At 49.8% G+C, this 115343-nt stretch carries 107 protein-coding genes and 1 pseudogene (2 of these 108 only partly in view); 38 read left to right on the plus strand and 70 right to left on the minus strand.

Going from position 1 to position 115343, the window contains the following annotated elements:
* Both CD05_RS19475 and CD05_RS19480 read left to right on the plus strand, forming a co-directional pair.
* Positions 1-1752, plus strand: the 3' portion of a protein-coding gene (locus CD05_RS19475; RefSeq protein WP_028509359.1) for a hypothetical protein. Its footprint begins 1560 nt before the window's first position; the window shows 1752 of its 3312 coding nt (coding positions 1561-3312); its start codon lies beyond the left edge, outside the window; the stop codon is at positions 1750-1752.
* A 357-nt stretch (positions 1753-2109) separates the two neighbouring features.
* The gene (locus tag CD05_RS19480; RefSeq protein WP_051588809.1) at positions 2110-4263 is read left to right on the plus strand and encodes a SpoIIE family protein phosphatase; all 2154 of its coding nucleotides are present in this window, start codon (positions 2110-2112) and stop codon (positions 4261-4263) included.
* 166 nt (positions 4264-4429) lie between these two features.
* Here the strand turns inward: CD05_RS19480 and CD05_RS0103750 are convergent, their stop codons facing one another.
* From CD05_RS0103750 to CD05_RS0103790, 9 genes are all read right to left on the minus strand, one after another.
* Positions 4430-5641, minus strand: coding sequence for a HAMP domain-containing sensor histidine kinase (locus CD05_RS0103750; RefSeq protein WP_028509360.1), 1212 nt, complete (start codon positions 5639-5641; stop codon positions 4430-4432).
* The gene (locus CD05_RS0103755; protein ID WP_028509361.1) at positions 5638-6300 is read right to left on the minus strand and encodes a response regulator transcription factor; all 663 of its coding nucleotides are present in this window, start codon (positions 6298-6300) and stop codon (positions 5638-5640) included. The genes CD05_RS0103750 and CD05_RS0103755 overlap by 4 nt, the downstream gene beginning before the upstream one ends.
* 123 nt (positions 6301-6423) lie before the next feature.
* Positions 6424-7194, minus strand: a complete 771-nt coding sequence (locus CD05_RS0103760) for an ABC transporter ATP-binding protein (protein ID WP_028509362.1) — start codon at positions 7192-7194, stop codon at positions 6424-6426.
* A 15-nt stretch (positions 7195-7209) separates the two neighbouring features.
* Positions 7210-9567: an FtsX-like permease family protein gene (locus tag CD05_RS0103765; RefSeq protein WP_028509363.1), complete on the minus strand. Its 2358-nt coding sequence runs from the start codon at positions 9565-9567 to the stop codon at positions 7210-7212.
* A 167-nt stretch (positions 9568-9734) separates the two neighbouring features.
* Entirely contained in the window at positions 9735-11054 is a 1320-nt protein-coding gene (locus tag CD05_RS0103770) for an aspartate kinase (protein ID WP_028509364.1), read from the minus strand.
* Positions 11055-11416: 362 nt separating this feature from the next.
* Complete coding sequence (locus CD05_RS0103775; RefSeq protein ID WP_028509365.1) at positions 11417-11917, minus strand: hypothetical protein; 501 nt, start codon at positions 11915-11917, stop codon at positions 11417-11419.
* 18 nt (positions 11918-11935) lie between these two features.
* Positions 11936-13282 (minus strand): PLP-dependent transferase, encoded by a 1347-nt coding sequence (locus CD05_RS0103780; RefSeq protein ID WP_028509366.1) that lies wholly within the window; start codon positions 13280-13282, stop codon positions 11936-11938.
* Between the two features lie 507 nt (positions 13283-13789).
* The gene (locus tag CD05_RS19485; protein WP_051588810.1) at positions 13790-14092 is read right to left on the minus strand and encodes a helix-turn-helix domain-containing protein; all 303 of its coding nucleotides are present in this window, start codon (positions 14090-14092) and stop codon (positions 13790-13792) included.
* Positions 14089-14322, minus strand: a complete 234-nt coding sequence (locus CD05_RS0103790; RefSeq protein WP_028509367.1) for a hypothetical protein — start codon at positions 14320-14322, stop codon at positions 14089-14091. The genes CD05_RS19485 and CD05_RS0103790 overlap by 4 nt, the downstream gene beginning before the upstream one ends.
* 538 nt (positions 14323-14860) lie before the next feature.
* Here CD05_RS0103790 and CD05_RS0103795 point away from each other — a divergent pair.
* The 4 genes from CD05_RS0103795 to CD05_RS17385 all read left to right on the plus strand — a co-directional run bounded on the left by CD05_RS0103795 (position 14861) and on the right by CD05_RS17385 (position 17241).
* On the plus strand, positions 14861-15088 hold the full coding sequence (locus CD05_RS0103795; RefSeq protein ID WP_028509368.1) for a DUF896 domain-containing protein: 228 nt from the start codon (positions 14861-14863) through the stop codon (positions 15086-15088).
* 2 nt (positions 15089-15090) lie between these two features.
* Positions 15091-16083: a WYL domain-containing protein gene (locus CD05_RS0103800; protein WP_028509369.1), complete on the plus strand. Its 993-nt coding sequence runs from the start codon at positions 15091-15093 to the stop codon at positions 16081-16083.
* A gap of 175 nt (positions 16084-16258) precedes the next feature.
* On the plus strand, positions 16259-16561 hold the full coding sequence (locus CD05_RS0103805; protein WP_028509370.1) for a helix-turn-helix domain-containing protein: 303 nt from the start codon (positions 16259-16261) through the stop codon (positions 16559-16561).
* Between the two features lie 5 nt (positions 16562-16566).
* Complete coding sequence (locus tag CD05_RS17385) at positions 16567-17241, plus strand: IS3 family transposase (protein ID WP_242841226.1); 675 nt, start codon at positions 16567-16569, stop codon at positions 17239-17241.
* Positions 17242-17746: 505 nt separating this feature from the next.
* Here the strand turns inward: CD05_RS17385 and CD05_RS0103815 are convergent.
* The 3 genes from CD05_RS0103815 to CD05_RS0103825 all read right to left on the minus strand — a co-directional run bounded on the left by CD05_RS0103815 (position 17747) and on the right by CD05_RS0103825 (position 20410).
* Complete coding sequence (locus CD05_RS0103815) at positions 17747-18973, minus strand: IS256 family transposase (protein WP_028509299.1); 1227 nt, start codon at positions 18971-18973, stop codon at positions 17747-17749.
* A gap of 274 nt (positions 18974-19247) precedes the next feature.
* Complete coding sequence (locus CD05_RS0103820) at positions 19248-20102, minus strand: IS3 family transposase (protein WP_242841227.1); 855 nt, start codon at positions 20100-20102, stop codon at positions 19248-19250.
* Between the two features lie 5 nt (positions 20103-20107).
* The gene (locus tag CD05_RS0103825) at positions 20108-20410 is read right to left on the minus strand and encodes a helix-turn-helix domain-containing protein (RefSeq protein WP_028509370.1); all 303 of its coding nucleotides are present in this window, start codon (positions 20408-20410) and stop codon (positions 20108-20110) included.
* A gap of 398 nt (positions 20411-20808) precedes the next feature.
* Here CD05_RS0103825 and CD05_RS0103830 point away from each other — a divergent pair, with 398 nt between their 5' ends.
* Both CD05_RS0103830 and CD05_RS0103835 read left to right on the plus strand, forming a co-directional pair.
* Positions 20809-22488, plus strand: coding sequence for a GGDEF domain-containing phosphodiesterase (locus CD05_RS0103830; protein WP_028509372.1), 1680 nt, complete (start codon positions 20809-20811; stop codon positions 22486-22488).
* A gap of 459 nt (positions 22489-22947) precedes the next feature.
* A complete protein-coding gene (locus tag CD05_RS0103835; RefSeq protein ID WP_028509373.1) occupies positions 22948-24333 on the plus strand; it encodes a glutamate-cysteine ligase family protein in 1386 nt (461 codons plus the stop codon).
* On the opposite strand, the gene CD05_RS17390 is transcribed toward CD05_RS0103835, so the two are convergent.
* Positions 24326-25177, minus strand: a complete 852-nt coding sequence (locus tag CD05_RS17390) for a serine hydrolase (protein ID WP_051588812.1) — start codon at positions 25175-25177, stop codon at positions 24326-24328. The genes CD05_RS0103835 and CD05_RS17390 overlap by 8 nt on opposite strands.
* Positions 25178-25237: 60 nt before the next feature.
* On the opposite strand from CD05_RS17390, the gene CD05_RS17395 reads away from it, so the two are divergent.
* Genes CD05_RS17395 through CD05_RS0103880 form a run of 8 tightly spaced genes read left to right on the plus strand, consistent with a single transcriptional unit; the run spans position 25238 to position 32356 of the window.
* On the plus strand, positions 25238-26506 hold the full coding sequence (locus CD05_RS17395; RefSeq protein WP_084262092.1) for a glutathione synthase: 1269 nt from the start codon (positions 25238-25240) through the stop codon (positions 26504-26506).
* Positions 26401-27156 (plus strand): class II glutamine amidotransferase, encoded by a 756-nt coding sequence (locus tag CD05_RS0103850; protein WP_028509374.1) that lies wholly within the window; start codon positions 26401-26403, stop codon positions 27154-27156. The genes CD05_RS17395 and CD05_RS0103850 overlap by 106 nt, the downstream gene beginning before the upstream one ends.
* A gap of 27 nt (positions 27157-27183) precedes the next feature.
* Complete coding sequence (gene sufC / locus CD05_RS0103855) at positions 27184-27939, plus strand: Fe-S cluster assembly ATPase SufC (RefSeq protein ID WP_028509375.1); 756 nt, start codon at positions 27184-27186, stop codon at positions 27937-27939.
* Positions 27940-27949: 10 nt separating this feature from the next.
* Entirely contained in the window at positions 27950-29371 is a 1422-nt protein-coding gene (gene sufB / locus CD05_RS0103860) for a Fe-S cluster assembly protein SufB (RefSeq protein WP_028509376.1), read from the plus strand.
* A gap of 1 nt (position 29372) precedes the next feature.
* Positions 29373-30263 carry a SufD family Fe-S cluster assembly protein gene (locus tag CD05_RS17400; protein WP_051588813.1) on the plus strand — a complete coding sequence of 297 codons (891 nt, stop codon included), beginning with the start codon at positions 29373-29375 and terminating at the stop codon, positions 30261-30263.
* Positions 30256-31476, plus strand: coding sequence for a cysteine desulfurase (locus CD05_RS0103870; protein WP_037322786.1), 1221 nt, complete (start codon positions 30256-30258; stop codon positions 31474-31476). Before CD05_RS17400 ends, CD05_RS0103870 begins: the two co-directional genes overlap by 8 nt.
* The gene (gene sufU, locus CD05_RS0103875; protein WP_028509378.1) at positions 31466-31891 is read left to right on the plus strand and encodes a Fe-S cluster assembly sulfur transfer protein SufU; all 426 of its coding nucleotides are present in this window, start codon (positions 31466-31468) and stop codon (positions 31889-31891) included. Before CD05_RS0103870 ends, sufU begins: the two co-directional genes overlap by 11 nt.
* Positions 31892-31903: 12 nt before the next feature.
* A complete protein-coding gene (locus CD05_RS0103880) occupies positions 31904-32356 on the plus strand; it encodes an Rrf2 family transcriptional regulator (protein ID WP_028509379.1) in 453 nt (150 codons plus the stop codon).
* Positions 32357-32512: 156 nt separating this feature from the next.
* On the opposite strand, the gene CD05_RS0103885 is transcribed toward CD05_RS0103880, so the two are convergent.
* The 10 genes from CD05_RS0103885 to CD05_RS0103935 form a co-directional block, all read right to left on the minus strand.
* Positions 32513-32818 (minus strand): helix-turn-helix domain-containing protein, encoded by a 306-nt coding sequence (locus CD05_RS0103885; RefSeq protein WP_242841228.1) that lies wholly within the window; start codon positions 32816-32818, stop codon positions 32513-32515.
* 159 nt (positions 32819-32977) lie between these two features.
* A complete protein-coding gene (locus tag CD05_RS0103890) occupies positions 32978-33322 on the minus strand; it encodes a NifB/NifX family molybdenum-iron cluster-binding protein (RefSeq protein ID WP_028509381.1) in 345 nt (114 codons plus the stop codon).
* A 496-nt stretch (positions 33323-33818) separates the two neighbouring features.
* A complete protein-coding gene (locus CD05_RS0103895) occupies positions 33819-35159 on the minus strand; it encodes a nitrogenase component 1 (RefSeq protein WP_028509382.1) in 1341 nt (446 codons plus the stop codon).
* A 14-nt stretch (positions 35160-35173) separates the two neighbouring features.
* Entirely contained in the window at positions 35174-36640 is a 1467-nt protein-coding gene (locus CD05_RS0103900) for a nitrogenase component 1 (RefSeq protein ID WP_028509383.1), read from the minus strand.
* Between the two features lie 450 nt (positions 36641-37090).
* A complete protein-coding gene (gene nifH, locus CD05_RS0103905) occupies positions 37091-37966 on the minus strand; it encodes a nitrogenase iron protein (RefSeq protein WP_156947291.1) in 876 nt (291 codons plus the stop codon).
* Between the two features lie 23 nt (positions 37967-37989).
* On the minus strand, positions 37990-38871 hold the full coding sequence (locus tag CD05_RS0103910; RefSeq protein WP_028509385.1) for a radical SAM protein: 882 nt from the start codon (positions 38869-38871) through the stop codon (positions 37990-37992).
* Positions 38847-39221: a NifB/NifX family molybdenum-iron cluster-binding protein gene (locus CD05_RS0103915; protein ID WP_028509386.1), complete on the minus strand. Its 375-nt coding sequence runs from the start codon at positions 39219-39221 to the stop codon at positions 38847-38849. The genes CD05_RS0103910 and CD05_RS0103915 overlap by 25 nt, the downstream gene beginning before the upstream one ends.
* 561 nt (positions 39222-39782) lie before the next feature.
* Positions 39783-40691 (minus strand): cysteine synthase family protein, encoded by a 909-nt coding sequence (locus CD05_RS0103925; protein WP_028509388.1) that lies wholly within the window; start codon positions 40689-40691, stop codon positions 39783-39785.
* Positions 40692-40816: 125 nt separating this feature from the next.
* On the minus strand, positions 40817-41971 hold the full coding sequence (locus CD05_RS0103930) for a PLP-dependent aspartate aminotransferase family protein (RefSeq protein WP_028509389.1): 1155 nt from the start codon (positions 41969-41971) through the stop codon (positions 40817-40819).
* Between the two features lie 863 nt (positions 41972-42834).
* Positions 42835-43902, minus strand: a complete 1068-nt coding sequence (locus CD05_RS0103935; protein ID WP_028509390.1) for a LacI family DNA-binding transcriptional regulator — start codon at positions 43900-43902, stop codon at positions 42835-42837.
* Positions 43903-44409: 507 nt separating this feature from the next.
* Between CD05_RS0103935 and CD05_RS19490 the strand changes: the two genes are divergently transcribed.
* On the plus strand, positions 44410-45243 hold the full coding sequence (locus tag CD05_RS19490; RefSeq protein WP_028509391.1) for a DUF6291 domain-containing protein: 834 nt from the start codon (positions 44410-44412) through the stop codon (positions 45241-45243).
* A gap of 411 nt (positions 45244-45654) precedes the next feature.
* On the opposite strand, the gene CD05_RS19495 is transcribed toward CD05_RS19490, so the two are convergent.
* From CD05_RS19495 to CD05_RS0103975, 6 genes are all read right to left on the minus strand, one after another.
* A complete protein-coding gene (locus CD05_RS19495) occupies positions 45655-46287 on the minus strand; it encodes a hypothetical protein (protein WP_051588814.1) in 633 nt (210 codons plus the stop codon).
* 2 nt (positions 46288-46289) lie between these two features.
* Complete coding sequence (locus tag CD05_RS0103955; RefSeq protein ID WP_028509392.1) at positions 46290-47147, minus strand: stage 0 sporulation family protein; 858 nt, start codon at positions 47145-47147, stop codon at positions 46290-46292.
* Positions 47148-47330: 183 nt separating this feature from the next.
* On the minus strand, positions 47331-47597 hold the full coding sequence (locus CD05_RS0103960; protein WP_028509393.1) for a hypothetical protein: 267 nt from the start codon (positions 47595-47597) through the stop codon (positions 47331-47333).
* Between the two features lie 94 nt (positions 47598-47691).
* Entirely contained in the window at positions 47692-48738 is a 1047-nt protein-coding gene (locus tag CD05_RS0103965; RefSeq protein WP_028509394.1) for a phosphotransferase, read from the minus strand.
* An 11-nt stretch (positions 48739-48749) separates the two neighbouring features.
* Positions 48750-49721, minus strand: a complete 972-nt coding sequence (locus tag CD05_RS0103970; protein WP_028509395.1) for a DNA polymerase III subunit — start codon at positions 49719-49721, stop codon at positions 48750-48752.
* A gap of 1 nt (position 49722) precedes the next feature.
* A complete protein-coding gene (locus CD05_RS0103975) occupies positions 49723-50046 on the minus strand; it encodes a cyclic-di-AMP receptor (protein WP_028509396.1) in 324 nt (107 codons plus the stop codon).
* Positions 50047-50852: 806 nt separating this feature from the next.
* On the opposite strand from CD05_RS0103975, the gene CD05_RS0103980 reads away from it, so the two are divergent.
* The 3 genes from CD05_RS0103980 to CD05_RS0103990 all read left to right on the plus strand — a co-directional run bounded on the left by CD05_RS0103980 (position 50853) and on the right by CD05_RS0103990 (position 54547).
* Positions 50853-53006, plus strand: a complete 2154-nt coding sequence (locus tag CD05_RS0103980; RefSeq protein ID WP_028509397.1) for a hypothetical protein — start codon at positions 50853-50855, stop codon at positions 53004-53006.
* Between the two features lie 78 nt (positions 53007-53084).
* The gene (locus tag CD05_RS17415) at positions 53085-53480 is read left to right on the plus strand and encodes a PH domain-containing protein (RefSeq protein ID WP_037322789.1); all 396 of its coding nucleotides are present in this window, start codon (positions 53085-53087) and stop codon (positions 53478-53480) included.
* Positions 53480-54547, plus strand: a complete 1068-nt coding sequence (locus CD05_RS0103990; protein ID WP_028509398.1) for an FkbM family methyltransferase — start codon at positions 53480-53482, stop codon at positions 54545-54547. Before CD05_RS17415 ends, CD05_RS0103990 begins: the two co-directional genes overlap by 1 nt.
* A gap of 98 nt (positions 54548-54645) precedes the next feature.
* On the opposite strand, the gene CD05_RS0103995 is transcribed toward CD05_RS0103990, so the two are convergent.
* Both CD05_RS0103995 and CD05_RS0104000 read right to left on the minus strand, forming a co-directional pair.
* The gene (locus CD05_RS0103995) at positions 54646-55500 is read right to left on the minus strand and encodes an IS3 family transposase (RefSeq protein ID WP_242841229.1); all 855 of its coding nucleotides are present in this window, start codon (positions 55498-55500) and stop codon (positions 54646-54648) included.
* A gap of 5 nt (positions 55501-55505) precedes the next feature.
* Complete coding sequence (locus tag CD05_RS0104000; RefSeq protein WP_028509370.1) at positions 55506-55808, minus strand: helix-turn-helix domain-containing protein; 303 nt, start codon at positions 55806-55808, stop codon at positions 55506-55508.
* Between the two features lie 176 nt (positions 55809-55984).
* On the opposite strand from CD05_RS0104000, the gene CD05_RS0104005 reads away from it, so the two are divergent.
* The gene (locus tag CD05_RS0104005) at positions 55985-56743 is read left to right on the plus strand and encodes a zinc ribbon domain-containing protein (RefSeq protein ID WP_028509400.1); all 759 of its coding nucleotides are present in this window, start codon (positions 55985-55987) and stop codon (positions 56741-56743) included.
* Positions 56744-57117: 374 nt separating this feature from the next.
* Here CD05_RS0104005 and trpA read toward each other — a convergent pair whose 3' ends face one another.
* The 7 genes from trpA to trpE are packed head-to-tail and all read right to left on the minus strand — an operon-like array spanning position 57118 to position 64740.
* Entirely contained in the window at positions 57118-57909 is a 792-nt protein-coding gene (gene trpA / locus CD05_RS0104010) for a tryptophan synthase subunit alpha (RefSeq protein WP_051588815.1), read from the minus strand.
* Positions 57899-59089: a tryptophan synthase subunit beta gene (gene trpB, locus CD05_RS0104015; protein WP_028509402.1), complete on the minus strand. Its 1191-nt coding sequence runs from the start codon at positions 59087-59089 to the stop codon at positions 57899-57901. Before trpB ends, trpA begins: the two co-directional genes overlap by 11 nt.
* A 1-nt stretch (position 59090) precedes the next feature.
* Entirely contained in the window at positions 59091-59714 is a 624-nt protein-coding gene (locus CD05_RS0104020) for a phosphoribosylanthranilate isomerase (protein ID WP_028509403.1), read from the minus strand.
* A 2-nt stretch (positions 59715-59716) separates the two neighbouring features.
* The gene (trpC, locus tag CD05_RS20525; protein ID WP_037322790.1) at positions 59717-60493 is read right to left on the minus strand and encodes an indole-3-glycerol phosphate synthase TrpC; all 777 of its coding nucleotides are present in this window, start codon (positions 60491-60493) and stop codon (positions 59717-59719) included.
* A 3-nt stretch (positions 60494-60496) separates the two neighbouring features.
* On the minus strand, positions 60497-62137 hold the full coding sequence (locus tag CD05_RS0104030; RefSeq protein WP_028509405.1) for a bifunctional anthranilate synthase component II/anthranilate phosphoribosyltransferase: 1641 nt from the start codon (positions 62135-62137) through the stop codon (positions 60497-60499).
* 22 nt (positions 62138-62159) lie between these two features.
* Entirely contained in the window at positions 62160-63242 is a 1083-nt protein-coding gene (gene trpS, locus CD05_RS0104035) for a tryptophan--tRNA ligase (protein ID WP_037322791.1), read from the minus strand.
* Between the two features lie 22 nt (positions 63243-63264).
* The gene (gene trpE / locus CD05_RS0104040) at positions 63265-64740 is read right to left on the minus strand and encodes an anthranilate synthase component I (RefSeq protein ID WP_028509407.1); all 1476 of its coding nucleotides are present in this window, start codon (positions 64738-64740) and stop codon (positions 63265-63267) included.
* 996 nt (positions 64741-65736) lie between these two features.
* Between trpE and CD05_RS0104050 the strand changes: the two genes are divergently transcribed.
* The 3 genes from CD05_RS0104050 (at position 65737) to CD05_RS19500 (ending at position 70890) form a co-directional block, all read left to right on the plus strand.
* Entirely contained in the window at positions 65737-67017 is a 1281-nt protein-coding gene (locus tag CD05_RS0104050; protein ID WP_028509409.1) for an AI-2E family transporter, read from the plus strand.
* 224 nt (positions 67018-67241) lie between these two features.
* The gene (locus CD05_RS17420) at positions 67242-68498 is read left to right on the plus strand and encodes a peptidylprolyl isomerase (protein WP_051588816.1); all 1257 of its coding nucleotides are present in this window, start codon (positions 67242-67244) and stop codon (positions 68496-68498) included.
* Positions 68499-68787: 289 nt separating this feature from the next.
* Positions 68788-70890 (plus strand): HD-GYP domain-containing protein, encoded by a 2103-nt coding sequence (locus CD05_RS19500; protein ID WP_051588817.1) that lies wholly within the window; start codon positions 68788-68790, stop codon positions 70888-70890.
* 56 nt (positions 70891-70946) lie between these two features.
* Here CD05_RS19500 and CD05_RS0104065 read toward each other — a convergent pair whose 3' ends face one another.
* Genes CD05_RS0104065 through CD05_RS0104075 form a run of 3 tightly spaced genes read right to left on the minus strand, consistent with a single transcriptional unit; the run spans position 70947 to position 72857 of the window.
* Positions 70947-71618: an ABC-2 transporter permease gene (locus tag CD05_RS0104065; RefSeq protein ID WP_028509410.1), complete on the minus strand. Its 672-nt coding sequence runs from the start codon at positions 71616-71618 to the stop codon at positions 70947-70949.
* Positions 71615-72478: an ABC transporter ATP-binding protein gene (locus CD05_RS0104070; protein ID WP_037322792.1), complete on the minus strand. Its 864-nt coding sequence runs from the start codon at positions 72476-72478 to the stop codon at positions 71615-71617. The genes CD05_RS0104065 and CD05_RS0104070 overlap by 4 nt, the downstream gene beginning before the upstream one ends.
* Positions 72471-72857: a GntR family transcriptional regulator gene (locus tag CD05_RS0104075; RefSeq protein WP_028509412.1), complete on the minus strand. Its 387-nt coding sequence runs from the start codon at positions 72855-72857 to the stop codon at positions 72471-72473. Before CD05_RS0104075 ends, CD05_RS0104070 begins: the two co-directional genes overlap by 8 nt.
* Before the next feature lie 196 nt (positions 72858-73053).
* On the opposite strand from CD05_RS0104075, the gene CD05_RS0104080 reads away from it, so the two are divergent.
* Together CD05_RS0104080 and leuB are read left to right on the plus strand one after the other, a co-directional pair.
* The gene (locus tag CD05_RS0104080; RefSeq protein ID WP_156947295.1) at positions 73054-73539 is read left to right on the plus strand and encodes a hypothetical protein; all 486 of its coding nucleotides are present in this window, start codon (positions 73054-73056) and stop codon (positions 73537-73539) included.
* Between the two features lie 91 nt (positions 73540-73630).
* Positions 73631-74713 (plus strand): 3-isopropylmalate dehydrogenase, encoded by a 1083-nt coding sequence (leuB, locus tag CD05_RS0104085; RefSeq protein WP_028509414.1) that lies wholly within the window; start codon positions 73631-73633, stop codon positions 74711-74713.
* A gap of 216 nt (positions 74714-74929) precedes the next feature.
* Here leuB and CD05_RS0104090 read toward each other — a convergent pair whose 3' ends face one another.
* From CD05_RS0104090 to CD05_RS0104100, 3 genes are read right to left on the minus strand one after another with little or no spacing between them, the layout of a single operon-like run.
* Positions 74930-75607, minus strand: a complete 678-nt coding sequence (locus CD05_RS0104090; protein ID WP_028509415.1) for a DNA alkylation repair protein — start codon at positions 75605-75607, stop codon at positions 74930-74932.
* Between the two features lie 27 nt (positions 75608-75634).
* Positions 75635-76564, minus strand: a complete 930-nt coding sequence (locus CD05_RS0104095; RefSeq protein WP_051588818.1) for a hypothetical protein — start codon at positions 76562-76564, stop codon at positions 75635-75637.
* A 4-nt stretch (positions 76565-76568) separates the two neighbouring features.
* Complete coding sequence (locus tag CD05_RS0104100; protein WP_028509417.1) at positions 76569-77720, minus strand: nucleotidyltransferase family protein; 1152 nt, start codon at positions 77718-77720, stop codon at positions 76569-76571.
* A 220-nt stretch (positions 77721-77940) separates the two neighbouring features.
* Here CD05_RS0104100 and CD05_RS0104105 point away from each other — a divergent pair, with 220 nt between their 5' ends.
* Positions 77941-79137, plus strand: a complete 1197-nt coding sequence (locus CD05_RS0104105; protein ID WP_028509418.1) for an acetate kinase — start codon at positions 77941-77943, stop codon at positions 79135-79137.
* A 142-nt stretch (positions 79138-79279) separates the two neighbouring features.
* Here CD05_RS0104105 and CD05_RS0104110 read toward each other — a convergent pair whose 3' ends face one another.
* The 8 genes from CD05_RS0104110 to CD05_RS0104145 form a co-directional block, all read right to left on the minus strand.
* Positions 79280-79522, minus strand: a complete 243-nt coding sequence (locus tag CD05_RS0104110; protein ID WP_028509419.1) for an RNA-binding S4 domain-containing protein — start codon at positions 79520-79522, stop codon at positions 79280-79282.
* 70 nt (positions 79523-79592) lie between these two features.
* Complete coding sequence (locus CD05_RS0104115) at positions 79593-79919, minus strand: HU family DNA-binding protein (protein WP_278244762.1); 327 nt, start codon at positions 79917-79919, stop codon at positions 79593-79595.
* A 12-nt stretch (positions 79920-79931) separates the two neighbouring features.
* Complete coding sequence (gene mazG, locus CD05_RS0104120; protein WP_037322793.1) at positions 79932-80699, minus strand: nucleoside triphosphate pyrophosphohydrolase; 768 nt, start codon at positions 80697-80699, stop codon at positions 79932-79934.
* 64 nt (positions 80700-80763) lie between these two features.
* A complete protein-coding gene (locus tag CD05_RS0104125; RefSeq protein WP_028509422.1) occupies positions 80764-82425 on the minus strand; it encodes an oligosaccharide flippase family protein in 1662 nt (553 codons plus the stop codon).
* 50 nt (positions 82426-82475) lie between these two features.
* The gene (locus CD05_RS0104130; RefSeq protein ID WP_028509423.1) at positions 82476-83855 is read right to left on the minus strand and encodes an MATE family efflux transporter; all 1380 of its coding nucleotides are present in this window, start codon (positions 83853-83855) and stop codon (positions 82476-82478) included.
* A gap of 139 nt (positions 83856-83994) precedes the next feature.
* Positions 83995-86073, minus strand: coding sequence for a glycoside hydrolase family 3 C-terminal domain-containing protein (locus CD05_RS0104135; protein ID WP_028509424.1), 2079 nt, complete (start codon positions 86071-86073; stop codon positions 83995-83997).
* Between the two features lie 343 nt (positions 86074-86416).
* Positions 86417-86788: a SpoVA/SpoVAEb family sporulation membrane protein gene (locus CD05_RS0104140; protein WP_028509425.1), complete on the minus strand. Its 372-nt coding sequence runs from the start codon at positions 86786-86788 to the stop codon at positions 86417-86419.
* 13 nt (positions 86789-86801) lie between these two features.
* Positions 86802-87839 (minus strand): stage V sporulation protein AD, encoded by a 1038-nt coding sequence (locus CD05_RS0104145; RefSeq protein ID WP_347495010.1) that lies wholly within the window; start codon positions 87837-87839, stop codon positions 86802-86804.
* A 233-nt stretch (positions 87840-88072) separates the two neighbouring features.
* Between CD05_RS0104145 and CD05_RS0104150 the strand changes: the two genes are divergently transcribed.
* The 11 genes from CD05_RS0104150 to gpmI all read left to right on the plus strand — a co-directional run bounded on the left by CD05_RS0104150 (position 88073) and on the right by gpmI (position 99164).
* Positions 88073-88720 (plus strand): epoxyqueuosine reductase QueH, encoded by a 648-nt coding sequence (locus CD05_RS0104150; protein ID WP_028509427.1) that lies wholly within the window; start codon positions 88073-88075, stop codon positions 88718-88720.
* Complete coding sequence (gene ybaK, locus CD05_RS0104155; RefSeq protein ID WP_028509428.1) at positions 88713-89201, plus strand: Cys-tRNA(Pro) deacylase; 489 nt, start codon at positions 88713-88715, stop codon at positions 89199-89201. The genes CD05_RS0104150 and ybaK overlap by 8 nt, the downstream gene beginning before the upstream one ends.
* 257 nt (positions 89202-89458) lie before the next feature.
* Positions 89459-90085, plus strand: a complete 627-nt coding sequence (locus tag CD05_RS0104160) for a vWA domain-containing protein (RefSeq protein ID WP_028509429.1) — start codon at positions 89459-89461, stop codon at positions 90083-90085.
* Between the two features lie 261 nt (positions 90086-90346).
* The gene (gene mgtE, locus CD05_RS0104165) at positions 90347-91723 is read left to right on the plus strand and encodes a magnesium transporter (protein WP_028509430.1); all 1377 of its coding nucleotides are present in this window, start codon (positions 90347-90349) and stop codon (positions 91721-91723) included.
* A 55-nt stretch (positions 91724-91778) separates the two neighbouring features.
* Complete coding sequence (locus CD05_RS0104170; RefSeq protein WP_028509431.1) at positions 91779-92894, plus strand: bifunctional chorismate mutase/prephenate dehydratase; 1116 nt, start codon at positions 91779-91781, stop codon at positions 92892-92894.
* 2 nt (positions 92895-92896) lie between these two features.
* Entirely contained in the window at positions 92897-93370 is a 474-nt protein-coding gene (gene ispF / locus CD05_RS0104175; protein WP_028509432.1) for a 2-C-methyl-D-erythritol 2,4-cyclodiphosphate synthase, read from the plus strand.
* Between the two features lie 199 nt (positions 93371-93569).
* Entirely contained in the window at positions 93570-94916 is a 1347-nt protein-coding gene (locus CD05_RS0104180; RefSeq protein WP_156947297.1) for a citrate/2-methylcitrate synthase, read from the plus strand.
* Positions 94917-95193: 277 nt separating this feature from the next.
* Positions 95194-96111, plus strand: coding sequence for an acetolactate decarboxylase (gene budA / locus CD05_RS17430; protein ID WP_051588819.1), 918 nt, complete (start codon positions 95194-95196; stop codon positions 96109-96111).
* A 451-nt stretch (positions 96112-96562) separates the two neighbouring features.
* Positions 96563-97339 carry a triose-phosphate isomerase gene (gene tpiA / locus CD05_RS0104190; RefSeq protein WP_028509434.1) on the plus strand — a complete coding sequence of 259 codons (777 nt, stop codon included), beginning with the start codon at positions 96563-96565 and terminating at the stop codon, positions 97337-97339.
* A 91-nt stretch (positions 97340-97430) separates the two neighbouring features.
* Entirely contained in the window at positions 97431-97538 is a 108-nt protein-coding gene (locus CD05_RS20255) for a DUF4177 domain-containing protein (RefSeq protein WP_084262095.1), read from the plus strand.
* Positions 97539-97580: 42 nt separating this feature from the next.
* On the plus strand, positions 97581-99164 hold the full coding sequence (gpmI, locus tag CD05_RS0104200; RefSeq protein ID WP_028509435.1) for a 2,3-bisphosphoglycerate-independent phosphoglycerate mutase: 1584 nt from the start codon (positions 97581-97583) through the stop codon (positions 99162-99164).
* A 186-nt stretch (positions 99165-99350) separates the two neighbouring features.
* Here gpmI and CD05_RS0104205 read toward each other — a convergent pair whose 3' ends face one another.
* From CD05_RS0104205 to CD05_RS0104290, 18 genes and pseudogenes are all read right to left on the minus strand, one after another.
* Positions 99351-100943, minus strand: a complete 1593-nt coding sequence (locus tag CD05_RS0104205) for an FAD-dependent protein (protein WP_028509436.1) — start codon at positions 100941-100943, stop codon at positions 99351-99353.
* Positions 100944-100992: 49 nt separating this feature from the next.
* On the minus strand, positions 100993-102264 hold the full coding sequence (locus CD05_RS17435; RefSeq protein ID WP_051588820.1) for a hypothetical protein: 1272 nt from the start codon (positions 102262-102264) through the stop codon (positions 100993-100995).
* A complete protein-coding gene (gene cdaA, locus CD05_RS0104215; RefSeq protein ID WP_037322794.1) occupies positions 102252-103139 on the minus strand; it encodes a diadenylate cyclase CdaA in 888 nt (295 codons plus the stop codon). Before cdaA ends, CD05_RS17435 begins: the two co-directional genes overlap by 13 nt.
* A gap of 142 nt (positions 103140-103281) precedes the next feature.
* Entirely contained in the window at positions 103282-104421 is a 1140-nt protein-coding gene (locus CD05_RS0104220) for an aminotransferase class V-fold PLP-dependent enzyme (RefSeq protein WP_028509438.1), read from the minus strand.
* Positions 104422-104426: 5 nt separating this feature from the next.
* Entirely contained in the window at positions 104427-104642 is a 216-nt protein-coding gene (locus CD05_RS0104225) for a DUF3343 domain-containing protein (protein ID WP_028509439.1), read from the minus strand.
* Between the two features lie 139 nt (positions 104643-104781).
* Positions 104782-105192 (minus strand): annotated as a pseudogene (locus CD05_RS17440) (VOC family protein).
* A gap of 15 nt (positions 105193-105207) precedes the next feature.
* The gene (locus tag CD05_RS0104235) at positions 105208-106119 is read right to left on the minus strand and encodes a dihydroorotate dehydrogenase (protein WP_028509440.1); all 912 of its coding nucleotides are present in this window, start codon (positions 106117-106119) and stop codon (positions 105208-105210) included.
* Positions 106112-106882 carry a dihydroorotate dehydrogenase electron transfer subunit gene (locus CD05_RS0104240; protein WP_028509441.1) on the minus strand — a complete coding sequence of 257 codons (771 nt, stop codon included), beginning with the start codon at positions 106880-106882 and terminating at the stop codon, positions 106112-106114. The genes CD05_RS0104235 and CD05_RS0104240 overlap by 8 nt, the downstream gene beginning before the upstream one ends.
* Positions 106883-106931: 49 nt before the next feature.
* The gene (locus tag CD05_RS17445; protein ID WP_051588821.1) at positions 106932-107693 is read right to left on the minus strand and encodes an alpha/beta hydrolase; all 762 of its coding nucleotides are present in this window, start codon (positions 107691-107693) and stop codon (positions 106932-106934) included.
* A gap of 100 nt (positions 107694-107793) precedes the next feature.
* Positions 107794-108420: a nucleoside deaminase gene (locus CD05_RS19505; RefSeq protein ID WP_051588822.1), complete on the minus strand. Its 627-nt coding sequence runs from the start codon at positions 108418-108420 to the stop codon at positions 107794-107796.
* Between the two features lie 12 nt (positions 108421-108432).
* A complete protein-coding gene (locus CD05_RS0104255) occupies positions 108433-109278 on the minus strand; it encodes a diguanylate cyclase (protein ID WP_037322796.1) in 846 nt (281 codons plus the stop codon).
* A gap of 115 nt (positions 109279-109393) precedes the next feature.
* On the minus strand, positions 109394-110323 hold the full coding sequence (gene pyrF, locus CD05_RS0104260) for an orotidine-5'-phosphate decarboxylase (RefSeq protein WP_028509443.1): 930 nt from the start codon (positions 110321-110323) through the stop codon (positions 109394-109396).
* 18 nt (positions 110324-110341) lie between these two features.
* The gene (locus CD05_RS0104265) at positions 110342-111610 is read right to left on the minus strand and encodes a dihydroorotase (protein WP_028509444.1); all 1269 of its coding nucleotides are present in this window, start codon (positions 111608-111610) and stop codon (positions 110342-110344) included.
* Positions 111611-111633: 23 nt separating this feature from the next.
* Positions 111634-112173: a hypothetical protein gene (locus tag CD05_RS17455; RefSeq protein WP_051588823.1), complete on the minus strand. Its 540-nt coding sequence runs from the start codon at positions 112171-112173 to the stop codon at positions 111634-111636.
* A 30-nt stretch (positions 112174-112203) separates the two neighbouring features.
* On the minus strand, positions 112204-113871 hold the full coding sequence (ilvD, locus tag CD05_RS0104275; protein ID WP_028509445.1) for a dihydroxy-acid dehydratase: 1668 nt from the start codon (positions 113869-113871) through the stop codon (positions 112204-112206).
* A gap of 36 nt (positions 113872-113907) precedes the next feature.
* Positions 113908-114861, minus strand: a complete 954-nt coding sequence (locus tag CD05_RS0104280; protein ID WP_028509446.1) for an ROK family protein — start codon at positions 114859-114861, stop codon at positions 113908-113910.
* A complete protein-coding gene (locus tag CD05_RS0104285; RefSeq protein ID WP_028509447.1) occupies positions 114862-115053 on the minus strand; it encodes a hypothetical protein in 192 nt (63 codons plus the stop codon).
* 13 nt (positions 115054-115066) lie between these two features.
* On the minus strand, positions 115067-115343 hold the end of the coding sequence (locus tag CD05_RS0104290) for a type I phosphomannose isomerase catalytic subunit (RefSeq protein WP_028509448.1). Its footprint extends 668 nt past the window's final position; 277 of the gene's 945 nt are visible here — the last part of the coding sequence; the start codon falls outside the window, past its right edge; its stop codon occupies positions 115067-115069.

Consider the following 115343-nt stretch of genomic DNA (forward strand, 5'->3'; position numbering starts at 1 on the left):
GCGGCAGCTCTCATGGGGGCAATAAACGCAAAATGCGACAGCAGGACTATCGACGGAAAGAGCGCTCTGTCTGTCATCAGCGAGGCACGCAAAAAGGCCGTTTCGCAGGAGCTTGATGAAAAATACAGCGACATAAACTCTGCAAAGCGCAAGCAGTATATCATGGAGACAGGCAACTGCACGATGTTTGAGAACGAGACGGGCTTCCGCATCAGAAGGGACAAGCTAAAGGAGGGCGAGTCACGCTTTTCAAAGCTGCCTGAGGACATCACAAGGATAAACGGCAAGGGCACGCTCACCGAGCTTGACGAGCACGAGAGAGACCTTACAAGTAAGCTGAACGAGGAGAACAAGTTCATAGAAGCTGTTCGCCTGACAGCTCAGAAGGCAGCGCTGCTGTTAAAAGACCTCGAAGCCACAGCCAAGAGCAGGGGGAACTCAGAGTCCTACACAAAGCTGCACGATGCGCTTGAAAACTACAGCAAGCTCGGCAACGGCTTCAAGTTCAAGAACCCGAGCGGCACTATAAAGATAACCGACAAGATAGACGAGCGCACAGCCAACAAGGCAATAGAAGACCTCAGTGCGGCGGCTTCCCTTTATGAGAGCGAGCACACAGGGCTTGGCAATATGTTCAAGGGGCTCTCAGGCTCGGGCGGCGAAAGGCTCAAGGTATCACGCCTTGCCAATGAGCTTGCAAACAGCAGCAGGAAGGAATTCAGCCTTTACGAGCACTGCGACAAGGAAGCGACCGAGCGTGAGCTTGAGCTTGTAAAGAGAGCCAAGTACGAGCGTGGCATAGCCGACAACGACAAGAAGACGATAGAGAGCAGGCTTACGAGCAACCTCAGAAAGTCGCTCAAAGAGCTTGAAGCAGCCAAGACAGTCAAAAAGTTCGGAGGCGACAAGTATCAGCAGATGAGCGAGCAGCTGAGTGACTTTATCAGCGATTTTGAGGATTTTGGCAATATGCCCGAAAGGCTGACCGACCAGTCTAAGCTCGACTATATAAACAGAATGAACCGTAAATGCAGGGAGTTTATCGGCGTGCTCGATGATTACTTAGACAGGAAGGTCTCGCAGGGCAAGGTGACAAAGGACGGCAAGATAACCGCCGACGCAGGCTCGGCCGAGAGGATAAAGAGCGTTATCAAGACATACTCTGTGGTAATGAACATCATGCAGTATCTCGGCAGCTACAAGGCAGCTGTGAGAAACAACAAGTCGTCATCGGCATTTGACCTCAGGTCTAAGATAAATCAGAGGAAATATGAGCTCAGAGAGCAGACCGAGAATCTCGAAGGCGTTGACAAGACAGCAGCCGAGAACGCTTACGACAAGTGCTATGATGTGGCAAAGAAATACAGCTCTCTCGATGATGTAAAATACGAGCAGACAGGTCTTAGCAGGTCGCAGAAGGAGGAGGTCATCGAGTGCATGGCTTCCATGATGGTGAATGACTACATAAAGACAGACATCGGCAAGAAGATGCTGCACGACAAGCTGCCGAAGGCTCCCAACGAATACGACGGCTTTATAAAGAGCATTGCACGCAGCGAGGCTTTCAGAAAGAACCTGCCGAAGGTCATCGACAAGATCGCTGTAAACACATTCTTAAGCGACAAGCAGGCTTCATTAAAGCTCGCTGACAAGTTCATGCACGAAATGGCAGTCGATAAGAAGAATGCACCTGCACAGCCGCAAAGAAACACTCAGCCGACAGTCAAGGCAGAGGTGGGCAAGGCGCTCTGACAGGCAGATCATTAAGGCAACACAGCACAAAGACCGCCTGAAGGCTTTGTACGCAACTTACTTGCATCTTTTCCGTCATATTACACATTTTTTCCTTGAAATACGGTAGTATTCCTTCGGAAAATCTGTGCAATCTGACGAAAAAGCTGACTGCGCAATTTGCGCACAATCTTCGTGCGGTGTTGCCTTAAATATCCGGGGCATGATCTTGCTGCCCCGGTTTTTTATAACATGACAGGGTGGCCAATACTGTATTGAGTGATAAATTTTAATCAAATAATAATTTGTTGCTGATTTTTTAGAAAAAGTGTGATATAATAGAACGAAAGAAACTATAGACGAAAGACAGGTGATTTGATGAAGAAAAAATTCGGCTTGACCTTCGGGGGCTTGCATCAGAAGATACTTAATCTCGTGCTTTTACTGCTGTTGGCACTTATAGGAGTGTTCGGGGCGGTGTCAGTGTATCAGGCAAATCATCTGAGCGATGTTGTGAGCAGCACCAACGACGACCAGCAAAACGCCATAAAGGAAGTCTCAGGCAACACGATGAAGCAGGTCATAGACAGCTCGATGACAAAGTCTAACAGGCTTCAGGCGTACATAGCTGATGATATGTTCTCGGATATAAAGACAGACGTTTCTATGCTGCAAAGCCTTGCTACAGGGCTTTTTGAGAACAGCAGCAGCTTTGAGCCTTATCCGGCGCTGCTTCCTGTCAAGGGCAACGACGGCAAGCTCTCGGCACAGGTGCTCTACGAGGAGGGCGTTGACTACAAAGAAAGCAAGCTGCTCGGCACGGCTGCTCATATGAGCGACACGATGATAGCCATGTGCAACAAGTCAGAATACCTGACAAACTGCTTTATAGGCCTTGCTGACGGCACGGTGCTGTGCGTTGACGACAACCCTTCGAGCAAGTATGACGAGAACGGCGAGCTTGCGGCTTTTCCCGTGCGTGAAAGGCCGTGGTACACAAACGCAGTCAACAACGGCGACATATGCTTTACAGGTATTGAGAATGACACCTACACCGAGAATATAGGCGTTGAGTGTTCAGCGCCGGTGTATGTTGACGGCAAGCTCGTGGCAGTTGTGGGTGCTGACCTTTTCCTCGCTTCTATGGGCGAGTATGTCAAGGAATCCTCCAGGCAGGGCGGCAACATCTGCGTCATAGACGACAAGGGACACGTTATCTTCGCCCCTGAGAACAACGGCATCTTCACAGTCGAGACTGCTGCGAATGCTATGGACATGAGAAACACCGACAACAAGGAGCTTGACGAGTTCATAACCAAGGCACTCTCAGAGCAGACTGAGCTTGTGACTGTGACCGTTGACGGGAAAGATTACTACATGACAGGCTCGCCGCTGAGCACTGTGGGCTGGACGGTCGTATCGTTCATAAGCAGGGATATCACCGAGCAGCCGACCAATATGATGCTCGATGAATACGAGAAGATAAACAACGACGCCACCGATAAATTCGAGGACAGCACGAGCAAGTCAAAGACCACGACGCTTGTGATGATATCTGTTGTACTCATTCTCGGAACTGTCGGCGCTATCGTGGTCGCAACCAGGATAGTAAAGCCTATCGAGAAGATGAAGGAGCGAATGGACTCGATAAGCGGCACCGACCAGGCGTTTGAGATGGACGATGCCTACCGCACCGGCGACGAGGTCGAGATGCTCGCACAGAGCCTTGCCGATCTTTCATCAAAGACACGCCAGTACATCAAGGACATAACCGAGATAACCAAGGAAAAAGAGCGCATCGGTGCAGAGCTCGGCCTTGCCACAAAGATACAGGCGGATATGCTGCCGAACATTTACCCGGCGTTCCCCGAGAGGCCGGAGTTTGACATCTACGCTACCATGACCCCTGCAAAGGAGGTCGGCGGCGACTTCTACGACTTCTTCCTGATAGACGATGACCACCTCGGAATGGTCATGGCGGACGTTTCGGGCAAGGGCGTGCCGGCGGCACTGTTTATGATGATGTCCAAAATTCTGGTCAATAACTACGCTATGATGACCCAGAGCCCTGCAAAGGCTCTGGAGCTTGTAAACACGCAGATATGCCGCAACAACGACGAGATGATGTTCGTTACCGTATGGCTCGGCGTGCTTGAGATATCAACGGGCAAGGTGACAGCTGCAAACGCCGGGCATGAGTATCCGCTGATAAGAAAGCCGGGCGGCGAGTTCGAGCTGCTCAAAGACAAGCACGGCTTTGTCATAGGCGGCATGGACGGCATGAAGTACAAGGAATACGAGTTCACGCTTGAAAAGGACGCAGCGCTTTTCCTCTACACCGACGGTGTGGCAGAGGCTACGAATGCTGACAACGAGCTTTTCGGAACAGACCGTATGCTCGAAGCGCTCAACCGTGAGCCTGACGCATCGCCCAAGGTACTGCTTGCGAATATGAAGCAGGCTGTCGATGACTTTGTCGGCACTGCACCGCAGTTTGATGACCTCACGATGCTGGGATTGAAGCTGTTATAACAGTTAAGGCAACACCGTACAAAGCCTTCAGGCGGTCTTTGTGCGGTGTTGCCTTATTATTAAAAACAAAAAGGTATCGGTCTTTGGTCGGTGATGTTTTAAATCATCGGCCACAAGGCGATACCTTTATTTTTATTATTTCTTTTGCATAAACTATGCATTTTAGCTATGCCAGCCTGACGACCAGCGTTATAAGGAACTTGCCGTCTTCTATCTTTGCAAAAACCTCGCCGCCCATGAGCGACATCAGGCGCTTGCAGATGAAAAGCCCCAGCCCGTTGCCCTGGACTTTGCCGGCATTTGTGCCACGGTGGAAGCTCTCAAATACCTGTGTGAGCTCCTTTTCCTCCAGGGTGCAGCCGGTGTTTGACACGGTTATCAGCTCGCAGCCGTCCATGCTGTCAAAGCTGAGCTCTATAAGCCTGCCGTCGCCGTATTTTATGGCGTTCTCGATGAGGTTCTGCAGGCATTCTCCCAGCCTGTCCGGGTCGCAGGAGAGTATGCAGTCGCCGTATTTGTTTACCTTAAGCTCTGTGCCGCAGGCTGACAGCTGCACGGCATAGCGTGCGACTATCTTTTCTATCATCTGGCTTAGGAATATCTCGCCCATAGTCGTCTCGAAGTTCATGAAATCCTCGCTGGCGGCCTTGGTTATCTCGCTTACAAAGTGCTCTATCTCGTCAGCACGGCTGTTGATGCTCTCGGCGGTCGAGCGGCGCTTTTCCTCGTCCTTGTAAAGCCCCCTGGCAAGCGCCTTGGCATTCAGCTTGATAGCCGAGAGGGGAGTTTTGATATCGTGCGAGAGCGAGAGGAGCAGCAGCTTTTTGTCACGCTGCATCGAGAGCTCCTTCTGCCGGTCGTCCTCTATCTTCTCACGCAGAAGATTTACACCCCATGTGAATTTCCCGAAAAACCGGCTCTTTTCCTCGGGGATAGGAACAGCAAGGTTGCCCTTTGCAAGCTCCTTTGGCACATCGCCGAGCCGCCCGAAGGGGAGTATGATATTCCGCCTTGCATACCAGAGCAGCAGGCAGATGAGCACAAGCATGACCAAAAGCACGCAGTTTACAGCGACTATGATGCCCGTGTTGCTCCTTATCCTGTATTCGACACGGTAGAGCTTGCCGCCGGCATCTATTATGACGTAGTGCTCCTCGCTTTTGTAGAGGTCATCACCTGTGTATACGCCTGTGAGCTCGGGGTAGTCTGACAGGTCATAGCTGCCTGTGCGCTCGATCTCATCTGCGAGCCTGTGCGCTTCGACACGGTAGAGCCCCTGCTCGGAGTCGTTCTGTTTTATAAGTATGAGATCAAGCATCGCCGCCGATATCAGGAACACCGCTATGACGATGATGCACAGCTTTCTGTACGCCTTCATATGAACTTATACCCCACGCCCCACACGGTCAGCAGGCGCTTGGCGTTTTTGGGGTCGTCGCCGAGCTTCTGGCGCAGACGGTTTATGTGAACGTGCAGCGTTTGCAGCTCCGACTCGCTGTCGCTGCCCCACACCGTGCTGAAAAGATACTCCTTTTTGAGCGCCTTGCCCTGGTTCTCTATCAGCAGAGCCAGCAGGTCAAATTCCTTAGTTGTGAGCTCGGCAGGCTCGCCGTCTATCTCGGCTGTCCTGTCGGCAAGGTTTAAGTTAACACCGCTTGCGCTTATGATGCTTTTTTGATAGCGGCGCTTGAATATGCCCTTTATCTTGGCTATCAGGATATCAATGTCGTAGGGCTTTTCTATGTAGTCATCAGCGCCGAGGTCAAGGCCGTTTAGCTTGTCCTCCTTGTCGGTGCGTGCGCTGACTATCAGTATCGGCGTGTCAGCATTCTCACGCAGCTTTGAGCAGACAGAGAAGCCGTTTAAATCGGGCAGGTTTATATCGAGCACCACAAGGCGTGCGCCGTAGCGCTCAAAAAGCTGCACCGCACGCTCGCCGCTCTCCACAGCAGACACCGTGTAGCCCTCCTCACGCAGGAAGTCAGTCAGCAGAGTGCTCAGCTCCTTATCATCTTCAACTATCAGTATATCGGTCATAACATCACCACCTGATACTATTCTACCACATCATCTTAGATTATGCAATACCGCTTTTATGTAATATGGCAATAAAGGTTTATATTGGCTGCCCGAATGAGCATATTACCTGTTACCTGAGTTTTACCAGCCCTGCTCCATGAGCCAGTTGCTTAAGTCTCTTTCCCTGTCACGCAGCTCCTTCTCGCCGCCCTTGAAGTGGCCGAGCTCCTTCTCGCCCATTATGCCGCCGTCTACGATGTAGAGCACCCTGCTGCACTTGGCTGCGACCTTGGTGTCGTGTGTCACGCACATAACAGTCGTGCCCTCACGGTTGAGTTCAAGCAGCTCGTTCATCACCTCGTCAGAGCTTGCACGGTTCAGCGCACCTGTAGGTTCGTCTGCGAATATCATCCTGGGGCTGTTTATCATGCTGCGTGCTATGCAGGCTCTTTGCAGCTGGCCGCCTGAGACTTCGTTTATGTCGTTGCCGCCAACGTCCTCGATACCGAGCTTTTTCATAAGACTGCGTGCCCTCTCCTCGGTCTTGCTGCGGCTCTCTCTGTTCTTCTTGCTCTTAACAGCCGGGAAGATGATGTTGTCGAGAACCGAGAGGTTCTTCATCATGTACATCTGCTGGAAGATAAAGCCCATTTCGTCAAGTCGCAGCCTTGCAAGCTCCTTTTCGCCGAGGCTTGCAGTATTCTTTCCGTCAAAGACCACCTCGCCGGCCGTCACTCTGTCCATGCCCGATACGCAGTAGAGCAGCGTCGATTTGCCAGAGCCCGAAGGCCCCATGATGCCCACCATCTCGCCCTCGTAAACTGTCAGGTCGATGTTTTTGAGCACGTTGTTCTGCCTCTTGTTTACTATGTATGTCTTGCAAAGCCCCTTTGCCTGTAATACTGTATTCATGATGTTTTCCTCCTTTTATTCTATGCTTGCCGTGTCGCTTGACTTTATCGTTCTTGTGTAGAGCGCTGTGATGTATGCACCGGCTACCGTGATTCCTACCAGCAGTGCCGGGAATATCACAAATATCTCAGTCGGGTCGAAAACGCACCTGATGCCTGAAACGTCGCCTATCATCGAGCATATCCAGTTCATTATCACGTTGCTTATCGGCATGAATGATGCAAGCGAGAGTATCACCGCTGCGGCCGATACGAGCGCAAACCTCAGTGTGTGCTGCATCACAATGCTCCTGCCCGAAATGCCGACTGCCTTCATAAGAGCTATCTCGCTCTTTTCCTTCGAGATGAAGCTCCTCTCCATGAGCACGACTATCATTGTCGAGATTATCACGGTGAGTACGATGAGCATATGCTTTATCGAATTGAGCGTGTCTGACATACCTGTTGTCATTTTGATGTAGTCAGATGTCGTGTATACCTGCTCGGTGTTTAATATGTCCTTGAGCTTTTCAACGTTTGCTTCGATAGTCTCCTTGTCGGGGTCGCCGTCAAAGTCTATGCTTATGCCCATAGTGCCTTCAAGCTGCTGTGTGCCGTAGTCATAGTCCTTGCATAAGAATACAGCCGGGCTCGCAAACGATGATACAACGCCTGTGATGATGAATTCCTTCTGCTCGCCGCCGCAGTCTGCCGTTATCGTGTCGCCTATCTCAGCATCGAGCCTTTCGAGCACTGATGATGTTACCGAGACTTCGTCATCCTTGGTGGGTTTATAGCCCTCTATGACCTCCTGCTCGTAGTCTGTGTCGCCTTTGAACATGATGTACATTAAAGTTTCGTTCTTGTTGTCATGAGCAGTCTCGTGATTAAACATAACTGACATTGATACCCTGCCGGGGATATCGTTGTCTTTTAGCTTGCGGTCGATGTCTTTGAGCGTTCCGTCGAGCTTTGATGAGTCAAAGAACATATCTGACAGGGTAGATACGTCCATTATCTGTACGTCTGTCTCATCAGGCATCAGGAAAAGCGTTTTTATAGTATCGCTCTTTAGTGTCAGCGAAAAGCATGACATCATCATGAGCATAAGGAGCGAGATGGCGAATACTATAGTTATCATCACAAATCTCTTGGGTGCGCTTAGCAGGTCGTTTATCGACAGAAAGCTCGTGGAGGGGAGCTTTGAGCGGCCAAGGCTCATTATGCTCCTCTTGCCGAAGCGCTCGCCTGTCTGCCCGCTTCTTACCGCATCAATGGGCGAGAGCTTGTTTACTTTGCGTGTGCAGGAGTAGCAGAAGAACATTATTATCATAACTACCGCAACAGAGCTTATTATGCCGTAGGTTATGCTGTTGCTGCCGTCAAACACCATGTTGTCTGAGAGCGTACCGAGCATCAGCCTGCTGAGAGGTACCGAGCCTGCAAAGCCTGCTGCCGCACCGATAACAGCGATAGCAAGATACTTGACTATGTAAAGCCTTCTTATGCCGCCGTTTGCGATGCCGACTGCCTTCATTACGCCTATCTCACGGAACTCCTCGCTTATGGTAAAGCCTATAGTAAATCTCAGCACCACGAAGGCTGTTATCATGAGCATTATGCTTATCGCCATAAGGATATATGCAGCTATCATATCGTAGAAGAAATTAGTTCTGTAGCTGTCACGGGTATTGACATACAGGTTGTCGTATTCCTTTTCAAGAGCAATGAGCGAGTCGACATCATCGGTGTTTACAAAAAGCACCTTTTCCGACATACGGTCTATTATCAGATCCTGGTTGTGTGCAAGCTCGTCGTAATCCTCTGAATTCATGAGTATAATCGGCGAAGAACCTGCATCGTTGCTTTTTATCGCACATTTCATTCTTCCCATGTATCTGAAGCTCTTTTTTGTGCTGCCTGCTTCAAACTCTATGATGTCGCCGGGCTTCATATCTGTGTTTGCCGAGAAAGAGCCTGTGCAGTATATGCAGCCCTTTTCGACACTTTCTATGCGCTTGTCATTCTCATCAAAATAGTTCATAGACATTTCATTTTCAGACATAAGATATGCAGGGTTTATGAAATTCGTCATTTCCTTGCCCTGATATTTGAATGACTTGGGGTTGAACACGCAGGCGAGGTATGTCTTCTTAACACCAGTGACACCTGACATATTCTCTATCTTTTTGTCCGCATCGCAGTCGGTCTGCATCGAGACTACCGCATCGGGGACTTCTGCAAGCTCAAAATAGCTGTCGATGCCGCCGTTTACCGTCACAACATTGTTTACCGCCGCCGCTGCGAACATCGACGAGAGTATTATAAACAGCAGCAGTATGACGTTCATCGTCTTTTTGCGCCGCAGGTCTTTTTTTAGTATCCTGAAAAACATAACACATTCTCCTTTTTGCAGTTGTCTGTTCTTTCCCTGTGACAATATAATAACATATCAATTCTTAACAAGTCTTTAAATTTTGAAAGGAAACTGAAAAAAGAAATAAAACACCGCAGCTTGCCCCGTATCTACAGGGAAAACTGCGGCGTTTATGTGTTTTATTATCAGAGCTTTGCTGTTACAAAGATATCGTAGATAGCCTTTACAGCCTCTTCAAAGTCGCTCTCGCTGACACCGATGATGACATTGAGCTCGCTTGAGCCCTGGTCTATCATCTTGACGTTGATGTGTGCGTGTGCAAGTGCGGAGAAGATGCGGCCTGCTGTACCACGGTTTGACTTCATGGCTCTGCCCACTACTGCGATAAGTGCAAGGTCTGTCTCAATGTCGATAGCGTCGGGGTGGCAGTTCCTGTGAAGGCCTGCGAGAACCTCCTGCTCCTTGGGCTCGAACTCCTGCTGAGAAACGATAACGCTCATAGTGTCGATACCTGAGGGCATATGCTCAAAGCTGATGTTGTTCTTTTCAAACACTTCAAGAACCTTTCTGCCGAAGCCGAGCTCTGCGTTCATCATGTCCTTTTCGATGTTGATTACCGTAAAGCCCTTCTTGCCTGCGATACCTGTGATAGTGTATGCCGGCTTCTGGGATGTGGACTCAACGATGAGCGTGCCGGGGTCCTCAGGCTTGTTGGTGTTCTTGATGTTTATTGCGATGCCTGCTTTTCTTACAGGGAATATAGCGTCCTCATGGAACACGCTCGCACCCATGTAGGAAAGCTCTCTGAGCTCTCTGTATGTGATAGTTGTGATAGGTGCAGGGTCCTTGACTATCCTCGGGTCAGTTGTGAGGAAGCCCGAGGTGTCTGTCCAGTTCTCGTAAAGGTCTGCTGCAACAGCTGCTGCAACGATAGAGCCTGTGATGTCAGAGCCGCCTCTTGAAAATGTCTTTATGGTATCGTTAGGCATAACGCCGTAGAAGCCGGGGATAACTGCACGCTCGATGCCGTTTAAACGCTCCTTCATGGAGATATCTGTCAGGTCTGCGTCGTATGTGCCGTTGTCGTTGAAGTGGATAACTTCTGCTGCATCTATAAACTCATAGCCAAGGTATGCAGCCATTATCTTGCCGTTTAAGAACTCGCCTCTTGAAGCTGCGAAGTCACGGCCTGCCTTGCCGATAAAGCCTGCTCTTATAGCATCGAATTCCTTTTCAAGCGAGAGGTCAAGGCCTAAGCCTTCGATTATCTCATAGTAGCGCTTTTTTATCTCATTGAATTTATCATCAAAGCCCTTGCCCTTTGCTGCGATGTCGTAGCAGGTGTAGAGCATATCTGTTACCTTTGTGTCAGACGAGAACCTCTTGCCGGGTGCAGAGGGAACTACGAACTTTCTTGCATCATCTGCGTGGATAATGTCTGCGACCTTCTTGAACTGCTCAGCGCTTGCGAGCGAGCTGCCGCCGAATTTGACTACCTTTACCATCATGTATTCTCCTTACAATATTAATATAAGGCAACACCGCCGGGCCACCGGCGGATACCTTTGCACGCCATCCACTTGCAAATTTTCCGTCATATTACCCAAATTTACCTTGAAATACGTTAGTATTCCTGCGGTAAATTTAGCCAATCTGACGAAAAATTTGACTGCGTGTCTGACGTACAATGGCCCAGCGGTGTTGCCATAAATAAAATTACCTTTATATTATACGCTCATTCCTCTGTCAAGTCAATGCACAATTCGGAGAATTTTTTAAAAATTTTCTGTGTACGCTTGTTGAAAACGACTGTGTTTCTGTGGCGGACACTTTTAGTAAAACTGCCTGTGACAGGTCGGGGCTTGTGTTAAGCCTGCTGCGCTTTGTAAAACAGCTCTAATTCGCTTCTTTTGAACACAAGCTCGCTTTCGCCGCCGGTCTTTTCGCCTACGTACTCGTCATCGACATAAAGAGTAAAGCTCTCGTCGTCGTTGAACCTGTATTCACCCTCGATGATAAGCTCGGGCTCTGTGGGCTTGCCGAGCTCGTCTATATAATAGGTGTATATCCTTATCCTGTGGGATAAAATGCCGGTATCGTATTCTACAGATACACTTGCCCAGTCGTCTCTGGAGTAATAGTCGCCCTTTTTGACATCGTCAAAGTATATACTTATGCCATTGTCTTTATCTTCATATTCCCATATAGGCAAAAGCGTGCCGTGCTTTTCATATCCTGCTTTGTCAGCCATTGAATCAATGTCAGCTATGTAATATCTTCCCCATAGCTGAAAAATGACTGCAAATGCCCCGATGATGATAAATGCGGTCATCAGTATTATGATCATTCTTTTTCTTGTCGTTTTCATAACTGTCTCCTCCTCACATTATGCTTTGACTGCCCTGATAGTTTCTACCCCGTATTCACCGAGTGCATCTAAAAGTCCGGAGGTCAGCTGCTCGCCGGGCAAGGCTATCGGGATAGACGGCTGGCAGGATACGGCGGTCTTTGCGCATATACGCCCGAGCGCCTGACCGGCCGGTATCTCCTCAGACCTTGAGAAAAACGCTTCTCTAATGCTCATTTTCCTCACCGGCGCATCAAGCAGCAGCGGCAGACCCTCTACAGGCTTTCTGCGGCAAAGCAGCGACATTGCAAAAAGCAGCCTGCCGTAGTCCTTTTCGGGGGTGTAGGGGGATAGCATCAGCACGACCGAGAAAGCGTCGGAATACTCGCACTCGATGTCATTCTCTCTCAGGTGAGCTGCTATCTCATCGCCTGTGTAGCCAAAGCTCTGCGGCAGAATGGTTATCTTCATAGGCTCATCGCCCATAAGCTCAAAGCCCATAGCGGCAAGCTCGTCCTTTGCGTGCCTTACCATCGGCAGGGCGTTTTCGAGCAGGGTGGGGAACTCGCTTGACAGCACCCTGTTGCACACATCGAGCGACTGCATTATCAGGTAGGAGGGGCTTGTCGATGCAAAGAGCGACATTATGCCCTTGGGGTCTTCAAAAAAGCGGCTGTCGGCGTTGGCGCTGATATGCAGATATCCGCCGCCGGTGTAGACTGGCAGCGTCTTGTGTGCCGAGTCGCAGCACATATCAGCGCCGAGGTCTATCGGGTGGCGGCTTACGCTCAAAAACTTAAGATAAGCCCCGTGCGCATTGTCAACGAGCAGCGGCAGCTTAAATTCCCTGCACACGTCACTAATGCCTTTGATATCAAGGATATTGCCCATATAGTCGGGGCTTGTGACATAGACGCACAGGGGGGTTCTTTCGGCGTTTTTGAGTGCGTGTCTTACATCTTGCGGAGTGATGAATGCCTGGCAGAGCGAGGGCGAGGGGGCGGCAGGGGATATAAAGCTCACATCAAAGTCTATCAGGCAGGCGGCATCGACAAACGCCTTATGCGAGTTGCGTGAAGCAAGCACTAAAGGGCGCTCGTTGTCCTTTTTAAGTGCCGTGACAGCTATTGCGAGCATAGCCTTTATCGACAGGGAAGACCCCTCGGTAGAATAGAGCGTTCTGCCCGTTCCAAAGAGCAGGGAAGCGTTTTTCTCGCTCTCAGCGACTATACCGTCATCTGAATAGAGATAGCCTGCGCCCTCTATCTCGGTTATATCGAACGGTTCAAGGCCATGCAATGCCTGACCCTTATGGCCGGGCATATGCATTCTTGCCTTACCGCTGAGTACATATTCGGTTACGAAATCACATATCGGTGTTGTCATAGGAACTCCTTTATTAATGCACAATTAATGTGTCCTGCTCACGCGGAAACGCTTCGCTCGGCGTTGCCTTGCTTCGCTCAGTGAATAGTGAATAATTAATAGTGAATAGTGAATAGTTGTGGTGTGCGCCGCAGGCGCACGGTATGGCCATTCGGCCGTGTTTGTCAGACGATTTCAGCTAAATCGTAGGATATGCATTTCCGAAGGGTCGAGGTGGCGCATGAGCCGTCAAGGTCGGCTCGAAAGCCCCTCGTGTACCCCCTGAGAACGAGAAAGCCGCCTTGAAGGAAAGCTGACCCCACGTTTTAGCTTCAAGGGTAGTCTCTCCTTATCCTTACGCTACAGGTAGGGGGGCTTTCCGGTCGCCCCCCTGCGTCAGCAAAGCTGCCGCTCACCCCCTTCGGGTGCATATCCTGCGATTTAGCCGAAATCGTCCGACTGACAGGCCGAATGGCCATACGTCGGCGTAAGCCGACACCTCAACTGTTACCTGTTACCTGTCACCTGTTACCTGAACAGCGGCGCTGCACGCTTTTCAAAGCGGCGTCTGGCGGCGGATATGGTGCGTGAGACGGTCGAGCGGTTGACGGAATAGCGGTCGGCTATCTCCTGCATCGTCAGACCGTCTCTATAATATAACATTATATAACATTTTTGCTTTTTAGTCAAACCGCTCTCAAAAACGTCCCTGATAAGCTCTAAGCACAGCCGTGACCTCACACTCAGATCATTGCTGCCGGGTGTGCCGGGGTTTGTCATTATATCTATGAACTCGGCCGGGATCCTCCTTGTTCTTACTCGCTCGCTCATACTCTGACCACTTTCCCTTCGGCTGTGGTGTCGGGGGTGTCGGCGTACTTTGCCATGCGGTGGAGTGCGTATATAAGGTCTTCGTATTCTTCCTTTAAGGTGTCACGCCTTGCACGCAGGCTCTTTATGCTTTCCTCGGGGTCGGGGGTGCGCATCTTTTCTGTGAGAAACGCTATCCTCGTTTCAACTGCGGTCAGAAGCTGCTGGTAGCTCTTTATAAGCTCTTTCAATTGTTTCCTCCTTTTCGTTTGTCTCTGTATGTCAGAGAGCTTTTCCGGCGACAGGCAGACTCCGGATATCCGCCTCGTGCCAATTCTTATACAGCAAACATATGTTCTAATAATATGATAGCACATTCTTGCAAAATGTCAATAGCAAGCCGAAAATTATTGTTTTTTGTGCTAATTGTGGGGTTTTAATTGGACTGTTTGTGCAAAATAACGTTGACAAGAGGGAAAATTTGTGGTATAATAGGTGAACAGACAGAAAAATTATGCCCGAAACAGCGATTAAAAAAAATAAAGATTACAAAAAATCGTACTTCGGAATGAGTTTTTTGTTTTGTACAGCTTTTTCAAGTGGGTAAAAAAACAAAAATATAAAAAGAAAAAACTTATTTGAAATGGCAAAATTTGTGTGTAAAAATTTTAAGAAGTGAAATGTGCTGCTTGTTTGGAAAATGACGAGGGCATTACTTTGGTGTCCTCTTTTTTAATGCTCATTTTTCGGGCAGAGGTGCATTTTACGGGGAATGGCGGTATATTTAAGATGGAGAAAGCCAAACTTGACAGGATAAGCGAGCTTTCAAGGATAGCGAGAGAGCGTGAGCTCACAGAGCAGGAGCATCTCGAACGCCAGCAGCTGAGAAGCGAATACAGGGAATCTGTAGTCGGCAGCCTCATAGCACAGCTTGAAAGCATTACTATCGTTGAGCCGGACGGCACAAAGGTCGAGGTAAAGGACAGGATGAAAAAATCGAGTAGGGGAGGAAACTGAAAATGGCAAGCCAGGCAAAGCAGAAGCAGAAGCTGCTGTATCTGAAAAAGCTCTTTGAGAGAAGGTCTGATGAGGAGCATCCGATAACGGGCATACAGCTTATTGACATTCTTTCGCATCAGAACATCAAGTGCGAGAGAAAGACTGTCTATGATGACATCGACACCCTTAAGGAGTCGGGCATGGACATCGTGACCACAAAGGTGGGTCATTCAAACGCTTATTTCCTTGGAGAGAGGCTGTTTCAGGACGAGGAGCTGCTGGTGCTCGTAGACTCGGTGGCATCTTCAAGGTTCCTCACAAAGAAGAAATCAAGAGAGCTTATCGACAAGCTGAAGAGCTTAACAAGCGAATACAAGGCTGACAATCTCAACCGTGAGTTCTTTATCCGCAACCGCTCGAAGACTGTCAACAAGCAGATATACTACAATATAAATGCGATAAACGAGGGCATACTCAAAGAGAAGAACATCGAGTTCAAATACTTTGAATACACTGCCGACAAGAAGCAGCAGCTTCGTCACGGCGGCGAGGTATACAAGGTATCGCCCTACTATTTCGTATACAACGACAACAACTACTACCTCATCTGCTACAACTACAAGAGGAGCGAGCTTTCCTATTTCAGGATAGACAGAATGACTGCTGTCAACGTGACTGAGGAGGACAGGTACAAGCTCTCTGACGAGGAGAAGGCACTTGCAGGCGAGCAGAGGTATGCCGTTTTCGAGATGTTCCCCGGCAAGCCGGAGACTGTCGAGATAAAGTTTGAGAATTCTCTTATGAATGCAGTGATAGACCGTTTTTCCGAGAGAGTTGTCACAAGGCGTGCTGATGACGACCACTTCATCATCACCGTTGACGTACAGCTTTCGCCCACATTCTACGGTTGGATATTCAAGTTTGCAGAAAAAGCCGAGATACTTTCTCCGCAGTCTGCCGTTGACGAAGCCAAGCGCATGGTCGAGAGCATAAGCAAGATATACAGCAAATAAAGATCACCGCCGCAGGAGTACTATGCTCTGCGGCGGTTTTTTTTAGGTAAAAGGCGGAAACGCTGCGCTCAGTGAATAGTGAATAGTGAATAGTGAAGAATGAATTGAACCTGTATAATAAAACTACACATTTGAAGTTAATAATGATATAATATAAAAAAGGAGTTGGCTTCAAATGAGCACACATGGAGAAAACAGTCGGGAATTCAAATTTAAGATCATGGAACTGCACTTCAAAGATAACATATCTGTGAAAGTGTTATCCGAAAAATTCGCAATACCGGAGCAAACGATCTACACATGGCGCAGAGAGTACAGAAAGTACGGCGAGGATGCATTTGTAGGCTGTGGGAAACAGCGTCCGCAGGATGCAGAACTTAGGCGATTGAAGAAAGAAAACGAAAAGCTCAGGATGCAGGTAGAGATCTTAAAAAAAGTTGCGGCATATCAGGCAGAGCAAGAGTCAAAGAAAAGATAGATGACTTGCGGGCGAGAGGATTGGATAAATATCCGATCAATCTGGTATGTCAGACTCTCGGGATAAGTACAAGATCATATTATGACCGAAAGGAAAACCCTCGCAGCAACAAAGAAAAAGAAGATCTGGAGCTTGTAGAGAAAATGCAGACGATCTTCGCTGAAAGCTATGAGGAGTATGGCAGAGTGCGTATGAAAAAAGCACTTGAAGAAGCCGGATACCCGATGAGTGAGGGGAAAGTCGGAAGGCTGATGCGTCAAGGAAATATGTACCCGAAAAAATGCAAAAAATATAGGGCAACGACCAACAGCAGGCACAAGTATCAAGTTGCAGAAAATCTTCTTGACCGCAATTTTAATGCTGATAAGCCAAACCGAAAGTGGTGCGGAGACAGCACTTACATATGGACAGACGAAGGCTGGCTGTACGCAGCAGGGATAATAGACCTATGTGCACGTGATTGTGTCGGATTAAGCTTTAGCAGCAAACACACGCAGGAGCTGATGATCGATTCGCTTGATCAGGCATTCAAAAAATACAAGCCGGGCGAAGGACTGCTGTTCCATTCTGACCGAGGCGTGCAATATGCTTCCAATGCATACAAAAACAAGCTTCATAAGTACAAGATGATCCAGAGCATGTCTCGAAGCGGTGTGCCATATGACAATGCACCTATGTAAAGCTTCTGGGCAACGGTCAAAAATGCCTGTGTACATGGCTGTAGGTTCAAAACGAGGAAGGAAGCCGAGCTAAAAATATTTGAATACGTCTTTGGCTTTTACAACACACATCGTTATCACAGCTCAAACGGCTTAAAAACGCCATATGAGCTCAGAAATGAAAAGCTTTCTATTGGCTGATATCAATAGTTTTATTAACTTTATGTGTGCAGAAAACTTGACAGGTTCAAATAGTTAAGGTGTGCGCCAAAGGCGCACATCCGAAGGGTCGAGGGGCGACCGGAAAGCCCCTCGGTGTACCCCTGGAGAGCGAGAGACCTCCCTTGAAGGTAAGCACCCGGACGTATCAGCTCAGGGCAAGTCTCTCGCTTAGGCTCTGCGAAAAAAACTCTGTAAATTCAAAAACTGTGATAAAAACGTTAAGTTGTGAGCGGCTTGAAAATAGCCGCTCCAATTTTTTTACAGTATACAATAGATACTGTAATTTGTCAAGGTTCTTTGGATATCAGCCGATCCTGTCGGGGTACATGATCTCAAGCTCGCCCAGAACTTTGCCCCAGTTTCGCAGCGGCATGGTCCATTTCTTAGCTATCTCATGCGTTGCAAGATACAAAGCCTTCAGGAGCGCTGTATCGCTTGGAAATACGCTTCTCTGCTTGTTCAGACGGCGATAGCCGCTGTTAAGACTCTCTATTGCGTTGGTGGTATAAATCACCTTTCTGACATCAGCTGAGAACTTGAAGATCGGTGATATTACGTCCCAGTTCTTGTACCAGCTCTTCATAGCGTTAGGATAATCGTCTTCCCATTTTTCAGTAACACAGTCGAGAGCTTCCAGAGCAGCATCCTCGGAAGGCGCATGATAGATCGTTTTCAGGTCGTTTGCGAACTCCTTCTTGTTCTTCTCTCCAACGTATTTCAGCGTATTTCTTACCTGATGAACGATGCAGCGCTGTAGCTCAGTTTGCGGAAAAGCTGCTGATACAGCTTCTTTCATGCCTGTAAGACCGTCTGCGCAGATGACGAGAATATCCTTAACTCCGCGATTTTTCAGCTCGTTCAGAACGCCGAGCCAGTACTTGGCGCTCTCGTTTTCACCGATATGTATTGAAAGAACTTCCTTGTGACCTGTCATGCTGACAGCAAGGATCACATATGCGGCAAGCTTCCTGATCTGTCCGTTATCACGCACTGAGAAGTGTACAGCATCGATGAATACTATCGGATATACTTCGTCCAATGGACGTTTCTGCCAGTCCTCTATCTGCGGCAGAAGGCGGTCTGTGATATCTGATACCATACCGTCGCTGACTTCAAATCCGTAGATATCTTCGATAGTTTCGCTTATTTGGCGTGTGGTCATTCCTTTGGCATACAGAGCAATTATCTTCTGCTCAATACCTGAGATGTCCTTCTGTCGCTTCTTTACGACCTTTGGCTCAAAACTGCCGTCACGATCCTGCGGCACTTCTATTTCCGTTTCGCCGAAGCTCCCGCGTATCTTCTTGGTTTTCTTTCCGTTGCGAGAGTCAGGATTGTCGGAACGTTCATATTCCTGATATCCAAGATGCTCGTCCATTTCGGATTCAAGCATTTCCTGGATCGTTCCTCCGAGAAGGTCTTTCAGGGCATCCTCAATATCCTTAGCCGACTTGATGTCGTATTCCTCAAGCAGCATTCCTATTATGTTCTTCTTGCCCTCGCTCATCGGTTCTCTTTTTCTTCTTGCCATAAAAAATCAGCCTCCTGTGATATTAATTCTATTTTATCACAGTTTGCTGACTTTTTACAGACTTTTTTTCAGAGGCTCCTCGCTTATCTCACGCTACAGGTAGGGGGGCTTTCCGGTCGCCCCCCTGCTTCGGCTTCGCTTGCGCCACCCCCTTCGGACTTGCCTTTCCTCGGTCACATTTCGCCCGAATGGGCATAATCGCCGTCAGGCGCACCTCAATTATTCTGAACCTGTCAAGTTTTCTGCACACATAAAGTTAATAAAACTATTGATATCAGCCAATAGAAAGCTTTTCATTTCTGAGCTCATATGGCGTTTTTAAGCCGTTTGAGCTGTGATAACGATGTGTGTTGTAAAAGCCAAAGACGTATTCAAATATTTTTAGCTCGGCTTCCTTCCTCGTTTTGAACCTACAGCCATGTACACAGGCATTTTTGACCGTTGCCCAGAAGCTTTCCATAGGTGCATTGTCATATGGCACACCGCTTCGAGACATACTTTGGATCATCTTGTACTTATGAAGCTTGTTTTTGTATGCATTGGAAGCATATTGCACGCCTCGGTCAGAATGGAACAGCAGTCCTTCGCCCGGCTTGTATTTTTTGAATGCCTGATCAAGCGAATCGATCATCAGTTCCTGCGTGTGTTTGCTGCTAAAGCTTAATCCGACACAATCACGTGCACATAGGTCTATTATCCCTGCTGCGTACAGCCAGCCTTCGTCTGTCCATATGTAAGTGCTGTCTCCGCACCACTTTCGGTTTGGCTTATCAGCATTAAAATTGCGGTCAAGAAGATTTTCTGCAACTTGATACTTGTGCCTGCTGTTGGTCGTTGCCCTATATTTTTTGCATTTTTTCGGGTACATATTTCCTTGACGCATCAGCCTTCCGACTTTCCCCTCACTCATCGGGCATCCGGCTTCTTCAAGTGCTTTTTTCATACGCACTCTGCCATACTCCTCATAGCTTTCAGCGAAGATCGTCTGCATTTTCTCTACAAGCTCCAGATCTTCTTTTTCTTTGTTGCTGCGAGGGTTTTCCTTTCGGTCATAATATGATCTTGTACTTATCCCGAGAGTCTGACATACCAGATTGATCGGATATTTATCCAATCCTCTCGCCCGCAAGTCATCTATCTTTTCTTTGACTCTTGCTCTGCCTGATATGCCGCAACTTTTTTTAAGATCTCTACCTGCATCCTGAGCTTTTCGTTTTCTTTCTTCAATCGCCTAAGTTCTGCATCCTGCGGACGCTGTTTCCCACAGCCTACAAATGCATCCTCGCCGTACTTTCTGTACTCTCTGCGCCATGTGTAGATCGTTTGCTCTGGTATTGCGAATTTTTCGGATAACACTTTCACAGATATGTTATCTTTGAAGTGCAGTTCCATGATCTTAAATTTGAATTCCCGACTGTTTTCTCCATGTGTGCTCATTTGAAGCCAACTCCTTTTTTATATTATATCATTATTAACTTCAAATGTGTAGTTTTATTATACAGGTTCAATTCATTCTTCACTATTCACTATTCACTATTCACTGAGCGCAGCGTTTCACCTGTTCCCTGTCCGGTTTCCTGCCTTAAAATGGCGGTTTTTCTTGTGTAAATAGTTAATACACTTAAGTCTTCTTTACTTTTGCACAAAAGGAGCGGCGATTATTTGTGCAGGGCGCTATGTGTGACAAATTAATCTGCGCCAAATGTGCAAAACAGCTAATTGAAAAAAATTGCCGTTCGTGGTATAATTGATTAAATAGATATTGTGTAAATATAAAGAGAATGTTTAAGGAAAGCCGTTTTTTGGAAGCGGCGCCTTGAATTGGAGGAGCTTTGATGGATATAAAGTTTGTTTCGCTTTTTGAGAAGTTTCTTGAAAAGATAACAACGATTCATGAACTCGATCTTGATTATGTCGAGAGCATTATCTCTGATATCTGCGAGTATCTCGGCATAAGCAAGATAACGGTAGGGTTTTATAAAAATCCCCGTGACGAAGCCGGCGGCATCGGCAGGCTGTGTGTCTGCTATGACACGGGCGAGGAGTCTGTTCCGTGCAGGACTGACAGGATAGTTACCGAGACCATGAGCGTTACAAAGATAATCGAATACCGCCCGGCAGGTGCGCGCGAGTGGAGCGATGAGATGAACCACCGTGTCGATATTTTCACCAAGGTGATGATGCTTGCTGCAAGCCGAAGCTCGCTTTTGCAGGTGGCAAGAAGACGCACCTTCTATGACGACGACGGCTACCTGAACCTCAACTCGTTTATGAGATATATCGAGAACAACGGCCCTCAGGGCAAGCTGTGCGGCCATGCGGCAGCGCTTTTAAACCTTAAGCACTTCTCGCTTGTAAACCAGCAGATAGGCCGTGACAGGGGCACTACAGTCATGCGTGGGTTTATCGAGGGGCTGACAGAGCTTGTAAACGACGACGGCATCGTGTGCAGAATGGGCGGCGACAACTTTGTGGCTGTCTTGCCGCTCGATAACTTAGATAAGTGCATAGACCACCTCTCAGGCAAGGCTGTTCCCTATAACTCCAACGGTGACAGGATAATGGTAAACGCCACGGCCGGCGTGCTCGTCATGAAAGATGACTTTGTCTACGACGCGCCGTCTTCTATACTTGACCGCATAATCCCCACAGCGCAGGCTGCAAGGACGAGCGGCATGGAGGATATACTCTTTTTCAGCGCTCAGATGGAGCAGCGCAAGGAAAAAATAATGCGCCTGCAAAGGCTTTTCCCACAGGCGCTTGAAAAATGCGAGTTCCTGACCTACTATCAGCCGAAGGTCGAGGTAAGGACAGGCAAGCTCATCGGTGCAGAGGCGCTCTGCCGCTGGATGCACAAGGGCGAGCTGATAAGGCCGGACGTTTTCATACCGACCTTTGAGCAGAGCCTTGACATATGCAAGCTCGACTTCTATATGCTCGAACACGTCTGCATGGACATCAGGCAGTGGCTCGACGAGGGCAAGGAGGTCGTCAGGATATCTGTAAACCTCTCACGCAAGCACATGGTGGACATTGACCTTACAGACCACCTTGTAGGGATAATCGACAAATACGATGTTCCGCACAAGTACATCGAGATAGAGCTTACCGAGACTACGACTGACGTGCAGTTTCGAGATTTAAAGCGTGTCGTTAACGACCTGCAGAAGGCCGGCATATCGACAGCTGTAGATGATTTCGGTATGGGCTACTCGTCACTTAACCTCATAAGCGAGATACCCTGGAACGTCATCAAGATAGACAAGAGCCTTATCCCCGTGTCAGGCGATGACAAAAAGAGCCAGAGGAGCGTGATGTTCTCGCACATCGTCAACATGGCAAAAGACATGGGCTACGAGTGCATATCCGAGGGCATAGAAACACAGGAGCAGCTTGATGCGATGATAGAACACGGCTGCGAGCTTGTTCAGGGCTATTTCTTTGACAGACCCTTGCCGAGGGAAGAATTCATCGAGCGTCTTATCAAAGGCGGCTACGACAAAAACGAAAGATAACACAAACCGGTGCTGTAACTCTTACGGCGCCGGTTTTTTAGTTGACTGCTGTACACCAAGGCTGTTAAGGCGCTTGCATTGATATAAGGCAACACCGCACAAAGACCGCCTGAAGGCTTTGTACGCAGCTTACTTGCATCTTTTCCGTCATATTACACATTTTTTCCTTGAAATACGGTAGTATTCCTTCGGAAAATCTGTGCAATCTGACGAAAAAGCTGACTGCGCAATTTGCGCACAATCTTCGTACGGTGTTGCCATAAACTGTACAAAATCCACTATCAAATCACACCTTAGTTGTAGGAAATCACGAAACGAATAAGACCTATTGACATGATAGGGAATGCATGATATAATAATATCATATTAAATAGATAGGAAATGTAATTTATAAGGCAGAGCCGGCAAACGGCCTTTGTGCGGTGAAGCCTTTAGTATATGTTTGTGGAGCGTGATACTATGAAAGAGTTAAGACTTGATGAGGCTATATATAATAAGTATATAGCCCCGACCGATAAGCGGCGAAGTTCTGCTGTGGGTATCGAGATAGAGCTGCCGGTGGTAAACCTTTCCGGTGAGGCTGTCGATGAGAGCGTGGTAATAGAGACTGCCGATAAGTTCCGTGAGCATTTTGGCTTTGATACTCAGGGGCGTGATGATAACGGCAATGTAAACTCCATGTCCGATAAAGTGACAGGGGATAACCTCTCGTTTGACTGCTCCTATTCAAACCTTGAACTCTCGCTCGGCAAGGGCGATGACCTGTGCAAGGTGCATGAGAGCTTTGTCAGGTATTACAGCTACCTCCAGTCGCTGTTCCTGCCCAAGGGCTATTCGCTCACGGGTATGGGCATAAACCCCAACTACAATATAAACCACAACAAGCCCGTGCCTAACGAGCGCTACAGGATGCTTTATCACTACCTGCATTCCTACCCGAGATATCAGGGCAGCATAGATATGAGATTTCATGACAGGCCTGATTTCGGAACCTTCACGAGCGCTTCCCAGGTGCAGCTCGATGTGTCGCATCAAGACCTTATCGAGACACTGAATGTTTTCACGCTGCTTGAGCCCTACAAGTCGGTGCTCTTTGCAAATTCTTATCTGCCTGAGTTCCCGCAGTACCTCTGTTCGAGGAATATGCTCTGGGAGCACAGTATGCAGGGCTTTAACCCGAACAATGTGGGTATGTTTACAAAAAAGCTCGCCAGTGTTGACGAGCTGATAGAATATATAAAATCACAGTCGGTCTACTGCACGATGCGTGACGGCAAGTACATAGATTTCAGACCGACGGCTGTCAGGGATTACTTCTCGCTTGACAAGGTGAGCGGCGAGTATTTTGACGGCAGCGGCTACAGGAACACAGAGTTTGTACCCGATGCCGGCGACCTTGAATATTTAAGGACATTTAAATTTGAAGACCTGACATTCAGAGGGACTATCGAATACCGCAGCTCATGCACACAGCCGATAAAGGACGTGATGACGGTCGCTGCGTTCCACACGGGGCTTTCAGAGAAGCTCGGCGAGCTCGGTGAGATAGTCAGATACGATAAAAACCTCTACGGCAACGGCTTCACGCCGACAGAGCTTCAGGATATGCTCTCAAAGCGTGAGCTGCCCGACTTTATAAACCGCAAGGCGCTCTCAGACCAGCTGATAAGGATACTTGATACCGCAGCTGACGGCCTTAAGCTGAGAAACAAGGGCGAGGAGAGGTTTTTACAGCCGCTCTACGAGAGAGCGCAAAGGCTTGAAAGCCCTGCGGCAGCGATGCTCAGAAAGAGCGAGAGCGGTGTCGGAATGAACGAGCTTATAGCCGAGTATGCAGCTATCTGATGCTGTCGGCGTAGCTGCAAAAGAGCTTGTAGAGCTCATCTGAGCGCTCGGGCTGGTGAGAAAGATATGCTATGACAAGGTGCTTGCCGGGGTAGACCATACAGCGCTGCCCCCACTTGCCGACGGCTGAGAAATGATCCTCCGCCACACGGAAGAAATAGCCGTAGCTGTCGCCGCTTGTCGTTCTGACATGAGGGTAGGTCGCTTCTATCACGGAAGCCTTGCTGATTATGTGCTGTTTGCCTATACTGCCTCCGCCGAGGTAGAGTGTGCCGAACGCTGCAAGCTCGTGTACAGTGAGCGAGAGCCCTGTAGCACCGTAGTAGTGCCCCTCGGGCGAGAAAGCAAACTCAGGCGGCCTGATGCCGAGCGGAGAGAAAAGCCGCTTTTGCAGAAACCGTGGCAGGTCACCGCCGACGGCATTCTCAACAGCGACACCGACAAGGTATGCCGGGATATTCGAGTAATGAAACGAAGCATCAGAGCAGTCGGTATCAAGCGAGAGGATATATTCAAGCCAGTTGTAACCTGACGGGCGGAAGGGGAAATTCCCGGCAGTCATTGTAAGAAACCTTTTTAGCGGCATGACGGCAAACTCCGGCCTGCAAAGGTGGGCATAGCGGTTTTCCAGGAATGCTGCGAGCGGCGTATCGGCTTCTATCAGCCCGTCGTCACAGGCGAGCGAGAACGCAGCCGAGGTGATACTCTTGGCAGCGGAATAGACAGGGCGGCGTACATCATCGCCTGAGCTCTCGTGAAGCACTATTTTGCCGTTGCGGACGACTTCAAGAGCATATATATCAAGCCCTGCGGCTTTTAGCATATCAGATATCGCATCATACATAACACACACCTCCAATATAATTATATACATACTCAAACACATTGTCAAGGAGAATGAACATTGAAAAGTGAATTGTTTTATAAAGGTAATTACGGCATAGAGCGTGAGACGCTCCGTGTTGACAGATACGGCGCACTTGCGCAGACACCTCACCCCTTCGGTGACGATGAGAGCATAACGAGAGACTTCTGCGAGAACCAGATAGAGCTTATCACCCCGGTATGCAGCAGTGTCAGTGAGGCAGTAAGCGAGCTTGGAAGATTAGACAGGACAGTGAGAAAAGAGCTCGCAAAAACAGGTGAGCAGATATGGCTCTACTCAAACCCACCGCACTTTGAGGACGAGAGCGACATACCTGTTGCAAACTTCACAGGCAGGCACTCGGGCAAGAGAAAATACCGTGAGCAGCTGCAGCGCAGATACGGAAAGCGGCTCATGCTTTTCTCGGGCGTACACTTTAACTTCTCATTTGACGAGGAGTATTTAAGGGAGATAAGCGAAGGCGACTTTGACAGCTTTCGTGACAGCTTTTATCTTAACCTCTACAAGCAGGCATCAAAGCACAGCTGGCTGCTTCTGCTGCTGACTGCGGCAAGCCCTGTATGCGACAAGTCGCTCTTTAAAGACCACGCCAAGGGTGCGGAGCTTTCAAGGTATTCCTCTATCCGCAGCAGCGAGAAGGGCTATTGGAACAGCTTCACACCTGTGCTGAGGTTTGACAGTGTCGATGACTATGTAAGCTCTGTAAGCGAGTATGTCGAGAGCGGCAGACTCTTTTCGGCAAGCGAGGTGTATCTGCCGGTAAGGCTCAAGCCCCGTGGGGTAAACTGTCTTGAAAACTTCAAAAACGGCATAAGCCACATAGAGCTTAGGATGTTTGACCTTGACCCGACAACAAAGCTCGGCGTTAACGAGAAGCACCTTGAATTTGCTCATCTGCTGCTTATGTATCTCTCGGCGCAGCCTGAGTTTGAATACACGCCTGATATGCAGCGTGAGGCTGTGAAAAACCACCGCAAGGCTGCCCTTTACGACCTGACGGGCATAAGGATAGACGGTGTGCCGATAATAAGAAAAGCCAAAGCGCTGCTTGATGAGATAAAGGCCTTTTTTGAGGGCGATGAGAATGCAGCGGCTATTATAGAATATGAGAAAAATAAACTAAAAAACAGAACTGCAAAAAAGATAAAGAAAGAGATAATATACGGACAGAGGGTGAGACAATGTGTGAGCTGTTTGGCTTTTCAGGAGAGAGGAAAACAGATATCACAGGGTATCTTAAAGAATTCTTTTCACACAGTGAAAAGCACCCACACGGCTACGGGATAATGTACGGCGACGACAGGCAGACCTTCAAAGAGCCCTTAAAAGCGGCGGACAGCGACACTCTGCCGGCGATAATAGACAGCCTCGGCGGTCAGAAAAATGCGCTTGCGCACATACGCTTTGCGACAGTCGGCTCTATTGACATCAACAACTGCCACCCGTTTACAGGATACGACATATCAGGCCGTGAGTGGACGATGATACACAACGGCACGATATACACAGGCGGCGAAACATACAAATATTTTAAAGTGCAGCGTGGCAGCACGGATTCGGAAAGGCTTTTCCTTGCTTTTATCGACATGATGAACGCAAGGCTCAGCCAGGGGGCGCTGTCAGAGCGTGAGAGGTTTACGCTTGTGAATGATTTTATAGTCGAGAACTCGCCGAGAAACAAGCTGAATCTGATATTCTACGACGGCGAGATAATGTATGTACACAAGAATTTCAAGAACACGCTGTTTTCAAAGCACACCGACGGGGGAATGATGTTCTCGACGGTGCCGCTCGACAACGACGGCTGGGTGCCGCTGCCTATGGCGCAGGTGGTGGCCTACAAAAACGGAAAAGCCCTCTACAGGGGGCAGCGCCACAAGGGAGAATTCATACCTAACCTTGAATACATCACCGCACTCGATGCGATGCATATATAGAACAATTTACTGAAAGGCGGATATTTTATGTCTGAGATACTTAAGACCGAGGGGCTTTGCGTTTCGGCTGACGAAAAGGAGCTTCTTCATTCTGTTGATATATCGGTAGGCGAGGGCGAGACTCATGTGCTCATGGGTCACAACGGCGCCGGCAAGTCTACCTTCGGCTGCACTGTCATGGGCAGCCCCGAATACACCGTGACGAGCGGAAAGATAATCTTTGACGGCGAGGACATCACCTCTCTCTCTGCTGACAAGCGTGCAAAGAAGGGGATATTCCTCTCCTTCCAGAGCCCGGTCGAGATACCCGGCATCACGCTGTCTGAGTTTTTAAGAAACGCACAGGAGCAGGTGAGCGGCAAGCGCATAAAGCTGTGGGATTTCAAAAAGCAGCTCAAAGCTGCAATGGAGCTTATCGGAATGGACAGCTCGTATGCCGACCGTGACCTCAACGTCGGCTTCTCGGGCGGCGAGAAAAAGAAAGCTGAGATCTTACAGCTGCTCATCTTAAAGCCGAGACTTGCGATACTTGACGAGACAGACTCAGGCCTTGATGTTGACGCTGTAAAGACAGTCTCAAAGGGCATCGAGGAATACAGAAAAAGTGTCGGCGGCACGCTGCTCATAATCACACACAATGCGAAGATACTCGAAGCGCTGAGTGTTGACAGAACGCACATTCTCAAGACAGGCAGAGTTGCAGAGGAGGGCGGCGGAGAGCTCGCACTCAGGGTACTTAACGAGGGCTTTGAAAAGGTCCTCAGCACAGCGCAGGCACAGTAAGGAGCAGCATATGGGACAGAAGACAAAGATAGACGACATTGACCGCTCGCTCTACGATTTCAGGTATGAGGAGGACGAGGAGGATCTCTTCGACAACGGCATCACACCTGAGATAATAAGCGAGATATCTGACGAGAAAAACGACCCCGACTGGATGAGAGAATTCCGCTTAAGGTCGCTTGAGATATATCAGAAGACCCCTATGGTCAAGTGGGGCGCTTCAATTGAGGAACTCGATGTTGACAACATAGTCACATACATTCGCCCGAAAACGAGAATGAACACCGACTGGGAGGACGTGCCCGAAAACATCAAGGAAACTTTCGAGCGCCTTGGCATACCGCAGGCCGAGCGTGAGAGCCTTGCAGGTGTCGGCGCTCAGTACGACAGCGAGCTTGTCTACCACAATGTCAGGGAGGAGGTCGCACAGTCGGGCGTGGTATACACAGACCTTGAAAGTGCCATGCACGACCCGAAATACGCCGACATCATCAAGAGCCATTTCATGAAGCTCGTTCCCCCGACAGACCACAAGTTCGCAGCGCTGCACGGTGCTGTATGGTCGGGCGGCTCGTTTGTATATGTACCAAAAAATGTACGGTTAGAGATACCGCTGCAATCATATTTCAGGCTCAATGCAAAGGGCGCAGGCCAGTTTGAGCACACGCTCATTATTTTAGAGGAGGGGTCGTATCTGCACTTTATAGAGGGGTGCTCGGCTCCGAAATACTACGAGGCAGGGCTTCACGCAGGCTGCGTCGAGCTGTATGTCGGCAAGGGCGCAAGCTTGCGCTACTCGACAATCGAGAACTGGTCAAAGAATATGTACAACCTCAATACAAAGCGTGCGATCGTCGAGGAGGGCGGCAAGATAGAGTGGGTGTCGGGCAGCTTCGGCTCGCACGTTTCATACCTCTATCCTATGAGTATATTAAACGGCGAGAACGCAAGCGCTGAGTTTACCGGCATAACCTTCGCAGGCGAGGGGCAGGACCTTGACACGGGTGCCAAGATAGTACACAACGCACCCAACACATCAAGCTACATGAACACAAAGTCGCTGAGCAAATCGGGCGGCAAGAGCACTTTCAGAAGTGCCGTGACGGTGAACGAGAGCGCTGTCGGCTCAAAGAGCTCGGTCAACTGCGAATCGCTGATGCTCGACTCGGTATCACGCTCGGACACGGTGCCTGCGATCGTCGTAAAGGCCGATAAATGCGACGTCGGCCACGAGGCAAGGATAGGCCGCATAAGCGACGAGGCTATCTTTTATCTTACATCACGAGGGCTCTCGGAGGAGGACGCAAGGGCGCTCATCGTGCGTGGATTTGCTGACAATGTGTCAAAGGAGCTGCCGCTTGAATATGCCGTTGAGATGAATGATCTCATAGGCCTTGAAATGCACGGCAATTCCGGTCAGGAGGGAAAATAACTTGGAAAATGCAAAACTGAATATCCTGCCGGTGCCGACCTTCGGACAGCTCAGGGTCAACTATGCAGTTAGAGATATAAAAGAATATGAAACGCCGGACAAGCTGCTTGAGCTTGCTGATAACAGCAGGACTGTAGAAGCGGTAACAGCCGGCGGAAGATACGATGTAACGCTTGGCGAGGGCTATACGGCGGCGCTTTTGCAGTATGTGAGAGCTGATAACGGCCTGACACTTGACACAAAGGTGACAGCCGGGAGTGGTGCTGAACTTAAGCTCATTCAGGTGTTTGACAGGGGTGCGCAGACTGTGGCAAGGCTTGAAACTCAGCTTGCTGACGGCGCAGAGCTGGAGCTTGTGCAGCTATACATCGGCGGCAGCGACACGGTAAGCGAGATAGTGACCTCACTTGACGGCAGAAAAAGCCGCTTTGATGCGAAGATAGGCTACGCTTTAAGCGGCAGCGAGCAGCTTGATCTGAACCTTATATCCTCACAGGCAGGGCGCAAGACCGAGAGCAGCATAACCGTAAACGGTGTGCTGAGAGACAGCTCGAAAAAGGTGTTCAAAGGCACTATCGACTTTAAAAACGGCTCGTCAGGCTCGAAGGGCGCAGAGCAGGAAAACGTGCTCATGTTAAGCGAAGATGCCGACAACCGCACTGTGCCTGTTATCCTCTGTGCCGATGAGGACGTCGAGGGCAGCCACGGTGCGACCATAGGCAGGATAGACGATGCGCAGATATTCTATATGCAGTCACGAGGGATACCCGAGGAGAGGATATACGAGCTGACCGCAAGGGCAAGGCTTGCGCAGGTCATAGGACAGATAGATGATGAAGACGCTCAAAAGCGCATATATGATTCACTGAATTGGAGCAATAAAGATGAGTAACAGAGACTACAAAGCGGATTTTCCCGTGTTTGACAAATACAAGGGGCTCGTTTATCTTGACAACGCAGCCACCACGCAAAAGCCGCAGTCGGTGCTCGATGCGAGCCTCGACTACTACCGCTTTGAGAATGCAAATCCTTTAAGGGGCTTGTATGACTTAAGCGTAAAGGCGACAGAAGCCTACGAGAACGCCCGTGAGAGCGTGCGTGAGTTTATCGGGGCAGACAGCACAAGAGAGATAATTTTTACAAGGAACGCATCAGAGAGTTTAAACCTCATAGCTTTCAGCTACGGGCGTGCTAATATAAACGAGGGCGATGAGATACTTGTCACAGTGTCAGAGCATCACTCAAACCTGCTGCCGTGGCAGATACTTGCCAAGGAAAAGGGTGCAAAGCTCAGCTTCTTAGAGTGCGGCGACGACGGAAAGTACACGGCCGATGCGCTCAGAAAAGCGCTCACGCCAAGGACAAAGATATTTGCGATAGCGCAGGTGTCAAACGTCTTCGGGCAGGAAAACCCGATAAAGGAGTTTGCCAAGATAGCCCACGAAAACGGCACAGTGATAGTGTGCGACGGTGCGCAGAGCGTGCCGCACATGGCAGTCGATGTAAAGGACTTAGGGGTAGATTTCCTCGTGTTCTCAGGGCACAAGATGTTAGCGCCTATGGGCATAGGCGTGCTCTTTGGCAGGGAGGAGCTGCTTGAAGCTATGCCGCCCTTCTTATCAGGCGGCGAGATGATAGAGCTCGTGACCCGTGAGTCAGCTACCTACGCACAGCTGCCGCACAAGTTTGAAGCAGGCACGGTAAACGTCGGCGGTGCGGTAGGGCTTAAGGCTGCGATAGATTATTATAACAGCATAGGCTTTGAGGAGACAGAGCGCCGTGAGAACGAGCTGACTTTGCTTGCATTTGAAAAGATGAAGGACATACCCTTCGTTCACATCATAGGCTCGCAGCAGGCGGCCGACCACCACGGCATACTCACATTCACAGTCGAGGGCGTTCACCCGCACGACATAGCGGCAGTGTTTGACGGCGACAACATAGCCATAAGAGCCGGCCACCACTGCGCACAGCCGCTGCACCAGCATCTTAAGGTGCAGTCAACGGCAAGAATGAGCCTTGCTTTCTACAACGACGAGCAGGACATCGAACGCTTTACCGAAACACTTAAAACAGTCAGGAGGAAAATGGGCTATGGCGGATAATATATACAACGACATTCTCATCGACCACAATCTTCACCCGATGCATCTTCACGAGCTTTCCTGTGCGACCTGTTCAAACGCAGGACTAAACCCCACCTGCGGCGACCAGCTGACGCTTAATCTGAAGCTCAGCGACGGGGTCATAGAGGAAGGCTCATTCACAGGTGTCGGCTGTGCGATATCGCAGGCATCTACAGACATAATGCTCGACCTCATCATCGGCAGACCTGTTGATGAAGCAAAGAGGCTCTGCGAGCTGTTTGAGAAGATGATAAGCGGTGAGATATCAGAGGACGAGCTTGACGAGCTCGAAGAAGCGGCGGCGCTGCAGAACATTTCAAAAATGCCTGCAAGGGTGAAATGTGCTCTGCTCGGGTGGAAGACACTCAGAAAGCTGCTTGACGACAACACCTGAAAGGAGAGGACAATGAAGATCTCAACAAGAGTGGAATACGGTCTTATAGCACTAACAGACATAGCTATAAACTGTGAGGACGGCAGCACTGTTTCCTCGGCTGACATTGCACAGCGGCAGAACATCTCGCAAAAATACCTCGAACAGATAATCATGGGGCTGCGGCAGGGCGGCTTTGTAAGAGGTCACAAGGGCTCCCGTGGGGGATATATGCTCTCACGCCCGGCCGGCAAGATCTATCTCTCGGAGATACTCAACGCACTTGATAACAGCATTCTTGCAGACGTGCGTGACGAGGACGACGAGGGCGGCAGCGACATCAGAACATCAGTTGACAGCTGCGTGTGGAACAAGCTAAACGGCTATTTGCGCACCTTCACCGGCAACCTGACCCTTGCCGACCTGATAGTCCAGTGCAAGCGTCCGCCTGATGAGGCTGACAAGGACTATATGTATTATATCTGATAATGATTTAGGCAACACCGCACAAAGACCGCCTTAAGGCACTTATGTCAAACTGAACTGACATAGGTGCCTTTGTTTTTTATTTAGTGGCAGGCTTTATGCTGAGAGTCACAAAGAAAGTGTTGCGATTTGTAAAATGCAGCACGCCGCAAAATATCACAGCCGCCTTACTGCTTCAATGCGGATATCAGAGCCTATGCTTGTCAGCTTCTTGCGAAGAAAGCCCACATACACCTCGACGTGGTTCTCGACGGCGTTTGTGTCATAGCCCCACACCTTTGTGAGCAGCGTTTCCTTTGAGATGTGGTTCCTGCCCGATGTCATGAGCTGGCGCATCACCTCAAACTCCCTCGCTGAAAGGCTTATGCTGTTCTCTCCGTTGACGGCGAGATAAGCCAGTAAAACAAAACGCTCTGCGGAGGTGTTTTTCTCCACAGAGCGTTTATTAGGGCAACACCGCACAAAGACCGCCTGAAGGCTTTGTACGCAACTTACTTGCATCTTTTCCGTCATATTACACATTTTTTTCTTGAAATACGGTAGTATTCCTTCGGAAAATCTGTGCAATCTGACGAAAAAGCTGACTGCGCAATTTGCGCACAATCTTCGTGCGATGTTGCCTTAGTTATCCGTTTTTAAAAGTCCGTCGGCAATGACCTTTTTGAGCACTGCATCAATAGGTCCTGCGACCTCGAATACACGCACGCCTTTTTCTATCAGGTAAGCCGCAGCGCCGGGGCTTATCCGCTCGACAAATATCGCATCGCAGTCGGTCAGCAGCTCGATAATCTTATCAAAGCGTGTGGTATCGTGCCCCAGGCTATGCTGGCAGGCAGCGACCGCATCACGAAGCTCCTTATACTCATAGCCGCTGTCAGTGAGTTCATACACTCTGAAAAACTTTGCGTGCCCGAAGTGCTCGTTTATATCTATGCCGTTTGATGTGGCAATTGCTGCTTTTGACATGGAACTACTCCTCCTTCTTCTTTAATGCATAATTATCTCAGGTAACAGGTAATAGGTAACAGGTAACAGTTGAGGTGCGCCTGACGGCGCTTATGGCCATTCGGCCTGTTGGTCGTGCGACTATAGTTTAATCGTAGGGCTTGCCATTCCGAAGGGTCGAGGTAGCGCTTATGCCGACAAGGTCGGCTCGAAAGCCCCTCGTGTAGCCTATGGGAGCGAGAGAGCCGCCTTGAAGGAAAGCAACCCCTACAATTTAGCTAAAGGGGTAGTCTCTCCTTATCCTACGCTACGGGTAGGGGGGCTTTCGAGCTGTCGCAGACAGCTCATGCGCCACCCCTGCGGCAGCAAGCTGCCGCTTACCCCCTTCGGACTTGCCATTCCGCAGCTCCATATTGCCCGAATGGGCATAATATCGGCGAAGCCGATACCTCAATTCTGCATTCTGCATTATGCATTCTGCATTTATAAAAGAGCTGCCACGGCAGCTCTTTTAGCATCACTTGTATGTCGCAAGGGAAGTGTTGTAGATGTCTTCTATCACTCGCAGGCCGCCGGTGTAGCCGACGTAGTTTGTGGTAAGAACTATCCTGTAGGGGCTCGGGCAGGCGATGGAGAGGAAGTCTGCATCTAATTCCTTTGCAAGCTCCTTGTCCCAGCCGCTGCCGAGGATAAGACCTCTGCCCTTGTGCTCAAGGCCTCTTATAAGATCCTGCATAGCGCCTGCGTCGGGGTCAAAGTATACGGGTATCTCACGCTTGCCGGAAAAGCTCTTGATAGTCTCGGCTATCTTTTCCTGATACTTGTTGGGTATGTTGTCAACAATAAACTGCTCCTTCGGGATAACGCCTGTCTCGTGCAGCAGGAAGCGTGTAAGGCCTGTCACATAGCCTGCATCGTGCAGTATGTGTGCATACTCAGGCAGACCGTAGCGGAATTCGAGCAGGAATGTTGCAAGATTGTCAAGCTCCTCGTAGTAGGCCTTTTCTTCCTCGGCGATGAAAGCTCTTGCTTTCTTTTCATCTATCCCGGCACCCTGCTCCAAGGCGTATGCAAGCACGCCGTTTAAGAATTCAGTAGTTGCATTTGCGCCTATCGGCATATAGCCAAAGCTGTAGTAAGGCTGCTTGTAGCGGCGCTCTAAGTTTTTAACTATCGGCTCGCCGTACCAGGGGGATATGAATACGTTGAAGTTTGCTTTCGGTATCGTCTGCCATTCCTTTACACCGCCCGAGTGGGGGCCAAAGAGAATGTTTGCCTTAAGCCCTAAGCCTTCCAACAGGCGCTTGTATTCTTTGAGATTTCCCTTCCAGAAGGGGTCCTGATAGGGGATAGATGCTATCACGTTTACAAGGTTCTTGTCAGATCTTGCAGGATTGTCGTCCTCAAATCTGCTTACATACTGGTCGATTATTGCATTGACGACAGCCGAGTGGGAAACGTAGTTGTTTGACTTGAAGCCCGATGTCTCAACGTGTACTATCGGCCTGTCTTCCTCGTATAGAAACTCATCTGTGACGCTTGCAACGTCGTCGCCCACGATGCCGGCTGTGCAGCCTGTGACTACGACCTGCAGGTCTGTGTCGAGCACCTTGTAGGTGTTCTTGATTATGTTTCTCAGCCTGTCTGTGCCGCCGAAAACAACTTCCTTTTCGCTGAAATTGGTGCAGGGCGCTGTCTCGCCGCCGGCGTAGCCTGCAGCACGCTCGAAAAAGCCCTTTATCATCACGCCGCAGCCGGGGCCTGAGTGAAGTATCGGCACAGCCCTCGGTATTGCGACTACTGTCTGTAATGCGCCTATTGCACAGGTGTAGCGCTCTTGTTCTATAAGTCCTGCCATTGTATTTATCTCCTTTACTTGCCTAAGAATGTGTAGGGCTCCTGTTCAAGCCACCATTTTGTGTATGGGTTGACAGAATGCTTTGCGAGGTTCTTTACAAACTCGTCGTTTTCGAGTGCTTCTGCTATGCGCTCGCCGTAGTTGACTAACCCTTCGTAGCCCATGCCGAAGTGCTCGTCGCCTATCAGGAGCGAGGGTATGCCGAGCTTTGCTCCCCACAGTGTCATGCCGCCGTGGCGTGCAAGCAGTATGTCGGGCTTGATGCGGTTAAGCACATTCACAAGCTCAAATTCCTGCTTGTTGCAGACGTTGTAGTTGGGCACATCGCCGTAGTCCTCAACTGTATGGCGTAGCGTGTCTGAGCGCTCGTCCTCGTTGTCGTATTTCGGGTCGTGGTGGAAGATAGCTGCACCCTGCGGCTCCATGCCGAGCTCTTTTAGCAGTGCGAGCAGCGAGTGGCCGTGCGATGCACCTGCCGTAACGTATGCAGTCTTGCCCTTTAACTTCTCACGCAGCGCTTCTATCTTCGGCATATATTCTGCCTTCTTGCGAGCAAGGAGGTCTTCTACTTCCTTTTCCTTGCCGAGTATCTGGCCGAGCTCTCTGAACCAGCGGTCGGTCTGTGCTATGCCGTATGGGGGCGAGTTTCTTATCTCCGGCACGCCGAAGCCCTGCTCCAGTGCAGCACCAAGGTAAGAGCCGAGTGTCGAGCACGCCTGAACGGTGAGTGCTGCCTCGCTTGAATAGCTTAAGCTGTCAACTGTTGCAAAGGGTGTGATGTAGTTGGGCTCGTAACCGAGTTCGCCGAACCACTCACGGAAAATATCGCTGCCCCAGAAGTTTATGACGTTTATGATATTTCTTTTCTGTCTTGCAGGCTTGATTATCTTTCTTGCTATGCCGTGGTAGCCTGCATCGAAGCCCGATGTCCACATCTTCGAGCGGAAGCCCTCGCAGAAGACTGCCACAACAGGTATGCCGAGCTCCTTTTCGGCATTGTTGGCAACACTCTCAACATCGTCACCTATGATGCCGGCAGCACAGGTGGTGATAACGAATATAGCCTTTGGCTTTGCACGCTTGAACACCTCACGGATAGCCGCATCGAGCTTTTTGCCGCCGCCGTAGATAGTGTCCTTTTCCTCTAAGTTTGTTGAGAATATCTTTCTCTGTGTCGGGTGTTCGAGCTGTCTCAAATGAGCGTTTACCCTGTATGTGAATGCGAACTCATGCAGGCAGGTCGAGCAGCCCACAGGTCCGTGTGAGATTATTGCTGCGTCCTGGATAAGCGTGAGTGTGCAGGCTGCGTTCGATGTGCCGCAGCCGAGGCACTGGCTGAATGATCTGTTTTTATCCTTTAGCTTTCCGCAGCCCGAGCACTGCGACACGAGCTCCTTTGCCGTACCCTGGAAGCCTGTTATTGAATTAAGACGTATCTCTCGTATCTCGACTTCCGGTATATCTAAGTTTACTTTACTCATAGTTTTACTCCTCTTTTATAATGCAAAATGCATAATGCATAATGCATAATTGTGGTATCGGCTTACGCCGATGTTATGCCCATTCGGGCGGTTGGTCGGACGGTTTCAGTTAAATCGTAGGATATGCACCCGAAGGGGGTGGCGAAGGCGAAGCCGTAGCAGGGGTGGCGCATGAGCTGTCTGCAACAGCTCGAAAGCCCCCCTACCGTAGCGTAAGGATAGGCAAAGCTCTCGCCCTGAGCTGAAATGTCCGGTAGCTTACCTTCAAGGCAGCTCTCTCGCTCTCCGAGGGTACACGAGGGGCTTTCCGGTCGCCCCTCGACCCTTCGGAAATGCATATCCTACGATTTTAACAATACCGTCAGGTCTGCACGCCCGAATGGGCATCTGCGGCTTTGCCGCACCTCAACTGTTACCTGTTACCTGTAACCTGTTACCTGCCCGAAGGGCTTATATCCTGTAGTCGTCCTTAAGGTCGTCCATAAGACCGTATTCAACGAGTATCTCTTCAAGCCTTTCCTGTGTCATCGGCTTGGGGATAACAAACATATCGTTCTGCTCTATCTTCTCGGCAAGCGCTCTGTATTCGTCAGCCTGCTTTGACTGTGGAAAATGCTGGATAACTGTCTTCTTTCTTATCTCTGCACGCTGTACATCGTTGTCACGGGGAACAAAGTGTATCATCTGTGTGCCGAGCTCCTTGGCAAATGCACGCACAAGCTCTGCTTCACGGTCAACGTTTCTTGAATTGCAGATGATGCCGCCGAGTCTTACACCGCCCTGACGTGCGTATCTTGCGATACCCTTTGAGATGTTGTTTGCAGCATACAGAGCCATCATCTCGCCCGATGCTACGATGTATATCTCCTTGGCCTTGCCCTCACGGATAGGCATTGCGAAACCGCCGCAGACAACGTCGCCGAGAACGTCATAGAATACATAGTCAAGCTCCTCAGTGTAAGCGCCGAGCCTTTCAAGAAGACCGATAGAGGTGATGATACCACGTCCTGCACAGCCTACACCCGGTTCAGGGCCGCCTGACTCAACGCACTTGGTGCCCATAAAGCCTTCCTTAAGGATAGCGTCGAGCTCTATCTCGTCCTCGCCCTGGTCACGCAGCGTGTCGAGAACTGTCTTCTGATGCAGGCCGCCGAGCAGAAGCCTTGTCGAGTCTGCCTTTGGGTCACAGCCTACTACCATTACGTTGTTTCCTCTTTCAACAAGACCTGCCGTGAGGTTCTGTGTTGTTGTTGATTTGCCTATACCGCCCTTGCCGTATATAGCTATCTGTCTTAGTTCCTTTGCCATCTTCCTTACCTCTTTCATATGATTTATTTTTGATTTTTGAATTAACCGTGTGAGAATGTGTCCTTGTGCTGTAATCTCGAAAGGTCAATGTATACCTTTTCCGAGAAGTCCTCGCCGCCGGGAATGCCTACTGCATCTGCACGGCACCTCTGGCAGTGCCTGAACACGTCTATGTAGCGTGATGCTTTGAGTATCGCACGTTCGAGCTCCATGCAGTCGGGCTCGGGGCAGTCTTTCAGCTTGTGGTTGGGTATCAGGGGGATAATGTTGTAAATATCAGCCCCTGCCTCTGCGACTGTCCTTGCGACCTCCTCTATGTGGTCTGAATTTATCCCCGGCACGAACACTGTGTTCACCTTAAGCGTTATGCCGGCCTCGCTTATCAGGCGTATGCCCTTAAGCTGCTGCTCAATGAGTATCCTTGCGGCCTCGACACCCGTGTAGTGTCTGCCGTGCCACACTATGCCGTCATTGAGCTGTGCTTCTATCTCAGGGTCTACGGCGTTTACCGTGACTGTGAGCGAATCCACTCCTGCGTCTATCACCTGCTGTGCCTTTTCAGCGAGCAGCAAGCCGTTTGTGCTCATGCACTTTACAAGCTCCGGGAATTCCTTGCCTATGAGCTTGAATGTTTCAAGCGCATGATCACTTGCAAGCGTGTCTCCGGGGCCTGCTATACCTGCGACGTGTATCGACGGGCAAAGCTTAAGAGCTCTGCGTATCGCATCTATCGCTTCCTGCGGCGTGATGACCGTTCTTGTAACACCGGGGCGGAGCTCGTATGTATTAAAGCTCCTCTCGCAGAAGCGGCACTCGATATTACAGGTAGGGCTTATCGGAAGATGTATCCTTCCGTTGCCGCTGCCGGGGCCTTTTGCGTAGCAGGGGTGTTTTGTTGTCAGTTCCTCGTATGAGATAGCCATTTACTAACCTCCCATTCCTTTTCCTCTAAAAGCAGGCAGAGTGCCTGCTCTATCGTCAGGGGTATCTCGTATATCTTTTTATCATTTTCCTGTATATATTTTTTAGCACTGGGGCCTGCACGCTGAGCGACTATCACATCGACATCGTCAAGCTCCTTAAGTATTGCGGCGAATGCATCTGTCTCATGGAAGCCGCCCTTACACGACGGTGTGACCTCACGGTATTCACCGCTTAGCTCATAGTCTTCCTTTTCCTTATCAAGCTGTGCAATATAGAAGCGTCTTGCCGCCCCGAAATGCTCATTTACATTCTCGCCGTCGTTACTGGCGAAAGCTATTTTAAATACCATAGTCGCACCCTCCCTCCTTCAGTTAACAGTTAACAGGTAACAGGTAACAGTTGTGGTGTCGGCTTTCGCCGACGAGATGCCCATTCGGGCGTGTTTGTCTGACGGTTTCAGCTCAATCGCAGGACTTGCCAACTCAAAGTGGGCTGTCTTCGTCGTCTTCTTCCTTGTCGTAAGTGTTGGGATATCCCCGAAGGGGGTGGCGAAGGCGAAGCCGGAGCAGGGGGGCGACCGGAAAGCCCCCCTATCCGTAGCGTAAGGATAGGCAAAGCTCTCGCCGTGAGCTGAAACGTCTGGTTGCTTACCTTCAAGGGCACACTCTCGTCCTCAGGGGTACACGAGGGGCTTTCGAGCCGACCTTGTCGGCTCATGCGCCACCTCGACCCTTCGGTTGCACGCCCTGCGGCTTTAGCAATGCCGTCAGGTCTGCACGGCCGAATGGCCATACCGTGCGCCCTCGGCGCACACCATAACTGTTACCTGTTACCTGTTAACTGTTAACTGAATATCCGCCGCACCGGGGCTATTCACTATTCACTATTCACTGAGCGCAGCGTTTCCGTGTTATCCGAACAGCCCTGTGCTGAAGTATCTGTCGCCACGGTCGGGGAAAACTACGACGATCACGCCTTTTTGTATCTTGCGAGCAAGTTTGAGCGCCGCTGCCATTGCCGCACCTGATGACGAGCCGGCGATGATGCCCTCGTTTCGTGCAAGCTGACCGACTGTGCTGAATGCTTCGTCGTCGTTTATCTTCACCACTTCGTCAACAAGTGTGATGTCCATAGTCTCGGGAATAAAGTCGTTGCCAATGCCCTCGATGTTGTAATCCTTGTGTTCGCCGCCGCCTATCGTCGAGCCCTCGGGGTCTGCAAGCACGCCTTTTACATTGCTGTCATGCTCTTTAAGGTAACGCACGATGCCTGTGTATGTGCCGCCGCTGCCTGCGCCTGCTACAAGGTGTGTCACTCTGCCGCCGATGTCTTCCCATATCTCCCTGCCGGTAGTTTCGTAGTGGGCGAGGGGGTTGCTCTGGTTTTTAAACTGTTCGAGCGATATCGAATCGGGTATCTCTGCTCTGAGCTCGTCTGCCTTTCTCACAGCGCCGAGCATTCCCTCGGAACGGGGAGTGTTTATCACCTGTGCGCCCAAAGCTCTCATAAGCGCCTGCTTTTCGGCGGAGAATTTGGTGGGCACTGTGAATATCACCTTGTAGCCCTTGCCGAGTGCTGCGAAAGCTATGCCAAGGCCTGTGTTGCCGGCGGTGGCTTCTATTATCGTGCTGCCGGGCTTGAGCCTGCCTTCCTTTTCGGCAGCTTCTATCATCTTCTGACCTATCCTGTCCTTTACCGAACCGGAGGGGTTGTACATTTCCAGTTTTGCATATATCTCTACCTCGGGGGGGACCCCCATATTTGTGAGCCGCACGAGCGGCGTATGCCCTATAAGGCCGTGCATATTATCGTATAGCATATTTTTGATCGGCACCCGACAGGGTGCCCACTCCTTTCGATTTGATGCGGTTTTACTTTAGTAAAACCCGATTGCTCCAATCGGGAGCATTAAATCGGGATCATGAAAATCTTTGATTTTCATAATCAAACCTCACTTTTTGCTATTGCGTTGTCAAGATCAGCAAGAATGTCCTCTATGTCCTCTATTCCTATCGAGAGCCTGATAAGACCGTCGGTTATGCCGACCTTTTTTCTTATCTCCCCGGGGATAGATGCGTGTGTCATGCTTGACGGGTGGCATACGAGCGATTCAACGCCGCCTAAGCTCTCAGCCAGTGTGATGAGCTCTAAGCTCTCAAAGAATTTCTCTATGTCATGCCCCTCGGTAAGCTCGAATGATATCATCACGCCGCCGTTTTTAGCCTGCTTTTTGTTCACCTCGTAGCCCTTGTCAGTTTCAAGGCCGGGGTAGTGTACGCTCTTGACTGCCGGGTGTGCCTGCAAATGCTTTGCAGCGGCGAGAGCGTTCTCAACGTGTCGGTCAAGCCTTACGCCGAGCGTCTTTATACCTCTTATAAGCAAGAAGCTGTCAAACGGCGGAAGCACGCCGCCTGTGGAATTCTGTATAAACGCTATCCTGTCTGCAAGCTCTTTGGTCTTTACTGCCGCAAGGCCTGCAACAACGTCGCTGTGGCCGCCGAGGTACTTTGTAGCGCTGTGTACAACGATGTCAGCGCCGAGCTCTAAGGGTCTTTGCAGATATGGTGTCATGAATGTGTTGTCTACTATCACGAGCAGCCCGTGGCTGTGTGCTATCTCTGCTACAGCTCTTATGTCTGTCACCGTCATGAGAGGGTTTGCAGGGCTCTCGATGAGTACTGCTTTTACGTCTGCCGTGATATCCTTCTCAAAGGCCTCGGGGTCTTCCGTATCGGATATAGTGTATGTGATGCCGAAGCTGTCAAAGATGTTGTTTAAAAGCCTGAACGTGCCGCCGTAGACGTTTGACGAGATAAGCACTCTGTCGCCCGACTTAAGCAGACTCAGCACTGCCGTTTCAGCCGCAAGGCCGCTTGCAAAAGCAAAGCCTGCATAGCCGCCTTCGAGGTCTTTTATAAGTGCTTCGAGTGCCTCACGGGTGGGGTTGCCTGTTCTCGAATACTCATAGCCACGCATCTTTCCAAGGCCGTCCTGCTTGAAGGTCGAGGTCTGATATATCGGTATATTCACAGCCCCCGTGCGTTCGTCGATCGGTATCCCAGCGTGGATAAGAGCGGTGTTTATATTTTTATAGCTCATTGTCGTCATTCCTTTCATATTTCTCCTACCGAATTAGTATGTATACATCATACACCATTTTTCCCACACAGTCAACCGCAATCTAAGACAACGTTATCACGCCGCAGTCAAAGGCCTTTACGCGCCCCCGATATACGCCCGATTTTCCGCCAAAAGCATTGACTGTTTTTGAACGCCCGGTTAATTTCCTTGATGTGAAGACAACGTTATCAAAGCATTATCAGGGCTTTTGCGGCGGTTCCCGGCTGTTTAGTGCAGGTCAGGGCGGTGCTGCGTGATAACGATATCTTTTTCAATGCACAATACTCTCAGGTAACAGGTTACAGGTAACAGGTAACAGTTGTGGTGTCGGCTTACGCCGACGAGATGCCCATTCGGGCTGTCAGTCTGACGATTTCAGCTAAGCCGTAGGGCTTGCCAACCCGAAGTGGGCTGTCTTCTTCGTCGTTGTCTTCGTCCTCGTCCTCAACTCAGCGTGTGGGGGTGAACCCGAAGGGGGTGGCGGCAGCTTCGCTGACGCAGGGGGGCGACCGGAAAGCCCCCCTACACCGTAGCGTAAGGATAGCGAGAGACTACCCTTTTAGCTATACAGTGGGGTCAGCTTACCTTCAAGAGCGCTCTCTCGTTCTCAGGGGGTACACGAGGGGCTTTCCGGTCGCCCCTCGACCCTTCGGATATGCATATCCTACGATTTAGATGAAATCGTCCGACTAACAGGCCGAATGGCCATATCGTGCGCCTTTGGCGCACACCCTAACTATTCACTATTCATTCTTCACTATTCACTATTCACTGAGCGCAGCGTTTCCGCTGTTACCTGAAAAAAACTCCCTGCTGCCCGGTGTGGGGCAGGCAGGGGAGTGTTATATGTAGTATTCAGGCTCGGTGGCTTCGTAGTTGCGGCGGCAGCTCTCACGGATCATCAGCCTGCCTTGCAGTTCAAGCCGGCTTACCGTCCTGTGTCCGCCTTTTATCCGGTCAAGTAAAAGCATCAGAGCAAAGCGTACCATCTCGGTCTTCGGGAGCGATATCGTTGTCAGCATCGGGCGTGTGTACTGCGCAGCATCAATGTCGTCAGAGGATATCACCGAGGGAAGATAGTCTCTTATCCTGCGCCTGTCCATGCCCTTTATCATTCCGACCGCCAGAATGTCATTTGCGCAGTAGATAGCCGTCGGCGGGTCGGACAGACCCTTGAAGTATTGCAGCGCCGCCAGACCGTGAGCCTCGCTCGGGGTGGTGTCGTAGATGTGGTCGAGCTCAAGCGGCAGATGCAGCTCGGAAAGCGCCGTCTGATAGCCCGAGAACCTCGCCTCGTTGTGGGTGCCGCCCACAAAGCCTATCTTGGTGTGGCCGAGACGTTCGAGATACATCACAGCCTCTCTTGCGATCCTCGCACCGTCGCACAGCACCTCGTCCACCTCGTTATTTGTCGGGTCACGGTTTATTGACACGATGTTTTTCTCCTTTGCTTTGAGCGCTTTGAGAGCCCTGTGCGTGACCTTGCCGATAACGATGAGCCCGTCAGCACCGGCGGTGTCAGTGAGTATCCTGTCGATGTGAGACTCGATAGCCGGGGATTTTATCCTGCTGTCGGAAAGCTCTGCGCAGCGGACGATGCTGTGTACTATGCAGCCGTTGCTTCGCAGCTCCTTTTCCAAAAACATCAGCAGCTCATCGTAAAACGGATCCGACGACTCAGGGTCAGACCTTGTGAGGACTATATTTATAGCGTATATCTTCTGCTGCGTGCTTTTGCCCGATTTCAGGCTCCTTGCCGCAGCGTTCGGAACGTAACCGATAGCTCGTGCAGCCTCGATGACTTTCTTGCGTGTATCTTCGTTTGAGCATCTGTGTTTCGGGTCGCTGAGTATCCTGCCGACAGTCGAAACTGACACCCCGGTCATTGCCGATATCTCCTTCAGTGACATAAAAACACACCCTTTCCATAAAACATATCTGAATAATATGAATTATAACAGAAGAATTCCGATTTGTCAACTATGAAATTGTAAATTATTTTAAATGCCGATAGCCACAATTCTCAGTTAACAGTTAACAGGTAACAGGTAACAGTTGTGGTGTCGGCTTACGCCGACGTATGCCCATTCGGGCTGTCTTCGTCTTCGTCCTCAACTCAGCGTGTGGGCATATCCCCGAAGGGGGTGGCGTAGGCGAAGCCGGAGCAGGGGGGCGACCGGAAAGCCCCCCCTATCCGTAGCGTAGGGATAAGCGAGAGACTGCCCTTGAAGGCCAGCCCGTTTTCTTTGTCGCTTTTAGCCATATTTCCCCACCTAAATTTGTAACATCACACAAACTTTCCCCTTTTCAAAAATTTCTCTCTCACTTGTTGCATCAAACTATGCAACAAATGCCCCTTTTTGCGCTATTAGTAGAAGGACTTTTTTCTTCAATACTAAAAAAAGGAGTAAAAAAATATGGCAGAAAAGAGAAATGAACATAAGAGCTTTGTGATGTATAACGACTGGGGCAATAGCTTGCAGGAATTCGAGGACGCTGAACTCGGCCAGCTGCTAAGAGCGATCTATGCGTTCACCACAGCAGGCGAGGAGATAGAGCTTCCCGATAGGTCGCTCAGAATTCTCTTTAATATGATGAAAGAATGCTTTATCCGTGATTCAGAAAAGTGGGAAAACGTCTGCGAGAGAAACCGCATAAATGCAAAAAAGAGATGGTCAAAAAATGCAAGCGTATGCGACCGCATACAATCGGATACCAAAAATGCCGATAATGTAAATGACAATGTTAATGTAAATGATAATGTAAATGTAAATGACAATGTTAATGTTACTGTTAATGAAGATGTAAATGAAAATGTCAATGAGACTGTCACTGTTAATGAAGAAGACACTGTCAATGAAATGTCTTCTTCCCTGTCGTCTTCGTCGTCTTTGTCGTCATATCGTGAAGATTTTTCCCGTGTCATTTTTTCTGACGAGGACAAGGAGGAGCTTTTCAATATGTCCGACCGTCAGCAGATCGAACGCTACATTGACCGCATATCTGCCTGGCAGCAGGAGAACCGTCGCTTTATGAAAGACCCTTGCCGTACAATCAAGAAGTGGCTTCGTGAAGACGGCAGGAAGCCGGGTTACTATGACCGTGGGTACTCGGGGTACTCAGGCGGTTCATACGGCTACAGGAATCGCAGCGAAAGTGAAAGGGAGAAGATAGACAGGGAAGCGAAAGAGCTTGCAAGGCGAGTAGCGGAGTTTGAGGCTACGCTGGATTTTGACACGCTTTCAACCTGATTGCTTTCAAGGGTAGTCTCTCGCTATTCCTACGCTACGGTAGGGGGGCTTTCCGGTCGCCCCCCTGCGTCAGCGGAGCTGCCGCCACCCCCTTCGGGTTCACCCCCACACGCTGAGTTGAGGAAGAAGACGAAGACAACGACGACGAAGACAGCCGCTTCGGACTTGCCGTTCCTCGGTCACATATTGCCCGAATGGGCATAAGCGGCGCAAGCCGCACCTCAACTATTCACTATTCACTATTCACTATTCACTGAGCGAAGCAAGGCAACGCCGAGCGAAGCGTTTCCGCCCGAATGGGCATCTCGTCGGCGCAAGCCGACACCACACCTGTTACCTGTTACCTGTAACCTGTTACCTGAAAAAAAGCGCCGCCTTTGCTTGGCATTACGCTTTGCATCGGCGGTGTTTTTATTTCAGTGAATTTGAGATGGAGGTCAGCTCGTGAAGACAGGCGGCTTCGACTTTTTGTACCATCGCCATCGAGCAGACTAACGGCTCGCCATCGACGGCTTTGACGCTCGTCATGTATTCGGTCGTCAGATGCTCGACGTATCGGCGCAGCCTGACGGTGTCAACAGTGCCTATCGCAAAGCATTCGCCCTTTTTTATGTCGGGGAAAACCTCGTCGTACAGCCACTCTCCTGCGAGCTTGTTGTTGAAGCGGTAAAGCTCCTTCCATTTGAGGTCACGCAGCTCCTCGGGCTTGGCACCGAGCGTTTCAAGCGCTTTGAACATCTCCGGCTGGGCTATCTCGTCCCAGTAAATGTCCGTTAAAATGTGCAGTAAAAATCCTTTGAGATGATCTTCACGCCCTGCCCACTTTGCGTGCTCTTTTGTAAAGAACGAGCGCACGTTTTCTTTCCATTCCTCGTAATCAAGGCTTCTCAGGTGAGCCGGGTATCTTATCGACTGGTCAGCAAAGCCGTCGATGTTCACAGCATCGGGTGATACAGCCCCTATGTAGAACTGTCCGTTATTTTCCACTTTTAACTTTTTCTTAAGGTCGTAGGCGACCCTCAGATGTACTACGGCCGACGGCATACTTACTTGTCCTCCAGTCCTTTCAGGGCTTTTAGCTCGTTGCGGTCAAGCCTTATCACAGCGTCCTTGATAAGCTCGACCTCGTCCTTCCCGAGCGTGACTACAGCATCAGTCTTGTCCATTTTTATGGTCAGTTTTCCTGTGAGCAGGTTCGAGTCGGTGACAACGCCACGCCCGTCGGCAGTCCTGACTATAGCACCCACCTTCGGGGTGGTCTTCAGCAGGTCTTCGTAGGCCTCCTGCTCGTATTTCAGGCAGCACATAAGCCTGCCGCAGGTGCCGGATATCTTTGTAGGATTGAGTGAGAGCGACTGCTCCTTCGCCATTTTGATAGACACCGGCTGGAACTCGCCCATAAACCTCGAGCAGCAAAACTGCTGGCCGCATATGCCAAGGCCGCCGAGCATCTTTGCTTCGTCCCTGACACCTATCTGCCTGAGCTCGATCCTGGTGCGGAAGACGGACGCCAAGTCCTTTACCAGCTCTCTGAAATCGACCCTGTTTTCAGCCGTGAAGTAGAAAAGCAGCTTGTTGTTGTCAAATGTACACTCAACGTCCACGAGGTTCATCTTAAGCCCGTGGGCGGCTATCTTTTGCTCGCATATCTTAAATGCGTCAGCTTCTCTGAGCTTGTTTTTCTCTATCTGCTTAAGGTCAGCCTCAGTTGCGACCCTTATCATCGGCTTGATGCTGCCGAAGTTGTCGGGATCTATATCCCTGTCAACGAGCACAGCCTCGCCGCACTCGATGCCCTTCACCGTCTCGACGATGACCTTATCGCCTATTTTCACCTTTACCCCCTTGGGGTTGAAGTAGTAGACCTTTCCCACGCTTTTAAAGCGTACACCTATTATTTTCAAGGGTTTTCCTCCGTTCTGTTACAATGCATAATGCTTTTTACAATGCATAATGCATAATGCATAATGCATAATGAATGTATCGGCTGCGCCGTTTATTGCAAGTTTCGCTTTGCGAAACTTGGCTGTCTGCGTAAGCAGACGAGCCCCATATCGGGCGATTTTTATCGTTCATACTCTCAGGGTTCATGCTCTCAGGAATGATACGGCCGTCAGTATCAGCATACAAACTATAAGTATTATATCACCTGCAAAAATGATCTTTGAGGCTTTCATCTTTTCATTGTATGTAAACAGCTTGCTTATTATAAGTGCTGTCAAAAACGCACCAAAGCCCAGCGGGTATTTATATTTCAGCGGACTTACGATATTGGAATACGCAAATACTCCAAACCCGAAAAGAAAAAATACCCATGCCAATATACGGGCTGTCATTTTTGCTTTTTTGTTCATCAATGTGACCTCTTTCTCAATGCACAATTGAGGTATGATGCCCGTCAGGGCGGTCATGTTTAAAATACGCTTTTAAAGCGTACACCTATTATTTTCAAGGGTTTTCCTCCGTTCTGTTATTCATATATGTTTTAAAGTCGATGTCTGCTGTCAGGTAATGCTCGCACCTGTCAAGACATTTCTGTATTTGTTCATCATCTGCTTTTTCATTCAGCAGCTCCTCTATCTCAAAGTCCTTTCTTATCGGCTTCAGGCAGCGGTAGAGCATAAGCGCATATTCTTTTTCGTTGTCCGAAAATATGTACTCTTGTGAAGTAATACACAGCACCCTGCGGATTTTATATATCTCGCTCTCAAAATCCCGGCTGAAATTCTCTCTGAAAATGTAATTGAGAAAAACCTCTCTGCCGCTGATATTCATATCAATAAGCCCTGCAAAATTACTTTCATCGTCAACGAGCAGATTTGTAGAGTTTAAGTCTGCCTGAAAAACGGAAGTCGGCAGGGTGGGGTAGACCTTTTCAAGCTGTGCTCTGTTGTCAAGCCACAGCTGAATTATCCGCCTTACCTGCGCCTGAAACTTATCGGGTAGCTTTTGTGCCTGCGCTTTCCACTCCTGCGCCTGCTCTGTCACCTCGTCGGTCTTATCGCTCGGGCAGAAGCGCTCAAACAGGCAGTAGCCCGACGGGAACGGCGCAAAGTCAAAATGCTTTGCCGCCGCCTTTGCAGTCAGCAGCCACTTTGCACGGGATATCTCGCCTGTCTCTCTGTCGCCGTCAAAGTCACGCTCCTGCAGCAGACGGTATTTTGCATATTCCTCTGCATAAGCCACACAGCTGTGACCATTATACTCAGCACAGGGGAAGCCACCGCTTTTATCTGTGTAAATTTTAGGACAGTAGCAGCCGAGGGCGTTGTATTCCTCCGATATTCTCTGCCATACCTTTATTCTTTCGGGCGAGGTGAAATCATTGTCGCTCAGCTTTATAACGAGCCTTGACCCGTCATCTGCCGTGAATATCAGCGTGCAGCGAAAATCCGTCTCGCCCTTGCCTGTTTCTATGATCTCTATAGACACCGGCTCTTTGTCCGAAAAGAGCGCAAATATATCTTTCAGTTCTTTTTTGTTTGCAATATCCATATTTAAATATTCTAAACATTTGCCATGCAAGCGCACAGCGAATTTATCACAAGTGTTTTTGAGCAGTTGCGGTCAAGGCGGCTGATATATTCGTTTATCAGCCGGTAGAGCTTATCGCTGCGTGTCTTGCCGTATCTGGCACCGAGCTCTTTTGCGGCATTCTTTGCACAGCTTATCAGCTCACCGCCGACTGTTGACACGGCGCTGTCTCTTGCTACAAGGCTAAGCTGCGTAAGCGTCAGACGAAGCTGCCCCTTTTTGCTGTCGCAGTCGGTGAGGGCTTTGAGCAGCTCGTACTCATCACCACGCAGCAGGCTGTCAGCTATCGCACGGGCATTCTCTGTCGCCGTGTATATTGCACCCTTTTCGAGGTATTCTATACAGCTGCCTATATTGCCGCCGAGCGACTGTGAAGCAGAAGCTATCTCGCCGTAGTCGTATTTTTCAAGCGAGCCTATATACTGCGCACATTCCTCACCCGTGCAGGGAGCAACGCTTAAGCACACCGTCCTGGAAAGGATAGTCGGCAGGAAAACCTCTCTCGAATCGGCCGTGAGTATCATCACGACATGGTCGGGCGGCTCCTCGATGAGCTTTAGCAGGATATTCTGCACCTGCTCACCTGTTATCTTCGAGCGGTCAAAGTCCGGGATAAGATAGATTTTGAGCCTGCCCTCGTTTGGTGCGACCACAGCGTCAGCGACGACCTCTCTTATCTCCTCGACAGGGTAGTTGCCGTTGTCGTTGGGCTTCAGGGTCATAAAGTCGGGGTGTATGCCGTCTTTTATCATACGGCAGGTACGGCACCTCTCACACGGCACACCGTCGCCCCTCTCGCAGAGCATCGCAGAGGCGATATACTTAGCCGCAGTCTTTCTCCCGAGCCCGTGCTCGCCTGTTATCATGAGCGAATGGGGTTCACGCCCCTTTTGTATCATCGAGCGTGTCAGGCTCTTTATATGCTCATTTCCTGCAAGCAGCATATCACACCTGCTCGAAGCGTTCTATATCGGTAACGAAGATAGTAGCGCCGCCGATAGTTATCTCCATAGTAGACGCAGGGTCAGCAGCACCGCCCATAACGGAAGCAGCGCTCACCGTCTGCTTTCTCTTTTTACAGTACTGGCGGCATATCTCGATGACCTTATCGACCATTGTCTCATCGCAGCATATCATATATGTCGTATTGCCCTTCATAAGGAAACCGCCTGTAGTAGCGAGCTTTGTAGCCCTAATACCTGCATCGCCGAGCCCCTTGCTCACGGCATATGTATCGTCGTTATTGACTATTGCATATATCAGTTTCATAAAATTCACCCTCATTTATGTACATATACAACTATTATAGCACATCTTACCGGAAAATGCAAGCAAAAATACACATCTGCCAAAGGCTGGAAGTTTCAGCCCCTGTGCAAGATTTCACACACCTTTCACTTGAAAAATCCGTTGATATGTGGTATAATGTAATAATGCAGAATTAAGAATGCGGTAACGCTTCGCTCAGTGAATAGTGAATAGTGAATAATGAATAGTGAATAGCCCCGGTGCGGCGCTTGGTCAGTTAACAGGTAACAGGTAACAGGTAACAGTTAAGGTGCGCCTGCGGCGCTTATGCCCATTCGGGCGGAAACGCTGCGCTTAGTGAATAGTGAATAGTGAAGAATGAATAGTGAATAGTTAAGGTGTGCGCCGCAGGCGCATATCCGAAGGGTCGAGGTGGCGCATGAGCCGACAAAGCCGGCTCGAAAGCCCCTCGTGTACCCTATGGGAGCGAGAGTGCTCCCTTGAAGGTAAGCACCCGGACGCTTTAGCTCACGGCGAGGGCTTTGCTTATTCCTACGCTACGGGTAGGGGGGCTTTCCGGTCGCCCCCCTGCGGCAGCGGAGCTGCCGCTCACCCCCTTCGGGTGAATAGCCTACAGCTTAGACGAAGAAGACGAAGACAGACACCTTTCGGGTGCAAAGCCTGCGGCTTAGCTGAAATCGTCGGATTGACAGGCCGAATGGCCATCCGTCCGCCAACGGCGGACACCTTAATTATGCATTATGCATTATGAATTATGCATTAAAAAAGGCATTGTGAATTGATAAAGGAAAGGAATCGTGCTACAAGTGGGAGCAGACAGCATAAAGAAAAGAAAAGCCGGCTCGGTCGGGGCGGCAATAACGGCGGTGCTTTGCTCGGTGGCTGTGGGCGGAGGATTTGCAGGGTATTTCTACTATCAGGCAAACTATTCCGACGGCTGGCATACCGATAAGGACGGCAACCGCTTCTATATAGTGGGTAAGGGCGTGCGTGCTATGGGCTACCAGACTATAGATAACGCAGACTATATCTTCTCCGCCGACGGCTTTACACAAAGCGGCTGGCAGGAGTATGAGGGCTATACCTACTACCTCGACGATGCAGGCGTTATCCAGCGCGGCGAGACTGAGATAGACGGCGAGATGTATTACCTCTCTCCCGAAACAGGTATATTCAGAACAGGCCTTGTTGATCTTAACGGCTCGGAGTATTTCTTTGACGACCACGGCTTTACATTCGACGGCTTCTCGCAAAGCGGCGATGACCTGTTTTACTATAACACCTCAGGCCAGAAGCTCAAAGGCTGGGCTAAGATAAACGACAACCAGTATTATTTCCTTGAGGACGGCACGATGGTCAAGGGCTTTGTCGATATCGACAGCATACCCTACTACTTTGAAGCCGACGGCAAGATGCACTACGGCTGGCTCGACCTTGACGGAAAGAAGTATTACTGCGATGTAAACGGCGTTGTCTGCAAGGGGTGGATACTCATCGGCAAAGACCTCTACTACGGCGACGACGAGACAGGCGAGATATTCTTCGGCTGGCACAAGATAAACAAGGAGAAATATCACTTCGGGGAGGACGGCAAGCTCACAAAGGGCTGGGCTGACATCGACGGCAACAGGTATTTCTTTGAGGAGAACGGCCAGATGGCCAAGGGCTGGATACAGCAAAAGGGCAAGAAGTATTACCTGAAAGAAGACGGCTCGGCGGCTCTGGGCTTTACCGAGATAAATGCGCATACTTATTATTTTAACAGCAAGTACCAGCTGCTCACAGGCTGGCAGACGATAGAGAAGAAGGACTACTACTGCGGCAAGTCGGGCGTGCTCAATGTGGGCTTTATGTGCGTTGATGACAAGTATTACTACTTCGACAAGCACCACGTCCTGATAAAGGGCTGGCACGACTACAACAAGCACACAGACGACCAGAAGCAGAAGGAGCAGGACTTCTTGACAAAGATAAAGTACGAGGCAAAGACCAAGAAGGAGCCTGAGAAGTACGATTACAAGCCGGAGGACAAGACCTACGACAAGCTCGAATTCGAGGCCTTTGAAAAGCTCAAAAAGAACCTTTTCAAGCTCGGCTATACAGATGAGAAGACGGGCGTTGTGGCGCAGGGCTTTATGACAGTTGACGGATACACCTTCTACTTTGACGAGACGACAGGCGAGAAATACCTCGGCTGGCAGACGATAGAGGGCAAGAGCTACTACTTCGGCGACTTCGGCATTATGGCAACAGGCGAGCTTAAGATAGGCGACAAGGAATACGCCTTTGACAGCGACGGCGTGCTGCCCTCGGGCTTTGTAAAGAAGGGCTCGGACGTTTACTACTACGAGGACGGCCTGCCTGTAAAGGACGTTATCAAGTCGGAAAACGGCTATTACTACTACTTTGACGAAAAGGGCAAGGCGGTCACAGGCTGGCATATCATCAAGAAGAACCTGTTCTGCTTCGGCGATGATCGAAGACTTAAGCTCGGCGTTCAGAAGGACGGCAGCAACATCTACTACTGCACCCTAAACGGCGTTGCGAAGAATACCTGGGTGACGATCAACAGCTCGACCTACTACTTCGGCGCTGAGGGCAAGGCTGCAAAGGGTGTCACCAAGATAGACGGCGTGCTCTACGGCTTCGGCGACGACGGAAAGCTCTTAAACGGCATGAAGACAGTCGGCGGCAAGAGATATTTCTTTGACAACGGCGCTGTGGTAAAGGGCTTAAAGAAGATCGACGGCTATGTATACTGCTTCGGCGACACGGGTGCTGTCAAGAAGGGCTGGGTGACATACAACGGAAAGACCTTCTACTGCGGCGAGACAGGCAAGGTATACACCGGCTGGAACACGATAGACGGCAAGCGCTATTACTTCAACGAAAAAGGCTCGATGCAGCGCAGCAAGAAGGTAGACGGCGTAAAGCTCGGCGCTGACGGCGTGGCTTCATAAGAACCTGCCGGATATCCTTGACAATCAAAGCAAAATATGGTATCATATCATAAAAGAAATACGGGGAGGTCAAGACCTATGAAAAATGATTTCGATTATCTGTGGACAGACAAGAAAAGGACACTTTTCGGCCTGCCGATATCATTCACAAGATATTTTCTCACTGAGGAAAAGTTTATAACCAGAAGCGGCTTTTTAAGCATCACTGAGGACGAGTTCGACCTCTACAGAGTGACCGACAAAAAGCTGAAGCTCTCGCTCTGGGAGAGAATGTTCAAATGCGGCACTATCATGGTACACGTCAAGGACGTCGATACCCCTATCAAGGTCATCGACTCGGTAAAGGAGCCAAGAAAGGTATTAAACCTTCTTGAAACTCACATCAACATCAACCGTGACAAGTACAAGATCAGAGGCCGTGACATGGTGGGCTCGGGCGGCGAGTTCCTGCATGAAGACGGAGATTTCATGTAATGGCGCTCGATAAAAAAGAGCTTGCAGAACTTAATTTTTCATTTACAAGGCTTGCAGCAGCCGACAAGCCCGTCCTTATCTACGGGACGGGCAACGGCTGTGAAAAGCTGTTTTTTGTTTTTGAACGCTTCGGCATCAGGCCGGCAGGCATTTTTGCAAGCGATGATTTCAAGCGTGAGAGGAGCTTTCACGGCTTTGATGTTTTAAGCCTGAGTGAGGCAGAGGAGCGGTATGGTGATTTTTACGCAGTGCTTGCCTTTGGCACATCGCTCCCTGACGTTATGGAGCGCATAGAGGGGATAGCAAAGCGCCACACGCTCATTGCCCCCGAGCTGTCTGTGGCTGATGACAGCTTTTTTGAAAAGGCCGTTTTTCTGGACGATTACAAAAGCGTTGAAAAAGCCTATTCTCTGCTCTGTGATGATAAGTCAAGAGAGGTGTTTGAAGACCTCTGCCGATTCAAGATAACGGGCGATATCAGCTATCTTAAAAAGACATTCACCGCACCATCTAAGAGCTGCACGGACATCATAAACCCCACCGCCGATGAGATAGTCTGCGACCTTGGTGCATACACAGGCGACACGGTGGACGAGCTGCTGTCTCACACCGGCGGAAAGTACAGGCACATCTACTGTTTTGAGCCGGATATGCGCAATTTCCGAAGGCTCGTAAGGTCGCACCTGACGCTTGACAACACAGACTTTATAAACGCCGCAGCGTGGGACAGTGACACGCAGCTTTTCTTCTCTGCATCGTCCGGCAGGCAGTCAGCAGTCTCGGACAAGGGCAGGATCGTAAGCGGCAGGAGCCTTGACAGTTATCTTGACGGCAGGGAAGTGACATACATCAAATACGACGTCGAGGGCGCAGACGTTCAGGCGCTGCTCGGCAGCAAAAAAACGATAGAAAAATACAGTCCAAAAATCTGCACAGCAGCCTATCACAGGCCGTATGATTTCTACAGGCTGATACTTCTGCTTGATACCCTCCGCCCCGGCAGCCGGATATACCTGCGCCAGTACCCCTACTACCCCTCGTGGGAGACGAATGTGTTTGCGGTATGAAACAGGAGAAACGCTTCGCTCAGTGAATAATGAATAGTGAATAGTGAATTGAACCTGTCAAGTTTTCTGCACACATAAAGTTAATAAAACTATTGATATCAGCCAATAGAAAGCTTTTCATTTCTGAGCTCATATGGCGTTTTTAAGCCGTTTGAGCTGTGATAACGATGTGTGTTGTAAAAGCCAAAGACGTATTCAAATATTTTTAGCTCGGCTTCCTTCCTCGTTTTGAACCTACAGCCATGTACACAGGCATTTTTGACCGTTGCCCAGAAGCTTTCCATAGGTGCATTGTCATATGGCACACCGCTTCGAGACATGCTTTGGATCATATTGTACTTATGAAGCTTGTTTTTGTATGCATTGGAAGCATATTGCACGCCTCGGTCAGAATGGAACAGCAGTCCTTCGCCCGGCTTGTATTTTTTGAATGCCTGATCAAGCGAATCGATCATCAGCTCCTGCGTGTGTTTGCTGCTAAAGCTTAATCCGACACAATCACGTGCACATAGGTCTATTATCCCTGCTGCGTACAGCCAGCCTTCGTCTGTCCATATGTAAGTGCTGTCTCCGCACCACTTTCGGTTTGGCTTATCAGCATTAAAATTGCGGTCAAGAAGATTTTCTGCAACTTGATACTTGTGCCTGCTGTTGGTCGTTGCCCTATATTTTTTGCATTTTTTCGGGTACATATTTCCTTGACGCATCAGCCTTCCGACTTTCCCCTCACTCATCGGGTATCCGGCTTCTTCAAGTGCTTTTTTCATACGCACTCTGCCATACTCCTCATAGCTTTCAGCGAAGATCGTCTGCATTTTCTCTACAAGCTCCAGATCTTCTTTTTCTTTGTTGCTGCGAGGGTTTTCCTTTCGGTCATAATATGATCTTGTACTTATCCCGAGAGTCTGACATACCAGATTGATCGGATATTTATCCAATCCTCTCGCCCGCAAGTCATCTATCTTTTCTTTGACTCTTGCTCTGCCTGATATGCCGCAACTTTTTTTAAGATCTCTACCTGCATCCTGAGCTTTTCGTTTTCTTTCTTCAATCGCCTAAGTTCTGCATCCTGCGGACGCTGTTTCCCACAGCCTACAAATGCATCCTCGCCGTACTTTCTGTACTCTCTGCGCCATGTGTAGATCGTTTGCTCCGGTATTGCGAATTTTTCGGATAACACTTTCACAGATATGTTATCTTTGAAGTGCAGTTCCATGATCTTAAATTTGAATTCCCGACTGTTTTCTCCATGTGTGCTCATTTGAAGCCAACTCCTTTTTTTATATTATATCATTATTAACTTCAAATGTGTAGTTTTATTATACAGGTTCAATTAATTATGCATTATGCATTCTTAATTCTGCATTTTAATAGCAACTGCCTGTTGCTTGACGGCTCAACCTACAGGTGATATAATAAGCACAAGGAGGGATAAGTATGGAAACAAAGGATATGATCTTACAGCTCAGGACAAAACACGGTCTTTCTCAGGATGAGCTTGCACAGAAGGTATTTGTCACCCGTCAGGCAGTCTCACGCTGGGAAAACGGCGACACAGTTCCGAACACTGATACGTTAAGACTTCTCTCTGAGGTCTTCGGCGTGTCGATAAACGCTATTTTAGGCGAGCCGTCGCAGCTTATCTGCCAGTGCTGCGGAATGCCGCTTGAAGAAGACATTATAAGCATCGGCAAGGACGGCAAGCCTGATACCGACTACTGCAAGTGGTGCTACGCCGACGGTGAGTATATGTACAGCGACATGGACGACCTGATAGACGTATGCGTTAAAAACTGGCCGGGCAATGATCTTACAGACGAGCAGAAAAGGTCGCATCTTAAGGGCTTTCTGCCGACGCTTGGTTACTGGAAGAACCACAGCGAGCTTGCAAATGACGGAGCTTTTGAAGACTTCAAACGCCGGCTTGTCGATGAGATAAACGCACTCGGTATTCCCGGTATGCCGAAAGTGGACAAGCTCAATGCCCTTGTCGGCAGCTATGTTGATCTTGCGTATCCGCTCCCGAGCGGTGCGGCGGTCAGCTTTCTTGACAAGAGTGCGACATACCTCGGCAATCAGCTCGAATCCGCAGACGGCCGCTGCTTCGGTGTGCTTGCAAATGCGGAGTTCATTCTCATCAGCACATACGGCGAGAAATGCAAAGACCCCGAGCTGCTGCTTTACAAAAAGAGATAACTCTTTTTGCAGTTAACAGTTAATAGTAAACGGCTTAGGTATTGGCGTGTGAGTCGGACGATTTAAGCTAAGTTGTTAGATTTGCACCCGAAGGGGGTGGCGTAGGCGAAGCCGAAGCAGGGGGGCGACCGGAAAGCCCCCCTACCTGTAGCGTGAGCAAAGCGAGAGACTACCCTCGAAGCTATTTAGTTGGACTAATCACCTTCAAGGCGGTTCTCTCGCCCTCAGAGGGTACACGAGGGGCTTTCCGGTCGCCCCTCGACCCTTCGGTAGCACGGCCGAATGGCCATACGTCGCCGTGAGGCGACACCTCAACTGTTACCTGTTACCTGTTAACTGTTAACTACAAAAGCGGCCTTGCGGCCGCTTTTGTTTTAGCTGTTCATGGCAGTTTTCATGCCGTTTACGAATTCGCCTACTGCCTTCGGGCAGTTTGTACCCTGCTGTGCTACGATGTTGACGATGGCAGAGCCTATGATGACGCCGTCAGCATACTTTGATATCTTCTTTGCCTGCTCTGCGTCCGAGATGCCGAAGCCTATGCAGTAGGGGCAGTAGTTGCCCTCCTTGAAGGGGGTCAGCAGCTCGTCGAAGTTGGTGGTTATCTCTTTTCTCGTGCCGGTAACGCCCAGCGAGGAAACAACGTATACAAAGCCCTTTGACTCCTCGGCTATCATCTTGATGCGCTCCTTCGAGGTCGGGGCTACGAGGTTGATGTTGTAGATGCCGTATTTGTCGGCTGTCTCCTGGATCTCGTCACGCTCCTCAAACGGCATATCGGGAACTATCACACCGTCTATCTGATAAGCCTTGCAGTTTTCAAAGAAACGCTCGGTGCCGTACTTGTAGATCGTGTTTATGTACATCATCAGAAGCAGCGGCTTGTCGGTCTTTTCCCTCAGGCTCTTTACAAGGTCGAATATCTTGTCAAGCGTTGTGCCTGCATTTAGTGAGCGAAGCGATGCTCTCTGTATTGTCGGCCCCTCAGCTATCGGGTCGGAAAAGGGAACGCCGAGCTCTATTATGTCAGCGCCCTTGTCAAACATTTCGAGAACTGTCTTTTCGGTCGTCGCCATGTCCGGGTCGCCGGCTGTTACGAATGTTATAAGTGCCTTTTTGCCCTGAGCTTTCAGCTGCTCAAAGCATAGATCTATCCTATTGCTCAACGAGATCGACCCCCTTGTATTTTGCTATCGAGTATACGTCCTTGTCGCCTCTGCCCGAGAGGTTTATGACAAGTATCTGGTCTTTGTTCATCTTTGGTGCTATGTCAAGAGCCGCAGCAACAGCGTGTGCAGACTCGATCGCCGGGATAATGCCCTCGGTGCGTGAGAGGTATTCAAAAGCCTCGACTGCCTGCGCATCGCTTATCGGCACATACTCAGCCCTGCCTGTTTCTTTCAGGTATGCGTGCTCAGGGCCTATGCCCGGGTAGTCAAGACCGGCGGAGATAGAGTATACAGGCGCTATCTGGCCGTATTCGTCCTGTAAGAAAAGCGACTTCATGCCGTGGAAGATGCCAAGACTGCCGTTTGCCATGGTAGCTGCATTGTCGGGCGAGTCAACACCTCTGCCGGCTGCCTCTGCGCCGACAAGACGCACGCTCTTGTCCTCAATAAAGTCATAGAAAGCGCCCATAGCGTTCGAGCCGCCGCCGCAGCAGGCAACTACGCAGTCAGGCAGCCTGCCCTCTTTAGCGAGCATCTGCTCCTTTATCTCCTCTGAGATTATCTTCTGGAAATCCCTTACCATTACGGGGTAGGGGTGCGGGCCCATGACAGAGCCTATGCAGTAGAATGTCGTGTCGATGTGCGAGCACCAGTCACGCATAGCCTCGTTTATAGCGTCCTTGAGGGTAGCTGTGCCTGAGTCTGTGCCTGTTACCTTGGCACCTAAGAGGTTCATTCTGTATACATTGAGCGACTGTCTTCTCATGTCCTCAGAGCCCATGTATACCTCGCATTCAAGCCCCATAAGAGCGCATACCGTAGCTGTCGCAACGCCGTGCTGGCCTGCACCTGTCTCGGCGATTATGCGCTTTTTGCCCATTTTCTTGGCAAGCAGCACCTGACCGAGCACGTTATTTATCTTGTGAGCGCCTGTGTGGTTTAAGTCCTCACGCTTGATGTATATTTTAGCACCGCCTAAGTCTTTGGTCATTTTCTCGGCGTAGTAGAGCATAGAGGGGCGGTTTGCATAGTCTCTGTAAAGCGCTTTGAGCTCCTCCTTAAACTGCGGGTCGTCTTTGAATTTATCGTAAGCAGCTTCAAGCTCGTGAACTGCCGTCATAACAGTCTCGGGAACATACTGTCCGCCGAACTGCCCGAATCTTCCGATATTTCCCATGTTACGTTTCCTCCTTTATGAGTGAGATCATCCTGCGTATCTTGTCATCGTCTTTAAAGCTGTCTGTCTCGACCGAGCTTGATATGTCAAGCCCGAAGGGTCTAAGCTCTTTAGCAAGCGTTACGGCGTTTTCTACATCTATCCCTCCTGCAAGCAGGAAAGGCTTACTAAACTCTGCGGCCATGATAACAGCCGTGTCAGCCGTCTTGCCTGTGCCGCCTGCAACACCTTCAACAAAGCTGTCGATAAGCAGCCTGTGGGCACTGAGCCTGTCGGCGGCTTCTATGTCGGCGGCGGTCTTTGCCCTTACCGCCTTCCATATCTCGCCTTTAAAAAACTCACGCAGCTGTGAGATGTATTCATCGTTTTCATTGCCGTGCAGCTGTATCACATCAAGGTAAGGCGCAAAGCTGTCTCTTAAACTGTCGATAGGCTCGTTTACGAACACGCCGACTGACTTTATACCCTTATCAAGCTGTGAAACAAGCTCCTTAAAGTCCTCTGCCGTGATGCTTCTGCGAAAGCCCTGCGTTAGTATAAACCCTGCGTAATCAGGCCTGTGCCTGTTGACTGAGAGAATGTCCTCAGCCCTGCGCAGGCCGCATATTTTTACCTTTACGCTCATTTTTACACGCCCTCACGAAGCTTAAGCAGCTTGCCGCCTATGCTGTCAGCCCTCATCAGCGTTTCGCCTATGAGCACCGCGTCAGCGCCGTTTTTGCGAGCCTGCTTCATGTCTGCGTTATCCCTGATGCCGCTCTCTGATACGAGCACTCTGTCATCAGGCACGAGAGATGCGAGCCGCCTTGTCGTGTCAAGGTCAACTGTGAAGTCCTTAAGGTTTCGGTTGTTGATGCCTAAAAGGTCAGCGTCAGTTTTTAAAGCCCTTTCAAGCTCATTCTCGTCATGAACTTCCATGAGCACCTCGAGCCCGACCGAATGTGCAGCGAAAGTGTACCTTTCAAGCTGCTCGTCGTCAAGTATCGCACAGATAAGCAGCACAGCGCTTGCACCTAAGAGCCTTGCGTGGTAGACCTGAAACTCGTCTATCACGAAATCCTTGCGCAGCACGGGTATATTCACACGCTCTGTGATGCTTTTAAGATAATCGTTGCTGCCCTGGAAGTAGTGCTCCTCAGTCAGGCAGGAGATAGCGTTCGCACCGCAGCGCTCGTATTCAAGAGCTGTCTCCAAAGGCATAAAATCAGGCTTTATCAGCCCCTTTGAGGGCGATGCTTTCTTTACCTCTGCTATGACCGAGAGCGTGTCACGCTTAAGCGCTTGTCTGAGCGAATATGTCTTCAGGCCGCAGCTTAAAGCAAGCTCCTTTGCGTTATCGCCGATAAGAGCTTTTTCACGTTCAAGCTGCTCACGTCTTTTTAATGCTATATCGTCAAGTATCATCTGTTAACCCTCGTTTGAAAGCTCTGCAAACATTTCAAGTCTCTTAAGAGCCTCGCCGCTGTCGATGCTCTGTCTTGCAAGCTCGATGCCGTCCTTTATCGTGTCTGCCTTGTGTGCTACATAGAGTGCGCAGCCTGCGTTTAAGAGAATGATGTCTCTCTTGGCACCTGTTATGCTGCCGTCAAGCACGCCCTTGGTGATAGCTGCGTTGTCCTTTGCCTCGCCGCCTGTAACGTCTGATTTGTTGTAGCGTTTAAGACCGAAATCCTCAGGGCATATCTCGTACTTGATTATCTTGCCGTCTCTTACCTCGCATACAGTTGTCGGAGCGGATATGGATATCTCGTCAAAGCCGTCCTGGCCGTGAACGAGCATAGCGCTTTTGACACCGATGTTCATGAGCACCTTTGCCATGTTTTCAAGCAGCTCGTCGCTGTATGCACCGAGCAGCATATACTCAGCCTTTGCAGGGTTTGCCAAAGGCCCTAAGATGTTGAATATGGTTCTTACGCCTATCTGTCTTCTTGTAAGGCCTACAAAGCGCATTGCGGAGTGATACTTCTGCGCAAAGAGGAATGTGTAGCCTGCTTCGTTTATCAGGCTCTTTGCCTTGTCAGGCGAGAGGGAGATGTTGCAGCCGAGAGCTTCGAGCACGTCTGCCGCACCGCTCTTTGAAGAAACGCCCCTGTTGCCGTGCTTTGCAACTGCCTGGCCTGCGCCTGCGATAACAAAGCCCGAGGTAGTCGAGATATTGAAGCTGAACGAAAGATCGCCGCCTGTGCCTACTATCTCTAAAACAGGTGTGTCGGGGATAACTTCGGTCATGTTCTTTCTCATGCCCTTTACAAAGCCTGTTATCTCGTCAACATTCTCGCCCTGGAGCCTCATTGCTGTGAGCAGGCAGGCTATCTGAGCGTTTGTTGCCCTGTCGTTCATGATGATGTCAACAGCCTCAAAGCTCTCCTGCTCAGTCAGGTGCTCGCCCTTGTCAACTACCTTTCTTATAAACTTTACAAGCTCTGTTCTCTCGCCGTCGGGGATAGAGGGGAGAGCAGCCTTTGTAGTCTTGACACCGCAGATGTTAGTGAGGAAGTTGTCTATCATCTTCATGCCTGTATCTGTCAGTATGCTCTCGGGGTGGAACTGCACACCGTAGGTCTTGTGCTCTCTGTGCTGAAGTGCCATTATCTGAGCTGTGTCGTCAGTTGCGATGACAGACAGGCAGGAGGGCAGCGTAACGCTGTCAGCCACGAGCGAGTGATAGCGTGCAGCCTTTATGCTCTTTGTAAGCCCTGCAAAAAGAGGGTTGGCTGTGTTTATGCTTATCTCTGTCTGCTTGCCGTGGAGCTGCTCTTTTGCGTGTATTATCTTTCCGCCGAAGGCCTCAGCTATTGCCTGGTGGCCAAGGCATACGCCTAAGATAGGGTATTTGCCGCTGAATCTCTTTATAAGCTCCTCGCAGATGCCTGCATCAGCAGGCCTGCCGGGGCCGGGGGAGAGGATAATGCCCTCGGGAGCGAGCTTTTCTATCTCGTCAAGAGTTATCTCGTCGTTTCTCTTTACCTCGATGTGGGGATAGAGCACGCCGATAGCCTGATAAAGGTTGTAAGTGAAGCTGTCGTAATTATCTATCATCAGTATCATGGTGTATCGTCCCTTTCAGTTGTTACTTCACGAATTTATCCAGGAATGTGCTGTCGGTAAAGTAGTCGATACCTATTGCGGCCCTTACCTCTGCTACTGTCTTGTTTGATATCTCGACTGCACGCTCGGTGCCTTTTTTGAGTATGTCGAGCAGATACTGCCTGTCGCCCTCAAACTGTGCTCTGCGCTCTCTTATCGGCTTAAGGGTCTCCTGCATCACGCTGTTTAAGAGCTTTTTGCACTTCATGTCGCCAAGGCCGCCCCTGCGGTAGTGCTCCTTCATTTCTTCGAGCGTCTTGTAGTCGGGAGCGTATTCCTGTATCATCTCGTCTGTGCAGAAAGCATCGAGGTATATGAACACCGGGTTGCCCTCTGTGTGGCCGGGGTCGGAAACGTTTATGTGTGTCGGGTCGGTGTACATACTCATGACCTTTTCCTTAAGGGTCTTCTCATCGTCCTTAAGGTAGATGCAGTTGCCGAGAGATTTTGACATCTTTGCATTGCCGTCGATGCCCACAAGCCTGTTGCAGCTCTCGTTGTCAGGGAGCACAGCCTGCGGCTCAACGAGTATCTCGCACTTGTATATCCTGTTGAATGATGAAACTATCTCTCTTGCCTGTTCGAGCATCGGCAGCTGGTCTTCACCGACGGGGACGTACTTTGCCTTGAAAGCCGTGATATCCGCTGCCTGCGAGATAGGATATGTCATAAAGCCTACCGGGATAGAGCGCTCAAAGCCACGCATCTTTATCTCGTTCTTTATTGTGGGGTTGCGCTCTAACCTTGACATAGTAACAAGGTTTGAGTAGTACATCGGCAGCTCGTAGAGTGCCGGGATATGCGACTGCACGAAGATGTTGCACTTCTCGGGGTCAAGCCCTGCTGCGAGGTAGTCAAGAGTTATGCCCAGGATGCTCTCTCTTATCTTCTCGGGGTTCTCTGCGTTGTCTGTGAGCGCCTGTAAGTCTGCGATCATTATAAAGGGGAGATACTTGCCTGTGTTCTGCATCTCGACTCTCTTTCTGAGCGAGCCTACATAGTGCCCTAAGTGTAATGACCCTGTCGGTCTGTCGCCTGTTAAGATTATTTCCTTCTCGTTTGCCATTTTGATTTACCCTCCATATATCTTATAGCTTGTTAGCTTCTTTTATCGCATTGATTACTGCCATCGACTTGTTTACCGACTCCTCATATTCCTTCTCGGGGTCAGAGTCGGCAACGACACCGCCGCCTGCCTGAACGTAAGCCTTGCCGTTTCTGAAAAGCACTGTTCTTATAGCTATGCAGGTGTCGATCGAGCCGTCGAACGCAAGATAGCCGACCGTGCCGCCGTAAAGGCCACGCTTTGTAGTTTCAAGCTCGTCGATTATCTCCATAGCCCTTACCTTGGGTGCGCCCGAGAGCGTTCCTGCCGGGAGGAGCGCCATGAGAGCATCAAGAGGTCTCTTGTCATCAGCAAGCTCACCTTTTACAGTCGATACAAGGTGCATTACCTTTGAGTAGCGCTCTACAGCCATATACTCTGCAACACTCACACTGCCGAAGCTGCTCACCTTGCCGACATCGTTCCGGCCGAGGTCAACAAGCATCGTGTGCTCTGCTCTTTCCTTGGGGTCATTAAGGAGCGTCTGCTCATTTTTCTTGTCCTCATCGTTAGTAAGGCCGCGCTTTATAGTGCCGGCGATAGGCTTGTTTACTATCACGCCGTCATTTACCGACACGAGCATCTCAGGCGATGCGCCTGCTATAGCATAATCCTCGTGCGAGAAGTAGTAAAGGTAAGGCGAGGGGTTTGTAGTTCTCAGCATTCTGTAAACATCAAAGCTCTCGGGCGGCTGGTCTACCTCAAATCTCTGCGAGGGGACTACCTGGAAGATATCGCCCTCTCTGATGTATTCCTTGGCCTTCTTTACATTTGCAAGATACTGCTCCTTGGTGATGTTTGATTTTACTGTGAGCTCTCTGTTCTCGTTCCTGGGAGCTCTCTCCCCCGGAGTGTAGCTTCTTAAAACTTCGATTATCTCCTCAGCACGCCTTGTGCAGGCTGCATACTGAGCTTCAATGTCGCTCTCGGTGTTGATGTTTAAGATTATTACAGCCTTGTTTGAAAGGTGGTCGTAGGCTACCAGCTCGTCAAAGATGTGCAGGTCGATGTCGGGCATACCGAGGTCGTCCTTCGGGGGAGAGGTGAGCGTCTTTTCATAGTAGCGCACGCAGTCGTATGCAAAATAGCCTATCAGGCCGCCTGTGAGCTTGGGATAGCCGTTTATCCTGGGCGAGCGGTGCTCATCGAGTATGCTCTGCAAAAAGTCCTTCGGGTCAGCTATCTGAGCATCACGCTTTGTGCCGTCAGCCTTCTTTACAGTCGCAGTGCTGCCGTTTATGATTATCTCTTCCTTGGGGTCGATGCCGACATAGGAATAGCGCCCCCACTGGTCTTTGTTGTCAACTGATTCAAGTATGAAGCAGTTTTTGTATCTTTCATGCAGGCAGTTAAAAAGCCTTATCGGGGTGAACTGGTCAACAAGCAGCTCATAGAACACGGGAACTGTCTTGTATTCTTTCAGCAGCTCTTTTACTGTTTCGATCTCTGGAAATAACATATTGATTTGCTCCTTTCAATTTTAAGGCAATACCACACGACCAATGTGTGTCAGATACGCAGACAGATTTTTCGTCAGATCACCTGAATTTGACGCAGGCGGGCTACCGCCCGGCAAGGAGAATTTGGGCGATATGACGGAAAATATGCAAGCAGATGACATACAAAGGCGCAGCCGGTGGTCGTGCGGTGTTGCCTTAGGGCAATAAAAAAAGCCCTAACGCCTATAGCAGACTGCTATGGGACGATAGAACCGTGGTGCCACCCAAATTCCGGCACTTAAAGTGCCGCTCAACCGAGTACTTGTTGTTAATGTATGCATTAACAGCGCCATACCCTCTCACACTAACGTAGGAATACACGGCGAGTGATACTCACAAAACGCTTTCACACCGCTCCTCACAAATCCATTCACACTTGCCGCCTATGTATCGGCATCACACCGCCGCCGACTCTCTGAAACACTCTTGCAAGGCTACTTACCTTTGCTCACAGGATTTTAAAAATATTAACTTTAAACCTATTATATGCCTTTTGCCCCGATTTGTCAATAGTCTTGCTTATTAATTTTTTATGAACGCAAAAGATTTTTCCCAAATATCCCGATATTTGTATTGATTTTTTGGAAAAGAGAGTGTATAATAAAATATGTATAGTTCGTTTTTGGCTTTGTGAAGCTGGTCAGACACCGGACGCCTTTGCAATGCACAATTATAATGCAGAATTAAGAATGCATAATGCATAATTGTGATGTCGTGTCTTATCGGCAAAGCCGATAAGAAGAAAGTTTTGCTTTGCAAAACATTTCCCTGCGGCGTATTATGCCCATTCGGGCGTTTCTTTCCGGCGGCTTGGCTTAAGATCGTCAGGTTGACAGGCCGAATGGCCATAAGTCCGCCAAAGGCGGACACCGCAACTGTTAACTGTTAACTGTAAACTGTTAGCTTTACCTATAGCAGCAAAAAGCGAACAAATATAATCAAGTGGGAGTGTTATAATGAAAATATCTCCGAACAAGCGGTATAATACCGTGGCGTTCTATGCGACTATCGTTATAGCCATAAACGTGGTGCTCGTGGCGGCACTGTTAAAGGCTGATACGATAATGGATTTCCTTGACAAGTGCGTCGCTGTTATGAGCCCGATAACATGGGGTGTCGTCATCGCATTTCTGATGAACCCTATCATGGTGAGGACAGAGGGCGTGCTCAACAAGACGGTGTTCAAAAGCAAGCCCAAGCCAAAGGCTTCAAGGGCGATAGCTGTAGTGACGGCCTGTCTGATATTCGCAGGCATCATAGTCGGCCTTGTGTGGGTAGTCGTGCCTGAGCTTTTAAACAGCGTCAGCGAGATAATCGACAACTTCTCGAGCTACGCCGACACGGCGCAGGACTGGGTGATGAAGCTCTTTAAAAACAACAAGCACGTTGAAAAGGCGCTCACCGACACGATAAAGAAATTCACCTCGGATTTCGGCACGACGCTGAACGAGCTCCGCCCATACATCAACGATATCCTCTCGGGTGCGTGGGATTTCATAAACGTTCTCAAAGACTTCGTGCTCGGATTTATAGTTTCTATCTATCTGCTTTTCTCAAAGGAGACGCTCTTTGCACAGGCCAAGAAGATACTCATATCCATCTGCAAAAAGAGCACCTATACAAAGCTCATAAGGCTCTTCAAGAAGACAAACAGCGTTTTCTCGGGCTTTATCGGCGGCAAGATAATAGACTCGTTTATCATAGGCGTGCTCTGCTACATCGGCCTTATGATAATGAATATGGACTATGCGCTGATGATAAGCGTTATAATAGGCGTTACGAATATCATTCCCTTCTTCGGCCCCTTTATAGGAGCTGTGCCGTCGGGCATATTCATTCTCCTCGTTCAGCCGAACAAGTTTATAGCACTTCTCATATTCATCTTCGCACTCCAGCAGTTTGACGGAAATGTATTAGGCCCCAAGATCCTCGGCAACTCAACAGGTCTTCCCGGCTTCTGGGTGCTCGTGTCGCTGTTTATCGGCGGCGGCTTATTCGGCTTTGCAGGCATGGTGCTCGCAGTGCCGGTATTCGCACTGTTCTATGCTCTCGTGCGTGAGGGCGTTGAGAACACTCTCAGAAAGAAGAACCTGCCTGTTGACACCAAGCACTACTTCGGCGACGACCTTGAAAAGATATACGGCCGCCCGAGAAAGAGCGTGCCTTTCACTCAGGAGGAGCTTGAAAACATCGTTATCCCCTCGATAGAGGAGGCAAACGAGGCAACGCAGGGATAAGCGCTGCTTTAAAAGAATAAAGAATTAATAAGAAATAACAATAGAGGTACCGGCTGCGCCGATGATATTCAACATCATCTGACGCAAGTCGGTATCTTTTTTATAAGTATTTTCCAATTCACAGAAAATTTATGCTTTTCACTACAAAATCAACACATATATGAGATATACTATCTATTGTGTTATTATATCGTGAAAACAACAAAAGAAAGGAAATATATATCATGCTTAAAAGATCATTGGCATTTACTCTTTCGCTGCTCGTTGCAGCGGTATGCTTTGCAGGGTGCGGCAACGGCTCGTCGTCAGATGCAGCATCGGGTGACAGCACATCATCATCTGCTGAGAGCCAGACAGACAGCACCTCAGGCGGCGACAGCTCGACAGCAGACAGCACAGACGGCTCCTCGACAGAGGAGAAGACCCACCCCGAGGCATCGCTTACTATCGACGGCGAAAAGGTCGATACATCTGACCTCATTATGCTCACAGTTGACGGCATAGATATCGACTTTGATACATTCAGATATTACTACTACTATGTGCTCAACGTATACAGCCTGACACCTGACACTGTTACAGAGGACGTTTTCCCTGATGTGCTCAGCAACACGGTGAACCAGCTCAAGCAGGAATTCGTGACCCACAAGATAGCAAGGGAAGAAAAGATAGAGCTCGACGAGGAAGACAAAAAGAATATCGAGAATGATATAAGCACTATCAAGGGCCAGTATGAATCCGAGGAGGCTTTCGTTGAGGGCATGAAGGATTACTACCTCACAGAAGACGTGCTCAGGTCAATGGAGGAGATGACAGCTCTTTACCAGAAGGTATATGCTAAGGTGCTCACACACGACGGCAAGTATGCTATCAAGGAAAAGGATTTCAGAAAGCTGCTAAAGGACAAGGACAACTACGCAAGAGTAAAGCATATCCTCATTCCTTACTACTCGCAGGCAGAGCTTGACGACGAGACACAGAAGCAGTTTGACTCGCTTGACCTTGCATCAAAGAACGGCCTCAAACAGCAGGCATACCAGCAGCTCAACGACGCTGACCAGGAAAAGTGCCAGAAAGCAGCAAAGAAGGTCGCTGACGAAGTTCTTCAGAAGGTCAAGGACGGCGAGGATTTTGACAAGCTGATAAAGGAATACGGCTGGGATTCCGGCATGGAAATGGAGTCTTCAAAGGACGGCTACTTCGTGACACCTGATACCAAGTTCGTTCAGGAATTCAAGGATGCTTCATTCAAGCTCAAAGAGGGCGAGTATACCGAGGAGCTCGTGGTCAATCAAAGCTACGGCTACTTCATCATAAAGCGTCTGCCGTTTGATGATGAATATGTTGATGCTCACATCGACTCGATGAAGGAGGAGTACGACAAGGCCAACATCAAGTCGCTCTACAACGAGCTCATGGAGGAAATGGACGTAAAGCTCTCCGACACATACAGCAAGCTCACATATCAGAGCATAAAGTAATAAGACATTCACCCCGGGGATAATATACCCCGGGGTGTTTTTGTCATTTGGTAATCAATAGTATGATGTTTTAACATTTTGTGCAAATATAATTCACAGGGAGTTAGTTGAAACCTGTCGGGATTTGTTATACAATTTATTGAGAGAGGGGAGAGCTTTACCCTTTTTGTGATAATATGCAATTATATTAATATATTACCCCGTGGACGGCAGATGCGTCCCGGGAATTTTAAGACGAAGTACCGAAAACGTTATCGCTGTGACAATAATGGAGGAAGACTCGTAATTTATGAAGGAAAAAAAGAAACCTGCTGATAGCTTAATAAAGCTCAATTCTGTGCGCAAGGATCTGTCAAGGCTGTCTATACTGGTGCCGCTGGTGATGTATTTTGTGCTGACTATATGCACGGCTTTTACTGTGCAATCGGGCAAGATGATAGTGATCGGCGACGCAACGATGCCTATGCAGTCGTTTGCAGGTGTTTTCACATCGCTTGCCAATATATGGCTGGTGGTGATGGTCATATACTATAAAAAGCCGGGCTTTGTGCTTTCAATGCTGTTTTTGCTGCTGAACTTTGTGATGCTTGTGTTCGGGATCTTCGTGCAGAAGAACCTGATGAATTTCACCGGCGTGTTCACATCGGTGTTCACTATCATGATGCTCATTATCCTGCGCCTGAATCAGGTCAAGAACGACAAAGAGCACAAGCGTGTGCAGAGCCTGTTTGAGCAGACGGCCACAGCGCTTGTAAATGCGATAGATGCCAAGGATAAATATACCCACGGCCATTCAACGAGAGTGGCGGAGTATTCACGCAAGCTCGCAGAGCTAAACGGCAAGAGCGATGAGGAGTGCGAGGAGATATACTACGCAGCGCTGCTGCACGATGTCGGCAAGATAGGCATTCCTGAGAGCATAATCAATAAGGACGGCGAGCTGACACCTGAGGAATACGAGATCATCAAGCAGCACCCGGTCTTAGGCGAGCAGATACTTAAGAGTATCAGCGAATTTCCGTATCTTAGCATTGGTGCCTGCGCCCACCACGAGCGCTACGACGGCAAGGGCTACCCCTATGGCCTTAAGGGCACCGATATCCCAGAGATAGCAAGGATAGTCTCTGTGGCAGATGCTTACGACACCATGTCGTCAAAGCGCAGCTACCGTGACCCCATACCTCAGCAGATAGTGCGTGAGGAGATAGTCAAGGGCATAGGCGAGCAGTTTGACCCTGTGTATGCAAGGCTGATGCTCCACCTCATAGACATCGACACAGAGTATGAGATGCGTGAGCGTGAGGAGGTAAGAGCCCTCTCCGGCAAGAACGAGCTCACAGTCGGCAAATACCGCAGCGAGGTGTCAAACGGCCTGCTGATAACGCCGTATATGTCCACCGTTTACCTGACAGTCACCCCTTCAAACAAGCTGCCGGGCAGGTCGCCTGTGGCTTCGCTGATACTCTTTGACTCGCTCGACGGGCGTGTGCATGAGACACAGAAGCAGATAGACGAGCTCAACTACTTTGAATACGGCGAGGTGTGGCTCGACGGGCGCACGGCTGTGACAGGTGCAAGGAAGATGCATACAAGCACCGCCGACACCGGCGACAGCAGCCTTACAAAGCCTAACGAATACAAGATAGAAGCTGTAAAATACAAAGACCATGCGCTTATAAACATAAAGACGCAGACGCAGACCCACGAAGTGATAATTGCGCTGTCTGACAGCACAAGATACCTCTACATTGCCCTCACCGGCGAGCATTGCAGGATAAGCGATGTGAGGACTGAAAAGGCAAACGTCAAGACGGATGAGTTGTTTATTCCACGCATAGCCGAGAAGATAAGCTACATAAACGAACCGGCAGGGGATATACCGAACGTTCAGGTAGACGGCTACCGCACTGAGTCATCGCTCGGTGTCGAGATTAAGGACGGGCTTACGCTGTCCTTCCACGCAAGGTCGCTTCCGACGGCAAGGCTCGTATGGCACTGCCCGTTTATCGACCTTTTCTGTGCTGATGACGGCATGGTGGGCGGAAAGAATTACCGTGACCTTGCGTTCATGCGCTTTGACGGCGAGTTCTGGGAGAGCGACAAGGCCTGCAAGACCGAGCTCAACGTGATAAAGAAAGAGAGCTTCGGCGGCTGGGAGGCATGGAAGGAATATAACAGCCAAGGCTTTGACACGACCGTGACCTTTAAGGTGAACGGCAGCAGGATACAGATAATCACCGAAAACGCCGGTATCCTGATAAAGAGCACAGCCGTTATGTCAGGCATTGACAAGAAGATATACGCTGCACTCACAGGCGACCAGGTGGCTATCACCGGGATAAACATAAGCCTGCCTGAAACGGCTGAGAGCACGGATAAAGCGGCTGAATAATCATCACGCCCCGGAGGATATTTTCCTCACGGGGCGTATTGTATTATATGTGGGTGTTAGTCCTTGTATTTGTCATAGAAAAACTCCGAGAACTTATAGCTGAGCGGAAAAAACGGTATCGCTATGACCCCTGACACCACCATAAGCCATGTGGGGACTGCCAGCATGGCGGCGTTGTCAGATTCGTTTGCCAAAAGAAACACAAACACGGCCGTTATGACGACATATTCTGCTGCTGTGGCTGTCAGCAGCTTTGATGTGCGGCCTGAGTATCTGTAGATGACGATGCAGCTTATCCCGAAGCAGATAAGTGATAAAAACATCATCATAAACATCAGCTTGAAAAACCCACCGCCGAGGATAGTCACCTCATCGCCGCCCGGCAGGTCGAATGCGCCGTCTGCTATCCTGCACACGATGCAGCCTGTGATGTTGCCGATGATAGTTGATAAGATGTATGAAGCTGTGTTTATAAGCGCTGTCACATACACGCCCGACACCACCTGCTCGGAGGTCGAGGGCAGCATATCTTCATAGACACGCCAGCCTGTAGTGTATCTGCTGCCGCCCGAGACGAGAGGGAGGAGTATCATAAACAGCGGATATATCATCATGAATGCAGAATTCTGCGCAAATATGCTGAGTATGCAGATAAAAAAGTTCACCGCAAAAAAGACTTTGAGCAGACCCTTTACCTGCCATAGACTGTATTGTAGGCTGCCGTTCATTTTCCTTCCTCCTTCTGTGCTCTTGCCATGCAGATGATTATTTCTTCAAGCGTTGTGCGCTCCTTGCAAAATCCTAAAGGCACAAGGCTGTTTTTCATGAGCACCTCGCACCCGAACTGCCCCTTTTTGACCCCTAAGCAGGAGCTTTTTGCAAGGGCTGAGAGCTGCTGCTCGCTGCATCTGACGATGCGGTAATCATCGAGCAGCCTGTCCTTCTCATCACAGAACATCAGCCTGCCGTCGTGCATATACGCCACATAGTCACATATCTTCTCTAAGTCGCTTATTATGTGCGAGGATATGAGGACGGAGTGCTTTTCATCGAGCGTGAACGCATTGAGCATTTCAAGCAGCTCGTCACGCACAAGAGGGTCAAGACCGTTGGTCGGCTCGTCAAGTATCAGCAGCCTTGCATCGTGGCAGAGGGCTGTGGATATCATCAGCTTCATCTTAGTGCCTGCTGAGAGCCTGTAAATGGGCTTGTTCTGCTCGACCCCGAAGCGTTTTAGCAGGTCAAAGAACTGCTCGCTGTTCCAGCTTTTGTAGTAGCGCTTGAGCAGCATATCCATGTCCTTGGCATCAGCGTTTGAGGGCAGGCAGCCGGGGTCTATCACAAAGCCTATCTCCTGCCTCGGGTCATCAAGCGACAGCCCCATGTACTCATGCCCCAGCACCTCGACTGTTCCGCTGTCACGGCTGCTCGCCCCCATGATAAGGCGGATAAGCGTTGATTTTCCGGCACCGTTCTCGCCTATTAGCCCCATTATGCAGCCCTCGGGCAGCGTAAGCGAGAGGTTTTCTATATGAAAGCTGCCGTAGCTTTTGCAAAGGTTTTTTATTCTGATAGCATTGTCAGCCATTTTCATCAGCCTCCTCGTAGATAAGATCTATCATCTCAATAAGCTCTTTCTTGCTGAGCTTTATCATCCCTGCAAGGGCGGCCGTTTTTTCGATAAGCCCCTCTATCTCACGCAGGCGGCTCTCTCTTATCAGCCCGGAATTTGTGTCGCTTACATAGCTGCCCTTTGAGGAGACTGTGTATATAAACCCGTCCTTTTCAAGCTCGTCATAGGCACGCTTGGTGGTTATGACGCTGATATGCAGCTCCTTTGCAAGCAGCCTTATAGACGGCAGTGCATCGCCGGGGCTTAGCTCACCTGACGCTATCAGCCCCTTTATCTGCGAGCTTATCTGCTCATATATCGGCATATCTGTGGTATTGCTTATCAGAATATTCATGAGCCGGCTCCTTTCATGGTGTGTATACCGTGTATAGTGCATACTGTGTATAGTGCATACTGTGTATAGTGCATACTGTGTATAGTGCATACTGTGTATGCCGTATATATACAGTATACACTATATTACTTTGTTTGTCAAGGGGATCTTGGGAAAATATATTTGATATTTCATAAATATCATAAGAAAGTTCATAATGCTGTTACATCTTTATGCTATAATAAGCGCTGATAGTTGGACTATCAGCAGAAAGGAATGGTCAAAGATGTTGTTTGATGAAGTGCTGGAGCAGCTCGCCGTCAAGGCTGACAGCCCCGAGTGGAAGCGTGCAAAGACCCAGCTTTACGTCAATCTTGGGATAGATACGGAGAAAACAGAATGCACAGGCGGCCAGGCGGTGAAGTTTATACAGAAGACTATCCGTGGCGAGGTGGAGATAGGCGAGCGTGAGGGTTATGTATTTGCGCTGCCAAACGGTCTGCTCGTCGTATGCCCGGCGGTCGATGATATGCCGCTGACGGTGCTTATTGATAAAAAGCTTATCAGGATAGTAGAATCGGAAGCAAAGCTGCTGCGCTCGTGCGTTATCGTCAAGACAAACGATATACTATACGAGCTGCGTGTTCCCAAAAAGCAGGTGGACACGCTTGAAAAGCTGGTAAACAGAGTGAGAAACAAATGATAAAGGGCAGAGTGTTATCTCTGCCTTGATTTTTGTAGCGGTATGTGATATAATTATTATGTACTATATTTATTCTATGGAGTTGATTATAATGAACAAGAAAATAACAGTCATCAAGGGCGACGGCATAGGCCCTGAGATAGTAACTCAGGCTCAGGTCGTGCTTGACAAGGTGTGCGAGAAGTTTGGCCACAAGTTTGAGTATACCGACATACTCATGGGCGGCTGCTCGATAGATGCCTGCGGCGTTCCGCTGACAGATGAGGCTGTGGCTACAGCAAAGGCAGCAGATGCAGTGCTTTTAGGCGCTATAGGCGGCAACACATCCACTTCTCCCTGGTATAAGCTGGAGCCAAAGCTCCGTCCCGAAGCAGGCCTTTTGAAGATAAGAAAAGAGCTCGGCCTTTTTGCAAACCTGCGCCCTGCACTTCTCTACGACGAGCTTAAGAGCGCCTGCCCTCTGCGTGAGGAAGTCGCTGACAAGGGCTTTGACATGATGATGATGAGAGAGCTTACAGGCGGCCTTTACTTCGGCGCAAGGGAGACTAAGGAAGTTGACGGCGTTATGACAGCAATAGACACTCTCACCTACAATGAGAACGAGATAAGGCGCATAGCTGTCAAGGGCTTTGACATAGCCATGAAACGCCGCAAGAAGGTAACGAGCGTTGACAAGGCGAACGTGCTCGATTCTTCACGCCTCTGGAGAAAGGTAGTAAACGAGGTCGCAAAGGACTACCCCGAGGTAGAGCTTGAGCATATGCTCGTTGACAACTGCGCTATGCAGCTTGTGCGTGACCCGTCGCAGTTTGACGTTGTGCTGACTGAGAATATGTTCGGCGACATTCTTTCCGACGAAGCTGCACAGGTGAGCGGCTCGCTCGGTATGCTCGCATCGGCATCACTTAACGAGACAAAGTTTGGTATGTACGAGCCCAGCCACGGCTCTGCACCCGACATCGCAGGCCAGGACATCGCAAACCCGATAGCTACTATAATCTCGGCTGCTATGATGCTGCGCTATTCCTTCGACATGGACAAGGAAGCAGACGCAATAGAAAATGCCGTAAAGCAGGTGCTCGCAGAGGGCTACCGCACGGGCGACATCATGTCCGATGGCATGAAGAAGGTCGGCTGCAAGGAAATGGGCAGGCTCATAGCTGAGAGAATATAGTATTTCAGGTAACAGGTTACAGGTAACAGGTAACAGGTGAGGTATGCGGCTGCGCCGCATATATGCCCATTCGAGCAATGTCAGGCAAACAATACTCAATACAATAAGCAACACCCCGAGGTCACACAAAAACCTCGGGGTGTAGTTTTTTATGATCCTTCCGCCGAAGGCGGACTCCTTACCTGTAACCTGTAACCTGTTACCTGTTAGCTTCGTTCACGCCAGTGAACGAAGTACCGCCTTGTGCTCCTCTGTCACACGGAAGCTCTCTATCGCCTTGCGAATCGCTTTCTTGTGGGTAAAGGGGTCAAGGGCTTTGTCCCTGATGTACTTTATCGCCGTGTCGTACTGCTTGGCGAGCGCTGTTGCGAAGTACCACGCTATCATCATCTTGACGTAGTATTCGTCGCTCCTGACAGCTGCGATAAGGCGCATATATTCCTCGTCAAACAGCTCGTCAAGGAAGTATCTCATAAACGTGCCTATGCCGTAGCGGATAGTGAACCTGTCAGAAGATGCCGTCCATTTCTTTGCGTAGGGCAGCAGCTTTTCGGCGTTTTTCTTAAAGCACTGAGGTATCAGCTGGTCGCAGGTCGCCCAGTTGTCAACATAGGGCAGAAAGCGCTCGACTTCAGTTATGCAGCGGTCAAAATCCTTCTCATTGCAGAGAACGAAGGCGTGCAGCTGGTTCTCGTCGAAGTATTTGTGCGGCAGCGTGTTCAAAAACTGCGTCGCATCGTCCTTGTAAAGCTCCTTTGCAAAGGCTTTGAGGTCGGGCGTGCGGCAGCCGATGAAGGTGTCCTTCGACACCCCCGGCATAAGCCCACCCTGAAACTCGGCGTAGGCCTTGTCCTGCATAAGAAACAGTCTGTCTGTTATCTCGGCGTTGGTCATTGTTGTCATGCTCCTTTGGCTGTCTGTTTATTTTATGTTTCTCTCCATAAAGTCTATCACCGACTGCTCGTCCTTGCGGTCAAAGCTGTCAGCGCAGGGGCTTAAGCTCCAGTGCTCGGTGTGGGTGATAGTCTCATCCGGCTCCAGCTCATAAAGAGGGCTCAAAGACTCTATCTCCATCATAAAGAAGTTTGTGAAGCACTCGCAGTTGCAGCCGTTGTCGGGATACTCGGCACCCTCGATGTATTCAAACCTCTTTGTGAAAAGCTGCCCCTTGTTATACATTGCCATGTAGCCCTTGTCGTCATTGAAGCCGAGCTTGAAGTTTGCCTTGCAGTCATCAGACTGCTTGATGGTTATGTACTTGTTGCCGAACATCAGCCTGTCGTCATGCATATCGCTGTAAGGCCATACCGTGTAGGTGCGGTTTGGCAGCAGGCCTGTTTGCTTGTCGCACTGGGGGAGTATCGCTATGCTGTCGTGGTCTACAACAGTCATCGCCCAAACGGCGATCTTCTGCATCTCGTCGCCTGTGTTCTTTATCGTGTGGGTAGCGGTGATGTTGCTGCTTGTCTCGTCAAAATCAAGTATCAGTTCAAACTGAAAGCCTGTCTCATACTGCTCGGGCGGCGTGAATATGAATCTGCTGCCCTCCTGCCTTACTATTACAGGGTCGTTGTCGGGGTAGTAGCTCTTGGGGTCATGCTCAGGCGAGAACCATATCCTGTGGCCGCCGTAGATGAACCACTTCTTGTCGCCGAAGACCTCGGCATATCTTCCGCCCGACATGGTCGAGTGCTCGTTTATGTCTTCGCCCATGATGTTTTCCATGCCGCTGCATTTTAAGGATATCACACGGGGACCCTTGTCAACAGTGATGAGCGCTTCTATGCTCTCGTTGCTCACCTTAAGGCACCTGCCGAAATATCCGTAGTCGATGTACTCATGCTTTAACATTTTTCTACTCCCTTTCTATGGTTATCTTTCTTGTGTATTCGTTTATGCAGTCCTGCTCTCTGTCAGTGCAGAGATAGCGGAAATATGAAGCCTTGATGATGTTCTGTACAATATTTGGTACCCTTTCCTCTATCCTTGCAAGCGAGGTGTCAAAGAGCACGCTGCTATCCTTTGCCTTAGCTAAAAGCTCAGTGCCACGCTTGTTGAATGCGAGGACCCTTGCAGCATCAAGCCCGTCAGGGGAGATGCTTTCAAGCCCTGCCGAGAGATAAACGGATATCCGCCTCAGCCTTGCAAGCGTCACGCCCTTGGTCTTTAATGATATGTAAAGCTCCTCCAGTGTCGAGGGGGCGCTCTTTCGCATTTTCATGATGCTTTCAAGTATCTGTGTGTTTATGTCGGGGCAAGACTTAAGCGTCTGCTCGTCTGCGGTGCAGAGGGTAAAGAGAATGTGCGTCTCCATTCTGCCTATGAATGCAGGCTGCTCGTTTGTCATATCAAGCAGGGTGAGTGATGAAACGTCAAGCTCTTTTCTGAGCATCTTGCGTATAGTGCCTGCTGCGGCATAGCTGCCTACAATATCTCCGCTGCCGTGGTCGGTGCCTTTGCGCTTTATGGCTATGAATTCATTTATCCCGAGCGCTCTTGCGGCCTTGATGTATTCAACAGCAAGCGTTGCATTCGGCTGCGAGAAGACTTCTACGAATTTCTTGCCGTATTTTCTCTCGATAACGAGCGACACAGCCCTCGGGTAGCTAAGCCCGTCTGCGGTTATGGCGGCAACGTCGGGGTCGTTTTCAAGGTCTAAGGATATGTCTGCGCATTCGGAAAGCAGCTGTGCGTCATCGATCTCCGAGCCGAAGGCTATGCAGTCAGCACCGGCGGCCTTTAAAAGCCTTACAGCCCCCTGTGCGAACACCTGCGAGCAGGAGCAGCAAAAAGGCGGCGGCAGCTCGACAACAAGGTCGGCACCGTTGTTTACAGCACACTGCGCCCTTGACTGCTTGTCGGCAACGGCAACATCGCCCCTCTGGGTAAGGTCGCCGCTCATGGCGCAGACTATATGCGTGATGCCTTTTTTCCTGACACTTTCAAGAAGATACCTGTGCCCGTTGTGGAACGGGTCGAATTCACATACTATTCCTGCACAATGCATCAAATCACCGACCTTGATAAAATGTTCTATGTATAAATCCCATAACAAAACCGACCGCTTTTTGTGCAAAATGAAAATTTCGGCAAAAGCACTTGAAAAAGCAGTGCAATCTTGTTATAATATAATAGTATAATAAAAACCGGAAAATGTCAAGAGCAAAAGGCGTTTATGCGCTCATCTTTTGTATTAGCATCTGTCCGGGCTGAAAGGATGTTTTTAAGTGAAAATATTAGTAGTTAATGCAGGCTCATCTTCTCTTAAGTATCAGCTCCTCAACATGGAGAATGAGGAAGTTATCGCAAAGGGCAACTGTGACAGGATTGGCATCGGCGGCCACGTTTCCGCAAAGACAGGCGACGGCAGAGCATTAGAGGCTGACTGTGATTTCCCGACACACACCGAGGCTTTTGAAAAGCTCGTTGAAGTGCTCACAACAGGTGAGACAAAGGTCATCGACTCCATGGCTGAGATATCTGCTGTAGGTCACAGAATAGTACAGGGCGCTGAAGTTTTCAAGGAGACCTGCCTTGTTACCGATGAGGTAATAGATAAGATAGACTCTCTCGCAGAGCTCGCACCTGTTCACAACCACCCCCACGCACTCGCACTCCGTGCCTGCAAGAAGGTGCTTCCCGAGGGTACACCTCAGGCAGTTGTTTTCGATACAGCATTCCATTCCAATATGCCGAGAAAGGCTTATCTCTTCGGTCTGCCCTATGAGGATTACGAGAACTACGCTGTAAGAAAGTACGGCTTCCACGGCACATCACACCGCTTTGTATCTGCTGAGCTCGCAAAGGTGCTCGGCAAGGACTTAAAGGACCTTAAGATAGTTTCCTGCCACCTCGGCAATGGTTCTTCCATCACAGCTGTCAAGGACGGTATCTCGGTAGACACATCAATGGGCTTCACACCCCTTGACGGTCTTGTAATGGGCACACGCTGCGGCGCTGTTGACCCGTCTGCTATTACATTCGTTATGAAGAAGCACGGCTTCACACCCGACGAGATGACAGACTACATGAACAAGAAGTCCGGCTTCCTCGGCGTTTCGGGCATCAGCTCCGACAACAGAGACATTCAGGCTGCTGCTGACAAGGGCAACGAGAGAGCACAGGCTGTTTCCGAGCTGCTCACATACCAGATAAAGAAGTACATCGGCTCCTACGCTGCTGCTATGAACGGCGTTGACGCTATACTCTTTACCGGCGGTATCGGCGAGAACTCGCCCGAGGTAAGAGCTGCTGTTCTAAGCGATATGGATTTCTTAGGCATAGAGCTCGACGCTGCTGCAAACAACGTTCGTGGCAAGCTCACAAAGATCTCCACAGACGCTTCCAAGGTGGCTTGCTATGTTGTTCCCACAAACGAGGAGCTTCTTATCGCAAGAGACACACTTGCACTTATCTCAAAGTAATATAGGCAAAGCTAAAGCCCTGCTCATCACGAGCAGGGCTTTATTAGTTGGTGGCTTTTGAGGTATCGTCTGCGGAAATGATTTTATAATCCGTCCGCCGCAAGGCGGACACCTCAATTATGCATTATGCATTATGCATTGATCATGGAATGATCCTGTAATTATCCGCCGCATTCTCCTTTGTGGCGTATTCGCTGATAGACAGCACCTCGGCCTTGAGGGGCTTTACGCCCATGTTTATCTCGATGACATCGCCGACCTTCACGTCGTATGACGCACGGGCTATCTTGCCGTTTACCGAGATCTTGCCGGCATCGCAGGCCTCGTTTGCAACGGTGCGGCGCTTTATCAGCCTTGTTATCTTCAGGTATTTGTCAAGTCTCATTTTCTTTCCTTTCTGCTTAAGTAAAAAAGCCCGGGCATTTAGAGCCCAGGCTGATCATCATAAGTTCTGATTACTTGTTTACAGCATCCTTAAGAGCCTGTGAGGGCTTGAAAGCAGGAACCTTCTTAGCAGGGATGTGTATAGCCTTCTTTGTGAGGGGGTTGATACCGTCCTTAGCAGCTCTCTCTCTAACCTCGAATGTACCGAAGCCTACGAGTGTGATCTTGTCACCCTTCTCAAGTGTCTCGCTGATAGCGTCAACTACAGCGCTGAGAACTCTGCCGGCCTCTGCCTTGGAATAGTCTCCGTTCTTTGCAATAACTTCAATAAGCTCTGCCTTTGTCATGTTTTTATACCTCCATAGTGTTTTATATTCATTAACAGTATGATCTGTCAATTTTAACTTGAATCAGTATGAATAAAGCTCGTTTGCGCCGATGTCCTTAAGCTCTCTGCCGCTCTTTTCAAGCTGCGAGAAACGTGTGATGAACTCCTTGCAGCAGTCTGCGAGCGCTTCCTCGCAATCGACATCGTTCTTTCTTGCAAGTGCTGTTACGAGCATCAGAAGATCAGCTATCTCGCTTGTGGGCTTTCTCTCCTCCGACTTGCTTACCGCAATGTCTGAAAGCGCAGTCTTTATAAGCGAAAATATCTCGTCCTCGGTCTCAAAGTCGATGCCGGCTCTTGCTGCACGCTTGCCGAGCTTCTGGGCACGCATGAGCGCAGGGAAGTTCTTAGGCACGCTTTCCAGTGTGTCGGTGTAAGTCTCCTGCCCCTTGGTCTGCTTCTTTATAGCGTCCCAGTTGGTGAGCACCTTGTCTACCGTGTCAGCCTGAACATCTCCGAAAACGTGGGGGTGACGCACGATGAGTTTTTTGCACAGCTCGTCTGCGACATCGTCAAGGGTGAACACGCCCTTTTCCTCCTCGATGACCGAATGGAAAACAGCCTGGAGCATGACATCGCCAAGCTCCTCTCTGAGCATCTCAGCGCTGCAGCAGTCGATAGCGTCTGCCACCTCGTAGGCTTCCTCGATCATGTCCTTCTTGATACTGGAGTGTGTCTGCACCTTATCCCACGGGCAGCCGTTCTCAGAACGGAGTATCCTGACTATCTCCTGCATATCGTAGACATTGTAGTTATCCTTTTCGAGTATTGCCTTTATACGTTGCTCCATACACTTCATCCCTTTAAGAATTTTATCCGTGTACATATTATTTTAACTCATATCGCCGCATTTTTCAAGCCCTTTTTGCAATTTTTTTTAATTTTCCTTGAAAAAGCACTCTTTTCGGCATAATGTTCAATAAATACAGTGAAAAAATGTATATTATGCTACCCGAGAGTATAGAAATCAACAAGCAAGCCCGGGAATTTTTGGTAAGAATGCCGGTAAAAAGCCTGTCATAGCAAAGCCTTGCGCCTGCCGCACACAGCATGGCCGCAAACGCCGGAGAAAGTATACATTTTCTTACATCAGGCAGGCTGCCGCAGCTCTTTTTGAGCAGTATGAGCGCAATGAGCAGAGCCGTCATATCAGCCGCCACGAGCGAGAGCGCTGCCCCTGTGACACCAAGCCCCGGAATGAGCATAAAGGTCAGATTTCCCATTAGCTTCACAAGGCAGGAGACAAGCATTATCCGCACGCAGCTTTTCGGCCTGCCGACTGCCTGTAAAAGCGCAAACACCGGCGGCAGCATACACCCGGCAGAAAGCCCTGCGCACAGCACCGCAAAAGCATCTGCCGATACGGCTGTTTCGTACACCCTTGCCGGGAACAGAAACTGTAATACCTCACGAGAAAACACCGTCATGCCAAACGATGCCGGGAAAGCGATGAGCGATGAGAGAAGGAAAATATCATCAAGCCCCTTTCTGAGCTCTGCCTTGTCGCCGCAGGCTCGTGCCTTTGATACCTTGGGAAGTGCCGGTTTGCCGAGCATGGCTGTAAAACCGGGGATTATCCCAGTGACGGTGAGTGCGAGCGCTGTGAAAGAGCCGTAGATAAACTCCGGGATATCCTGAGCTTCAATGCCCGAGCCGCCGAGAGGGGAGATATCAAGCAGCCCCCTGCCTTGCAGGTGTCCAAGCATCGCAGGCACAGTCAGCAGGTCAACGGTGTTTATGAGCGTCGATATCGCCGCAGTCATCGCTATCGGGAAAGCGTAGCCTGTAAGCTCCCTTATGATGTGCCGGCGGCTGTCGGTGCATCTGTCCTTTTCAAGCTGTCGCTTTGTTATGCCGTCACCCTTTATCCTGAGCCGCAGGGCGAGATATATGCACGCAAACAGCGACGACATACTCACCCCGAGGATAGATGCCGCAGCGGTGAGCGAGAGGGCAGTCGGCGTGTCGTAAAGCCCTTTGGTCTTTTTGTATGTAATGTATGCAAAGGCAAGGCCTAACAGCAGCTTGAAAAACGCCTCGATAGTCTCGGATACGGCGGTGGGTATCATGTCGCAAAGCCCCTCTGAATACCCTCTGTAGACGGATATCACGCAGCAAAAAAGCACAGTCGGTGCTGCGGCTATAAGCCCGGGGCTGAGGTTTGCCGAGCCTGAGAGAGACTTTGATATCACCCCTGAACAGAGTGCTGTGATAAGTGCCGCCACCGCCCCTGTGAGTGTGAAAAAAGCCAGTGCCGTGCGGCGGATCTTTCGGGCGTTTTTGTATCTTTCAAGGGCGAAGTTCTCAGCCGTCATGATAGCCACGGCAGACGGTATGCCGCCTATAGCTATGGCATACACCGGCGTGAACACCGCATACACGCTCTGAAAGCAAGCCATGCCCGTGCCGCCCAGGAGATTTGTGAGCATCAGCTTATAGAAAAGCCCCATCACCTTTGTCACGGCCACCATTGTCATAAGAATGAACGACCCCTTGTAAAAGCTCTGTCCTTTCAAAAAAACACCCCCTCTTGGATAATATTATCCGAAAGGGGGAATTATTCTTATCAGGCGGTCTCGGCTTCGAGCTTTTTCATGTCCTTGAATTCAATATAGCACATTACTATAGCGATTATAGCCGAGATAAAGTCTGCTATAGGGCCTGCGTAAACTATGCCGTCGATGCCCATTATACGGGGGAGTATCAGCAGAGCCGGCAGGAAGAAGATTATCTGCCTTGTGAGAGAGAGGAACACGCCCTTGATAGCCTTGCCGATAGATGTAAAGAATGTCGATGTAACAGGCTGCAATGCCACGAGCCACAGGAAGAAAAGAAATCTTCTCATAAAGCGTATGCCGAACTCGAAATACTCGGGCGTGCCGTCGCCGAACAGCGAGAGTATCTGCTTCGGGAATACCTGGAAGCATACAAAGCATACAAACGAGAACCCGACTGCAAACACGCTTGCGAGCATATAGGCTTTCTTTACCCTGTCAAATCTCTTAGCACCGTAGTTAAAGCTCTCTATCGGCTGCGTGCCCTGCGAGAGGCCTATTACTATCGAGAAGACGAGCTGGCTTATCTTCATTATGATGCCTGCACAGGAGAGCGGTATGCTGTCGCCGTAGACGCTCTGTGCGCCGTAGGTCTTTAGCGAGTTGTTAAGAACTACCTGCACTATCATCATAGCTATCTGGTTGAAAAACGATGCCATTCCGATAGCGAATATCTTCCTGCAATAGCTGAGTGAGGGCTTGAGGTGCTTGGGGCTGAGAGTGACAGTCTTGCAGCTGAATCTCAGATACCATAAAACGATAAGCCCCGATATCAGCTGACCTATGACTGTAGCGATAGCCGCACCCTTCATGCCCCATTCAAAGCCTACAACGAACACCGCATCGAGAATGGTGTTGATTATAGCGCCTGTGAGCGAGCATATCATAGTCATTCTCGGGCTGCCGTCTGCCCTGATAAGGTGGCCGCCGCCTGTCGTCAGCACAAGGAACGGGAAGCCGAATGCCGTGATGCTGACATAATCTGCAGCGTAGGGCATTACATCATCAGGCGAGCCGAAAAGCCGCAGCAATGGCTTTAAGAAGACAAGCGTTATCACCATGAGCGCAACACCGCTTATCACGAGCATGGTGGCGGCGTTGCCCATAAAGTAAGGCGCTTTTTCCTTTTTGCCCTGACCGAGCGTTAAGTTGAAAGCCGACGCACCGCCTATACCGAACAGCAGCGAGAGCGCAATACACGAGGTGGTAAGAGGGAACGCCACATTGGTCGCAGCGTTGCCGAGCATACCGACCTTCTGGCCGATAAAGAGCTGGTCTACGATGTTGTAAAGTGCGCCCACGAGCATTGCTATGATGCTTGGTATTGAGAATTTCAGCATCAGCTTGCCGACAGGGTCAGTGCCGAGGATATTCTGTTTTGTGTTGTCCATTTTATCATTCCTTTTTTAGGAAAAACCTATGCAAAAATTATCATTCCCCCACGAAAAACGCAAGGGAATGACCTCTATAACTATTATATTACAGTATCCGGCATATTTCAAGCCGTTTTGATAAAATTTATTGATTTGCTCAAATATTGACCCCGATGCTCACAAAATCTGTGCCATTTAGCTTACAGCTGAGCTCGTCGGGCTGGTGGGTCGATGCATAGAGCTTAAAGCTGCCTGCCCTTACTCTCTCGCCCTGCTCTGTGACAAAGGTAAACGCCTTGTCTGGTATCTTAACTGTCACCTCGCCGCTTTGACCTGCCTTTGTGTCAACTCTTGCAAAGCCGCAGAGGTGGTAGTTCTCACGGCATCTTTCATCGTCAGGCTTGATGTATAGCTCTATTACGTCCTGCGTGTCGCTGCTGCCTGTGTTCTTGAAGCTGACCTTTGCATTGCCGCTGTCGTAAGTGAGCCCGGTCACCTCGACCTTGGAATAAGTAAGCCCGAAGCCGAACGGATAGAGCACGTTGCTGCCGTTTTCGATGTATCTGTATGTCCTGCCCTTCATCGAGTAGTCGGTGAAGTCGGGCAGCTCGTCAGCGTCCTTGTAGAATGTCACGGGCAGCTTTGCAGAGGGTGATATCCTGCCGAAAAGTATATCCGCAAGCGCTCTGCCGCCCTCAGCGCCGCTGTACCATGCGTGTATCAGCGCATCAAACTCAGTCTCGGTGTTTATAGCGCTTCCTGCGGCAACTACGGCGATAACAGGCTTGCCCGTCTTCCTGACGCACTCGATGAGCCTGCGCTGGCTCTCGGGAAGGCGGAGGTCGAGCTTGTCACCTGCGGCGAATTCGTTGCCTGTGTCGCCCTCCTCGCCCTCGATAGTTGCATCAAGGCCTAAGCAGAGGATAACAACATCAGCAAGCGATGCTACAGTGTATGCTTCGCTGAGTCTGTCGTCAGGCTGTGCGAGCACCGACACTCTGTCCTTGAACAGGTGGCAGCCCTCGGAATAGAGCACACGCCCGTCAAAGCTGTCCTTTATGCCTTCAAGGAAGGTGTGGTATGTATCGGAGGTGCCGTTGTAGTTGCCCTCCAGAACTGCCGTGCTCGTGGCTGTGGGGCCTATCACGGCAATGGTTTTCAGTTTGCTTTTGTCAAGCGGGAGAATGCCGTTGTTTTCAAGCAGCACTATTGCCTTCTGCGATGCTTCATACGACTTCTGCTTGTGCTCGTCGCAGGCGCAGACGGTGTAGGGGATATCATCATAAGGCGTGCTGCCGCCCAGCATACCGAGCTTGTATCTTGTAGTAAAGAGGTGAACTGCCGCTTCTCTTATCTTCTCCTCAGTGGTGAGCCCCTGTTCAAGAGCTGCGATAAGGTTAACATAGCAGCAGCCGCAGTTTACGTCGCACCCGGCATTGAGAGCCATAGCAGCGCTCTCGACAGCGTTAGATGTCACCATGTGGTGAGTGTGGAAATCATTTATAGCCCAGCAGTCTGACACGAAGTAGCCTGCAAAGCCCCAGTCATGCAGCTTGCTCATAAGGAAATCGCTCGCACAGGCAGGCTCGCCGTTAACACGGTTGTATGCGCCCATAACGCCCTCAACGTCAGCTTCCTTTACAAGCTCCTCAAATGCGTAGAGATAGGTGTCTTCAAGGTCAAATGCATCTGCCTCGGCATTGAATTCATGCCTTACCCCCTCAGGCCCCGAGTGAACTGCAAAGTGCTTGGCGCAGGCGGCGGTCTTCAAGATATCTTCATCGCCCTGCAGGCCGTGAACGTAAGCCTTGCCGAGCGTTGCTGTCAGGAATGGGTCCTCGCCGTATGTTTCCTGCCCTCTGCCCCAGCGTGGGTCACGGAATATGTTGATGTTGGGCGCCCACATAGTAAGCCCTTTGTAGATATCCCTGTCGCCCTGCTTTGAGAAGACGTTGAACTTTGCCCTTGTCTCGGTAGAGGTGATGTCTGCGACTTCAAACACGAGCTTCTCATCAAAGCTCGCCGCAAGCGCTATCGCCTGCGGAAAAACGGTCGTGATGCCGTTTCTTGCAAGGCCGTGCAGAGCCTCGTTCCACCAGTTGTATGCAGGTATCCCAAGCCTTTCAATAGCCGGCGAGTCATATCTCAGCTGAGATGCTGCCTCCTCGACTGTCATTTTGCTCACAAGCTCCTGCGCTTTGTTTCTTGCATCCGAATAAGCTGCTGCATTTTTCATTTTTCTCCTTCCGCCGTGGCGGTATTAAAGGCAACACCGCACAAAGACCGCCTGAAGGCTTTGTACGCAACTCACTTGCATCTTTTCCGTCATATTACACATTTTTTCCTTGAAATACGGTAGTATTCCTTCGGAAAATCTGTGCAATCTGACGAAAAAGCTGACTGCGCAATTTGCGCACAATCTTCGTGCGGTGTTGCCTAAATATAAGTTGTGCGGCGGCCTTTTCCGCCGCTATACATATTATAAGATAAACCCTGTCAAAAATCAATACCCCTATAGCATCTGTTAAGAATTTGTTAGGAAATATCAGGCAGAAAAATGATATGAAACAACACCTTTTTTACACCTTGCTGTCCTTTGCACGCTTTAGCAGAAAATGCATGACCGATGCAAGCGCTCCGAATAGCAGAGCAGCGCTCATTCCTGCGGCAGCTGCTGTAAAGCCGCCTGTTAAGATGCCGAGTGCGCCGTCTTCGGCGACGGCTTTTTTGACCCCCTGCGAGAGGTTGTAGCCAAAGCCTGTCAGCGGCACGCTCGCACCCGCCCCTGCAAGCCTGATAAGCGGTTCATACAGCCCTGCCGCACCTAATAACACCCCTGCTACAACGTATGCCACAAGTATCCTCGCCGGGGTGAGCTTCGTAAAGTCGATAAGCGCCTGCCCGATAAGGCAGAACACTCCTCCTGCCAAAAATGCGTAAAGATAAACCATAAAGCACCCCTCCTTAAACGCTGTGTGAGAGCCATACTGCGTGCGAGACAGACGGTATGCTCTCGCCCTGCTGTGTCATCGTGGGGGACATAAGCGCCCCGGTCGCCGCAAGCAGGATATTCTCATATTCGCCGGTTATTATCTTCGGCAGCAGATAAGCGCAGCTGACTGATGCCACACAGCCGCAGCCGCTTCCGCCTGAGTGAACGTCCTGTGTGTCGGGGTCATATAGCAGGCAGCCGCAGTCGAGGTGCTTGTCTTTTATATCCACCCCGTCACGCTCAAAGAGCTTATATAAAAGCGATGAGCCTATCATACCAAGGTCGCCGGTGATTATACGGTCAAAGTCAGCAATGCTCCTGCCGCTCTCATTAAGAAAGCGTGTTATCGTGTCGTATGCAGCAGGCGCCATAGCTGCACCCATGTTGGCAGCATCGGTAACGCCCATATCGACTATCCGCCCGACTGTAAAGCCCCTGATAAACGGCGCACACTCGCCCTGCCCGACTATCACGGCACCTGCGGCTGTGGCTGTGCGCTGGGTGGTGGGGGCACGCTGGCCGCCGTATTCTATCGGCATACGGTACTGACGCTCGGCTGAGTAGAAGTGCGACGAGGTGATGCCGAGAGCCTTGCCTGCAAGCCCGTATGAAGTGAGCATGCCTGATAATATCAGCCCCTCGGTAAAGGTCGAGCAGGCAGCGTAAAGCCCGAGTATGCTCACCCCCGACTCCCTGTGCCCGAAGGAGGTCGCAACGCACTGATTCAGCAGGTCGCCGCCTAAGATAACGTCTATGTCGCTAAACTTAAGCCCTGCCTTTTCAAGAGCTATGGCTGCCGTCTGCCTTTGCAGCTCGCTCTCGGCCTGCTCGTAGGTCGTCCTGCCGAAGTATTCATCATCGCTGATGTAGTCAAAATGGTTCCCCAGAGGCCCCTTGCCCTCGCTTGAACCGCCGACTGCCGCAAATGAGGTTATGCAGGGCGGTGTATCAAATATCCTTGTCACAGTCATCATTCTTTCTTTTTTGTTTAGGTAATACCGCACAACCATTGTACGTCAGATACACAGTCAAATTTTTCGTCAGATTGCCTAAATTTTCCGCAGGCTTGCTGGCGCAAGTCAAGGAAAATTTGGGTAATATGACGGGAAATTTGCAAGTAGATGGCGTACAAAGGCTGGGGCCGGTGGTTGTGCGGTGTTGCCTTTATTATGGTAAAAACAGCTGTGATTATTCAAGCCTTGCAAAAAAAGCTGTGATGTGGTATAATGACTATGGTGATTATATGCAAAACAAGATAAACATTCAGGCACAGACCGATGAGATACTAAAAAGCATAAAAGACAGCGGTGAGAAGAAAACGCTTTTGCTGCACAGCTGTTGTGCGCCGTGTTCGAGCTACTGCCTTGAATATCTGTCGGAGTATTTTGAGATAACCGATATGTTCTATAACCCAAACATCTATCCGCCTGAGGAGTATGACAAGAGAAGCGCCGAGCTTGAGCGGCTGATAAGCGAGATGCCGCTTGCAGGCAGGGTGACGTTTCTGCCGGAGGAGTATGACGAGCAGGAATTCTACGATGCAGTAAAGGGTCTTGAAGCGCTCGGCGAGGGGAGCGAGAGGTGCTTTGCCTGCTTCAGATTACGCCTTGAAAGGGCGGCGAAATACGCCAAGGAGCACGGCTTTGATTACTTCACGACGACGCTTTCTATCTCGCCCTACAAGAATGCGCAGGCACTCTATGACATATCAAGGGAGCTGTCGGAAAAGTACGGCGTGGCTTTCCTGCCGTCTGATTTTAAAAAGAAAAACGGCTATAAGCGCTCGATAGAGCTGTCACACGAATATGACCTTTACAGGCAGGATTACTGCGGCTGCGTGTTCTCAAAAAGGGAAGCAGAGCAAAGACACAAGGAGAAAGAGAATGGCTAAGAACAAAGACAAAGACGTTAAGACAAACGCCATGCGCATACTTGACAAAGCAGGCGTTGAATACAAGGTGAACACCTACGAGTGCGAGGACTTTATAGACGGAGTTCACATCGCAGATATGCTCGGCCAGAGCAGGGAGCAGTCGTTCAAGACGCTTGCAGGCAAGGCCAAGGACGGCGAGATATGCGTGTTCGTTATCCCGATCGAGAAAGAGCTTGACCTTAAGGCGGCAGCAAGGGCAGCAGGCAAGAAAAGCGTCGAGCTTCTGCACGTCAAGGATATAAACGCCGCCACAGGCTACATCAGGGGCGGTGTATCGCCGATAGGCATGAAAAAGCTGTTTCTGACGGTGATCGATGAGAGCGTTAAACAGTTTGACGAGGTGATAATAAGCGGCGGACGGTTAGGCTCGCAGATATTCTTATCACCCAAAGACCTGATAGCCGTTACAAAGGCAAAAACAGAAAAAATAACAGTATAAATACTGGAAGATGTTATCAGCTGCAAAACTTGTTTTGGGGGCTTTCCGGTCGCCCCCAAGCCCCTTCGGCAATGCACTTGTAGCATTATGAATGATTACCAGCCCTCTGAGCAAAGAGGGCTTTTCTCGTTCTTCATATTTCTTACATTTTGCCTCTAAATGTCGCTTCGCAGGCGACCACTTCATCATAAAAGTATGCTATTATATATACAGAGCAGGGGAGAGACCGCTGCGGAATGATGAAAGGAAGATGTGCTATGAAAAAGAACTTAACGGAAATGGTATTTATTTTGGACAGAAGCGGTTCGATGTCAGGCCTTGAGAGCGACACGATAGGCGGCTTCAACTCGATGATAGAAAAGCAGAAAACGCAGGAGGGCGAGGCGTTCGTATCAGTCGTGCTCTTTGATGACAGGAGCGAGGTCATCTACGACAGAGTAAAGCTCTCCGAGATAAGGCAGATGACAAGGGAGGACTACTTCGTGCGTGGCTGCACAGCGCTCTATGACGCAGTGGGCGATGCGATAAAGCACATAGCAAATATCCACAAATACGCCCGTGAGGAGGACGTGCCCGAGCACACTGTGTTTGTGATAACAACCGACGGCATGGAGAACGCATCACGCAGCTTCACGCAGGACAGTCTCAAAAAGCTCATCGAGCAGCAGAAGGAAAAACACGGCTGGGAGTTTATCTTCATAGGTGCAAATATCGACTCGGTAAAGACTGCAAAGAGCGTCGGCATCTCTGAGGACATGGCGTGCGACTACGAGGCAACAGAAACGGGCACAAGAGCGATGTTCGCCGCAATGGCTGCACCGTTAATGCAGATAAGAGCCAAGGGCAAGGCATCTGCTGACTGGAAAGAGCAGCTCCGTAAATAGCATTTCCGGCGATATCCGTCTTTTTATTGCAGGACGGGTATCGCTTTTTTTGCGCTTTTTTGCTTGACAAAAGGAGTTAAATATAGTAAAATAAATGTGTATGCGGCATTTGTGTGCCGTGTGCATATCATATCATAAAAAAGGAGTTGAAGACATGGACGACGCAAGTCGATTGCGGGATAGGTATACAGCACCCGGGCTAAGTCTGTCCGTGTGTGATAATGCCTGCCCGTGAATAAATTTCACGAAAGGGTGATATGATTGAACGCAGAAATAATGGAGCTTCTTGACTCCAAGGACGTAAAAAAGATAAAAGAGCTCTTTGTCGATATGAATGAGGCCGATATCGCCGATATACTGCGATACTACTACGAGCACACAGAAAACGACAAGACCGAGCTCCCGCTGCTTTTCAGGCTGCTGCCAAAGGACGTTGCGGCAGACGTTTTCTCCTATATGGAGAGCGATATGCAGATGACGCTGATAAACGCCTTCTCTGATAAGGAGCTTGAAGCGGTGTTTGATGACCTCTTCATCGACGATACGGTAGATATCATCGAGGAGATGCCTGCAAATGTCGTTTCCCGAATACTCCAGTCAACAGACAGCGAAACGAGAAAGCAGATAAACCAGATACTCAAATACCCCAAGGACTCGGCAGGCTCTATCATGACCACCGAGTATGTGTACCTCACAAAGGATATGACCGTCAAGGAAGGCCTTCGCAAGATAAAGGAGGTAGGCGTTGTCAAGGAGACAGTCTACACCCTGTATGTCACAGAAGCGAGAAAGCTCATAGGCGTGCTCTCGGTGCTTGACCTTATAACCTCTGACGATGACAAGCGTATGGAGGAGATAATGGATACCAACGTTATCTCTGTCGATACTCTTGAAGATCGTGAGGTCGTTGCAAGGCAGTTCTCTAAATACGACTTCCTGGCGCTGCCGGTGGTCGATAAAGAGGGCAGGATAGTCGGCATCATAACCTTCGACGATGTAATGGACGTTATCGAGGACGAGGTAACGGAGGACTTCTCGAAGATGGCAGCCGTTGCCCCTGCTGAGGACGAGTATTTCAAGACGAGCGTTTTCAGACACGCAAGAAACAGGATAATGTGGCTGCTGATACTTATGCTCTCGGCAACGCTCACAGGTACTATAATCACAAAATACGAGGCGGCCTTTGCAGCCGTGCCGCTGCTGGTGTCGTTCATACCAATGCTTACAGGCACGGGCGGCAACTGCGGCTCGCAGACTTCTACCATGGTCATTCGTGGTATGTCGGTAGGCGAGATAAAGCTGAGAGATTTCTTCAGGGTGGTATTCAAGGAATTCCGCATAGCGCTTATCGTAAGCTCGATACTTGCCTTCGTAAACGGCCTCAGGATATACATCACCTACACATATTTCGTTGAGAGCGATTCTGACCCGCTCAAGATGTCGATATGCGTCAGCGGGGCGATAATTTGTACAGTTATCATGTCAAAGCTCATCGGCTGTATGCTGCCGATGCTCGCAAAGCGCTGCAAGCTCGACCCTGCTATCATGGCAGCACCGCTCATCACGACCATCGTTGATACGGCGACTACATTTGTGTTCTTCAACATCGCTATGATCGTTTTCGGGCTCAGCGTATAAACAAAAGAGCTGCGTTATGCGGCTCTTTTTGGTAATAGAAAAGGAAAGAAAAACTATGGATCTAACACAACTCAGACAACAGATAAACGAAACTGACAAGCAGATACAGCAGCTCTTTGAAAAGCGCATGGGGCTGTGCATGGACGTGGCTGAATACAAGATAAAGAACAATATCAAGGTGTTCCAGTCGGGCAGGGAAAAGGAGATAATCGACCGTGTCAGGGGAGATGCCCCCGACTGGCTCGAAAACTCCGCCGAGGTGCTTTTCACAACACTTATGGATATATCAAAGAGTTTGCAGTATCGGCGCTTTTTTGCCGACACGACAAATATAGTACACCGCACGCTCGACCTCAGTGCTCCTGCAAAGGTCGCAGTTCCGGGAACGGTAGGCTCATACTCGGAGGAGGCTGCCTGCAAGCTGCTGCCGAAGGGCGTATTTACCTTCTTTGCCGATTTTGAGGACGTTATAAGATGCGTTATGGACGGCGAGGCTGACTTTGGCATACTGCCGATACAGAACTCGACCGCCGGCAGCGTTTCAAGGACATACGACCTTATGAAAAAGTATGACCTGAACATCTGCGCTTCCACCAAGGTCAGGATAGACCACTGCCTTGCTGCAAAGAAGGGCACAAAGATATCCGATATCAGCATAGTTTATTCCCACACGCAGGCGCTCATGCAGTGCTCGGACTTTTTGTCGGAGAACCACTTAAAGAGCCACGAGCATTTCAACACTGCCCTTGCAGCCGACAAGGTAAAGGAAAGCAGCGAGCCGATAGCCGCTGTATGCTCACGCAAGTGCGCAGCAGAAAAGGGGCTCGATATCCTTGCTGAGAACATAGCAAACGCAAACGACAACTTCACACGCTTTATACTTATCTCAAAGGAAACACTTATCTCTGGGGACGCTGACACGATATCGGTTAGCCTTACACTTCCGCACACACGCTCGGCACTTTACAGGATGCTCACAAAGTTCTCGGTCGCAGGCTTGAATCTTACGATGATAGAGTCAAAGCCGATAGCAAATTCTGATTTTGACGTTGTGTTTTACCTCGATTTTGAGGGAAGCATAAAGCGCCCCGAGGTAGTAAAGCTGATAACCGAGCTTGAAAACGAGCTTGCGTTCTTCCGCTTCCTCGGCAACTATAAGGAGATAGTATGATGATGCGTATAGGTCACGGTTACGATGTACACAGACTTGTTACGGGCAGAAAGCTCATTTTGGGCGGCGTCGATATCCCTTACGAAAAGGGGCTTGACGGCCACAGCGATGCTGACGTGCTCGTTCATGCGATAATGGATTCGCTTCTCGGCGCTCTCGCACTCGGCGACATCGGCAGGCATTTCCCCGACACCGACCCTGCATACAAGGGTGCTGACAGCATAGAGCTTTTAAAAAGGGTGAGGGAGATAATAGCCGGCCAGGGCTATACAGTCGGCAACATCGACAGCACTGTCTGCGCCCAGCGCCCCAAGCTCGCACCGTTTATAGCAGCAATGCGTGAGAATATTGCCGCAGCTCTTGACATAGACATCTCGCAGGTTTCTGTCAAGGCGACCACCGAAGAAAAGCTCGGGTTTACCGGCGAGGGCTTAGGCATAAGTGCAACGGCGGTATGCCTGTTGCTTCGCAGGTAACAGGTGATGTGTCCGCTGTCGGCGGACGTATTTAAAAGAGTTTGCCCCTGAGATTTTAAAGTATCTCGGGGGCTTTTTGAATGATAAAGCCACAAAATGTGCATTAAAAAGTCACATAATTATCGGCTTAATTATTTGACAAAACGCTGATTATGTGGTATAATAGTAATCCATATAAGATGTTACGGAGGTAAAGGCATTGATAAATGAGAATGCAAGAAAGCTGCTGTGCAGCCAGTTTGTGAATAATAATACCATAGACCCCAAGTATTACGACAAATATACGATAAAGCGTGGCCTGAGAAACGCCGACGGAACAGGTGTGCTTGCAGGGCTTACTAATATATGTAACGTTCACGGCTATGTCATCAACGAGGGTGAGAAGGCTCCTATACAGGGTCAGCTCATTTTCAGAGGATATAATATCAACGACCTTGTAGGCAATGTCGTAAAGGAAAACCGCTTCGGCTATGAGGAGATAGTTTATCTTCTGCTCATGGGCGACCTGCCGTCAAAGGACGAGCTCACGGCTTTCTCGCAGATAATATCTGAAAACAGAGAGCTGCCTGAGAATTTCTTTGAGGATATGATACTTAAATCCCCCTCGCCGAATATCATGAACAAGCTCGCAAGGTCGGTGCTCTCGCTCTATTCCTATGACGATGACCCCGAGAACCGCTCGCCCGAGGTCGAAATGGCGACGGCTATATCTATAATATCCAAGATGCCCAATATCATGGTGTCGGCTTATCAGGTGAAAAAGCGTGCTTACGATAACGAGAGCATGGTGCTCCATCCGCTTATCAGGGAGCATTCGACTGCTGAGATGATACTCTCCGCTTTAAGACCTGACAGAAAGTTCACAGATGCCGAGGCAAAGCTGCTTGATATCATGCTCATGATTCACGCAGAGCACGGCGGCGGTAACAACTCGACATTCACCTGCCGTGTGCTGACATCTTCCGGCACTGACCCCTATTCGGCATACTCGGCAGCTATCGGCTCGCTCAAAGGCCCCCGTCACGGCGGCGCAAATGCAAAGGTCATCAGTATGCATGACGTTATCAAGAAAAACGTCAAGAACTGGGAAGACGAGGGCGAGGTCGCAGATTGTTTAAGAAAGATCTTAAGAAAAGAGCTGCACGACGGCTCGGGGCTTATCTACGGTATGGGGCACGCAGTTTACACCCTTTCCGACCCGAGGGCTGTTATACTTAAGGCAAATGCCGAGAAGCTCGCAAAGGGTACCGAGTTTGAAAAGGAATTCAATCTCCTTAAGCTTATCGAGGAGCTTTCCCCCGAGCTGTTTGCCGAGGTAAAGGGCTCATCAAAGGTGATGTGTGCAAATGTTGATATGTATTCAGGCCTTGTGTACAGAATGCTCGGCATACCCGAGGATCTTTTCACACCGCTTTTCGCAGTATCGAGAATGGCCGGCTGGGCTGCACACCGCTTCGAGGAAATGGTAACAGGCAAGCGTATTATAAGGCCTGCGTATAAGTCTGTTATCAGGGAAAAGGTATACATACCGCTTGAAAACAGGTGAATTTCAGGTAACAGGTAATAGGTAACAGGTAACAGCTGAGGTATCGCCTGCGGTGTTGCCTTAAATAATTCTGCCCCTGAGGTCTGCGTGGTCTCGGGGGCATATTGTGCTGCGGCAATGGCTGTGTGAATGTCAGGACAATGCTTATACCGGGAGCTTTACCGTTTAGTAAGAACGTTTTACCAATATGGTGAAAAATTTATTAATTGACCCCTTGTATATTTTAACAAACTGTGTTATAATATACGCAGATAAACCATGAAAGGGGAGTTATTCCATGAAAACCAAAGTATTACTTGCTCTGCTTGCGGCTGTGCTGCTGACATCATGCGGCGAGAGCAGCTCATCAGACAGTAAAAAGGATAGCAGCAGCGTGCAGACCACAGCATCTGCGGCTGAGAGCGACAACACCGCTGCTGCTGCGGCAGGATCTGACCCTGAACCCGAGCCCGAGCCGGCAGCTGACACGCAGGCCGACAGGGAGACTATCTATCAGGTATCGCTGCTGCAGGGGCTTACCCTTGGCGACTACAACGGCAGCGTGAGCGTTGCTGACCTGAAAGCCAACGGCGACACGGGCATAGGCACATTTGACGGGCTCAACGGTGAGCTTATCATGTCAGACGGTGTGGTATACAGAGGGCTTTCAGACGGCTCGGTCGAGGTCGTTGCCGATGACGAGACTATCCCCTTTGCAAACGTTACTTTCTTTGACGCAGACGAGCAGGAGGACGTAAGCGGTATAGCCACCATAGCTGATATCAAGGCTCTGCTCGATGAAAGAGTTGAAAAGCTCGGCAAGAACAGCTTCTACATGGTAAAGATAGAGGGCACTTTCAACAAGGTACACGCACGCAGCGAGCTTAAGCAGGAAAAGCCCTACAAGCCGCTTGCCAAGGTGCTGGAGACCGACCAGAGGGAGTTTGAGTGGGAGAATATCGAGGGCACAGTCGTTGCGCTCTACTGCCCTGAGTATATGAAGGATCTGAACGCTGCCGGCTGGCATCTGCACTTTATCTCAAGCGACAAGACAAAGGGCGGCCACGTCCTTGATGTTGATATCAACTCTGCAAAGCTGAGTATCGACCCGACACAGGGCTACAATATGCAGCTGCCTGAGACAGAGATGTTCCCGACACTTGATCTTACAAAGGATCAGTCGGAGGACATAAAGAAGGTCGAGACTAAAGACTGATCTATAGGTAAAAAAGTACAAGCCGCCCTTAGCGCAGGCGCAATAAAGAAGTTTTTATTCCGACACTTCTGCTGTATCACGGCAGAAGTGTCTTTGCGTTACTTAGTGCAGCGCCTGCTAAAAGAAAAAAGAAGAAAGAATAAATAAGAAATAATAATCAAGGTATCGTGTCTTATCGGCAAAAGCCGATAAGACACGATATATTTTGAAATATGTCCGCAAAGCGGACACCTTGTTTATTCTTTATTCTTTCTTCTTTATTATTTATTCTTTTAGCGGTGGCACATACAAAGCTGTAATTGTCAAATACTTCTTTATCGCCACCGCGCTTTATGCAAAGGGCGGCTTTTCTATGTAAAAAAATCGTTAAATCATTGACAATGGGGCGGCGGTGTAGTATAATAGAAGGGTAGATATTTATCCCAATTTTCAATGAAAAGGAGTTTTTAAAATGAACAAAGCAGTAAGAAAAGCGATAATCGCAGGCAACTGGAAGATGAACAAGACAAGACCCGAGGCTAAGGAGCTTTTAGAGGCTATCAAGCCCTTAGTTGCTAACGCAGAGGGCAATGTTGAAGTAATAGCTTGCGTTCCCTTCACAAACCTTGAAACAGCAGTAGCTGCAACAGCAGGCTCTAACGTTAAGGTCGGCGCTGAGAACGTTCACTTTGAAAAGAGCGGCGCTTTCACAGGCGAGATATCCGCTGATATGCTCGTTGAGGTAGGCGTAGAGTACGTTGTTATCGGCCACAGCGAGAGAAGACAGTATTTCGGCGAGACAGACGAGACAGTGAACAAGAGAACTGTTGCTGCTCTTAACGCTGGCCTTAAGCCCATCGTTTGCGTAGGCGAGCTCAAGTGGGAGAGAGAATGCAACATCACTGAGGAAGTTATCGCACGTCAGATCAAGCTCGATCTCTGGAGCCTTACAGCAGAGCAGGTAAAGAAGGTAGTTATCGCTTACGAGCCTGTATGGGCTATCGGCACAGGCCTTACAGCTACACCCGATCAGGCTCAGGAGGTATGCGCATTTATAAGAGCACAGCTCGCAAAGCTCTATGACCAGGCAACAGCTGATGCAGTTACTATCCAGTACGGCGGCTCCATGAATGCAGGCAACGCAGCAGAGCTTTTAGCAAAGCCTGACATCGACGGCGGCCTTATCGGCGGCGCTTCACTTAAGGCTGCTGATTTCAACACAATAGTTCAGGCAGCTGTAAACGGTTAAGGAGAAAAAAATGAAAAAGTATATCTACAAGGTAGACTCCTTCGGCTGCACCTTTTCAACAAGAGCATAGTTCACACAACAGCTTGCCGAAATGATAGACAAGTATGCGCAGGAGGGCTGGAGGCTTCACTCCTATGAGACCCCGGGCGCTATAGGCGAGCTTTGTGTATGCGTGTTTGAAAAGGAAGCAGAGGAATAGTTTAAGGTATTAAATTGCTTTTATAGAAAGGTTGGTTTTTTTATGGCAAAGAAAAAACCCGTAATTTTAGTAGTAATGGACGGTGTAGGCATCTCCGTGACAGGTCTTGGCGACGCTGTTACCGAGGCTAACACCCCCACACTTGACAGACTCAAGGCAGAGTGCCCCTATACAACGCTTAAGGCTCACGGCGGCGCAGTTGGTCTGCCCTCTGATGACGATATGGGTAACTCTGAGGTCGGCCACAATGCTTTAGGCTGCGGCCAGATCTACTCTCAGGGTGCAAAGCTCGTTAACGAGAGCATCGAGAGCGGCAAGATGTTCGCTTCCGACACATGGAAGACCCTTATCGAGAATGTCAAGAGCAAGGGCACTACTCTCCACTTCTTAGGCCTTCTCTCTGACGGTAATGTTCACTCGAATATCCACCACCTCGAAAAGATGCTCGCAAAGGCTAAGGAGGAGGGCGTCAAGACTGTAAGATGCCACATTCTCCTTGACGGACGTGACGTTCCTGCAACAAGTGCTCCCGTTTATATCAAGGAGCTTGAAGACTGCATCGCAGCTCTTAACGACGGCAGCTTTGACGCTCAGATAGCTTCCGGCGGCGGCAGAATGAAGATAACTATGGACAGATATCAGGCTGACTGGGGCATGGTAGAAAAGGGCTGGAACACACACGTTCACGGCGATGCAAGACAGTTTGCAAACGCTCTTGAAGCTGTTGACACACTCAGAAATGAGACAGGCGCTATAGATCAGGATCTTCCTGAGTTCGTTATCGCTAAGGACGGCAAGCCCGTAGGCGCTATGCAGGACGGCGACAGCGTTGTTCTCTTCAACTTCCGCGGCGACAGAGCAATAGAAATATCTATGGCATTCGACGGCGGCGATGAGTTTAACAGCTTTGACAGAGGCACTATCCCGGACGTTATATATGCAGGTATGCTCGAATACGACGGCGACCTTAAGATCCCCAAGAGATATCTTGTGAATCCGCCTGAGATAAAGAACACACTCTCCGAGCTGCTCGTTAATGCTGGCCTTTACTCCTATGCTGTTTCCGAAACTCAGAAGTACGGCCACGTTACATACTTCTGGAACGGCAACCGTTCCGAGCGCTTTGACGAGGAGCTTGAAACATGGAAGGAGATACCCTCTGACAAGGTATCCTTCGACGAGAGACCGTGGATGAAGTCCGCTGAGATAACTGATGACCTTATCGAAGCTATCAAGGCTGACAAGTATGACTTCATCAGATGCAACTACCCGAACGGCGACATGGTAGGCCACACAGGCTCTATGGACGCAACTATCATCGGCGTTGAGAGCGTTGACCTCCAGCTTGCAAGACTTCTCAAAGTTGCAGACGAGTATGACTGCACAGTTCTTATCACAGCTGACCACGGCAACGCTGACGAGATGCTTGAAAAGAACAAGAAGGGCGAGATCCAGGTAAGAACAGCTCACTCTCTTAACAGAGTTCCTTTCTATATCGTAAGCAAGGACAAGTATGTTATCAAGGACGCAGAGTCTACAAAGTACGGCCTTGCAAACGTTGCACCTACAGTTGCAAAGATCTTAGGTCTTACACCTCCCGACTGCTGGGAAGAGTCCATGATATAACAATGCATAATGCAAAATGCATAATGCATAATTGTGGTGCGCCCTTCGGGCGGATCATAAAAGCGGCTGCGCCGCAAATCAATAATTCTCAATTATAAAAGCAACCCCCGAGGAACTTGTAATCCCTCGGGGGCTATTTTTTAAATCCGTCCTGCGCAGCAGGACACCTTAATTATGAATTATGCATTATGCATTATTAGAGGGTGCCTGGTCTTTCATCACGGCAAGGGCAGTCTTTATGCCGTCAACGGCTGCCGACATGATGCCGCCGGCGTAGCCTGCACCCTCGCCGCAGGGGTAGAGGTCAGGCAGGGTGAGCGACTGACGGTTTTCGCCACGGGTAATGCGCACAGGCGAGGAAGTCCTCGTTTCAGGGGCGGTGAGAAGTGCGTCGCCGTCTGCAAAGCAGGCCATTTTGCGACCGAAGCTCTGTAGACCTGTCTTTAGCATATCCGTCACAAACCCCGGGAAAAGCTCACTCATATCTGCCGCCTCGACACCTCTTGAATAGGTGGGATTTATCTTGTCGCTGAGCATGGCCTTGCCCTCGAATAAGCCCTTGACCGAGCAGGCAGGGGCTTTGTTTTTGGTGAGAGCGAAAGCACGCCTTTCTATCTCACGCTGAAACCTCATTCCGTCAAGAGCGCCTCTGCCGAAATCATCAGGCGTTACCGATACGGCGACTGCGGCGTTTGCGTTTTCGCCGTCTCTTGCAAACTCGCTCATGCCGTTGGTGACGGTCGAGTTTTCCTCGCTCGCCGAGGGCACAACGTAGCCGCCAGGGCACATACAGAAGGTGTAGACCCCTCTGCCCTCGCTGTTGCGGTAGGAGAGCTGGTATTCGCCCTTGGGCAGCACAGGGTCGCCTGCGTAACTGCCGTAAAGCGAGCGGTCAACGTCCTGCTGCCTGTGCTCTATCCTGACACCTACCGAGAAAGGCTTTGGCTCTAAGAATACGTTCTTTGAAGCGAGCATCTCGAAGGTGTCTCTTGCGCTGTGGCCTATCGCTAAGATAAGCGACGAGCATAGCACCTCGCTGCCGTCGGATAGTGAGGCTTTAAGCCCGTCGGGGGTCTGCGTTATGTCGGTAAGCGCAGTCTCAAACCTTACCTCGCCGCCTAAGCGAATAGTTTCAAGGCGGATGTTTTTGACGACCTCACGCAGCTTGTCCGTGCCGATGTGCGGCTTTGCCTTGTGCAGTATCTCCTCCGGAGCGCCGAAGGCAACCAGCTCCTTTGATACAAGTGCGCATAGCTCGTCCTTGGTGCGGCAGGTGAGCTTGCCGTCTGAGAAAGTACCTGCACCGCCCTCGCCGAACTGTATGTTGGTGTTCGTGTCAAGCGCACCGCCGAGAGAGTATTCTTTTACCTTGCTTATGCGCTTGTCCATCTCAGCACCACGCTCGATTATAAGCGGCCTGTAGCCGCAGCGTGCAAGTATCAGCCCTGCGAACATTCCTGCCGGGCCGTAGCCTGCAACGACTACTCGTCCGTTTTTATGTACAGTGCCTATTTCCGGTTCAAGCCTTGCGTTCACGGCAAAGGATATGTTCTTGTTCCTCTCAGCCATGCTCCGCTCTGCCTTTTCGCTCGTCAGGCAGACATATACCGAGCTTACCGTCACGATGTTCTGATTGTCTCTTGCATCGATCGAAGTCTTGTGAATGTCAGCGCTCACGATGTCAGAGCGCCTGAGCTTTGCTGCGGCAACGGCCTTTTGTATTATCTCGTCCGGCATACTGCCGAGGGGAGCTTTTATGTTGTTTATGATTATTGGCATAGCCTTTTCCTTTCATAAAAACAGCCCCGTTTTCACAGGGCTGTATATGTTATGAGCTTATGGTTATCTGTATCTCGTTTGTGCCGACGCACCATACGTTGCGGTATTTTGACGAGTAGATAGTTGCATTCTTTATCATAGAGCCTGCCGATGTGCCTATGTCTGAAAGGTCTATCTGTGCGGTCAGGTCGTCAGCTTTGAGCTTGCTTATCACATTCTCAGGGCCGTATATCACAACATCTGTGAGCTTGCCTGTATCGAAGCTCACCTTCTTGCCGGAGGGGTTGTTGAGCACCTCGAACTGCGATTTCGGAATACTGAAGCTCTTTGATGTGAAGCCTTCCTTGTCGAATGTCACCTTGACGCTCGTGATGCCCTCGGCAGATGTCTCGCCGGCGCTGAACGGTATGTCGAAGGTGTATATCCTTTCAAGGTCGAGCTCACTTAGCGGTATCGAGCCTACCGTGATGTCTTCCTCGTTCTTGTCATCAAGGTCAGATGTCAGCAGCGCTATCGGGTTGTCGCTGATGCTGTATTTTAAGGCAGACAGATCAAACCCTGCCGGCACACCCGTGAAGTCTACCTTAAGGTTGCCCGTCTTCTTTTTGAATATCGGGAAGGAGAGGGTGTATTCCTCATCGGGGAACTGATACAGCGAGCTGTCGAGCACGTCGTCGTTCTTGTCGTAGAGCACAATCTTGTTGGTGGTCATGTTCCTGTCCTCAGAAAGGCTCATCGAATTGTCAACAACGGCATATGCCTTTGCTATCTTTGAAAGGTCGTTGTCAGCGCCTGTTATGCTTATCTTGTCGGGAGCACACGATACTGTACCGAGCGAGTAGCCGTCCTCCGCCGAGATATTCGGAGCACTTGGGCTTAAGTCAAATTCCTTAGAGGTTATCGCATCAAACTGCACCTCGACTGTCTCAGGAGTTATCGAGAGTATTGACACCTTGTCTGCCGAGTGTGCGCTCTTGACATCTATATCGAGCTTGTAGGTGCCTTTCTTGGTAACGCTCGACACATCGACTGTCGCTGTAAGGTCGCTTGCGGCGTAGCTGCCTATCTCGTAGTTCATGCCCTCTATGATGACATCGACCGTCATGTCCTTGAAATTGAGTGCCGAAAGCCCCTTTTCCTCGGCTATCGTGCCGGTGAGCGTCAGGTCAACAGGCACGCTCGAAACAGTCTTGCTTATCGTCGGATACTGGGTGATAGAGAGTATCATCCATATGATTATTGCAAGAGCGATAGCAAGTATCCTCTGCCCGAGGTCAGAGCCGAGCTTTGCAGCAAGACCCTTGCCTTTTACTTTTTCCATTTAGACATCACCCTCCCTGCAAACGTGTTCTTCTCCTTGCCGGAGGTGTCAGGTTCCTGCTCTGCGAGCAGCCTTGTGCGCAGCAGCTTCTTTAGGCTGTCCTTTGAAAAGCCTCTTGTCAGCTCGCCGTTCTCAGCAACGGATATCGTACCCGTTTCTTCTGATACGACTATGACGAGAGCATCGGAGTTCTCGCTCATGCCTATCGCAGCCCTGTGTCGTGAGCCCAGCTGCTTTGCTATAAGCTCCTCCTTCTGCGGCTTTGGCAGAAAGCAGCCAGCTGCGAGTATCATTCCGTCACGCATTACCACTGCGCCGTCGTGCAGGGGAGTGTTGGGAAAGAATATATTCCCGAACACCGCCGCAGAGGGGGTGCAGTTGAGCACTGTGCCGGTGGCTATCTGCTCACCGAGCCTTGTTTTCTGCTCTATTATTATCAGAGCGCCTGTCTTGGTAGACGAGAGGTCTGCCGAGGCGTCGCATATGGCATCTATCGCTTCGTTCCACTTTTCGGCGAGCAGGTCGTCCTCACTCTGCGTAAAGAACGAGCCAAGCTCTGTAAGCCTTGTGCGGCCTATCTTTTCTATGATGCGCCTAAGCTCCGGCTGGAACAGGATTATGATAGCAAGTATTCCCCACTGGAAGCAGTTTTTGAGTATAAAGCGCATAGTCTGCAAATTTGCAAATACGGCGATAAGGTATGCAGCGACGAGCACTATGATACCCTTTATGAGCTGCTGCGCCCTTGTCTCCCTTACAAGCCTTATGCCGTGGTAGATAAGGTATGACAGCAGTGCCATATCTATTATATCAGTTATCCTGATCGATACGAGCACATTCCATATCGACTGGATAATATTATCTAAACCGAACATAGCTAACATTCCTTTATGTTTCTTGTGGCCATAACTTCACATAATAATATTGTAGCATAATTTTATCAAAAGTACAAGAGGAAAATATGAAAAAATCAAAAAAACAGGCAAATTTTTGCCCGTTTTTATGAAAAATGTTCTGTCAGATAGCCTTGCCCGAGGCTATGCGGTCTATCTCGTTTATCAGCATATTCACCTGCCGCCTGTCGTTGAATGCCGACGGTGAAAATCTCACAACTCCGGTCAGCAGCGTGCCTAAGCTGTGGTGTGCAAGTGCTGAGCATTGCAGCCCCCCTCTGAGCGCAAAGCCACGGCTGTTAAGATACTCCGTCACCTGCTCGGAGGAATACTCGCCGATGTTGAATGCAACTATCGGCGCATAGCTTGCCCCCTCGCTTCGGTAGACGGTGATGCTTTTGTGCCGCTTAAGAGCTGACAGCAGCTGCTCGCATAAAGCACTCTCGTGGGCTTTTATCCTTTGCTGTGTTTTGTAGTTTACAAAATCTATCCCCTTGCCAAGCCCCATGATGCCTACTGTGTTGACGGTGCCGCTCTCTAACTTCTCAGGCATCACATCTGTCTGTAGAAGCTCTGCCGATGTAGCGCCCGTGCCGCCCTCGATTATCGTCGAGAGGGGGAACTCGCCGTTTGTTATCAAAAGCCCTGTGCCTGCCGGCCCGTAAAGTCCCTTGTGGCCTGATGTGCATATAAAGTCCATGCCGTCAGCAAGGGTAACGCCCAGCACGCCGCTTGCCTGAGCGCAGTCGCAGACAAAAGCTATTCCGTGCTCGTGTGCAAGTTCTGCAAGGTGTTTGTATGGCGTTATCTGCCCGGTTACGTTTGATGCGGCGGTGCAGATAAGGCATTTTGTGTCCTTGTTTATCAGCCGCCGGAAATTGTCTATCGTCCTGTCATCGTCAGCTTCAATTCTTGCTATGCTGTAGCTCACATCACGGGTCTTGTAGAGATTATACACCGGGCGTGATGCCGAGTTGTGTTCGAGCGAGGAAATGACAGTGTGTCCGCCGTATTGCAGCAGACCCTTTATCGCCATGTTGAGCGCATAGGTGCAGTTTTGCGTAAACGCCACGTTCTCGACCTCTGCGCCAAACAGCTTCGCCGCCTTTTCACGCACGTTGTATACCTGCACGGCTGCGGCTTTTGATATCTCGTGGCCGCTGCGCCCCGGGTTGCCGCCGAAGCGCTCGACTGCTAAAGCCACGGCATTTCTGACCGACTGCGGCTTTGGGTAGGTGGTGGCTGAGTTGTCAAAGTTTATCATCACGCTCACCCCTTTAAAATATTCTTGTGGGGTATGCTGTTTTGCTCCAATATACGCACTATTTCTCTCGGGTCTTTTTTCACCGAGAGCGAATAGCCGCACCCCGAGCCTAAGTTCTTTGGCGTTCTCACTATCTCGCAGAATATCCCTTTATCATTAAGCAGGCGCTTTGCCTTCATCGCATAGGTTATTGATGTCATGGCTATCAGGCTCCTTTGCATATTATCACCTCTCCATATGGTTTTTTAACAGTATATGCAGGGTGGGGGGATGTTGACAAGGGGTCTGTATCCGATGCAAAAGTGGCATAATAAAGCCCCGAAGTGCATCAATAACGCTTCAGGGCTTTGTGATATCCGATTATTTATCCTTCTGATCAAAAGGCTTGTCCCACGAGCCTATCTCGATAAGATTGCCTTCGGGGTCAGCTATGTAACAGGTCCTCTGTCCCCACGGTTCAAGCTCCGGCTCCAGGACAGGTGTTGCTCAGTTTTCGACTGCCTTTTTAAACGCTTCATCGACTTCTGCAAAGCTGTCAACATAAAGAGCTATCTCAAAATGACCGTTGAGCCCCTTTATGTATTCATATCTTCGGCTCGTCATTTTTTCAAAGTCTTTCCTGCCGTACAGCAAAAACAATGTGCCGTCCTTGACGAGGTAAACATTCGATGTGTCCTCGGCTTCCTTTATCTCAAAGCCAAGCACATCTCTGTAAAAGCGTATCATCTTCGCCATATCATCAACAAGCAATCCGAAACCGTCAAGCCTCATAAGCTGCCTCCATATTTACCACGGCAAAACCGTGCCTATAATATCCGCAAGGCGCTCAACGCCGTTTTCCTCGCACCATTTGTCAAGCCCGTCAACAATCTTCACGGGTACAAACGGGTCTTGGAAAATCGCAGCACCTACCTGTATGGCCGATGCGCCTGCCATCATCATCTCGACTGCGTCCTCGGCCGATGCTATGCCGCCCATGCCGACAACGGGTATCTTGACAGCATTTGCGACCTGCCATACCATTCTCACAGCCACAGGGAACACCGCCGGGCCTGAAAGACCGCCTACGTTGTTTTTAAGTATCGGCCTGCGTGTCTTTATGTCTATCCTCATGCCGAGGAGCGTGTTTATAAGTGATACAGCATCTGCGCCGTTTGCTTCGACGCTCTTTGCGATGTCGGTTATGCTCGTGACGTTTGGCGAGAGCTTTACCATGAGAGGAATGTCTGTAGCATCTCTTACAGCCTTTGTCACCTGACCTGCTATCACACAGTCAGTTCCGAAAGCCGCACCGCCCTGCTTTACATTCGGGCAGGAGATGTTAAGCTCTATCATGTCAACGCCGCTGCCGTTTAGCATCGCAGCAAGCTCGCCGCTCTCCTCGACTGATGAGCCGGCTATGTTTGCGATTATGCGTGTGCCTTTGGTCTTAAGGTTTGGCAGCTCGTATGAGAGGAACTTCTCAACGCCGCCGTTTTGCAGACCGACTGAGTTGAGCATTCCGCTCGGAGTCTCAGCCACTCGGGGCCCCGGGTTGCCCTGACGCTCAAAGCGTGTAGTGCCCTTTACCGATATGCCGCCTAAACGTGAGAGGGGATAGAACTTCTCATATTCACGCCCGTAGCCGAAGCAGCCGCTTGCAGGGATAACAGGGTTTTTAAACTCGACACCTGCCACACTAACTCTCAGATCAGCCATCGAACACTACCTCCTCACTGTCAAATACAGGGCCGTCCTTGCAGACGTGCGAGAATATCTCACGCCCGTCCTTTACTGTGCGGCATACGCATACTAAGCAGGCGCCCACGCCGCAGGCCATTCTCTGCTCTAATGATACCTGACATTCAATGCCGTTTTCCTGCGCTATCGCAGCTACGCCTTTGAGCATCACCATAGGACCGCAGGCGTATATTATGTCAGGCTTTTCCTTTGCTATCTCGGCTCTGAGTGCGTCTGTGACAAAGCCCTTTATGCCGGCCGTGCCGTCGTCGGTGCAGAGTATCGCCTGCGCACCTGCTGCCTTAAAGTCCTCCTGCAAGATAGCGATACCGGCTGTGCGGAAGCCGCTTATAGCCTTTGCGTTCTCGCCGTAAAGGGAAGCTATGCCGAGCATTGGCGGTGTGCCTATGCCGCCGCCTACGCAGATCGCCTTTTTGCCTTCGAGCACCTTGAAGCCCTTGCCAAGAGGTGCTATCATGTCGATGTTCATGCCGACATTAAGCTCAGATATCTTGTCTGTGCCCTTGCCTCTTACCTCAAATACGAGCCTCAGTGTGCCTTTTTCCTTGTCTATGCCGCAGATAGAGATAGGCCTTCTTAAAAAGAACCCCTCAGCTGCTATCTGTACGAACTGCCCGGCCTGTGCCTGTGCTGCCACCTCGGGGCAGAGCACAGTGAAGTCATACACGCCCTTTGCTATCGCTTTTTTTGCGATCAACGGGTATTTGCCCTGTGTGTACATACACCTTTCTCCTTTCAAATCAAAGCGGTATTACGCTGTGTTTTCAGAATTACGATTCTTTCAGCTTGTCAAGAACTATCTGCGCCCACCTTGCAGCTGCGAGAGGTGAAAAGCCGTGCCCTTCGTTCTCGATGACGTGAAGACTTACATCACGCCCGAGCGCTTTCTGCTGCTCATAGAGCCGCTGCGAATAGCTTATGTTCACTGTCTTGTCAGCATCGCCGTGAGCTACTGTTATGCTGCCGGGGTAGCTCTTTATCATCTCATAAACATCAAACTGCGGCAGCTCGTCTATGTATTTTTTCGATATGTCCATTCCCATAAGATGATGCACGCCGCCCTCAGGAATGACCACCTTGCTCATATCATCGGGTATGCAGAGTGCCGGGTATAAAAGCAGCAGCCCGTTCACCTTGTCGCCGAGCATGGCAGCTGTCAGGCAGGAAACAAGCCCTCCCTGGCTCTCGCCGTAGAGAAACAGCCTGTCATACTGCCCCTCTCTTGTGCGCTTTAAGAAAGCCACAGCCTCAGTTGCGTCCTCGACCTCGGTCTTTAAGCTCATGTCGGTCGTCTTGCCCATTGATATTACGTTGTTGCCGCCGCCCCTGAAATCCACAGTCAGCGCTAAATAGCCGTTTTGAGCAAGTATCTTTGCTAACCATTCAAGGTCAGCCTGGCAGCTGTTGTAGCCGTGAAAGAGGATAACAGCCGTGCGGTTTCTTTTCTCCTCGTTCTCGTTTTCAAATATGTAGCCGAACACCCTGTCAGAGCAGGGGCCGTACATTATCTTTATCTTCTTTACGTTTTCCATTTTACTTCACCTCGGTGATGTATTCTGTTATAATTATACCATATCCCCGCCGCTTTGTCATTACATATTTTTGAATTTTTACAAGCAAAAGACCCGTGCATCAGCACGAGCCTTTCATGTTCATTATCATATCATATACTTTACCGCAGGGGGCGTTCTTCCCTGCAAGAGCATCAAGAGCCTTGTCTTTGTAAAGCGCCTTTGCTATGTTCACGGCAGCGGGGTCTGTGGCTTCAAACTGCCTTATAACCTTGTCTGAGCAGCCACGCTCTAAATGCCGCAGCTCATAATAGCTTTGAATGGTGAGCTGAAAAAGCTGCATATCGCCGCCTTCGTGGGTGCAGGTGACATTCTTGCCTATGTAGTAAGGCTCTGTCTGAGTGAGATGCACCATGCCGCAGTATGCATCAAGTGACGCAAAGTGAATGTCTTTAATGTGCCCCATAAGTATCATGCCCATGCACATAGGGCATGGCTCCATTGAGGTGTAAAGGTTAAGCTCATAGGAGTTGGATCTATCTGTGTCAAGCGAACGCAGAGCATTGGCTTCGGCGTGAGATATCTCACGGTTTATAGTGCTTTCTTCACGGCTTCGATTTCTGTCAGAGATGACAAGCCGCCCCTCTTTGTCAAACAAAGCCGCACCTATCGGGGTGGAGCCGTAGCCGAACGCCTTCCACGCCTGCTCAAATACCACCTGCCACTGGGATGATAAGTTTTTCCACATAAAGCCTCCACCTTACTGCATTAACTCAAACTTGCCGCTTTCCCGTGCCTTTTTCATCACAGCCTCAAAGTCACTGCAAAGTACGGTGTATTTTAAGTTCTTGCCTATCATTATAGCGCCGCACCATAGGGTCACGTCAATTTCCTGCCCGTTATGGGGAATGGTGTTTCCGTTCTGGCTCATGACCCTTTCTGCAATAGCTGCGACCTTTTCGCTGTCGTCAGTTTCTGTTATCATAACAAACTCATCTCCGCCCATTCGCAGACAGAGCATATTCTCATCAGCCGCTTCGTTTATCCGCCGAAACGATTCAAGTATCACCTTGTCGCCTGCATCACGGCCTATCTCGGTGTTTATCGGCATCAGGTTCTTTATGTCAAAGCAGAGAATGTAAGTGCCTGCCTGACCCTTTAAATAATCATAAAACTCAGATACATCAAATTTCTTAACGTTACGCATATTTATCAGCTCCTCTTTCTCGATATACTTGGTGTTGAGTTTCGGGTAGAGGTCAGTGCTGCCCTTCCATTCCTTCTTGAATTTGGTAGGCGGCACGCCCCAGACCTTTGTAAATGCCCTTGTGAACACCTCGTGCGAGTTGTAGCCGTATTTCATTGCTATGTCGAGCATATTCATATCAGTGCGCAGGATGTCACGCCCTGCAAGCGTCACACGCCTTTTCTGGATATACTCCTTAAGGCTCAGGTGCGTGCAGAACTTCCACGTCTTTTGCAGCGACGACAGCGAGCAGTAACAGTGCGCAGCGATATCCTCCTGAGAAAATTCGCTCATCAGGTTCTCCTCGATGTATTCAAGCGCTGATATGAAAATTGTAAAGCTGTTTTCAAAGGTGTTCATAGTGCTTCTCCATATACAGTAACGTTACCTTATGATACAAGTATAGCACACTCGTCAGGATAATTCTTGATGTTTTGAGTAAAAAAGCCCGAGATGTTATCCCGGGCTTGAAATGTTATATTGATATTTTCGGCAGATAAGAAGTGATATCCTCTTTCATTCTTATTACCTCACGCCTTGCGGCCTTTGCAAAGTCAGTCTCGTCGCAGCCTTCCTTCTGATAAGCGCACATAACGCCTCTTGAAGAATTGACGATAGCGCCTAAGCCGTTTGCATCGAAAGCCTTTGCAACGCCCTCAGCACCGCCGCCCTGTGCGCCGTAGCCGGGAACGAGGAAGAATGTGTGCGGCAGCCTCTTGCGCAGAGTTTCAAGCTGCTCGGGGTATGTAGCGCCCACAACTGCACCGACTGAGCTGTAGCCGTATCTGCCCGACTGCTCTAAGCCCCACTTCTCGCACATATCGCCCATTGTCTCATATACTGAGTTCTGGCCTATCAGCAGATCCTGAAGCTCGCCCGAGGACTTGTTCGATGTCTTTACGAGCACGAATATGCCCTTGTCATATTTCACGCACTTGTCAAGCAGGGGAGTGATGCCGTCAGTGCCTAAGTAGCCGTTGACTGTCAGCGCATCAGCACCGAAAGCCTCAAATTCCTCGCCGGCGACCTCGGTGATGCCAAGGTGAGCTGTCGCATAAGCCTCCATAGTAGCGCCTATGTCGTTTCTCTTGCCGTCAGTGATGACGAACATTCCCTTTTCCTTGGCGTACTTTATCGTCTTGTAAAGTGTCTTGACGCCCTCGTAGCCGTACATCTCGTAGTATGCTGCCTGCGGCTTTATAGCAGGGCATATGTCGTGTATCTCGTCTATAATGCCCTTGTTGAATTCGAGTATAGCCTTAGCTGCACCCTTTAAGCTCTTGCCGTATTTTGAGAATTTCTTTGCCTTTATGTACTGCGGCACATAGTCGAGCTTTGGGTCAAGTCCGACTACTGAGGGGTTCTGTGTGCTTACTATCTTTTCTATAAGTCTGTCAAATGACATTTTTTTAACTCCTTTATTTTATAGTTCAAAAACAACTCTGCCCTTTGATACGGTGTAGAGTACCTTGCCCTTTAGCTTCTCACCCTTGAAGACGCTGTTTTTGCTCTTTGAGTGAAGCTCCTCAGGTATTACCTCCCACTCGTAGTCGGGGTCAAATATCGTCAGGTCGCATGGCTGGCCTGCGCATATGCTAAGCTCAGGAACGCCGATTATCTTTCTCGGGTTCTGTGACATAAGTCTTGCTATGTGCATAAGGTCGCACTTGCCTGTGTGATACAGCTTTGTCAGAGTTGCCGCAAGAGATGTTTCAAGGCCTACAACGCCGTTCGGGGCTTTTTCAAAGTCAGCCTTTTCCTCTTTGGTGTGGGGGGCGTGGTCGGTGATTATGCAGTCTATCGTGCCGTCGAGCACTGCCTGCTCTACTGCCGCCCTGTCCTCCTCAGTCCTCAGAGGGGGAGACATTCTGTAGTCAGCATCTCTGCTGTAGAGCTTTTCCTCTGTGAAGGTGAAATAGTGCGGTGCTGTCTCGCAGGTGACGTTCACGCCGTCCTTCTTGGCAGCCCTTATGATGTTTACCGAGCCCTTTGTTGAAACGTGGCATATATGAACGTGCGCATCGCAGCTCATTGCAAGTGCTATCTCACGGGCTGTGATGTAATCCTCGCTCGCTCTGTCAAGACCGCCTACGCCGAGTTCCTCTGACACCTTGCCCTTGTTGATGATGCCGCCTCTTGTGATATTAATGTCCTCACAGTGCGAGAGAACAGCCAGGCCGTTTGTCTTGCTGAGTTCGATAGCCTTTCTCATAAGCTCTGCGTTCTCAACAGGCCTGCCGTCGTCGGAGACAGCATATACACCTGCACGCCTGAGCTCGTCAAAGTCGCACAGCTCGAAGCTCTGCATACCCTTTGTTATGCAGGCAACGGGATAAACGTCGATGCCTGTCTTTGAAGCCTTGTCTAAAACGTACGAGACAAGCTGCTCGTTGTCGATCGGCGGCTTGGTGTTCGGCATACAGCAGACGGCTGTGAAACCGCCTGCCTTTGCCGCATCTGTGCCTGTGAAAATATCTTCCTTGTGGGTCTGCCCTGGGTCACGGAAGTGAACGTGTATATCCATAAGCCCCGGGAAAGCCACAAGACCCTTTGCATCGATCACCCGTGCGCCGTCCTCGTCAGCAGCAGTGCCTACTGCCGTGATTATGCCGCCCTCTGCGGTGATATCCGTCACTGTGTCGGTGCCCGTTACCGGGTCGATGACTCTTGCATTCTTGATTATCAGTTTCATTTGATCTCCTTGATCTTAGGGTATTACCACTCGATATCCTTGGAGTTGTATACGTCTATATCGTCAGGTCTCTGAGTTACTTCGTATGACTGCTTGCCTACGATAAGTGTTGTCGTAGCATCAGGAATGTTCTGTACCTCGTCGCTGTGCTTCTTCTTCATCTGGAACTGGAGGTCAGAATACTTGATAGTTGTGAAGAACTTGAGGTTGTATTCAAAGTCTATCTCAGACTGGTCGAGATAATCGGGGAGTATGAGCAGCTTGATCTTCTTCTTGTCGTCGTCTACCTTGAAGTAGCCCTTGGAGATAAGATCCTTGTCCTCATCATAATCGTCGTATTCGCCTTCCTCGTGGTAGTAGTGAGCAGTGAATTCGCCTGACTTGTCGAAATCGAATACTATGCCCTTGCCGTCTTCGAGCTGTGTGTACCAGGGACCGTTGATGAATGCTCTTGAATCACCGTCTCTTGACGGCTGCTTGAATACATAAGTACCTACAACTATACCGCATACTACAGCCACAACAAAGATTATGCCGAGTATGACTCCTATGACCTTTTTCATAAATGATTACTCCCTTTCCTTATCTTGATATTACTTTTTTATTTCAAGGACAGCGCCACGGTTTGCAGAAGTAACGAGCGATGCATATCTTGCAAGATAGCCGCTTGTTATCTTGGGCTCTCTGGGTGTCCATGAGCTTCTTCTCTGTGCGAGCTCTTCATCGCTTACCTTAAGCTCGATGCTGTGAGCATTGATGTCTATTGCGATGATGTCGCCCTCGTGTACGAGTGCAATGTTTCCGCCGAGTGCAGCCTCAGGAGAAACGTGGCCGATAGATGCACCTCTTGTAGCGCCGCTGAAGCGTCCGTCAGTGATAAGTGCAACAGACGAGCCGAGACCCATGCCTGCGATAGCAGATGTAGGATTGAGCATCTCTCTCATGCCGGGGCCGCCCTTCGGGCCTTCGTAGCGGATAACTACTACATCGCCGGGGTTTATCTTGCCGCCTCTGATAGCAGCTATAGCCTCCTCCTCGCTGTCGAATACTCTTGCAGGGCCTTCGTGCTTAAGCATCTCAGGTGCAACAGCCGACCTCTTTACAACGCAGGTGTCGGGGGCAAGGTTGCCTCTGAGCACTGCGATACCGCCGTTAGGCATATAGGGGTTGTCGATAGGTCTTATGACCTCAGGGTTGCGGTTTACAGCACCCTTTACGTTCTCAGCAACAGTCTTGCCTGTAGCTGTGAGACAGTCGCCGTTTATAAGGCCTGCATCGAGCAGCTGCTTTAATACTGCGTATACACCGCCTGCTTCGTTCAGGTCCTCCATGTATGTGGGGCCTGCGGGTGCTAAGTGGCAGAGGTTAGGTGTTCTCTCGCTTATCTCGTTTACGAGCTCGAGGTCAAGGTCTATGCCGCATTCGTGTGCAATAGCAGGCAGGTGGAGCATCGAGTTTGTCGAGCAGCCGAGTGCCATGTCAGCAGCGATAGCGTTCTTGAATGCTTCCTCTGTCATTATGTCACGGGGTCTGATGTTCTTCTTTAAAAGCTCCATAACAGCCATGCCTGCGTGCTTGGCGAGCTTAAGTCTCTCAGAGTAAACAGCCGGAATAGTGCCGTTGCCACGAAGACCCATTCCGAGCACTTCTGTCAGGCAGTTCATAGAGTTTGCTGTGTACATACCCGAGCAGGAGCCGCAGGTCGGGCAGGTCTTGTTCTCAAATTCCTCAACATCATCAAGAGTGAACTTGCCTGCGTTGTAAGAGCCTACTGCCTCGAACATCGAGGAGAGCGATGTCTTGTGACCCTTTACATGACCTGCCAGCATCGGACCGCCCGATACGAAAACGGTAGGCACATTTACTCTTGCAGCAGCCATAAGCAGGCCGGGAACGTTCTTATCGCAGTTGGGTATCATAACGAGCGCATCAAAGTGATGAGCGAGCGCCATGCATTCTGTCGAATCAGCGATAAGGTCACGGGTAACGAGCGAATACTTCATGCCCTGATGACCCATAGCGATACCGTCACATACAGCGATAGCCGGGAACACGATAGGTGTGCCGCCTGCCATAGCAACGCCGAGCTTTACAGCTTCGGTTATCTTGTCGATGTTCATGTGACCGGGTACGATCTCGTTGTAGGAGGAAACGATGCCGACGATAGGCCTTTCCATTTCTTCCTTTGTCATGCCGAGTGCGTTGAACAGCGATCTCTGGGGAGCCTTGTCTACTCCCTCACAGAAAAAATTCTTTTCCATTTTGATTACCCTCTTTTTATATAGATTTAATTGTTATCAATGTGACAGCCCTAAGAATGCAGCACCGATGATGCCTGCATCATTGCCGAGCTTGGCTATTACTATCTCACTGTTTCTTGCAGAGTTTCTTGTGTATACTTCCTTTGCTACGAGCTCCTTTAAAGGCAGTAATAACGGGTCGCCCTCGTTGCATACACCGCCGCCTATGCAGAGAATGTCGGGCTGGAAGATGTTTATGGTGTTGGTGATGCCGAGTGCTAAGTATCTGATGTACTTGTCAACGACCTCCTTGCCTGCCTTGTCGCCCTCACGCATAGCGTTGAATGCTGTTCTTGCAGACACCTTGCCCATTTCCTCGCTCATCTTGTTCATGATAGAGTCGGGATACTGCTCCATAGCTTCCTTTGTCATTCTGATAAGGCCTGTTGCAGAGGAGAACACCTCAAAGCAGCCCTTTCTGCCGCAGGTACACTGAGGACCGTTGGGGTCAACGACTGTGTGGCCTATCTCAGCGCCAGCGAAGTTGAAGCCTGAGTATATCTTGCCGTCGATGATTATGCCGCCGCCGACACCTGTGCCGAGGGTGATGCATACTGCATCGTTCGCGCCCTTTGCAGCGCCTGCCACGAACTCGCCGTATGCAGCTGCGTTTGCGTCGTTCTCAACGAAGCAGGGCTTGTCGATGAATGTCTTCATAAGCTCTACAACGTGGAAATCCTTGAAGCCTAAGTTGTTTGAATATTCTATTATGCCGTCTGCCGAGTTTGCAGTGCCGGGTGTGCCGATGCCCACGCTCTCGATGTCGTCAAGAGTAAGGCCTGCCTCAGCTACAGCCTTCTTTGCCACCTCTGCCATGTCCTTGCAGATATCCTCTGCCGGACGGGGGAGGTTAGTCTTGCAGGTGGCCTTTGCGATGATTTTGAAATCCTCATCTACAACGCCAGCCTTGATGTTTGTTCCGCCTAAGTCAATGCCTATGTAGTATTTCATTTATTCGTCCTCCGATATATCTTTTCTGAAAAATTCAACTATGAATTGCCCCATCATAAAGCCTGCGACGGTAAAAAACGTGCGCTTTACGGTCTTGTTCTTTATGCTGAGCGCCCCTGCAAGGTAAGCGAGTGCCGAAGCCGCCGTTATAAAGCAGACCATAAACCTTGCATTCTTTATTTTCTCTTTCATGGTGATGCGCCTCCTATACCTTTGTGAGTATAGCTTTGCACTTTCCGTTTACTGCATATTCGCCTGTGCCGGCTGTGATGAATACGCTGTCGCCCTTTCTGAAAGGTATTCCGCCGATGTCGCCCTCACCCTCTAAGACGAGTATGCTGTTAAAGCTCTTGTCATCGGCGCTGAGTACGGCCTTGCTGTCGATATCAAGCACATATGTCGTGAAATACTCGCAGCTTGCCATGAGCTTTTGTGTAAAGCCGTCTTTCTGTTCTATCGGTGTCTCGGGGTACTGCTTTGCC

This window comes from Ruminococcus sp. NK3A76, assembly GCF_000686125.1.
GTDB lineage: Bacteria > Bacillota > Clostridia > Oscillospirales > Ruminococcaceae > NK3A76.

Excerpts from the sequence above, each read along its gene's own strand:
- CD05_RS0104160 (WP_028509429.1), top strand. The coding sequence starts at position 89,459 with ATGAAAAAGAACTTAACGGAAATGGTATTTATTTTGGACAGAAGCGGT.
- CD05_RS0104005 (WP_028509400.1), top strand. The coding sequence starts at position 55,985 with ATGGAAACAAAGGATATGATCTTACAGCTCAGGACAAAACACGGTCTT.
- CD05_RS0103935 (WP_028509390.1), bottom strand. The coding sequence starts at position 43,902 with ATGTCACTGAAGGAGATATCGGCAATGACCGGGGTGTCAGTTTCGACT.
- CD05_RS0103960 (WP_028509393.1), bottom strand. The coding sequence starts at position 47,597 with ATGAACAAAAAAGCAAAAATGACAGCCCGTATATTGGCATGGGTATTT.
- nifH (WP_156947291.1), bottom strand. The coding sequence starts at position 37,966 with ATGAAAGAGGTAAGGAAGATGGCAAAGGAACTAAGACAGATAGCTATA.
- CD05_RS0104220 (WP_028509438.1), bottom strand. The coding sequence starts at position 104,421 with ATGATAAACTTTGACAACTCAGCCACCACCTACCCAAAGCCGCAGTCG.
- mazG (WP_037322793.1), bottom strand. The coding sequence starts at position 80,699 with ATGGAGCAACGTATAAAGGCAATACTCGAAAAGGATAACTACAATGTC.
- CD05_RS19500 (WP_051588817.1), top strand. The coding sequence starts at position 68,788 with ATGAAGGAAAAAAAGAAACCTGCTGATAGCTTAATAAAGCTCAATTCT.
- CD05_RS0103895 (WP_028509382.1), bottom strand. The coding sequence starts at position 35,159 with ATGGCAGGACTTATAGAACAAGAGCGCTACACCTGTGCAATAGGCGCA.
- CD05_RS19505 (WP_051588822.1), bottom strand. The coding sequence starts at position 108,420 with ATGTGGAAAAACTTATCATCCCAGTGGCAGGTGGTATTTGAGCAGGCG.
- CD05_RS0103750 (WP_028509360.1), bottom strand. The coding sequence starts at position 5,641 with ATGAAGGCGTACAGAAAGCTGTGCATCATCGTCATAGCGGTGTTCCTG.
- CD05_RS0104240 (WP_028509441.1), bottom strand. The coding sequence starts at position 106,882 with ATGTACACACAGGGCAAATACCCGTTGATCGCAAAAAAAGCGATAGCA.
- CD05_RS0103835 (WP_028509373.1), top strand. The coding sequence starts at position 22,948 with ATGAAAGAGTTAAGACTTGATGAGGCTATATATAATAAGTATATAGCC.
- CD05_RS0103795 (WP_028509368.1), top strand. The coding sequence starts at position 14,861 with ATGGAGAAAGCCAAACTTGACAGGATAAGCGAGCTTTCAAGGATAGCG.
- CD05_RS0103825 (WP_028509370.1), bottom strand. The coding sequence starts at position 20,410 with ATGAGCACACATGGAGAAAACAGTCGGGAATTCAAATTTAAGATCATG.
- CD05_RS0103900 (WP_028509383.1), bottom strand. The coding sequence starts at position 36,640 with ATGAGTAAAGTAAACTTAGATATACCGGAAGTCGAGATACGAGAGATA.
- CD05_RS0104075 (WP_028509412.1), bottom strand. The coding sequence starts at position 72,857 with ATGAATATTCTGATAAGCAATACCACAGATATGCCGATATATGAGCAG.
- CD05_RS0104150 (WP_028509427.1), top strand. The coding sequence starts at position 88,073 with ATGCAAAACAAGATAAACATTCAGGCACAGACCGATGAGATACTAAAA.
- sufC (WP_028509375.1), top strand. The coding sequence starts at position 27,184 with ATGTCTGAGATACTTAAGACCGAGGGGCTTTGCGTTTCGGCTGACGAA.
- CD05_RS0103965 (WP_028509394.1), bottom strand. The coding sequence starts at position 48,738 with ATGGATATTGCAAACAAAAAAGAACTGAAAGATATATTTGCGCTCTTT.
- CD05_RS0103775 (WP_028509365.1), bottom strand. The coding sequence starts at position 11,917 with ATGAAAACGACAAGAAAAAGAATGATCATAATACTGATGACCGCATTT.
- CD05_RS0103800 (WP_028509369.1), top strand. The coding sequence starts at position 15,091 with ATGGCAAGCCAGGCAAAGCAGAAGCAGAAGCTGCTGTATCTGAAAAAG.
- CD05_RS17445 (WP_051588821.1), bottom strand. The coding sequence starts at position 107,693 with ATGGAAAACGTAAAGAAGATAAAGATAATGTACGGCCCCTGCTCTGAC.
- CD05_RS0104030 (WP_028509405.1), bottom strand. The coding sequence starts at position 62,137 with ATGATACTGATGATAGATAATTACGACAGCTTCACTTACAACCTTTAT.
- CD05_RS0104100 (WP_028509417.1), bottom strand. The coding sequence starts at position 77,720 with ATGCATTGTGCAGGAATAGTATGTGAATTCGACCCGTTCCACAACGGG.
- budA (WP_051588819.1), top strand. The coding sequence starts at position 95,194 with ATGAAAACCAAAGTATTACTTGCTCTGCTTGCGGCTGTGCTGCTGACA.
- CD05_RS0103915 (WP_028509386.1), bottom strand. The coding sequence starts at position 39,221 with ATGGTATTTAAAATAGCTTTCGCCAGTAACGACGGCGAGAATGTAAAT.
- CD05_RS17390 (WP_051588812.1), bottom strand. The coding sequence starts at position 25,177 with ATGTATGATGCGATATCTGATATGCTAAAAGCCGCAGGGCTTGATATA.
- cdaA (WP_037322794.1), bottom strand. The coding sequence starts at position 103,139 with ATGTTCGGTTTAGATAATATTATCCAGTCGATATGGAATGTGCTCGTA.
- CD05_RS0104080 (WP_156947295.1), top strand. The coding sequence starts at position 73,054 with ATGCTGTTACATCTTTATGCTATAATAAGCGCTGATAGTTGGACTATC.
- CD05_RS0104095 (WP_051588818.1), bottom strand. The coding sequence starts at position 76,564 with ATGTTAAAGCATGAGTACATCGACTACGGATATTTCGGCAGGTGCCTT.
- CD05_RS0104065 (WP_028509410.1), bottom strand. The coding sequence starts at position 71,618 with ATGAACGGCAGCCTACAATACAGTCTATGGCAGGTAAAGGGTCTGCTC.
- CD05_RS0103890 (WP_028509381.1), bottom strand. The coding sequence starts at position 33,322 with ATGTCAAAAGCAGCAATTGCCACATCAAACGGCATAGATATAAACGAG.
- sufB (WP_028509376.1), top strand. The coding sequence starts at position 27,950 with ATGGGACAGAAGACAAAGATAGACGACATTGACCGCTCGCTCTACGAT.
- CD05_RS0104130 (WP_028509423.1), bottom strand. The coding sequence starts at position 83,855 with ATGGACAACACAAAACAGAATATCCTCGGCACTGACCCTGTCGGCAAG.
- CD05_RS0103880 (WP_028509379.1), top strand. The coding sequence starts at position 31,904 with ATGAAGATCTCAACAAGAGTGGAATACGGTCTTATAGCACTAACAGAC.
- CD05_RS0103815 (WP_028509299.1), bottom strand. The coding sequence starts at position 18,973 with ATGGCAAGAAGAAAAAGAGAACCGATGAGCGAGGGCAAGAAGAACATA.
- CD05_RS0104070 (WP_037322792.1), bottom strand. The coding sequence starts at position 72,478 with ATGGCTGACAATGCTATCAGAATAAAAAACCTTTGCAAAAGCTACGGC.
- trpS (WP_037322791.1), bottom strand. The coding sequence starts at position 63,242 with ATGGCAAACGAGAAGGAAATAATCTTAACAGGCGACAGACCGACAGGG.
- gpmI (WP_028509435.1), top strand. The coding sequence starts at position 97,581 with ATGGCAAAGAAAAAACCCGTAATTTTAGTAGTAATGGACGGTGTAGGC.
- CD05_RS0103870 (WP_037322786.1), top strand. The coding sequence starts at position 30,256 with ATGAGTAACAGAGACTACAAAGCGGATTTTCCCGTGTTTGACAAATAC.
- CD05_RS19495 (WP_051588814.1), bottom strand. The coding sequence starts at position 46,287 with ATGCCGTCGGCCGTAGTACATCTGAGGGTCGCCTACGACCTTAAGAAA.
- CD05_RS19485 (WP_051588810.1), bottom strand. The coding sequence starts at position 14,092 with ATGAGCGAGCGAGTAAGAACAAGGAGGATCCCGGCCGAGTTCATAGAT.
- CD05_RS17435 (WP_051588820.1), bottom strand. The coding sequence starts at position 102,264 with ATGGAAAAAGTAAAAGGCAAGGGTCTTGCTGCAAAGCTCGGCTCTGAC.
- CD05_RS0103910 (WP_028509385.1), bottom strand. The coding sequence starts at position 38,871 with ATGGCTATCTCATACGAGGAACTGACAACAAAACACCCCTGCTACGCA.
- CD05_RS0103830 (WP_028509372.1), top strand. The coding sequence starts at position 20,809 with ATGGATATAAAGTTTGTTTCGCTTTTTGAGAAGTTTCTTGAAAAGATA.
- CD05_RS0104110 (WP_028509419.1), bottom strand. The coding sequence starts at position 79,522 with ATGAGACTTGACAAATACCTGAAGATAACAAGGCTGATAAAGCGCCGC.
- CD05_RS0104135 (WP_028509424.1), bottom strand. The coding sequence starts at position 86,073 with ATGAAAAATGCAGCAGCTTATTCGGATGCAAGAAACAAAGCGCAGGAG.
- CD05_RS0104090 (WP_028509415.1), bottom strand. The coding sequence starts at position 75,607 with ATGACCAACGCCGAGATAACAGACAGACTGTTTCTTATGCAGGACAAG.
- CD05_RS0104205 (WP_028509436.1), bottom strand. The coding sequence starts at position 100,943 with ATGCCAATAATCATAAACAACATAAAAGCTCCCCTCGGCAGTATGCCG.
- CD05_RS17420 (WP_051588816.1), top strand. The coding sequence starts at position 67,242 with ATGCTTAAAAGATCATTGGCATTTACTCTTTCGCTGCTCGTTGCAGCG.
- ybaK (WP_028509428.1), top strand. The coding sequence starts at position 88,713 with ATGGCTAAGAACAAAGACAAAGACGTTAAGACAAACGCCATGCGCATA.
- CD05_RS0103760 (WP_028509362.1), bottom strand. The coding sequence starts at position 7,194 with ATGAATACAGTATTACAGGCAAAGGGGCTTTGCAAGACATACATAGTA.
- trpB (WP_028509402.1), bottom strand. The coding sequence starts at position 59,089 with ATGGGAAATATCGGAAGATTCGGGCAGTTCGGCGGACAGTATGTTCCC.
- CD05_RS0103990 (WP_028509398.1), top strand. The coding sequence starts at position 53,480 with ATGGCGCTCGATAAAAAAGAGCTTGCAGAACTTAATTTTTCATTTACA.
- CD05_RS0104265 (WP_028509444.1), bottom strand. The coding sequence starts at position 111,610 with ATGAAACTGATAATCAAGAATGCAAGAGTCATCGACCCGGTAACGGGC.
- CD05_RS0104225 (WP_028509439.1), bottom strand. The coding sequence starts at position 104,642 with ATGCAAAGGAGCCTGATAGCCATGACATCAATAACCTATGCGATGAAG.
- CD05_RS0103770 (WP_028509364.1), bottom strand. The coding sequence starts at position 11,054 with ATGGTAAAGGTAGTCAAATTCGGCGGCAGCTCGCTCGCAAGCGCTGAG.
- tpiA (WP_028509434.1), top strand. The coding sequence starts at position 96,563 with ATGAACAAAGCAGTAAGAAAAGCGATAATCGCAGGCAACTGGAAGATG.
- CD05_RS0103780 (WP_028509366.1), bottom strand. The coding sequence starts at position 13,282 with ATGACAACACCGATATGTGATTTCGTAACCGAATATGTACTCAGCGGT.
- trpC (WP_037322790.1), bottom strand. The coding sequence starts at position 60,493 with ATGATACTTGACGATATAGCATTAAAAAGACGTGAGCAGCTTGAACGT.
- CD05_RS0103850 (WP_028509374.1), top strand. The coding sequence starts at position 26,401 with ATGTGTGAGCTGTTTGGCTTTTCAGGAGAGAGGAAAACAGATATCACA.
- CD05_RS19480 (WP_051588809.1), top strand. The coding sequence starts at position 2,110 with ATGAAGAAAAAATTCGGCTTGACCTTCGGGGGCTTGCATCAGAAGATA.
- CD05_RS0104020 (WP_028509403.1), bottom strand. The coding sequence starts at position 59,714 with ATGAGCGTAAAGGTAAAAATATGCGGCCTGCGCAGGGCTGAGGACATT.
- CD05_RS0104145 (WP_347495010.1), bottom strand. The coding sequence starts at position 87,839 with ATGGTTGTGCGGTATTACCTAAACAAAAAAGAAAGAATGATGACTGTG.
- CD05_RS19490 (WP_028509391.1), top strand. The coding sequence starts at position 44,410 with ATGGCAGAAAAGAGAAATGAACATAAGAGCTTTGTGATGTATAACGAC.
- CD05_RS0103805 (WP_028509370.1), top strand. The coding sequence starts at position 16,259 with ATGAGCACACATGGAGAAAACAGTCGGGAATTCAAATTTAAGATCATG.
- CD05_RS0104170 (WP_028509431.1), top strand. The coding sequence starts at position 91,779 with ATGGATCTAACACAACTCAGACAACAGATAAACGAAACTGACAAGCAG.
- CD05_RS0103930 (WP_028509389.1), bottom strand. The coding sequence starts at position 41,971 with ATGAGCTATAAAAATATAAACACCGCTCTTATCCACGCTGGGATACCG.
- CD05_RS0104235 (WP_028509440.1), bottom strand. The coding sequence starts at position 106,119 with ATGGCTGATCTGAGAGTTAGTGTGGCAGGTGTCGAGTTTAAAAACCCT.
- ispF (WP_028509432.1), top strand. The coding sequence starts at position 92,897 with ATGCGTATAGGTCACGGTTACGATGTACACAGACTTGTTACGGGCAGA.
- CD05_RS0104255 (WP_037322796.1), bottom strand. The coding sequence starts at position 109,278 with ATGAACACCTTTGAAAACAGCTTTACAATTTTCATATCAGCGCTTGAA.
- CD05_RS20255 (WP_084262095.1), top strand. The coding sequence starts at position 97,431 with ATGATAGACAAGTATGCGCAGGAGGGCTGGAGGCTTCACTCCTATGAG.
- sufU (WP_028509378.1), top strand. The coding sequence starts at position 31,466 with ATGGCGGATAATATATACAACGACATTCTCATCGACCACAATCTTCAC.
- CD05_RS0103975 (WP_028509396.1), bottom strand. The coding sequence starts at position 50,046 with ATGAAACTGATATATGCAATAGTCAATAACGACGATACATATGCCGTG.
- leuB (WP_028509414.1), top strand. The coding sequence starts at position 73,631 with ATGAACAAGAAAATAACAGTCATCAAGGGCGACGGCATAGGCCCTGAG.
- ilvD (WP_028509445.1), bottom strand. The coding sequence starts at position 113,871 with ATGGAAAAGAATTTTTTCTGTGAGGGAGTAGACAAGGCTCCCCAGAGA.
- CD05_RS0104285 (WP_028509447.1), bottom strand. The coding sequence starts at position 115,053 with ATGAAAGAGAAAATAAAGAATGCAAGGTTTATGGTCTGCTTTATAACG.
- CD05_RS0104280 (WP_028509446.1), bottom strand. The coding sequence starts at position 114,861 with ATGAAATACTACATAGGCATTGACTTAGGCGGAACAAACATCAAGGCT.
- CD05_RS17415 (WP_037322789.1), top strand. The coding sequence starts at position 53,085 with ATGAAAAATGATTTCGATTATCTGTGGACAGACAAGAAAAGGACACTT.
- CD05_RS0103765 (WP_028509363.1), bottom strand. The coding sequence starts at position 9,567 with ATGTTTTTCAGGATACTAAAAAAAGACCTGCGGCGCAAAAAGACGATG.
- CD05_RS17455 (WP_051588823.1), bottom strand. The coding sequence starts at position 112,173 with ATGAAAAAGGTCATAGGAGTCATACTCGGCATAATCTTTGTTGTGGCT.
- CD05_RS0103755 (WP_028509361.1), bottom strand. The coding sequence starts at position 6,300 with ATGACCGATATACTGATAGTTGAAGATGATAAGGAGCTGAGCACTCTG.
- pyrF (WP_028509443.1), bottom strand. The coding sequence starts at position 110,323 with ATGTCATTTGACAGACTTATAGAAAAGATAGTAAGCACACAGAACCCC.
- CD05_RS0104050 (WP_028509409.1), top strand. The coding sequence starts at position 65,737 with ATGAAAATATCTCCGAACAAGCGGTATAATACCGTGGCGTTCTATGCG.
- CD05_RS0103925 (WP_028509388.1), bottom strand. The coding sequence starts at position 40,691 with ATGCTATACGATAATATGCACGGCCTTATAGGGCATACGCCGCTCGTG.
- CD05_RS0104000 (WP_028509370.1), bottom strand. The coding sequence starts at position 55,808 with ATGAGCACACATGGAGAAAACAGTCGGGAATTCAAATTTAAGATCATG.
- CD05_RS0103970 (WP_028509395.1), bottom strand. The coding sequence starts at position 49,721 with ATGCTGCTTGCAGGAAATGAGCATATAAAGAGCCTGACACGCTCGATG.
- CD05_RS0104140 (WP_028509425.1), bottom strand. The coding sequence starts at position 86,788 with ATGGTTTATCTTTACGCATTTTTGGCAGGAGGAGTGTTCTGCCTTATC.
- trpE (WP_028509407.1), bottom strand. The coding sequence starts at position 64,740 with ATGTTATTTCCAGAGATCGAAACAGTAAAAGAGCTGCTGAAAGAATAC.